The 80,764-nt window shown below is 69.3% G+C and carries 79 protein-coding genes (1 of these 79 only partly in view); 24 read left to right on the top strand and 55 right to left on the bottom strand.

Annotated elements, in window-relative coordinates; genetic code table 11:
• Positions 1–215: 215 nt before the first annotated feature.
• The 3 genes from J0I43_RS10745 to groES all read right to left on the bottom strand — a co-directional run bounded on the left by J0I43_RS10745 (position 216) and on the right by groES (position 2,968).
• The gene (locus J0I43_RS10745; protein ID WP_292863211.1) at positions 216–1,478 is read right to left on the bottom strand and encodes an ABC transporter substrate-binding protein; all 1,263 of its coding nucleotides are present in this window, start codon (positions 1,476–1,478) and stop codon (positions 216–218) included.
• A gap of 141 nt (positions 1,479–1,619) precedes the next feature.
• Entirely contained in the window at positions 1,620–2,552 is a 933-nt protein-coding gene (rarD, locus tag J0I43_RS10740) for an EamA family transporter RarD (protein WP_292863208.1), read from the bottom strand.
• A gap of 119 nt (positions 2,553–2,671) precedes the next feature.
• A complete protein-coding gene (groES, locus tag J0I43_RS10735) occupies positions 2,672–2,968 on the bottom strand; it encodes a co-chaperone GroES (protein WP_292863205.1) in 297 nt (98 codons plus the stop codon).
• Positions 2,969–3,223: 255 nt separating this feature from the next.
• Here groES and J0I43_RS10730 point away from each other — a divergent pair, with 255 nt between their 5' ends.
• Together J0I43_RS10730 and J0I43_RS10725 are read left to right on the top strand one after the other, a co-directional pair.
• Complete coding sequence (locus J0I43_RS10730; protein WP_292863202.1) at positions 3,224–4,501, top strand: PHB depolymerase family esterase; 1,278 nt, start codon at positions 3,224–3,226, stop codon at positions 4,499–4,501.
• 111 nt (positions 4,502–4,612) lie between these two features.
• A complete protein-coding gene (locus tag J0I43_RS10725; RefSeq protein WP_292863199.1) occupies positions 4,613–5,812 on the top strand; it encodes a class I SAM-dependent methyltransferase in 1,200 nt (399 codons plus the stop codon).
• Between the two features lie 66 nt (positions 5,813–5,878).
• Here the strand turns inward: J0I43_RS10725 and J0I43_RS10720 are convergent, their stop codons facing one another.
• From J0I43_RS10720 to coaA, 10 genes are all read right to left on the bottom strand, one after another.
• Positions 5,879–6,319, bottom strand: a complete 441-nt coding sequence (locus J0I43_RS10720) for a hypothetical protein (RefSeq protein ID WP_292863196.1) — start codon at positions 6,317–6,319, stop codon at positions 5,879–5,881.
• Positions 6,316–7,380, bottom strand: a complete 1,065-nt coding sequence (gene tsaD / locus J0I43_RS10715) for a tRNA (adenosine(37)-N6)-threonylcarbamoyltransferase complex transferase subunit TsaD (protein WP_292863193.1) — start codon at positions 7,378–7,380, stop codon at positions 6,316–6,318. Before tsaD ends, J0I43_RS10720 begins: the two co-directional genes overlap by 4 nt.
• A complete protein-coding gene (gene rimI / locus J0I43_RS10710) occupies positions 7,377–7,880 on the bottom strand; it encodes a ribosomal protein S18-alanine N-acetyltransferase (protein ID WP_292863189.1) in 504 nt (167 codons plus the stop codon). Before rimI ends, tsaD begins: the two co-directional genes overlap by 4 nt.
• On the bottom strand, positions 7,877–8,557 hold the full coding sequence (gene tsaB, locus J0I43_RS10705; RefSeq protein ID WP_292863186.1) for a tRNA (adenosine(37)-N6)-threonylcarbamoyltransferase complex dimerization subunit type 1 TsaB: 681 nt from the start codon (positions 8,555–8,557) through the stop codon (positions 7,877–7,879). Before tsaB ends, rimI begins: the two co-directional genes overlap by 4 nt.
• Before the next feature lie 150 nt (positions 8,558–8,707).
• Complete coding sequence (locus J0I43_RS10700; protein ID WP_292863183.1) at positions 8,708–9,538, bottom strand: aldo/keto reductase; 831 nt, start codon at positions 9,536–9,538, stop codon at positions 8,708–8,710.
• 23 nt (positions 9,539–9,561) lie between these two features.
• Positions 9,562–10,065 (bottom strand): tRNA (adenosine(37)-N6)-threonylcarbamoyltransferase complex ATPase subunit type 1 TsaE, encoded by a 504-nt coding sequence (gene tsaE, locus J0I43_RS10695; RefSeq protein ID WP_292863180.1) that lies wholly within the window; start codon positions 10,063–10,065, stop codon positions 9,562–9,564.
• Positions 10,066–10,084: 19 nt separating this feature from the next.
• On the bottom strand, positions 10,085–11,206 hold the full coding sequence (alr, locus tag J0I43_RS10690; protein WP_292863177.1) for an alanine racemase: 1,122 nt from the start codon (positions 11,204–11,206) through the stop codon (positions 10,085–10,087).
• On the bottom strand, positions 11,203–11,604 hold the full coding sequence (locus J0I43_RS10685; protein ID WP_292863264.1) for a holo-ACP synthase: 402 nt from the start codon (positions 11,602–11,604) through the stop codon (positions 11,203–11,205). Before J0I43_RS10685 ends, alr begins: the two co-directional genes overlap by 4 nt.
• Positions 11,605–11,631: 27 nt before the next feature.
• Entirely contained in the window at positions 11,632–13,482 is a 1,851-nt protein-coding gene (gene glmS, locus J0I43_RS10680; protein WP_292863174.1) for a glutamine--fructose-6-phosphate transaminase (isomerizing), read from the bottom strand.
• Positions 13,483–13,627: 145 nt separating this feature from the next.
• Entirely contained in the window at positions 13,628–14,623 is a 996-nt protein-coding gene (coaA, locus tag J0I43_RS10675; RefSeq protein WP_292863171.1) for a type I pantothenate kinase, read from the bottom strand.
• A gap of 108 nt (positions 14,624–14,731) precedes the next feature.
• Here coaA and J0I43_RS10670 point away from each other — a divergent pair, with 108 nt between their 5' ends.
• A complete protein-coding gene (locus J0I43_RS10670; RefSeq protein ID WP_292863169.1) occupies positions 14,732–15,673 on the top strand; it encodes a Ppx/GppA phosphatase family protein in 942 nt (313 codons plus the stop codon).
• A 228-nt stretch (positions 15,674–15,901) separates the two neighbouring features.
• Here J0I43_RS10670 and glmM read toward each other — a convergent pair whose 3' ends face one another.
• The 5 genes from glmM to J0I43_RS10645 all read right to left on the bottom strand — a co-directional run bounded on the left by glmM (position 15,902) and on the right by J0I43_RS10645 (position 21,419).
• Complete coding sequence (gene glmM / locus J0I43_RS10665; RefSeq protein ID WP_292863166.1) at positions 15,902–17,245, bottom strand: phosphoglucosamine mutase; 1,344 nt, start codon at positions 17,243–17,245, stop codon at positions 15,902–15,904.
• A 14-nt stretch (positions 17,246–17,259) separates the two neighbouring features.
• A complete protein-coding gene (rpsI, locus tag J0I43_RS10660; RefSeq protein ID WP_292863163.1) occupies positions 17,260–17,745 on the bottom strand; it encodes a 30S ribosomal protein S9 in 486 nt (161 codons plus the stop codon).
• A gap of 36 nt (positions 17,746–17,781) precedes the next feature.
• A complete protein-coding gene (gene rplM, locus J0I43_RS10655) occupies positions 17,782–18,228 on the bottom strand; it encodes a 50S ribosomal protein L13 (RefSeq protein ID WP_292863160.1) in 447 nt (148 codons plus the stop codon).
• A 374-nt stretch (positions 18,229–18,602) separates the two neighbouring features.
• Positions 18,603–19,595, bottom strand: coding sequence for a UTP--glucose-1-phosphate uridylyltransferase (locus J0I43_RS10650; RefSeq protein ID WP_292863157.1), 993 nt, complete (start codon positions 19,593–19,595; stop codon positions 18,603–18,605).
• Positions 19,596–19,694: 99 nt separating this feature from the next.
• Positions 19,695–21,419, bottom strand: coding sequence for an ATPase (locus J0I43_RS10645; RefSeq protein ID WP_292863154.1), 1,725 nt, complete (start codon positions 21,417–21,419; stop codon positions 19,695–19,697).
• Between the two features lie 63 nt (positions 21,420–21,482).
• Between J0I43_RS10645 and J0I43_RS10640 the strand changes: the two genes are divergently transcribed.
• Positions 21,483–22,007 (top strand): VanZ family protein, encoded by a 525-nt coding sequence (locus J0I43_RS10640; protein WP_292863151.1) that lies wholly within the window; start codon positions 21,483–21,485, stop codon positions 22,005–22,007.
• 114 nt (positions 22,008–22,121) lie between these two features.
• Here the strand turns inward: J0I43_RS10640 and J0I43_RS10635 are convergent, their stop codons facing one another.
• The 11 genes from J0I43_RS10635 to J0I43_RS10585 form a co-directional block, all read right to left on the bottom strand.
• Complete coding sequence (locus J0I43_RS10635) at positions 22,122–22,730, bottom strand: peptidase M23 (protein ID WP_292863148.1); 609 nt, start codon at positions 22,728–22,730, stop codon at positions 22,122–22,124.
• A gap of 273 nt (positions 22,731–23,003) precedes the next feature.
• Positions 23,004–24,335 carry an HNH endonuclease signature motif containing protein gene (locus J0I43_RS10630; RefSeq protein ID WP_292863145.1) on the bottom strand — a complete coding sequence of 444 codons (1,332 nt, stop codon included), beginning with the start codon at positions 24,333–24,335 and terminating at the stop codon, positions 23,004–23,006.
• Positions 24,336–24,654: 319 nt separating this feature from the next.
• The gene (locus tag J0I43_RS10625; protein ID WP_292863143.1) at positions 24,655–24,912 is read right to left on the bottom strand and encodes a hypothetical protein; all 258 of its coding nucleotides are present in this window, start codon (positions 24,910–24,912) and stop codon (positions 24,655–24,657) included.
• Between the two features lie 215 nt (positions 24,913–25,127).
• Positions 25,128–25,385, bottom strand: a complete 258-nt coding sequence (locus tag J0I43_RS10620) for a type II toxin-antitoxin system RelE/ParE family toxin (protein WP_292863140.1) — start codon at positions 25,383–25,385, stop codon at positions 25,128–25,130.
• The gene (locus J0I43_RS10615; protein WP_292863137.1) at positions 25,382–25,642 is read right to left on the bottom strand and encodes a type II toxin-antitoxin system prevent-host-death family antitoxin; all 261 of its coding nucleotides are present in this window, start codon (positions 25,640–25,642) and stop codon (positions 25,382–25,384) included. Before J0I43_RS10615 ends, J0I43_RS10620 begins: the two co-directional genes overlap by 4 nt.
• A 91-nt stretch (positions 25,643–25,733) precedes the next feature.
• On the bottom strand, positions 25,734–27,251 hold the full coding sequence (locus J0I43_RS10610; protein ID WP_292863134.1) for an MFS transporter: 1,518 nt from the start codon (positions 27,249–27,251) through the stop codon (positions 25,734–25,736).
• 58 nt (positions 27,252–27,309) lie between these two features.
• A complete protein-coding gene (locus J0I43_RS10605) occupies positions 27,310–29,085 on the bottom strand; it encodes an amidohydrolase (protein ID WP_292863132.1) in 1,776 nt (591 codons plus the stop codon).
• A 26-nt stretch (positions 29,086–29,111) separates the two neighbouring features.
• On the bottom strand, positions 29,112–29,786 hold the full coding sequence (locus J0I43_RS10600; protein WP_292863129.1) for a GAP family protein: 675 nt from the start codon (positions 29,784–29,786) through the stop codon (positions 29,112–29,114).
• A 365-nt stretch (positions 29,787–30,151) separates the two neighbouring features.
• Positions 30,152–32,365, bottom strand: a complete 2,214-nt coding sequence (locus J0I43_RS10595; protein WP_292863126.1) for a right-handed parallel beta-helix repeat-containing protein — start codon at positions 32,363–32,365, stop codon at positions 30,152–30,154.
• The gene (locus J0I43_RS10590) at positions 32,362–33,681 is read right to left on the bottom strand and encodes a glycosyltransferase (protein WP_292863124.1); all 1,320 of its coding nucleotides are present in this window, start codon (positions 33,679–33,681) and stop codon (positions 32,362–32,364) included. Before J0I43_RS10590 ends, J0I43_RS10595 begins: the two co-directional genes overlap by 4 nt.
• Positions 33,682–33,691: 10 nt before the next feature.
• Positions 33,692–34,714, bottom strand: a complete 1,023-nt coding sequence (locus tag J0I43_RS10585; RefSeq protein ID WP_292863121.1) for a nitrous oxide reductase family maturation protein NosD — start codon at positions 34,712–34,714, stop codon at positions 33,692–33,694.
• Positions 34,715–34,940: 226 nt separating this feature from the next.
• Between J0I43_RS10585 and J0I43_RS10580 the strand changes: the two genes are divergently transcribed.
• Positions 34,941–36,143 (top strand): HAMP domain-containing sensor histidine kinase, encoded by a 1,203-nt coding sequence (locus J0I43_RS10580; RefSeq protein WP_292863118.1) that lies wholly within the window; start codon positions 34,941–34,943, stop codon positions 36,141–36,143.
• Positions 36,144–36,145: 2 nt separating this feature from the next.
• On the opposite strand, the gene J0I43_RS10575 is transcribed toward J0I43_RS10580, so the two are convergent.
• From J0I43_RS10575 to J0I43_RS10565, 3 genes are read right to left on the bottom strand one after another with little or no spacing between them, the layout of a single operon-like run.
• Complete coding sequence (locus tag J0I43_RS10575; protein WP_292863116.1) at positions 36,146–36,646, bottom strand: hypothetical protein; 501 nt, start codon at positions 36,644–36,646, stop codon at positions 36,146–36,148.
• Between the two features lie 9 nt (positions 36,647–36,655).
• A complete protein-coding gene (locus J0I43_RS10570; protein ID WP_292863113.1) occupies positions 36,656–36,922 on the bottom strand; it encodes a hypothetical protein in 267 nt (88 codons plus the stop codon).
• Positions 36,923–36,961: 39 nt separating this feature from the next.
• Complete coding sequence (locus tag J0I43_RS10565; protein ID WP_292863110.1) at positions 36,962–38,272, bottom strand: UDP-glucose/GDP-mannose dehydrogenase family protein; 1,311 nt, start codon at positions 38,270–38,272, stop codon at positions 36,962–36,964.
• Between the two features lie 250 nt (positions 38,273–38,522).
• Here J0I43_RS10565 and J0I43_RS10560 point away from each other — a divergent pair, with 250 nt between their 5' ends.
• The 5 genes from J0I43_RS10560 to J0I43_RS10540 all read left to right on the top strand — a co-directional run bounded on the left by J0I43_RS10560 (position 38,523) and on the right by J0I43_RS10540 (position 43,661).
• Complete coding sequence (locus tag J0I43_RS10560; RefSeq protein ID WP_292863107.1) at positions 38,523–39,092, top strand: serine acetyltransferase; 570 nt, start codon at positions 38,523–38,525, stop codon at positions 39,090–39,092.
• Entirely contained in the window at positions 39,092–40,084 is a 993-nt protein-coding gene (locus J0I43_RS10555; RefSeq protein WP_292863104.1) for a glycosyltransferase family 1 protein, read from the top strand. Before J0I43_RS10560 ends, J0I43_RS10555 begins: the two co-directional genes overlap by 1 nt.
• A complete protein-coding gene (locus J0I43_RS10550; RefSeq protein ID WP_292863101.1) occupies positions 40,081–41,253 on the top strand; it encodes a glycosyltransferase family 4 protein in 1,173 nt (390 codons plus the stop codon). Before J0I43_RS10555 ends, J0I43_RS10550 begins: the two co-directional genes overlap by 4 nt.
• A gap of 418 nt (positions 41,254–41,671) precedes the next feature.
• Positions 41,672–42,520 (top strand): hypothetical protein, encoded by an 849-nt coding sequence (locus tag J0I43_RS10545; protein ID WP_292863098.1) that lies wholly within the window; start codon positions 41,672–41,674, stop codon positions 42,518–42,520.
• Position 42,521: 1 nt separating this feature from the next.
• The gene (locus J0I43_RS10540; RefSeq protein ID WP_292863095.1) at positions 42,522–43,661 is read left to right on the top strand and encodes a glycosyltransferase family 4 protein; all 1,140 of its coding nucleotides are present in this window, start codon (positions 42,522–42,524) and stop codon (positions 43,659–43,661) included.
• Positions 43,662–44,964: 1,303 nt separating this feature from the next.
• Here the strand turns inward: J0I43_RS10540 and J0I43_RS10535 are convergent.
• From J0I43_RS10535 to J0I43_RS10490, 10 genes are all read right to left on the bottom strand, one after another.
• Positions 44,965–45,981: an NAD-dependent epimerase/dehydratase family protein gene (locus J0I43_RS10535; RefSeq protein WP_292863092.1), complete on the bottom strand. Its 1,017-nt coding sequence runs from the start codon at positions 45,979–45,981 to the stop codon at positions 44,965–44,967.
• A 277-nt stretch (positions 45,982–46,258) separates the two neighbouring features.
• A complete protein-coding gene (locus J0I43_RS10530) occupies positions 46,259–47,023 on the bottom strand; it encodes a WecB/TagA/CpsF family glycosyltransferase (RefSeq protein ID WP_292863090.1) in 765 nt (254 codons plus the stop codon).
• Between the two features lie 25 nt (positions 47,024–47,048).
• A complete protein-coding gene (locus tag J0I43_RS10525) occupies positions 47,049–47,762 on the bottom strand; it encodes a sugar phosphate nucleotidyltransferase (protein ID WP_292863087.1) in 714 nt (237 codons plus the stop codon).
• Positions 47,759–48,703: a GHMP kinase gene (locus J0I43_RS10520; RefSeq protein ID WP_292863084.1), complete on the bottom strand. Its 945-nt coding sequence runs from the start codon at positions 48,701–48,703 to the stop codon at positions 47,759–47,761. The genes J0I43_RS10525 and J0I43_RS10520 overlap by 4 nt, the downstream gene beginning before the upstream one ends.
• 94 nt (positions 48,704–48,797) lie before the next feature.
• Positions 48,798–49,367, bottom strand: a complete 570-nt coding sequence (locus tag J0I43_RS10515) for an HAD-IIIA family hydrolase (protein WP_292863081.1) — start codon at positions 49,365–49,367, stop codon at positions 48,798–48,800.
• Positions 49,364–49,942: an SIS domain-containing protein gene (locus J0I43_RS10510; RefSeq protein ID WP_292863078.1), complete on the bottom strand. Its 579-nt coding sequence runs from the start codon at positions 49,940–49,942 to the stop codon at positions 49,364–49,366. Before J0I43_RS10510 ends, J0I43_RS10515 begins: the two co-directional genes overlap by 4 nt.
• 68 nt (positions 49,943–50,010) lie before the next feature.
• Positions 50,011–51,483 (bottom strand): sugar transferase, encoded by a 1,473-nt coding sequence (locus J0I43_RS10505; RefSeq protein ID WP_292863262.1) that lies wholly within the window; start codon positions 51,481–51,483, stop codon positions 50,011–50,013.
• Positions 51,484–51,718: 235 nt separating this feature from the next.
• On the bottom strand, positions 51,719–51,976 hold the full coding sequence (locus tag J0I43_RS10500; RefSeq protein ID WP_292863075.1) for a HipA N-terminal domain-containing protein: 258 nt from the start codon (positions 51,974–51,976) through the stop codon (positions 51,719–51,721).
• Positions 51,973–52,248 (bottom strand): helix-turn-helix transcriptional regulator, encoded by a 276-nt coding sequence (locus J0I43_RS10495; RefSeq protein ID WP_292863072.1) that lies wholly within the window; start codon positions 52,246–52,248, stop codon positions 51,973–51,975. The genes J0I43_RS10500 and J0I43_RS10495 overlap by 4 nt, the downstream gene beginning before the upstream one ends.
• A 95-nt stretch (positions 52,249–52,343) precedes the next feature.
• The gene (locus J0I43_RS10490) at positions 52,344–53,189 is read right to left on the bottom strand and encodes a CPBP family intramembrane glutamic endopeptidase (RefSeq protein ID WP_292863069.1); all 846 of its coding nucleotides are present in this window, start codon (positions 53,187–53,189) and stop codon (positions 52,344–52,346) included.
• A 53-nt stretch (positions 53,190–53,242) separates the two neighbouring features.
• Between J0I43_RS10490 and J0I43_RS10485 the strand changes: the two genes are divergently transcribed.
• The 4 genes from J0I43_RS10485 (at position 53,243) to J0I43_RS10470 (ending at position 57,934) form a co-directional block, all read left to right on the top strand.
• Positions 53,243–53,866 (top strand): low molecular weight phosphatase family protein, encoded by a 624-nt coding sequence (locus J0I43_RS10485; protein ID WP_292863065.1) that lies wholly within the window; start codon positions 53,243–53,245, stop codon positions 53,864–53,866.
• Between the two features lie 63 nt (positions 53,867–53,929).
• Positions 53,930–55,273 carry an HNH endonuclease signature motif containing protein gene (locus J0I43_RS10480; RefSeq protein ID WP_292863062.1) on the top strand — a complete coding sequence of 448 codons (1,344 nt, stop codon included), beginning with the start codon at positions 53,930–53,932 and terminating at the stop codon, positions 55,271–55,273.
• 144 nt (positions 55,274–55,417) lie between these two features.
• Positions 55,418–56,956, top strand: a complete 1,539-nt coding sequence (locus J0I43_RS10475; RefSeq protein ID WP_292863060.1) for a polysaccharide biosynthesis tyrosine autokinase — start codon at positions 55,418–55,420, stop codon at positions 56,954–56,956.
• A 3-nt stretch (positions 56,957–56,959) separates the two neighbouring features.
• On the top strand, positions 56,960–57,934 hold the full coding sequence (locus J0I43_RS10470) for a hypothetical protein (protein WP_292863057.1): 975 nt from the start codon (positions 56,960–56,962) through the stop codon (positions 57,932–57,934).
• Positions 57,935–57,984: 50 nt separating this feature from the next.
• On the opposite strand, the gene J0I43_RS10465 is transcribed toward J0I43_RS10470, so the two are convergent.
• Positions 57,985–58,347 carry a response regulator transcription factor gene (locus J0I43_RS10465; protein WP_292863054.1) on the bottom strand — a complete coding sequence of 121 codons (363 nt, stop codon included), beginning with the start codon at positions 58,345–58,347 and terminating at the stop codon, positions 57,985–57,987.
• A gap of 59 nt (positions 58,348–58,406) precedes the next feature.
• Here J0I43_RS10465 and J0I43_RS10460 point away from each other — a divergent pair, with 59 nt between their 5' ends.
• The 7 genes from J0I43_RS10460 to J0I43_RS10430 all read left to right on the top strand — a co-directional run bounded on the left by J0I43_RS10460 (position 58,407) and on the right by J0I43_RS10430 (position 67,718).
• Positions 58,407–60,212: an ATP-binding protein gene (locus tag J0I43_RS10460; RefSeq protein ID WP_292863051.1), complete on the top strand. Its 1,806-nt coding sequence runs from the start codon at positions 58,407–58,409 to the stop codon at positions 60,210–60,212.
• The gene (locus tag J0I43_RS10455) at positions 60,209–61,894 is read left to right on the top strand and encodes a HAMP domain-containing sensor histidine kinase (protein ID WP_292863048.1); all 1,686 of its coding nucleotides are present in this window, start codon (positions 60,209–60,211) and stop codon (positions 61,892–61,894) included. The genes J0I43_RS10460 and J0I43_RS10455 overlap by 4 nt, the downstream gene beginning before the upstream one ends.
• Complete coding sequence (locus J0I43_RS10450) at positions 61,891–63,075, top strand: hypothetical protein (protein WP_292863045.1); 1,185 nt, start codon at positions 61,891–61,893, stop codon at positions 63,073–63,075. Before J0I43_RS10455 ends, J0I43_RS10450 begins: the two co-directional genes overlap by 4 nt.
• 10 nt (positions 63,076–63,085) lie before the next feature.
• Positions 63,086–64,897, top strand: a complete 1,812-nt coding sequence (locus tag J0I43_RS10445; protein ID WP_292863042.1) for a DUF4012 domain-containing protein — start codon at positions 63,086–63,088, stop codon at positions 64,895–64,897.
• A gap of 65 nt (positions 64,898–64,962) precedes the next feature.
• Positions 64,963–65,511 carry a cell wall protein gene (locus tag J0I43_RS10440; RefSeq protein WP_292863039.1) on the top strand — a complete coding sequence of 183 codons (549 nt, stop codon included), beginning with the start codon at positions 64,963–64,965 and terminating at the stop codon, positions 65,509–65,511.
• 40 nt (positions 65,512–65,551) lie between these two features.
• Positions 65,552–66,601, top strand: coding sequence for a glycoside hydrolase family 6 protein (locus J0I43_RS10435; RefSeq protein ID WP_292863036.1), 1,050 nt, complete (start codon positions 65,552–65,554; stop codon positions 66,599–66,601).
• Positions 66,602–66,677: 76 nt separating this feature from the next.
• Complete coding sequence (locus tag J0I43_RS10430; protein ID WP_292863033.1) at positions 66,678–67,718, top strand: response regulator transcription factor; 1,041 nt, start codon at positions 66,678–66,680, stop codon at positions 67,716–67,718.
• A gap of 19 nt (positions 67,719–67,737) precedes the next feature.
• On the opposite strand, the gene J0I43_RS10425 is transcribed toward J0I43_RS10430, so the two are convergent.
• The 3 genes from J0I43_RS10425 to J0I43_RS10415 form a co-directional block, all read right to left on the bottom strand.
• Positions 67,738–69,261: a glycosyltransferase gene (locus J0I43_RS10425; protein ID WP_292863030.1), complete on the bottom strand. Its 1,524-nt coding sequence runs from the start codon at positions 69,259–69,261 to the stop codon at positions 67,738–67,740.
• 33 nt (positions 69,262–69,294) lie between these two features.
• Positions 69,295–70,023 carry a fructose 1,6-bisphosphatase gene (locus J0I43_RS10420; protein ID WP_292863027.1) on the bottom strand — a complete coding sequence of 243 codons (729 nt, stop codon included), beginning with the start codon at positions 70,021–70,023 and terminating at the stop codon, positions 69,295–69,297.
• Between the two features lie 171 nt (positions 70,024–70,194).
• Positions 70,195–70,848, bottom strand: coding sequence for a hypothetical protein (locus J0I43_RS10415; protein WP_292863025.1), 654 nt, complete (start codon positions 70,846–70,848; stop codon positions 70,195–70,197).
• 218 nt (positions 70,849–71,066) lie between these two features.
• Here J0I43_RS10415 and J0I43_RS10410 point away from each other — a divergent pair, with 218 nt between their 5' ends.
• Positions 71,067–71,576, top strand: a complete 510-nt coding sequence (locus J0I43_RS10410) for an LPXTG cell wall anchor domain-containing protein (protein ID WP_292863022.1) — start codon at positions 71,067–71,069, stop codon at positions 71,574–71,576.
• A 155-nt stretch (positions 71,577–71,731) separates the two neighbouring features.
• On the opposite strand, the gene J0I43_RS10405 is transcribed toward J0I43_RS10410, so the two are convergent.
• Together J0I43_RS10405 and truA are read right to left on the bottom strand one after the other, a co-directional pair.
• Positions 71,732–72,415 (bottom strand): endonuclease/exonuclease/phosphatase family protein, encoded by a 684-nt coding sequence (locus J0I43_RS10405; protein WP_292863019.1) that lies wholly within the window; start codon positions 72,413–72,415, stop codon positions 71,732–71,734.
• 79 nt (positions 72,416–72,494) lie between these two features.
• Positions 72,495–73,331 carry a tRNA pseudouridine(38-40) synthase TruA gene (truA, locus tag J0I43_RS10400; RefSeq protein ID WP_292863016.1) on the bottom strand — a complete coding sequence of 279 codons (837 nt, stop codon included), beginning with the start codon at positions 73,329–73,331 and terminating at the stop codon, positions 72,495–72,497.
• 105 nt (positions 73,332–73,436) lie between these two features.
• Between truA and J0I43_RS10395 the strand changes: the two genes are divergently transcribed.
• A complete protein-coding gene (locus J0I43_RS10395; protein ID WP_292863013.1) occupies positions 73,437–75,530 on the top strand; it encodes an acyltransferase family protein in 2,094 nt (697 codons plus the stop codon).
• Between the two features lie 191 nt (positions 75,531–75,721).
• Here the strand turns inward: J0I43_RS10395 and rplQ are convergent, their stop codons facing one another.
• From rplQ to J0I43_RS10360, 7 genes are all read right to left on the bottom strand, one after another.
• Entirely contained in the window at positions 75,722–76,282 is a 561-nt protein-coding gene (rplQ, locus tag J0I43_RS10390; RefSeq protein WP_292863010.1) for a 50S ribosomal protein L17, read from the bottom strand.
• Positions 76,283–76,332: 50 nt separating this feature from the next.
• Entirely contained in the window at positions 76,333–77,322 is a 990-nt protein-coding gene (locus J0I43_RS10385; protein WP_196323697.1) for a DNA-directed RNA polymerase subunit alpha, read from the bottom strand.
• A gap of 152 nt (positions 77,323–77,474) precedes the next feature.
• Positions 77,475–77,873 (bottom strand): 30S ribosomal protein S11, encoded by a 399-nt coding sequence (gene rpsK, locus J0I43_RS10380; protein WP_292863005.1) that lies wholly within the window; start codon positions 77,871–77,873, stop codon positions 77,475–77,477.
• Positions 77,874–77,901: 28 nt separating this feature from the next.
• Complete coding sequence (gene rpsM, locus J0I43_RS10375; RefSeq protein WP_292863002.1) at positions 77,902–78,276, bottom strand: 30S ribosomal protein S13; 375 nt, start codon at positions 78,274–78,276, stop codon at positions 77,902–77,904.
• A 156-nt stretch (positions 78,277–78,432) separates the two neighbouring features.
• Complete coding sequence (gene rpmJ, locus J0I43_RS10370; RefSeq protein WP_005050492.1) at positions 78,433–78,549, bottom strand: 50S ribosomal protein L36; 117 nt, start codon at positions 78,547–78,549, stop codon at positions 78,433–78,435.
• 69 nt (positions 78,550–78,618) lie between these two features.
• Positions 78,619–78,840, bottom strand: coding sequence for a translation initiation factor IF-1 (infA, locus tag J0I43_RS10365; RefSeq protein WP_028496510.1), 222 nt, complete (start codon positions 78,838–78,840; stop codon positions 78,619–78,621).
• Positions 78,841–78,972: 132 nt separating this feature from the next.
• On the bottom strand, positions 78,973–79,659 hold the full coding sequence (locus J0I43_RS10360; protein ID WP_292862996.1) for a thioredoxin domain-containing protein: 687 nt from the start codon (positions 79,657–79,659) through the stop codon (positions 78,973–78,975).
• A gap of 299 nt (positions 79,660–79,958) precedes the next feature.
• On the opposite strand from J0I43_RS10360, the gene J0I43_RS10355 reads away from it, so the two are divergent.
• Positions 79,959–80,764, top strand: partial view of a hypothetical protein gene (locus J0I43_RS10355; RefSeq protein ID WP_292862993.1) — the 5' portion only. 154 nt of this gene lie beyond the right edge of the window; the window shows 806 of its 960 coding nt (coding positions 1–806); the start codon lies at positions 79,959–79,961; its stop codon lies off the right edge, out of view.

The raw sequence follows: 80,764 nt of genomic DNA, 5'->3' as shown, positions 1-80,764 counted from the left end.
TGCTAGGTGCATGCCAACTACCCGCGGAATCTGTCATTTCGGATAGGAACCGACACGGCACTTACACGCATCGTTCTCACCAATCTTTCGGATCCGCCACTTGTCCGCCACTTCATCTAAGAATCCGCCATCTTCGCCGAGAACCTACAGGGTGGCGGCGGGGGGACGGGAAAGGGCCCCGGATCGCTCCGGGGCCCTTTCGCTCGTGCGGCGCGTCAGCGCGTGTCGATGCGCGTGTGCATGTTGTCGGCACCGTACTGGAAGATACCGATGGATGCCTGCGTCGGGTCGCCGTTCTCGTCGAACGTGACCGGTCCGGAGTAGCCGTCGTAGTCGGCGACGCCGCCCCCGATGATGATGTCGGCGCACTCCGCGAACGAGGTGCACTTCTTGCCATCACCCGAGCCGCCGGAGACCTCCTGCAGCTTGCCGGCGATGTCCTTGCCGGTCGTCGAGCCCGACGCCAGCGAGGCCAGTGCGAGCAGGACCACGGCGTCGTACGACTCGGCCGCGTAGGAGTAGTCCTCCAGCGCGGCGTTGCCGGCGGCGGTCCAGGCGGTGTTGAGGCGCTCCTTGAAGTCGTCCTCGAGCACCGGTCCGGGCGTCGTGCCCTTCGCGCCCTCGAGCGAGACGGAGACCTGCGATCCCCACTGCTTGAGGTTGCCGTCGACGAGGTAGAAGTTCTTCGCCTCCTGGCCCGCGTTGACCAGCAGCGGCGCGATCGTCGCGAACTGGTCGAACGTGATGAGCACGACCGCGTCGGGCTTGGCAGCGGCGATCGTCGCGACCTGCGCGTCGAACGAGCTGTCGCCGTCGTTGTAGGACGCCTCGGCCACGACCGAACCGCCGGTCGATTCGAAGACCTTCTTGACGACGCCGTAGAGGCCCGTGCCGTAGGCGTCGTTCTGGTAGATGATGCCGATGTTCTTGTGGCCGTCCTCGGCGATCAGGTTCGCCAGGACCTCGCCCTGGAGCAGGTCGCTCGGAGCGGTGCGCCAGTAGAGGCCGTCGTCATCCCACGTCGTGAAGTCCGGCGAGGTGTTGGCGGGCGAGAAGGTGATGATGCCGGCCGCGACGTTCGAGTCGAGGAACAGCTTCGTCACGCCCGAGGCCGCCGCACCGATCATCGCGGACACGCCCGCGTTCTGGAGCTTGGGCACCGTCGTCTCGAAGGCCTTGTTATCGGCATCGCCCGAGTCGCCCGGGGTGAAGTCGATCGTGATGCCCTTGGCCGCCTCGTTGACCTCGTTGACCGCGAGCAGCACGCCGGCCTCCTCGGGCGGGCCGAGGAAGGCGAGGCTGCCGGTCTGGGGCAGCACGCTGCCGATCTTGAGAGTGAGGTCCTCCGCGGGACCCGTGCTCTCACTGGGCGTGGTCGACCCTCCACCGGCACAACCGGCGAGAAGGAGGGCACTGACGGTGCCGACGGCGATGGCGCCGACGAGCTTTCCCGCACCCGAACGTGTGAAGACGCTCATGTTGCTCCTTGCTGTGAATGAAACACGGTGCGGACTCGGGGTGCCGCGCCAGTGGGTCAAACCTAATGGGAGGGAGGTCTCCGCAATGTTGCAATGCGTTAACGGTGTGTCACATGAGGGTCACGGTGCGATAACGGTCGATCAGACGAGTTCGCCGACGTCGCCCGCCGCCCGCGTCCGCCGCGCGTGGCGCAGCGAATCGACGCTCAGGAGGACGAGCGCCACCCAGACGAGAGCGAAGCCGATCCAGCGTTCCAGCGGCATCGGCTCGCCGAGGATCCACCATCCCGTCAGGAACTGCATGATCGGGGCGACGAACTGCAGCAGCCCGATCACGGTGAGCGGGGCGCGCCGCGCACCCGCGGCGAACAGCAGCAGCGGGACGGCGGTCACCACGCCGGCGAGGGTGACGAGCGTCGTGTGACCGGCCCCCTGCGTCCCGAAGACGAGGCCCGTCGTGGAGGCGACCACGATCAGCTGCACGATCGCGATCGGCGTGAGCCACAGCGATTCGAGCGTGAGTCCGCTGATGGCATCCACCCGCGGCCCGATCTGCTTCTTGACGAGGCCGTAGGTGCCGAAGGATGCCGCGAGCGTCAGCGCGATCCACGGGAACGTGCCGTACGCCACGATGATGACGACGACGGCGAGGGCCGCGAAGGCGATCGCGACCCACTGCGCGGTGCGCAGCTTCTCGCCGAGAACGAGGACGCCGAGCAGCACCGTCACGATCGGGTTGATGAAGTAGCCGAGGCTCCCCTCGATGACGTGCCCCGTCAGGATGCCGAGGAGGAACACCTGCCAGTTCACGTAGATCAGCAGGCCCGCGACGATCGTCCAGAAGACGAGCCGCCGGTCACGCAGGATCGCGAGGAGCTTCGGCCACGTGCGCGTCACCGTCAGCAGGATCGCGCAGAAGACGAGGGAGAAGAGGATCCGCCAGACGACGATCTCCCACGGACCGATCGGCGCCAGCAGGATGAAGTAGAGGGGCATGAAGCCCCAGAGGAAGTACGCCGCGAACGCGTACACGCCGCCGAGGGACTCCTGGCGCTTCGTCTCCTCGGGTGTCATGAGTCTCACTCTAGGACGGTCCTGACAGGGTGCGGCCGCCGCGTCTCTGCCAACCTGCGGCGGCGGAAGGACGAAGGGTCCGGATGCCGAGGCATCCGGACCCTTCGGAAACGCTGAGATCAGCGGACGACGACCGCCAGGACGTCGCGGGCGGAGAGCACGAGGTACTCGTCGGCGCCGAACTTCACCTCGGTGCCGCCGTACTTCGAGTACAGGACGCGGTCGCCGACGGCGACGTCGAGCGGCACACGGTTGCCGTTGTCGTCGACGCGGCCGGGGCCCACGGCCACGACCTCGCCCTCCTGGGGCTTCTCCTTGGCGGTGTCGGGGATGACGAGACCGCTGGACGTGACCTGCTCGGCCTCGACCTGCTTGATGACGATGCGGTCCTCGAGCGGCTTGATGGAAACCGACACGGTTTACCTCTTTCTGGTGTGGCGTACTGCCGTTGTCACTGAAAAGACTGATTAGCACCCGATGGGTCGGAGTGCTAACCGCAAGTCTAGAGCGCGGTTGGCACTCGTGCAACGCGAGTGCCAATCATGTGAATCCCTTCATTAACCTGGTGCCTGAATCGCGTCTCATCTACGATCGTCGCTGAGCTCCCCCGCAGCCGGGACCACCGAGCAACGGCGCTCGGACGAAGGCGGGAGCCGGACCGGAGGTCGACGATGACATCCCTGACCACGAAATTCCCGCGCACCCGCACCGCTCCCTCGCGCTCGGGCCGGAGGCGGCGCGTCCTGGCCGGCCTCGCGGCCTCCGCCGCCCTCGTCGGCGGGCTGCTGACGGCGGGGCTCGCCGCCCCCGCGGCCGCCGCCACGGGATCGTGGAGCACGGAGACGATCGCGGGGATGAGCGTGCGCCTCTACACACCCGCGAGTGCTCCCGCGCTCGCATCGGGGCGCGCTCTCATGGTCAGCCTGCACGGGTGCGTGCAGACCGCGTCCGTCCTGCAGACGGGCGGCAACTGGGTCGCGACCGCCGAGAAGTACGGGATGGTCGTCGCCCTGCCGAGCGCCCCGAACGGAGGCGTCGTTCTCGGGTGCTGGGACTACTACGACGCGAACCACTCGCGCACGGCGCCCGCCCGGCACGACGACAACCTGCTCGACCTCGTGACGGCTCTCGAAGCGCGCCCGGGTCTCGGCATCGACGCGAATCAGGTCTACCTCTCCGGATTGAGCTCGGGCGGAGGCGAGACGATGGTCATGGGATGCCTCGCCCCCGACGTCTTCGCGGGCATCGGGATCAACGCCGGTCCGACCGTCGGCACGACGTCGGGGCAGATCTCGAGCGTCGCCGTGACGCAGGCGCAGGGGAAGAACACGTGCACGACCTTCGCCGGCTCGGCATCCGGCTCGTTCGCCACACAGCTCACTTCGGTCGTCTACGGATCGAACGACACGACCGTGGCGCCGGGCTACAACACGCTGAACGCGCAGATCATGGCGTCGATCTACGGAGCGGGCACGACATCGACGTTCAGCCTCGCGGGGCTCGCGGGCACGAACACGGCCGGGTCGGGCACGCTGTATGCGGATGCCACGGGGCCGCGCGTCTCTCTCATCCAGAACACGAACCTCGGCCACAACTGGCCGGCCGGCGGCGGCCCGGGAGGGTCGTACGTGTCGACGAACAGCATCGACTACCCGGCATATGTGACGCAGTTCTTCTTCGACAACAACCGCCGTGCCGACCGGACCACGACGCCGACGCCGACCGTGACACCGACCGCGACTCCGACGCCGACGCCGACGCCGACGACGTGCGTCACCGCGACGCTCGCGCAGCACAAGGCGGCGGGCCGCGCGATCAGCTACGGCGTGAACCCGTACAACCCGTATTACGCGGTCGGGAGCCAGGACTACCTCGGCCAGGGCGACGCCACCGTCGCCAGCCTGTCACCGTCCTCCCCGACGATCTGGCGGAAGGTGCCGAGCTGCTGAGCGCGCCCGGCTGACACGGGAGATCGCCGGTGAGACGGGGCGCGTCGCGTTCCGTCTCACCGGCGATGTCGCGCCTCACGGGCGGGCGGCGCGCGCGCTTAGGCTGGGCGGATGGATCTCGCCGAGCTGACCGCGCTGCTGACCCCGGAGGGCCTGCGCCTGGTCGACGAGCTCGGGGCGCTGGACGCGGCCGGCGACGTCGCCGCGACCGTCTCACGCCTGCGCTCGGCGGGCCGCGCACCCGAGCTCGTCGCGGCGGCGGTCGGCCAGGCGCGTCTGCGTTCGCGCGCGCGCGCGAAGTTCGGTGCGTTCGCCGACCGCATGCTCTTCACGCGGGCCGGGCTCGAGCAGGCGACTCGGCTCGAGATCGCGGCATCCCATGCGGGCCGCTTCCGTGACGCCGGCATCCGCGCGGTCGCCGACCTCGGCTGCGGGATCGGCGGCGACGCGCTCGCGCTCGCGGGGATCGGGCTCGACGTGCTCGCCGTCGATGCCGACGAGGTGACCGCCGCCCTCGCCGCCTACAACCTGGCGCCCTTCGGCGACGCGGCGACCGTCCGTCATGCCCGCGCACAGGACGTCGACCTCGCCGGCATCGACGCGGTCTGGCTCGACCCCGCTCGCCGCACGGCCGGCCACGGGGAGACGACGCGACTGGGCGCCGAGGAGTGGTCGCCGCCGCTCGACTGGGTGTGGCAGCTCGCGGCACGGATGCCGGCGGGCGTCAAGCTCGGGCCGGCGTTCGACCGGACGCTCATCCCGGACGACGCCGAGGCGCAGTGGATCTCGGTCGACGGCTCGACGATCGAGCTCGTCGTGTGGACGGGCGCCCTCGCTCGCCCCGGCATCCGTCGCGCGGCACTCGTCGTACGCGGCGGCGCCGCGGCGGAGCTCACGGCCGGCGCCGACGCCCCGGATGCCGAGGTGCGCCCTCTCGGGGCCTACCTGCACGAGCCCGAGGGCGCCGTCATCCGCGCGCGGCTCATCGGAGAGGTCGCCCGGTCGCTGGGCGCCGGCATGATCGACGAGAAGATCGCGTACCTGACCTCGGATGCCACGGTGGATGGCCCGGCGGAGAGCCCGTTCGTACAGAGCTTCCGCATTCGCGAGCAGCTGCCGAACGACGTCAAGGCGCTCGCGCGGGCGCTGCGCGAGCGCGGGATCGGCACCCTCGAGATCAAGAAGCGCGGAGTCGACGTGGACCCGGCGGCACTGCGCACGAAGCTGAAGCTCCACGGCTCCGCATCGGCGACGCTCATCGTCACCCGCGTCGGCGACCGCCGGCTGACGCTCCTCGCCGACCGGCTCTGACCGGGCGACGTTCGGCGCAGGCGCGAGCCGCGAGGGAGCCGGCGGCGGGGCGAGCCGGCGGCGGCGTCAGCCGAACAGGGGGCCCTGCGTGGACGCCCACCAGAGCCAGCCTGCGCTGTAGACGAGGGAGACGACGCTCAGGCACAGCGCCCAGACGGCGATCGGGCGCGACTCCCAGGGGCGGCGCAGCGCGGCGATCGCGAGCCCGGCGCCGAGCAGCCCGATGAGAAAGCCCCATCCGACGAGCAGCGACACCACGATCCCGGCGACGCCGAAGAAGAGCGCCCACCCGGCGCTGCGCAGCAGGGGGCCGGATGCCGGTGCCCAGCGCATGTCGAGCGCAGTGGGCACGTCGGACGCATCCGGCGCGGCATTCAGCTCTGGTTCCGTGCGCACGGTCTCGGCGATGGGCACCGGCTCGGTGAACTCGCGCTGGAAGCCGCCGCGATGCGCGCCGGGGAGCGGCGCGGAATCGGCGGGGGCGATGTCATCGGCGTCGCCGCTCATGCGTCCCCCCGCGCGACCTGGATCTCGGTGACCGGAAGTGTCGAGTCGGCGCCGAATGCGAGCGTCGACGGCGCGTGCCCCGACGCGACGAGCTGGGCCGCGAGCGCCGCGATCATCGCGCCGTTGTCGGTGCAGAGGCTGAGCGGCGGGATCCGGACGGCGACGCCCGCGGCGTCCGCCCGTTCGAGCGCGACCTCGCGCAGTCGGCGGTTCGCGATGACGCCGCCGCCGAGGAGAAGCCGGGGCACGCCGTGGCGGTCACAGGCATCCAGCGCCTTGCTCACCAGCACGTCGACGACGGCCTCGCGGAAGGATGCCGCGACATCGGCCGTCGCCACCGGGCTGCCGGCTGCGGCGGCCTGCTCGACCCAGCGCGCGACGGCGGTCTTCAGCCCCGAGAAGGAGAAGTCGTACCGGTGCTCGGCCATGTCGGAGGCCCGGGTGAGCCCGCGGGGGAACCGGATCGCGTTCGGGTCGCCACCCGCCGCGGCGCGGTCGATCTCGGGGCCGCCCGGGTAGGGCAGACCGAGGATGCGCGCGATCTTGTCGAACGCCTCACCCGCGGCGTCGTCGAGCGTCTCGCCGAGGAGCTCCACGTCGGAGACGAGGTCGCGCACGAGCAGCAGCGACGTGTGCCCGCCGCTCACGAGCAGGGCGACGGTGGGGTACTCGACCTCGTCGCCGGTGAGGATGTCGGCGGCGATGTGACCGACGAGGTGGTTGACGGCGTAGAGGGGCTTTCCGAGGCTCACGGCGAGCGCCTTCGCCGCGCCGACTCCGACCATCAGAGCGCCGGCGAGGCCCGGGCCACTCGTCACCGCGACGGCGTCGAGCTTCTCCAGGGTGATGCCGGCCTCCGCGACGGCCGCCTCGATCGCCGGCTGCAGCGCCTCGAGGTGCGCGCGGGCGGCGACCTCGGGCACGACACCGCCGTAGCGGGCGTGCTCGTCCATCGAGCTCGCGATCGTGTTCGACAGGAGCGTCCGGCCGCGCACGATGCCGATGCCGGTCTCGTCGCAGCTCGTCTCGATGCCGAGGACGAGGGGTTCGGCGCGCGTCATGTGCACGCCCCCGCATCGGCGGCGGTGGATGCCGCGGCCCGCGACGCCGCCCAGGCCCGCAGGTCGAGCGTCATCACGACGGCGTCGACGTCGTCGGGCTGGTAGTACCGCGGGCGGCGGCCGATCTCGGCGAAACCCTCCGAGCGGTACAGTGCCGCGGCGACCGGGTTGTCGGCGCGCACCTCCAGGAACAGCTCGCGCGCACCGCGCGCACGGGCCGTCTCGGCGAGGGCGCGCAGGAGCGTCCGCCCGCGTCCGCGGCCCCGCGCGGAGGCCGCGATCGCGATCGTCTGCACGTCGGCATCCGCCGCGCCCTGCACCGCCCGCACGCCGCCGTAGCCGACGACACGGCCCGCCTCGACGTCGACGAGATAGCGGCCGTGCGGCGAGACGAGCTCGCCCTGCATCATGGCGTCGCTCCACGCGTCGGTCGGGAACGAGGCACGCTCGATCGCCATGATGGCGGCGAGGTCGTCGGCGGTCGCGTCGCGCAGCGTCATGCGCCCACCCGCTTCGGCGCAGCGGGCAGGGTCACGTCGGGCGCGCGCAGGTAGAGGGGCTCGGGGCCGGTCAGCTCACGGCCGGCGGTGAGCGCGCGACCGGCGAGGGCGGCGATCATCGCCGCAGGGATCGTCGTGACGTCGCGTCGCGCGGCGCCCGCCTCGGCCAGGACGTCGTCGATGTCGGCGCGCGGCGTGAGGGCGGGGCCGGCGACGCGGACGGGGATGCCGTCGTCGTCGAGACCGTCGTAGACCGAGTAGGCGAACTCGCGACGGCGCGCGTCGGTGACGACGGCGAAGCGGCCCGGCTCCGCGAAGGGATCGGCGAGGGCCTCGCCGAGGAGGAACCCGAGCGCGGCCGCGTCGTGGCTCGGGACGGCGATCACCGGGAGCGCGCGGCCGAGGGCGAAGGCGCGGGCGGCGGCGATCCCGACGCGCAGGCCCGTGAACGGCCCGGGGCCCATGCCCGCCGCGACATGCGTCAGGGTGACCGGCTCGGGGGCCCCGGTCTGCCCGATCGCGCCGTGCGCGGCATCCGCGAGCGCCGCCTCGAGGAGCGTGCCGATCGCCTCCGCGTGCCCCAGCGGGTTGTCGCTGGATGCCTCGGCCCGCACGACCCCGTCGGCCTCGACGACGGCGACCGCCGTGCCGAGGGAGGTGTCGATGCCGAGGATCACACCCTCCAGGGTACCGGCGCCGCGCCTCGTCGAGGATGCCGGTTCGCGTCGAGAACGCCGGCTATTCCCCGTCAAGGACCGGCGCATTCGTCAACAAGCGGCGGTCTCGGCGCGGCGGACGCTCGGCGCCCCGCCCGCCCCCGGCCGGCGTCAGAACGTCGCGGTGTCGGGATCCGATCCGACACGCTGCCCGCGGTCGATCGCGTCGATCGCGGCGAGCTCGTCGGGAGTGAGGTCGAAGCCGAAGACGTCGAAGTTGGCCGCGATCCGCTCCGGGGTCGACGACTTCGGGAAGACGATGATCCCGTGGTCGAGGTGCCACCGCAGCACGACCTGTGCGGGAGTGACGCCGTGCGCCGCGGCCGCGTCGGCGACCGCCTTCTCGCCGAAGAGGTCGTACTTGCCCTGGCCCAGCGGCCCCCACGCCTCGATGTGGATGCCGTGGTCCGCGCCGAACGCCCGCAGCTCGCGCTGCGCGAACGCGGGGTGCAGCTCGAGCTGGTCGACCGCGGGCACGGTCTCCGTCTCGGCGAGCAGGCGTTCGAGGTGCGGGCGATGGAAGTTCGAGACGCCGATGGAGCGGGTGAGGCCCTCGTCGCGGAAGGTCTCCAGCTGCCGCCACGTGTCGACGTAGAGATCCTGGTCGGGGCGCGGCCAGTGGATGAGGTACAGATCGACGTGGTCGAGTCCGAGTTTGTCGAGACTCGCCTGGATCGCGGCGCGCGGCTTGTCGGTGCCCTGCTCGCTGTTCCAGAGCTTCGTCGTGATGAAGAGCTCGTCGCGCGGGATGCCGCTCGCGGCAATCGCGCGGCCGACACCCTCCTCATTGCCGTAGATCGCCGCGGTGTCGATGTGGCGGTAGCCGACCTCGAGAGCCGTGGAGACGAGACGCTCCGTCTCGGCGGGATCGACCTTGAAGACGCCGTAGCCGAGCTGCGGGATCGTGTGGCCGTCGTTGAGCGTGATCTGGGGAACAGTCATACGTTCAGCCTGCCACGGTCCGGTCAGGGGCGGCGCGAGACGCGGACGCGCCGCGGCGCGGCATCCTCCATGTCCGCCACGTGCGGCCCCGCGGTGCCGCACGCGGTGTCGAGGCCCGTGCCCGACCAGCCGCGATCGATCTCGACCTCCCACCAGGTGTCGGCGACGGCGGCGGCGAACGGCGCCGCCCACTCCGCGACGACGACCGACCGCGCGAAGTCGATGTCGAGATCGTCCAGCTCGCCGTCGGTGCCGAGCCGGTAGGCGTCGACGTGCACGAGCGCGGGCCCGTCGCCGAGCGCGGGATGCGTGCGCGCGATGACGAAGGTCGGGCTCTGCACACGACCGCGAACGTCGAGGGATGCCGCGACGCCGCGCGTGAGCGTCGTCTTGCCGGCTCCGAGGGGCCCGGTCAGGACGACGAGATCGCCCGGCCGCAGCGCGGCGCCGAACCGGCGCCCGAGCTCCTCCATCGCCGCAGGGTCTGGGATCTCGTGGTCGCCGAGGAAGGCGTCGAGCCCGGTCATGCGGCATCCCCGGGCCGGGTCACGGGGCTACCTCGCGACGCGGCACGCGCGGGCCGATGCGGGTGACGATCTCGTAGTTGATGGTGCCCGCGGCATCCGCCCAGGCTTCGACGGGCGGCATCCCGAGCGTCGGGTCGCCGAAGAGGACGGCCTCGTCGCCCACGGCGACGGGGCGGTCGCCGACGTCGACGACGAACTGGTCCATCGCGATGCGCCCCGCGACCGGGAACGTCTCCCCGCCGATGCGGACGGCGGCGCCCCCGGATGCCGCGCGCGGCGCCCCGTCGGCGTACCCGAGCGGCACGAGCGCGAGGGTCGTCTCGCCGCTCGTGCGATGCGTGTAGCCGTACGACACGCCCTGACCGGCGGGCACGCGCCGCACGGCGGCGACAGCTGCGCGGAGGGTCATCGCGGGGCGGAGCCCGAGGTCTGCCGACGTGCGGTCCGGGAAGGGCGACAGTCCGTACATCGCGATGCCGATCCGCACGCAGCCGAGGCGCGCCTCGGGGAGGGCCAGCGCGGCGTGCGAGGCGGCGATGTGCGTGAGCGGCGGCGTGAGACCGAGGCGCGCGGCGAGCGCGAGCGTCTCGTGGAAGCGCGCGAGCGCGGCACGGTCGTCGGCCTCGCTCGTGTTGGAGAGGTGGCTGAAGATGCCGACGACGCGCAGCCTGCCGATGCGCTCGAGCCGCGCGGCCTCGGCGAACACGGTCGGCAGGTCGGCGGCGGCGAGTCCGTTGCGGCCGAGGCCCGTCTCGACCTTGAGCTGCACGAGGGCGGGGCGGGCGGCGGAGGCCGCCGCGGCCGCGACGAGCTGGTCCATGCTCGAGATGCCGAGCTCGATCCCGTGCGCGACGGCGTCGGTGAAGGATGCCCCGGGCGCGTGCAGCCACGCGAGGATCGGCGCATCGATGCCGGCTCGGCGGAGTGCGAGCGCCTCGCCGATGTCGGCGACGCCGATGCGGCTCGCGCCGCCCGCGAGCGCCGCGACGGCGGAGCGGACCGCCCCGTGGCCATAGCCGTCGGCCTTCACCACGGCGATGACGTTGGATGATGTGAGCCGGCGGACGTGCCGCACGTTGTCGGCGATCGCGTCGGTGTCGATGAGCGCTTCGCGCAGGGTCCCGGCGGGCAGGCGCGTCATGCGCGGGCCCCCGACGACGACGCACCCGACGACGCGCCCGGGGCCGGAAGGGCCTCCGCGACGACGTATGCGGTCGCGAGCCCCGCGTCGTGGCTGAGCGACAGGTGGAGCGCCGTGATGCCGCGGGATGCCACGGTGGCATCCGTCTCGCCGGCGAGGGCGAACACGGGGCGCCCGCTCGGCTCGCTCGCCACCTCGATGTCGGTCCAGTGCACGCCGTCGGAGCCGCCGAGTGCCTTGATCAGCGCCTCCTTGGCGGCGTAGCGGGCGGCGAGCGAGTGCGGCCGGAGCCCCCGCTCGCCGGCGGTGAAGAGGCGGTCGAGGAGGCGCGGCGTGCGCGCGAGCGAGCGCTCGAAGCGGGGGATGTCGACGATGTCGACGCCGATGCCGACGATCACGGCATCCAGCCTACTCACCGCCTGCGACTACTCGACCGTGACGGACTTCGCGAGGTTGCGCGGCTGGTCGACGTCCAGGCCCTTCGCCGTGGCGAGGCCCATCGCGAAGATGTGCAGCGGCACGACGGCGAGCAGGGGCTCGAAGAACGGGCCCGCGAGCGGGATGCGCAGCACCTCATCGGCGAAGGGCAGCACGGCGGCATCCCCCTCCTCCGCGACGACGATGACGCGGGCGCCGCGCGCGCGGATCTCCTGGATGTTCGAGACGACCTTCTTGTGCAGCTCGGCCGATTCGCGCGGCGACGGCACGATCACGAACACGGGCTGTCCGGGCTCGATGAGCGCGATCGGCCCGTGCTTGAGCTCACCGGCGGCGAAGCCCTCGGCGTGGATGTAGCTGATCTCCTTGAGCTTGAGCGCGCCCTCGAGGGCGATCGGGTACCCGACGTGCCGCCCGAGGAACAGCACCGACTGCGTGTCGGCCATCCAGCGCGAGAACTGCTCGATGTGCGCCTGCTCCTTCTCGAGAACCCAGGCGATCTTGCCGGGCACGGCCTCGATCTCGCGCACGTGATCGGCGGCCTCGGCGGCCGGGATCGAGCCGCGCACGCGCGCGACGTGCAGCGCGAGCAGGTACAGCGCGGTGATCTGCGCGACGAACGCCTTCGTGGATGCCACGGCGACCTCGGGCCCCGCGTGCGTGTAGATCACGGCATCCGACTCACGCGGGATCGTCGCGCCCTGCGTATTGCAGATCGAGAGCGTCTTCGCGCCCTGCTCGCGGGCGTACTTGACCGCCATGAGGGTGTCCATCGTCTCGCCCGACTGGCTGATCGAGACGACGAGCGTGTCGTCGCCGATGACCGGGTCGCGGTAGCGGAACTCGTGCGCGAGCTCGACCGACACCGGGATCCGCGTCCACTGCTCGATCGCGTACGCGCCCGTCTGTCCCGCGTACGCGGCGGTCCCGCAGGCGATGACGATGACGCGGCGGATGCCGGTGAACAGGTCGTCGAGGCCGTCGAGCTCGGGGATGACGACCTGCCCGTCCTGCACGCGACCGCGGATCGTGTTGGCGACGGCGTCGGGCTCCTCCGAGACCTCCTTCGCCATGAAGGACGACCAGCCGCCCTTCTCGGCGGCCGAGGCGTCCCACACGACCTCGAAGGGCGAGGCCTCCACGGCGTTCCCGTCGAAGTCGGTGATCGTCACGCCCGCAGGCGTGATCGCGACGATCTCGTCCTGGCCGATCGCGAGGGCGTTGCGGGTGTGCTCGACGAAGGCGGCGACGTCGGAGCCGAGGAAGTTCTCCCCTTCGCCGAGGCCGATCACGAGCGGCGAGTTGCGGCGGGCGCCGACCACGAGGCCGGGCTCGTCCCGGTGCATCGCGAGGAGCGTGAACGCCCCCTCGAGGCGGCGGACGACGGCGCGGAACGCGGTGACGAGGTCGCCGGATGCCCCGTACTCGTGCCCGAGCAGGACGGCGGCGACCTCGGTGTCGGTCTCGGAGCGGAACGCGTAGCCGAGCGAGACGAGCTCGGCCTTGAGCTCGGCGAAGTTCTCGATGATGCCGTTGTGGATCACCGCGAGCTTGTCGTCGTCGGCGAGGTGCGGGTGCGCGTTGGCATCCGTCGGGCCGCCGTGCGTCGCCCAGCGCGTGTGGCCGATGCCCGTCGTGCCGTCGGGCATCGGGTGGGATGCCAGGTCGTCGCGCAGCACCTGGAGCTTGCCCGCACGCTTGCGCATGTCGAGGTCGCCGCTCTCGTCGATGACGGCGATGCCGGCGGAGTCGTAGCCGCGGTACTCCAGGCGTGCGAGCCCGGCGAGGAGGATGGCCTGACTGTCACGCGGGCCCACGTATCCGACGATTCCACACATGGGGTCCAGGGTAATCGCGCGGATTTGCGCGGAGCCCTGACAAACCCCGAGGGTGCATTCATTCCCCGCGAGGGTGCACTCATTCCCCGCGAGGGTGCACTCGCCCCCCGGTGCATGTGCACCCTCGGCGCAAACGAAGGCACCCTCAGAGCTTGCGGAGGAGGACCGTCTCGACCGCGTGGTCGGCGGCCTTCTTCAGCACGAGGGTCGCGCGGTGCTTCGTCGGCTCGACGTTCTCACGCAGGTTGGGCAGGTTGATCGCGTCCCAGAAGCCCATCGCGCGCTCCACCGCCTCGGCATCCGACAGCCCGGCGAACACGTTGAAGAACGAGCTCGGATTGCTGAAGGCCCCCTGACGCAGCGCCAGGAAGCGGTCGACGTACCACTGCGCGATGTCAGCGGGATCGGCATCCACATAGATGGAGAAGTCGAAGAGGTCGCTGACGGCGACCTCGTGCGGGCTCGGCGGCGGGGAGAGGACGTTCAGGCCCTCGACGATGACGACGTCGGGGCGGCGGACCGTCACGTGCGCATCGGGGACGATGTCGTAGCGCACGTGCGAATAGAACGGGGCGCGCGCCTCGGCGGCACCCGACTTCACGTCGGTGAGGAAGCGGACGAGCGCGCGACGGTCGTACGACTCCGGAAAGCCCTTGCGCTCCATGAGGCCGCGCCGCTCGAGCTCGGCGTTGGGGTAGAGGAATCCGTCCGTCGTGACGAGCTCGACGCGGGGCGTGCCGGGCCAGCGGCTCATGAGCTCGCGCAGCAGGCGCGCGATCGTCGATTTTCCGACGGCGACCGACCCCGCGACCGCGACGACGAACGGGGTCGTCGTGTCCTGCTCGCCGAGGAACGCGGAGGTCTCCACCCCGAGGCGCTTCGTGTTCTCCGCGTACGTCGACAGCAGCCGACTGAGCGGCAGGTACACCTCGTTCACCTCGGTGAGGTCGAGCCGGTCGCCGATGCCGCGCAGCTGCACGACCTCGGTCTCGGTGAGGGGCGACGGGATGCCGGGGGCCAGCGCCGCCCACTCCGCCCGGTCGATCTCGCGATACAGCAGCGGGTCGAGCGCCGTCGCGGGGGCGTCGACCTCGTCGGCCACGGCGTCGTCGCCGGGTGCGGTCAGCTCGTCGGTGGACATCACGCACACTCTATCGCCGCACGACTCAGGCGGAGTCGGGGTCGTGCGGCCGAATCGGCGCGAAGCGCGGCGATCTGCCCGAGTGATGCGCCGCGCTACGCTCGACACGTGCGCCTGGGAGTCCTCGACATCGGATCCAACACCGTCCATCTTCTCGTCGCCGACGTGCACCCCGGCGGTCGCCCGCTCGGCACGACGAGCCAGCGCACGGTGCTGCGCCTCATGCGCTACCTCGAACCCGACGGCTCGATCAACGAGCAGGGCGTCGCCGCCCTCGTGGATGCCGTCGCGCAGGCCCGCGCGACGGCGGAGGCCGAGAACGTCGTCGAGCTCCTCGCGACCGCGACGAGCGCCGTGCGCGAAGCGACGAACGGCGCGGAGGTCATCGCGCGCATCGAAGCCGCGCTCGGCCAGGACCTGCAGGTGCTCGGCGGTGAGAGCGAGGCGCGGTTCACGTTCCTCGCCGTCCGCCGCTGGTTCGGCTGGTCGGCGGGACAGATCCTCCTCTTCGACATCGGGGGCGGCTCTCTCGAGCTCGCGGCCGGGAGCGACGAACTGCCCGATGTGGCGGCCTCCGTGCCGCTCGGCGCGGGTCGCGCGACGGTCGACTTCCTGCCGCTGGACCCTCCGGGCGAGGATGCCGCGGAGCGCCTGCGCGCGCACGCCCGCGCCACCCTCGAACCGGTCGCCGCGATGATGGCCGGCCAGCCGAAGCCGAACCACGTCGTGGGCTCCTCGAAGGCGATCCGCTCGCTCGCGAAGCTCGCCGGCTACCCCGTGCCGGGATGGTCGGGCACGGAACGGATGCTGCTTCCGCGCCACGCGCTCGGGTCCTGGATCCCGCGCCTCGCGCGCCTTCCGGCATCCGCCCGCCAGGAGCTGCCCGGCATCACCGCCGACCGCACGTTCCAGATCGTGGCGGCCGCCGTCGTGCTCCACACCGCGATGACGGCACTCGAGGTGGACGATCTCGAGGTGAGCCCGTGGGCGCTGCGCGAAGGAGTGCTGCTGCGCTACATCGAGAGCCTCAGCTGGTCAGAGCCGGAGTGAGCGGGCGCGGACCCCTCCGTCGCGGGCGGTCCGGGGGGAGGAGCCGCGCCGCAGTTCGGACGGAGGGGCCGCGGTACCCGTGTGCTTCATCATCCGATTCGGGGGATCGGCCGTCGGGGGATCGGCCTCGGATGACGCGAGCGCAGGGCCTACGTTAGGGCGAACGCCGGGCGCGCCGCCAGCGCGGATGACGACGTTTTACACGCGCGTAACGCAGCGTCAGCCTTCTCAGCCGCGGACGATGTCCGCGAGTTCGTCGGCGATGCGCTGCGCGTCCGCCTGGGAGGCCGCCTCCACCATGACACGCACCATCGGCTCCGTGCCCGAGGGGCGCAGGAGCACGCGTCCGCTGTCACCGAGCGCCGTCTCGGCGACCCGCACGGCCGCGACCACGTCGGCATCCGTCGCGCGAGAGCGCTCGACGCCGCGGACGTTGACGAGCGACTGCGGGAACACGGTCATGACGGATGCCAGGTCGGCGAGGGTCCGCCCGGTGCGCGCCATCTCGGCCGCGAGGTGCAGGCCGGTGAGCACACCGTCGCCGGTGGTCGCGAAACGGCTCATGATGACGTGCCCGGACTGCTCGCCGCCGAGGGAGAAGCTGCCCTCGTTCATGCGCTCGAGCACATAGCGGTCGCCGACGGCGGTCGTCTCCACGCGGATGCCGCGTTCGGCCATCGCCCGGTGCAGGCCGAGGTTGCTCATCACGGTCGCGACGAGGGTGTCGTCGCGCAGGACGCCGCGCTCCTTCATCGAGACGGCGAGGATCGCCATGATCTGGTCGCCGTCGATGATGCGGCCGTCCGCGTCGACCGCGAGGCAGCGGTCGGCGTCGCCGTCGTGCGCGATGCCGAGGTCGGCACCGGTGCGCACGACCTCCGCCGCGAGCTTGTCGAGGTGCGTCGATCCGACGCCATCGTTGATGTTGAGGCCGTCGGGGTCGGCGCCGATCACGGTCACCTTGGCGCCGGCGTTGCGGAAGGTCTCGGGTGAGACGCCGGATGCCGCGCCGTGCGCGCAGTCGACCACGACGTGCAGACCGTCCAGCCGGTGCGGCAGCGACGCGAGGAGGTGGATGACGTACCGGTCCTCGGCATCCGAGAAGCGCGTCACGCGGCCGACGGCGCCGCCCGTGGGCTGGAGCTTGGGGCCCGTCATCGCCTCTTCGATGCGCTGCTCGACGACGTCGGGGAGCTTGACGCCCCCGCGCGCGAAGATCTTGATCCCGTTGTCGGGGGCGGGATTGTGGGACGCCGAGATCATGACGCCGAAGTCGGCGTCGATGTCGTCGATGAGGAACGCGGTCGCGGGGGTCGGCAGCGTCCCGGCATCCAGCACGTCGACGCCGGAAGAGGCGAGCCCCGCCTCGACGGCCGCGCTGAGGAACTGCCCCGAGATACGCGGGTCGCGCGCGACGACGGCCGTGAGTCGCTTGCCCGCGGCCTTGCGCGCCTCGGCGATACGGCCCTGGCCCAGGACGACCGCGGTCGCCTGGGCCAGGGTGAGCGCCAGTTCGGCGGTGAGGGAGCCGTTCGCGAGGCCCCGCACACCATCCGTTCCGAACAGTGCCATTCGGTCGGTGCCGATCAGCGCTTCGAGTACTGCGGAGCCTTGCGGGCCTTCTTGAGACCGGCCTTCTTGCGCTCGATGACGCGGGCGTCACGCGAGAGGAAGCCGGCCTTCTTCAGCGCCGGACGGTTGTTCTCGGCGTCGATCTCGTTGAGCGCACGGGCGATGCCGAGGCGCAGGGCGCCGGCCTGACCCGAGGGGCCGCCGCCGGAGATGCGGACGATGACGTCGTACGCGCCCGTGAGGTCGAGCAGCGTGAACGGGTCGGTGATGAGCTGCTGGTGCAGCTTGTTCGGGAAGTAGTCCTCGAACTCACGACCGTTGACGGTGATGGTGCCGGAGCCGGGGATCAGGCGCACGCGGGCGATGGCCTGCTTGCGGCGGCCCACGGCCGAGCCGGGGACGGACAGCACCGGGCGGGGCGCCGCGGCGGCCTCGACGGGCGCGCTCTCGGTGGTGTAGGACTCGGGGGTCTCTTCGATGGAGTCAGCGATCTTCGCCATGTTCGTTTCCTTGGTTCCTGGTTGTCGCAGGGGCGCTTACTGGGCGACCTGGTCGAAGGTGTAGGGGGTGGGCTGCTGGGCAGCGTGCGGGTGCTCGGCACCGACGTAGACCTTCAGCTTCGACAGCTGCTGGCGACCCAGGCTGTTCTTGGGGAGCATGCCGCGGATCGCCTTCTCGACGGCGCGGACCGGGTTCTTCTCGAGGAGCTCGGCGTACGAGGTGGCCGTGAGGCCGCCCGGGTAGCCCGAGTGGCGGTAGGCCATCTTCTTCTGGAGCTTCTGGCCCGTCAGCGCCACCTTCTCGGCGTTGATGACGATCACGAAGTCACCGGTGTCGATGTGGTTCGCGAAGGTGGGCTTGTTCTTGCCACGGAGGATCGTGGCGGCGTGCGAGGCGAGGCGTCCGAGAACGACGTCAGTCGCGTCGATGACGACCCACTCACGGGTCACTTCACCGGCCTTGGGGGTGTAGGTGCGCGTCACAGTAGTGCTGCTTTCTTGATTCGAACGGAGAGGTTCGTGAATCCCACTCCGGGGTGGTTCGCGCTTTCGGTGATCGAGTGCCGCCGCAGGCGGTGTATCGAGATCACGCGAACACGCCAGTGGAGGGCTCACGTTCGCGGTGCCGGCCGCAGGCAGCAGACACCAAAGGGAGAGTCTACGGCATCGGGATGCCAGGGCCAAAACGCCGGCTCAGGACTCCCGGGAGACTCGGGGGGCCGACGCGGAGCGTCGACCCCCCGAGCTGCGGCCGCACGCGGGGGGTCGTCGGCCGCTCCGGTCGTGTGGGGACACTACCGGGGGTTGGGGGAGATCGCGGCGCATGAAGATGAGGCGGCGCCGGGACCAAGCAGATTCTAGCGTGCGAGCACTCCTGCTCGCGTGTCCAAACCGTGATCGGAATCTCGCGCGTCGAGGTCGTCCAGGGCAGCGAGATCGGGCGTCCGATCCGACGTGAGCCCGGTGGCGAAGCTCTTCAGCCAGGGGCGGAGGGCCGGTCCGAGGTCCTCGCGCTCGACCGCGAGCTGCAGGATCGCCTTGATGTAGTCGACGCGGTCGCCCGTGTCGTAGCGACGCCCCTCGAAGACGACGCCGTAGACGCCCGGGCCGTCGGGGTCCGCCGCGAGGACGCGCAGCGCATCGGTGAGCTGGATCTCGCCTCCCTTGCCGGGTGCCGTGCGGGCGAGCACGTCGAAGACGGCGGCCGGCAGCACGTAGCGCCCGATGACGGCGAGGTGCGAGGGCGCCTCTTCGCGGGACGGCTTCTCGACGAGGTCGACGACGCGCACGGGGCCGTCGCCGTCGGCATCCACGTCGTCTGCGGCGATCGTGGCGACGCCGTAGAGGTGGACCTGTTCGGCCGCGACGGGCATGAGCGCGACGACCGCTCCCCCGGTGCGCTCGTGCACCTCGAGCATGCGCGGCAGCAGGTCGTCGCGCGCGTCGATGAGGTCGTCGCCGAGCATGACGACGAAGGGCGAGTCGCCGACGTACGACGCGGCGCGCCCGACGGCGTGGCCGAGCCCGCGCGGCTCGCCCTGACGCGTCAGGTGGATGTCGGCGAGCTGTGACGCGCGCGAGACGGCGTCGAGCTTGACGACGTCGCCCTTGGTCTGCAGCGCCCGCTCGAGCTCGGGCACCGAGTCGAAGTGATTGTCGATCGCGCTCTTGTTGCGCCCGACGATGATGAGGACATCGCGGATCCCGGCGGCCACCGCCTCCTCGACGACGTACTGGATCGCCGGTTTGTCGACGACCGGCAGCATCTCCTTGGGCATCGCCTTGGTGGCGGGGAGGAAGCGGGTGCCGAGACCGGCGGCCGGGATGACGGCCTTGTATCGAGAGCGCATGTGTTCTCCTGCGGGAGCGGGGGGACTCCCTGCGCCGACCGGGGGGGGGTGGAGGGCGCGGGTATCGCTGAGCATAGCGAAGCGACGCGCGGGAGCCGGTCAGGCGGTGACCGACGCTCCGGCAGCCGACTCCGCCGGCACCGCCGCCTCCAGGACGACGTCGTCGCCGTCCTGGAAGAGAAGCGTGCGCCCCGAGAACGAGCGGGTCTTCATGACGGCGCGGGGCAGTCGCCCGGGAGCGGCGACCCGCACGAACATCTCGTCGCCGTCGGCCATCGTGATCTCGATGCGCGCGGCGCGTGCGCCCGAATGCTTGACGGCGTTCACGAGCGCCTCGTTGACGACTTCGGTGAGGAGGGAGCCGTCGCCCGCGTCGGCGATCGTGGATGCCGCGGCATCCGCGATGCGCGTGTCGAGGTCCATGAGGGGCTCCCACCCGGCGAGCATGCGTTCGAAGCCGCCGGCGGAGGCGGTGTCGTCGGCCGTGTCGTCGGTGCGGAGGAGGTCGTCGAGGGCGCCGTCGGTCTCGTCGCGGAATCGGAGGATGTCGTCCGCCGTCGGAGGGTGCTCGTCGGCGAGCGCGGCGAAGATGACGCAGCGCCCCTGCACACGGCCATGGAGGATCGAGGCGGCGCCCCGGAGCGGCTCGACCGCTCGCGCGGAGTGCACGGCGAAGGAGGCGGCGGCGCGCGCCAGCTCGCGGGTCGAGCGCTCCTCTTCCTCCCGGACCGAACGGCGCGCATCGAGAGCCAGGGAGAGGACGATCGCGACGGCGGGGAGGGCGACCGCGGGGACGAGCATGAGCGGGCCCTGTTCGGGGAGCAGGTGGTGTGCGATCCAGGAGGCGACGGCGCCGCCGAGCACCCAGACGACCACGAAGCCGCCCGACCGCAGACGCACGGGGAGCGCCCGCAGGATCGCGCCGGCAACGAGGTCGATGACGATCAGCGAGAGCGTGGCGACGGTTGCGCCGATGAGGTTTCCGGAGGCCGAGATCACGAAGGGCACGCACAGGAGGACGTACAGGCCGCCCGCGGAGAGGTACGGCGTCGGCTCGAGGCGCAGCCCGCGTCGGCGCGCGGGCGGCCGGGCGGAGGCGAAGCGAACGTCACCGGCATGCCCGGGGCCGGCGGCCGCCCCTGCATCCGCGGCACGCTCCTCGAGCAGATGGCTGGCGGTGCGCACCCGCTCCGAGAAGTCGCGGACGGCCTCGAAATCGACGGTCCCGGCGAGCATGGCATCGCGATCATCGCGGATGTCGCGTGCGACCCGGGCGACCTGCGTGGCGGCGTCCGCCGCGCGGCCGGCCGCGACGGCGGTCGCGGCATCCATGCGGTCGAGCGCCGCGGCGAGACGTTCGGCGATCGCCCGGGCTCGGCGGCGACCCTCCGTGATGATCGCGACGACCGTGAACAGGGCGAACGCGGCGAAGAGGTTCGTGAGGGTACGCGTGACGACGGAGCCTGCGGACGTATCGCCGAACAGCGCCCAGAGCACGGCGCTGTTGACGCCCGAACGGACGAGAGCGACGGCGAGGAGCGTCACCGTGACGAGCACGGCGCGGGCGGTCGGGCTGTGGAGCCGCCGTTCGAGGAGCGCGACCCCGGTGACCGGCACGGCGAGGATCACCCAGGCGATCGCGGCGGCGACCACGGAGTGCCCGTAGGCGGCTGTACCTCCGCCGTCTTGTGCGGGCACGAGGATGAGCGCGGCGGCGGCGAACGAGACGGCCGCGCTCCACGCCGTGAAGAAGCGTCCGCTGCTCGCGGCGCTCCAATAGATCGCGACGATCCCCGTCGCTCGTCGTAACGTGCGCTCTGCCATACTCTTCCCCAAGTAGTTGTCAGTGTAGACACCCGTCGCAGCGACCTGGGTGAGGAGCGGCACATGACTTCTACGGCGCGATCCGGTCCGGATGCCACGGGCCGCCTCCCGCGGTTCCTGCGTCTGCGCGATCGCGCGCGCGTCTGGGCTCGCGATGCGCGCGCCTGGCTCGTGGCGTACGGCGTCGTGGTGGCGCTGATCGGGTTCTGGCCGGTGCCGGTGGACTCGGGCGCGGGGCCGCTGCTGCGGGCCGTGACCGCGGTGTTCCCCGTGGCGACGTACGAGCGGATCGAGTTCGGCGCGAACGTCCTGATGTTCGTCCCGCTGGGGCTGCTGCTGACAATCCTGCTGCCGCAGTCGCGGTGGCTCGTGATGCCGATCGCGTTCGTCGCGACGGTGGTGCTCGAGAGCGGTCAGGCGATCGCGCTCAGCGCGCGCACGCCGAGCGTGCTGGACATCATCGCGAACACGGCGGGGGCGTGCCTCGGCATCCTCGTCGCAGTGTTCGTCGAGGTGCTCGCGCGATCGCGGACGGCGCCGCCGGAGGTACGCGAAGAAGACGTGGAAGAGAGAAGGTCGCTTCGCTGAGCCCCCCGGCATCAGCGAAGCGACCGTGACCGCGGTGCTGGGGACGTCCGCGGTGCGTGAAGCGATCCCATGATTGCGCATCGTGGAGCGCCGTGGCGCTGAATGAGAGAGTTCTCATCCGCCGGCGGCGGCGTCGGCGGCGCCGGTCGCGAGACCCGAGCTCTCCCCCGAGATCTCCTCGATGAGGTCGACGGCGAGCGGCCAGTAGCGAGCGTAGTGGTCGGGATCCTGGTTGATCTGCGTCCGGTGGGCGACGAGCGTCGGCGCGAGCGCGTCGCGGTCGGGCACGCGGGCCGCCATCGCGCGGTAGAAGAGGGTCGCCGACGTGTAGGCGTCGAGCCGCTCTTCGCGGGATCCCCAGCCGTCCTGCTGCTGGAAGAGCCCGATCGAGGTCGTCGGGGTGCCGTCGGGGTTCGTGACGCCGCTCGTCTCCCAGTCGCCGTAGTCGAGGGCGCGCAGCGACGATTCGCCGAGCGCCGTCATGACGCCGATCGCCTGGTCGCGCGTGGACAGCCCGAGGTCACGGCCGGCGCGCATGATGGTCGCGGCGTTGTCGCGCTGCTCGTCGGAGTAGCCCGCGACGGCGGGAGGCGAGGCGAGCGGCGAGAGGGCACGCGGAGCGGTCAGGATGCCGAGGGCTCCCGCTATGACGAGGGCGACCGCGAGCGCGGGCACGGCTGCCACGGCCACGATGAGCGCGATGCGCCGACGGCGCTCACGCACGCGGCGATTCGAGACCCGGCGCTTCGAAGAACGCGACTTCGAGGAGCGTGGTTTCGAGGGCCTGGGCTTCGAGGGTCGGCGGTTCGAGACCCGGGACTTCGAGGAGCGCGGCTTCGAGGTTCGCGGCTTCGAGGTTCGCCTCGAGGATGCTGCGCCCGCCATGCCCCGCATTCTGTCACGCGCCCCTGAACATGAACTCAGCGAGGCGCAGCGCACGCACGCACGCGCGCGCACGCATTCCACGGACGCACGCATCGCCGTACGCCGCTACCCTCACGCGGCGAGAGTGCGCAGTCGGCTGGCCGACGGTCGTGGCGTCCGATCGGCATCTATCCACGGCGGCGGGATGAACCACACGGTGGCCGCGACGCCGATGCCCTCGATGCGCACGCCCCACCCGTCGTCGTGCAGACGATGGTGACAGGCGCTGCACAACAGCAGCCCGTTCGAGAGGTCGGTCGTCCCGCCGTGACACCACCACTCGATGTGGTGCACATGGGTCCAGGCGACGGAAGCCCCGCAGCACGCGCATCCACGGTCGCGCTCGGCGATCGCCCGCTTCTGCGCGGCGGTGAAGCTGCGCTTGACGCGGCCCCAGTCGAGCACCTCGGAGTCGCCGCCCATGACCCACGGGATCACGCCCACCTCGCACGCGAGGCGGCGGAGCGCCGATACCGGCAGCGGGGCTTCGATGCCGTCGATGGATGCCGTGCCCACACCGCTCTGAAGCTCCTCGAGCGTCACGCGCACGACGATGGCCGCGCCGACGCCGCTGGGGATCCCGTCACACGCGATCCCGTGGGCGCACAGGTCGGACAGGGCGTCGGCGCGCAGCTGACGCACCGACCGTTCGTCTCGGGTCGCATCGTCGCGGTTCTCGTTGGAGAGAAGAGTCGAGGACACCCGCCCGTCGATGAAGGCTTTGATCGGCGCGCCGGACGCGATGTCGTAGACGGCGTTGAGGTGGATCGCACCGTCGCGCTCGAAGACCTCGAGGAAGCGCTTCGCGCGCTGTTCCTCGTGCCGCGGCTCGACGCCGTCGGGGTCGAGGATCGCTTCGGCGTGGGTGAGGAGCCGGCTCAGTTCGTCGGCCCGCAGTCCCGGAGCGCGCTGGACGAGTTGACGCTCCGCCTCATCGAGGACGGCGGCATCCACCCGCGCGGCGAGGCGATCGAGCAGACTGACGATCGCGTGCGAAGACGTGATGCTCAGGTCGGACGAGGCGACTCCGGCCGCGACATGCGGATGCCTGGCTGGAAGCGCCTCGCCGGTGAGAGTCGTGCGCGGCGCCGTCGCCTCCCCTACCTGGACCAGCTTGATCGCCTCGCCGACGCTCGACCCGGTCGTCGCCTGAATGAGGGCGACGGGAGTACGGAACCCCTGCTTCTTCGCGAGCGAGTCCTTGCCGAGCTCGACGCGCGACTGCCGTGCGATCTCGGCGGCGACGGGCATGAAGGCGGCATCCACCTGGCGCTTCAGCGCCCCGAAGGCGGCGTTGACTTGCAGCAGCTCACCGGGCGAGAGCGCTTCGGGAGCACGCCCGCCACCCGCGGCTTCCAGCACGGCGAGTGCCTGCGCGATGCCGGTGAGCCCTTCGATGTCCATACCTCAGTGTAGAACAGAACTTCGAAGACAGGAAGGGTAATGTTCGAACATAAAGATGATGACGCAGGCGACTGCGACGTAACCGCGGATGCCTCGAGCCCCCCGCCCGAGGCATCCGCGTGCCTGACATCCCCCCAGCGGATGTCAGACCCTGATGCCGGACATTCGGGTTGCCGACATCAGATCACTGGCGGCCGCAGTATGCGACCCGTACCTGCCACTCTGCCCGGCAGACCTCAAGAAAACCGCGAGCAGAGCGCAAGATTGACGCAAGATGCCGGCTCCCGAGCGCGGAATCCGGGCATTCGCGCTCCGCCGCTCAGCCGTGCTCGCCGCGCTCGCCCGCCGACGTGAGGTAGCGCGAGATCGAGATGTCGCGGCCGGTGGTCGCGCTCTGCCGACCGGTGAGGTACCGCCACAGCGCCGCCCCGGCGGGCGGGGCGACCCGCACCATCGTGATGCCCTCTGCGCGCAGGACCAGCGCCGTCTCGCGGTCGAGGCGGCGGTCCGCCGGCGCCGGCCGCCAGTGCGCGTCGACGTAGATCTCTGCAATGCGAGGCGGTCGCGACCTGCTCATCTGCTCTCCTTGCGCGTGCGTCCACGTCACCGGCCGAACCACGACGACGCGCCCCGCGAGCGGAGCGCAGCGCTGCGGGGGCTCCGTTCCCAGAACGGAGCGATGCGTGACCGCCGGCCCCAGCCGGCGTCTGTGACCATTGTGGCGGATGAGGTGGGGCGACGCTCGCGACGAAACGAAGAGTTAACCGGCATCAACTGTTTCGCCCCGGGGCCTTACCTGTCGTACACCTCGCGCCTGTGCCCAGCCCGCACCACGACGACGGTGAGCACGGCATCCTCGATGCGGTACAAGACTCGGTAGTCTCCGGTGCGCACGCGCCATTCGGCACGGCCCGTGAGCTTCTTCGACGTCGGCGGCCTCGGGTCGTCGGCGAGAAGTTCGATCACCGCTTGGACACGTCGCTTCGCTTCCGGAGGCAGCTTCCTGAGCTCGCGGACCGCAGCCGGCAGCACCTGGATCTCGTATGTCACGACAGACCGAGCTCGCGCTTGACCTCATCCCACGGGATCGGGGTTTCAGCAAGTCGCTCGGTCTCCTCCCACGCCTGGTCGACGGCGCGAATGTCGGCGAGCTCCTCAGCATCCTCCAGGAGCTGCGCGAGCAGTACGACGTCGACGACCGCGGCCACCGGGCGGTCGCGGCGCGTCAGGTAGACGGGTTCGTTTCTCGCGTCGTCGATGATCGACGCGAGCCGGCTCCGGGCGTCCGTGATGGCGATCTGGCTCATGTTCCTATGGTATGACGCAAACGTACGTCTCGGTGCGAAAGGTACGGAATCGATGATAACACGCAGCGTGCTCGCTGCCGGCCCCCTCCCCTCAGGCGCGGGCCGCCCGCCCGGCCCGCCGGATGAGCGCCGCGCCCACGATGCTCGCGACGAGCGCCACGACCGCGATTCCGATCATGAGCGCGCCGAACCCGTCGCGGTATGCCGCGACGGCGGCGTCGAACACCTGGGCGTCAGGGCGGACGCCGTCCTTCGCATAGGTGCCGACACTCGCGAGGGCGGAGGAGACATCGGCATCCGTCATGCCCGCCGCGCTCAGCCGCGACGTGATCCCCGCGATCGTGAGCTGCGTGACCACGACCGTCGACAGCGCCGTTCCGAGCGAATAGAACAGCTGCCCGAACGTCGTGCGAGAACTCGTGACGGGTCCGTAGAACTCCGCGGGCGCTTCGCTCAGCACGAGGGTGCCGTAGGGCAGCGACGCCGCCGTGATGCCGAGTGCGACGAGGATGCCGGCGGGCACGAACGCGAGCGGAGACGCGGCGTCCCGCACGAGGAACGCGACGGTGAAACCGGCGGCCGACAGGATGCCGCCGACGAGCAGCGACGTCTGCGGGCTCATCCCACGGGTCATGAGCCGGCCGAGCACGACCGCACCGACGATCGAGGTCAGCGAGACCGGCAGCTGCCACACCGCGACGGCGCTCGGAGCCAGCCCCAGGACGTACTGCCACAGGTTCGACAGCTGCAGGAACGCGACCGCTCCTCCGACATTGAAGACGAACCCGGCGCACAGCGCGGCGAGGAACAGGGGCCGGCGGAAGAGCGCCACGGGGAAGAAGGGGTGCGCGACGCGCGTCTGTGACCACACGAAAAGGCCGAAGAGCACGAGGCCGAGCACCATCGCGCCCCACGTGAACGGGCTCGTGAGCGACGAGGCGAGCTGCGAGACGCCGTAGAGGAAGATCACCATGCCGGCGGCGAGCGCGATCTGACCCCACACGTCGCGCTTCTCGGTGACGCTCGGCGGCACCGCGGGCAGGAGCGCCAGCACGGCCGGAATCGACAGCGCCGAGAGCACCGGCACGAGCACGAATGCGAGTCGCCAGTCGACGCCCGCGAGCATGCCGCCCGAGAATGTGAAGACGACCCCCGCAGCGCCGGAGCAGGCCGCGAAGGTGGCGACCGCGGCGGGGAGGCGCCCGGGCGCGGCGAGCACCTGGATGTAGGCGAACGCGGCCGCGTACACGGCCCCGAGCCCGACGCCCGAGACCGCCTGCCCGAGGATGTAGACGAGCGGCACGGTCGCGGATGCGACGATCAGCTGCCCGACGAGGCCCGTGACGAGCGCCGCGATGAGCATGCGTCGGCGCCCGATGCGGTCGGCGAGGAGGCCCGTTGTGATGACGGATGCCGCGATGGCGAGCGTCTGCATCGATGCGGCGAGGGCCTGGTCGCCCCCGACCATGTCGAGGCCGCGGCTCGCGCGGACGAGGGCGGTGGCGGCGATGTTGGGGGCGGACCCCTGGACGGCGGCGAGGACACCGAGAAGAGGGATGGCGAGCACGGACGCGCGGCGCACGACCGGGGCGGAGGCGGTGGAGGTCATGATCGGGCCTTTCGGGGGGAAGCCGGGGGGGGAAGGAAGGCGAACGTGGATGCCGGTATCAGGCGGTATACGCCGGCACCCCGTCGATGTACGTGGCCTGCACGGAGATGTCGTGCCAGCCCGCGGGGTCGCTCGTCCATGGGTCGGCGTCGGCGACGGCGAAGTCCGCGCGCGCACCGACGCGGAGGGCACCGCGGTCGTCGGCGTGGATCTGCCAGGCGGCATCCGTCGTGACGGCGGCGAGCGCCTGCGCGGGCGTCACGCGCTCGTCGGGGCCGAGCACCGTTCCGTCGGCCTCGAGGCGGCGGAGCACGGCGGTCTGTGCCGCGTGCAGCGGCTGCACCTTCGTGACGTTGTAGTCGGAGTGCAGGCTCGCGCGCAATCCCGCGCGGGAGGCGGATGCCAGACGGTCCAGCCGCGCCGCACGCGCGGGCCCGAGGATCGTGTCACGGAACGCGGCGCCCCAGTAGTAGACGTGATCCATGAGGAAGCTCGGCGAGACGCCGGCCGATGCCATGCGCACGAGCTGGTCGTCGGTCGTGACGGACGCGTGCTCGAAGCGATGGCGGAGGTCGCCGCGTCGCCCGTCGCCGGTGGAGCCGCCGGCGTACTGCGGCAGCAGCTCCTCCGCGGCTTCCAGGGCGAATTCGACCGCGGCATCCCCGTTGGTGTGGATCATGAGCTGCCAGCCGTCGTCGAGACCGGCGCGCATGACCTCGCGGAGTCCCTCGGGAGTCCAGTTGGCGTGGCCGCCCGTGTTCTCGCCGAGGTAGGGCTGCAGGAAGTAGCCCGAGCGCCCCTGGTTCGACCCGTCGGCGACGATCTTCCAGGCATCCGCCCGCACCATCTCGTCGCCGCTGAAGGGGGTGACGCCGGCGGCCTTCCACGCGGCGGCGACGTCGGCGGGGGTCGTGCATCCGGCGAGCGTGGAGAACTGCGCCGTCGACACGCGCACGGGCAGCCGTGCGGCGCCGTTGAGCTGGTGCAGCATCGCGATCTCGCTGACGCCGGCGAGCGTGCCGGTCATCGCCTCGCGCATCGATGTGACACCCTGCGCGGCGAACTCGGTGAGCACCTGACGGATGCCACGGGCGATGTCGGCCTCTGTGGGCCGGGGCAGGCGCGCGAGCAGCATCGTCACGGCGGGCGACTCCCCCACGACGCCGGTGAGGCGCCCGTCGACCTTCTCCAGCGTTCCGCCGGCGGGCTGCGGCGTCGCGTCGGTGATGCCCGCGGCATCCAGGGCCGCCGTGTTCGCGTAGGCGAAGTGCATCGACGCGTTCAGCACGATGACGGGCCGGTCGGTGGCGACGCGGTCGAGGATGTCGCGGGTGAGCGCGGGCTCACCGGGGTACAGGCTCGGGTCGAACAGCTTCGCGAGCAGGGGCTGGCCGGCAGGGACGTGCGCGGCGGCGGCCTTCAAGGTAGTGACGACGTCGTCGAAGCGGGGGCACGCGACGTGGGAGACGTCCACCCAGTCGAGGGTGAGGAGCGAGATCCAGATGTGCGCGTGCGGCTCGATGAGCCCCGGGATGACGACGCCGTCGGGCGCGACGGTCTGCGTCGCGGGGCCGGTGAGAGCGTCGAGGTCCGCGGCCGAGCCGAGGCCGATGATGCGCCCGTCCGAGATCGCCATGGCCTCCGCGGTGGGGGCGGCGGGGTCGCCGGTGGCGATGCGCCCCACGACGAGGAGATCGGCGCGACCGCCTGCGGCGGGGCTGGCCGGTCGGCCGCCCCTGTGGTGGGCGGGCTCGACCGCGACGCCGGCGGAGGCGATGGCGGGGGCGATGCGGTCGCGGCTGAGGGATGTCGTGGCGCTGTGGGTGTCGCACATGGGGGGCTCCAGGGGATAGCGGGGGGTCAGCCGATGAGGTGGTGGATGAGCTGGGCGGCCTCGTTGGCCGCGAGGATCGCGAACAGGGCGGTCATGATGGCCGCGTTGTGCTCGACGAGCTGCGACTTCAGGCCGACGAGCGCGGTGTGCACGCGGGCCGAGCCGGTGAGCTCGACGAGCGCCGGGATGATGAGCAGCAGCGAACCGGCGACGGCGACCGCGAGGCACAGGGCTGCCGCCAGGAGCGGCGCGAGGTGGGCCTCGCCGATCACCGAGCCGGCCTTGAGCGCGAGCGGGATGTTCTTGCTGTTCGCGGCCGCCATGACGAAGCCGAGGCCCGCAGCGGACGCGGGGGTGACGCCGTCGATCGCGGCGAGCCACTTGGGTGCGACGGCGGGCTCGCCGTTGCGGGGCCGGCCGTGCCAGCTGATGATCGCGAAGACGGCGAACCCGATCGTCAGAAGCGCACCGATCACGAGCGAGACGATCCGGCTGTCGGGGCCGGACGCGCTCTGCGCACCCGCCGCGCCCAGCGCGCCGATCCCGATCACGACGAGCGAGACGAGGGTGAACGTGGCGGTGTAGACCGGGGCCGACGACCGCCCGCGCGGCGCGAGCAGGATCGCCACGACCGCCACGATCGGGAGCGGCGAGAGCACCATCCCCATCGCGATGGGGACGAGGGTGTGCAGGTCGTTCACGTCGGCATCCTTTCTCCGCGCTCCACGGCAGGATGCCGGGGGTGCGATGACGACGTTAGGACCGCCTCCCGTGCGCGCTTCCCGGATGTTCGGCTGACGCGACAGCCCGCGGGAGATGTCGTCGCAGATGGTCGCCATATCCCGCTGAAGCGACGATCTGCGCCGACATCTTCCGCGCTGCGGCACCCCGTGGAGTCCGATCCCTCCCCCACGGACCGGCGCCCGAGCACTTTCTCAGGACCGATGCGACGTCCGTGGCCCATCACCACGCGATCCCGCCGCACGGACAGCCGGGCAGCAGCATGGCTCCTGACAAAGTGCGCACGAAGCCCGGGCTCCGCGGAGGGCGGCGCCCCGAGCGCGGGCTACCGCCGCGGCGACGCCGTGACCGGGCCGCCCTCGCGCGCGTCGTCGTCGGCGGCCACGACGGCGCCTTCGACCCAGGATGCGAGGCGCCAGGACGGCACCCGGAACAGTCGCGCGATCACGCTCACGGGGTAGCCCGCTTCGAGCACGGCGGCGACGGCGAACTGCTGCATCGACGCGAAGTCGCGCCCCGCGAGCGCACCCGCGCGCAGGTCGTTGAACGAGCGCGGCTCGTCCACCGGGCGCGCGGTCGGGGCGGGCGGGGCCGCGGCCGGTGGCACCGCTGCGGACGGCGCCGTCGTCGAGACCGGGGTCGTGGGCGAGCGGCGCGAGCGCTCGCCCGCAGCGACGGGCGGATCCTCTTCCGCCGTGGCCTCCGCCCGCACATCCGGGGCGGCATACCCCGCAACACTCGCCCCCGCAACACTCGCCCCCGCAACACTCGCCGCCGCAACACTCGCGCCGGCCCCGCCCGCCTGGTACGCGGCGAGCTGGTTGTGCCCGTAGGTGATGATCGCGTTCTCGATCAGTTCGCGCAGCTCGAGGTGCGTCCGCCGCCGTCTCCGGATGAGCGGCAGTCCGACGAGCGGGATGACGAGGACGAGCAGCCAGAGCCACATCATGGGGTGGTTGTTCAAGAAGGTGACGAACTCCGACTCGAAGGTCCACGCGCTGAGGTCGAGGTCGCTCGTCTTCGCCGTGCTGCCCGCGTCGACGAACACCGGGTCCTGCCCGCTGCCGGTGAGGCGCGCGCCGGTCACGGTGAGGCGCGAGTCGTCGACGACTTCGATCGGGTGCCCGACGTCGACGCCGACGTCGCCGCCCGTGATGGTGCCGCGCGAATCGCTGACGGTCACCGCGCGACCGTGGCCGTCGACGGAGCTGTCGCTGACCGAGAGGTCGCGCACGCGCTGCGACACGGCGAGGCCCGCACCCGACGTCGACGACAGCGATGACCCCGTGACCGTCACGCCGGTCGTCGGGCCGACGAGACGGGCACCGATCGATTCCCCGGTGACCGTGAGCCCCGCGATCGTGGCGTCATCGGTCTCGACGAGCAGCGCACCGCCCTCGCCGGCGTCGCTGATCGTGACGTCGGTGAGGGTGTACTCGCGGGGTCGCACCGTGGGATAGCCGCCCGCCGACGGCCCGGTGGCGAGGGGCGAGCCGTCGATGCGGATGCCGTGGCCGGACGCGCGGGCGATGCTCGACCCCGTGATGGCGATCTTCTGCGCGCCGCGGTCGACGGTGATGCCGTTCCCGGCGACGTCGCTGACCGTGGTCTGGTCGATCGTCACGCCGCTGGAGCCGGACACGACGATCCCGTCGTCGTCGGCGCCGGTCACCGTCACCTGGGAAAGTGTCGATGCGAGGACGCCCGACAGGTAGACGCCGTAGTGGGTGCTGTCGATGCGCGTGCGGGTCAGCTGCGCCACGGCGAGGCCCGTGGCCGACGAGGTGACCGCGACGCCGCCGGTGCGGCCGCTCCAGAAGCCGAGCGAGTTGAACTGCACGTCGGTCGTCACGAGCGCGCCGTCGTGGACCCGCACGTAGGCCCGCCCGTCGCTGGCATCGGCGTCGGCCGTGCCGGCGGCATCCGTCACGCCCATGACGGTGAGCGGGGCATCCTGCGCGCCGCTGAAGACCAGCCCGCCGCCCCACGCCACGATGCTGACGAACTGGCCGCCCCCGCCGCTGTACAGGCGCACGGTGGCGCCGGGGGCGGTGATCTGCAGCACGGCGCCGGAGCGGACGACGACGGACCGGACGATCGTGAAGAAGCCGCCGCCGTCGGAGGTCGCGGCGCCCGCCGCGATGAGGTCGTCGAGCGTGTAGGGGATGTCGCGCGCCGCGAGCACGACCGTGCCGAGGGTGGCCGGGATGGCGGGGTCGGTAGCATCCATCTTCAGGATCGTCGCGAGCCGCAGGTCGTCGAGCGCGACGAGCGTGGCGGGGTCGCCGAGGTCGATCGCATCCGCCGCCGCGTCGGTCGCGGTCGGGGACGGTGTCGGGGAGGCGGAGACGGATGCCGAGACGGCGGGCGTCGGCGCGGCGAACCAGGCCTCCCACGGGGCCTTGCCGGTGCGGGCGAGGTCGGTGAGCATCACGACCGCTCCCCCGAGCAGGACGACCGCGACGACGACGAGGGCCCGGCCGATCCAGCGGCGGCGCGGGCTCGAGGTGCCACGCTCTTCGTCGGTGAACGAGGTCATGCGCGCGGGGCCGCTTCCGGCTCGCCGAGTGCCCCGTCGGGGACCGGGTCGACGGGCTCGTCGAGAGCCCCGTCGAGCGTCTCGTTGGCGACGCTCGGCACGACCAGCGAGGCCTCGGTCTGCCCTTCGCCGCCCTGTCGGTCGGCGGAGCGGGTGAGCCAGCCCTGCTTGTTCATCGTGAACAGGGCGTAGATCTTGATCGGGAGGGCGATGAACGCGATGACGGCCGCGACGAGCGGCAGCAGCACGAGGTCTTCGGGCCTGCGCCACAGGTGGGAGATGCTGCGGATGCCGCGACCGACGACCGCCCACAGCACGGCGAGGCCGAGGGCCAGCCACGGGCTCGCCGACCGCACCGACAGCAGGACGTAGGCGATCGCGACGAGCATCGTGAACGGCGTCATGAGGATCTGCATCATCGTGAGCTGCGAGATGAAGGGCACCTTGAAGACCCAGCCCTTGCCGATGGCCGTGAGGTAGCAGCGGTAGGAGTTGCGGCTCCAGCGGATGCGCTGCTTGACGAAGGCGCGGAAGGTGCCGGGGAACATCGACAGCGCGCGGGCCGTGTCCTGGTGGGCGACGCGGAAGCCCTGGGAGAGGACGAGCCAGGTCATCCGCCCGTCGTCGCCCGCGATGCACTCACGGCCGAAGAACATCTCGTGCTCGAGGTCTTCGACCTGAGGCAGCAGCACGGAGGTGCGGTAGGCCGACGTCCGGCCGGAGGCGCAGATGATGCCGCCGTAGCGGCCCATGGCGGGCGCATAGTCGTAGTAGCGCAGGTCGATGATCCAGTCCGCGATGCGGCGCCAGACGCTCGACCGCGGCAGGTAGACGTTCTGCCGCGTGCTGACGGCGCCGACGGCGGGGTCGATGAACGGCATCTGGATCGCGTCGAGCATGCCGTCCTCCCACGCCGTGTCGGAGTCGGCGAAGAGGATCAGCTCGGTGTCGACCATCCGCATGCCGTGGCCGAGGGCGGAGCGCTTGCCCCGGTGGGCGAACATCTCGACGTGGACGCCGGGCAGGGCGAGCGCCTCGATGCGCTGCTGGGCCTCCGTGTCGGCGAGGTCGAGGACGAGGATGATGCGGCCCGGGCCCTGGCGATGCCACGTGTGGAGGCAGCGGATGAGGACGTCGGGGTCTTCGTGGAACGAGGGGACGACGAGAGTGGTCGTCGTGCGGAAGTCGTTGCGCGTGGGGCGGGCGGTCGCGGAGAGGAGCTTGCGGGTGAGCCAGAAGCCCCACGAGACGATGCCGAGGAGCCCGAACGGCAGCAGCCAGAGCGCACCGTCGGCGAAGGCCTGCAGCGTGGCCATCCCTCCCCCTTCAGCTCGCGGCGCAGGTCGCGCCGGTGATCGTGACCGGACCGTCCGGGCCGGTGTTGTCGCAGTCGACGCGGTTGCCGAGGCCGCGGGCATCCCCGACGACGGCGATCGCGACGGCGTCTTTCGCGAGGTGGAACGTGTTGGCGCTGAGGGTGTTTCGGGCACCCCAGCCCGGTGCGACCGAGTGGATCTGGATGCCGGTGTCGCCGGCCGCATCGATCGTATTGCCTTCGACGGTCCACTCGTTGCCTTTGAGGTCGACGACCGAGTCGACGGCGGGGTTCTCACCGAGGGTGAGGTCGTTGCCGCGGAGCTCTCCGCCGGTCGTCCCCTCTTTGACGTCGACGGCTTCGGCGGTGACGGCGAAGACCTTGTTGTCGATGATCCGGTTGCGGTCGCTGCGGTCCGGCTCGCAGTCGGTGACGTCGCACCAGTTGGATGTCGCGGTGCCGATGTAGATGCCTTCGCCGTACTCGGGCGTCGCCCTGCCGGTGTCGTGCACGACGAGCCCCTCGACGAGGTTGTCGGAGCTGGCCGCGCGCAGGTGGACGCCCTCCTGGCCGGTGCCCGAGACGGTGAGGTCGTGCAGCTCGTTGTGGGAGGAGCCGTCGAGCATGATGCCCTTCGCGGCTCCCGTCACCGTGAACCCGCGCACCACCCAATGCGAGGCGCCGTCGAGGTGCAGCGCGTAGCCGCTGGCGACGTCGCCGCCGTCGATCCCCGCCGAGCTCGGCCCGCAGAGGGTGATCGGCGCATCGTCGGTTCCGGAGACCGTGATCGTGAACCGCCCGGCGTAGGTCGCGTCGGCGAGGCGGATGACGGAGCCCGGCTGCGCGGCATCCAGCGCCTTCTGCAGGTCGGATGCCGAGGCGCCGATCACCACGGCGCCGCTCGGGCACTCGTCGATCGCCGGCTCCGCCTCCCCCGCGTCGGGCGCGCACGCGGCGAGCGCGCCCGCGAGGGCGGCGGCCGCGAGGGCGACGGAGGCAGCGCGGCGCGCGCGCGTCACGGTGATTCGCGGCACGGCGCCTCCGTCGGGGGGATCAGGGGTCCGGTGATGTGAGTCACATTAGCGGGGTCGCGGGGCAGCGGCCGCGCCGGTGGGGCCGGCGGGCCGCTGCGGTGACGCGTGCACCGCGCGAACGCCGCCGCAGCTGAGCACTTTCTCAGGAGCAACGCGGCACGCACCGCCGGCAACCCGCATGATTCCGGCGGGACGCCGACCCCATCTACATCTCACTCCGGAGAAAGTGCCCACGAAGCTTCGGCAATGGTCCCTCGCGGCGGATGCCTACATCGCCTTCGGACCGATCGACCTGACGGGTTTTGATCTGCCGCGCTGCGATCAGCTGACTTTCCGTGAAGTCCGCGGAAGCACGGTGATCGGCGCCGAGCCCAGGTGGTGGCGCGACTGGAGGCGTGGACGCGACCGGAGGGCGCTGCGCGCCCACGGTTCGGACGACTTCTTCGCCCTCGCCGACGCGATGTCGTTGGGTGTGATCGTCCTGGACGCGCGGCGCGCGCCGGTCCGGATGAACGCGATCGCCCGTGGCCTCCTCACCCACATGGGCTTTCCCGACGATCTGCGCGAGCGGGTCGATCTGGCTGCGCTCCGCCTCTCGGAGGCGGACCGCGCGACACCGCCGGACGAGTACGCGGAGCGGGTCGACAAGCTCATCGCCATGGGCGGCGCGGTGCCGATGACGATGTGGGTCGGAGATGAGCACGACAGACGGACCGTCTGGGTGGTCGCGCGCGAGATCTCCGGTCGTCGAGGGCCGCGGGGAAGCGTCATCTTCGCCCGCGACGTGACGACGAAGTACGACGCGACGCGCGTGCGCGACGAGTTCCTCCGCGACGCCGCACACCGGCTGCGGGGGCAGCTGACGGCCGTCAGCGGGTACGCGGAGCTGCTGTCGGAGGACGTCGCCACGCAGGACGCCGCGCAGCGCATTCTGCGTTCGACGAACCTGCTCGTCGACACGGTCGACGACCTCCTCCACACCGCGCGCGAGGAGATCATCCGCTCGATCGACGCGACCGATCTGTCGGCGGCGCTGACCGACGTCTGCTCCGTCTTCCTCCCGATCGCCGCCGCGCGCGGCATGTCCCTGCACCTGCGCGACGAGGGCTGCGGGCTCGTGCGCTTCGATCAGGCCGAGCTGCGACAGGTGCTCGCCGCCTTGGTCTCGAACGCGATCGACCACTGCGCACCGGGCGGCAGGATCACGATCGAGGCGCACCGCACGTACAACCACACCTCGATCGTGGTGATCGACGACGGGGTGACGACGGATGAGGTCCGCCATCGCGAGCTCGAGGCCCTCGCGTCGTCGAGCACGACGGAGGCGTCACCGCGGTGCAACTCGGTGCGCGCGAACCAGGCGACGCTGACGGTGCAGGCCGATCACCCGCACGGAACGGTGTCGACGCTCGTCGTGATCGCGGCCTGAGTTCAGAGTCCCTCGTTGACCGTGCGGGTGCGCTCGATGTACTCGTCGGTGACCGACTCATCGACCATCTCGCCGACGCCGATGTGGACGGGGTCGGAGTACGGCCCGCCGAGGATGCACTCGATGTAGCCCGGCCCGTAGCTGTTCTCTGCCGGGATCAGCACGAGCCAGTGCGGCTCGACCGTGCGGTCGTACACCTGCGCCGTACCCGTCGGCTCGAGGCTCTCGGCTGCCGTCCCATACTCGTCGTGCAGCCGCAGGCACACCTCGACCGCCTGATCACGCGACATCTCCCCTTCCGCCGCGTCGGCGGTCGGGGAGGGCACGGCGGGCGTCGGCGAGGGGGATGCCGAGGCTGACACCGTCACGGTCGGCGCGATGGAGCCGGTCGGAGTCAGTGTCGAACTGACGGTCGGCGCGGCAACAGTGCCCGTGCAGGCAACAAGGGCAAACCCCAGCCACACGAGGACACCGACAGCCGTCGCATTCGGTCTGCCACTCATACGCAGATCCTATGAGCGGAGACGGTGAAGTCGGATGATGAACGCCGCGACCGCGATGATCGCCACCGCGAATAAGAGGCCCACCGATATGGCCACCCATCCGAGCGCGCCGAACGTCAAAACCGCCGCCACCAGTGCGACTCCGGCAGTCGACCACTCCAGCAGGGACACGAAGTCCTCTTGCTGATCAGTGAGAATGACGATCGCTCTGATCAAGAGGAGCAGGATCGCGAGGGTGGCCGTCGTTACGCCCGCAGCGAGGGCCCACATCTCCATGTCAGCGTTCCGTGTCAGCGAGGAGGCGACTCCCCGCGCCTACGGCCGCCCCATCCCGTAATACGTCCACCCCGCCGCACGCCAGGCCGCCGCGTCGAGCCCATTGCGCCCATCGACGACCACACGCCCGCGCGCAAGCGCCGACGCGTGCTCCGGGTCCAGCTCGCGCCGGTACTCGTCCCACTCGGTCACGAGCACGACCGCATCAGCGTCACGTAGCGCCTCATCGCGGTCGAGAACGTAGTTCAACTGCGGGTGCACCCGCTGCGCGTTCTCGATCGCCGCCGGATCCGTCACCGTCACGTTCGCGCCCAGCCCGTGCAACCGCACCGCGACGTCAAGCGCCGGAGAGTCACGGATGTCGTCGGAGTGCGGCTTGAACGCCGCGCCCAGCACAGTCACGTTCTTCTCGAATACCGCACCGCCGAGACCCTCCACGACGAGCTGCACAGCGCGGTCTCGCCGACGCAGGTTGATCTCATCGACCTGCCGCAAGAAGGCAACCGATTCTCCGCGCCCCAGCTCCTCCGCCCGCGCCGAGAACGCTCGGATGTCCTTCGGAAGGCACCCCCCACCGAAGCCGATGCCGGCTTTGAGGAACTGACGACCGATCCGCTCGTCGTAGCCAATGGCCTCTGCGAGCTTGCTGACGTCTGCGCCGGTCGCCTCCGCGATCTCAGCCATGGCGTTGATGAAGCTGATCTTGGTTGCGAGGAACGCGTTGGCGGACACCTTCACAAGTTCGGCCGTCGGCAGATCGACTACAAGGAACGGGGTGCCTTTCGCGACCGCCGGCGCATAGATCTCTCGCAGCACGTCCGCCGCACGCTCGCCGTCCGCTCCCGCGGGCACCCCAGCGACGAGACGATCGGGGTCCAGCGTGTCCTTGACCGCCCACCCTTCACGTAGGAATTCGGGATTCCATACGAGCGTCGCCCCGGTAGCCGACACACGCGGAGCGAGCCCCGCCGCCGTCCCGACCGGCACGGTCGACTTGCCCGCGACGATGTCACCCTCGGCGAGGTACGGCAGCAGTCCGTCGATCGCGGCGTTCACATAGGTGAGGTCGGCTGCGTAACCATCCTTCTGCTGGGGTGTACCGACTCCGATGAAGTGGACCTTTGCGCCCTCAGCCTCCGCCATGTCGGTCGTGAATCGCAGGTTGCCCGCCTCGATGCCCGCGGTCAAGATCTCCTGCAGCCCGGGCTCGAAGAACGGCGCCTGCCCCATCGACAGTGCATCGATCTTGAGCTGGTCGACGTCGATGCCGACGACCTCATGACCGACGGACGCCATCGCGGCCGCATGCACCGCGCCAAGATAGCCACAACCGATGACGGAGAGTTTCATGAGGCTCCTTGCTCAACGCGAGAGTGTTTACGTGCCTGAACGTTCATAGCAGATGGATGTTTCGCTCTCAGGTCGTCGAGGTGAGCCGCCCAGGAGCCCACACCGACGGATAGAAGCCGGGCCCGAGGAAGCGCACACTCGTGGTAGCGAGCGAACCCTTACCGCGGTCGTAACCAGAACGAAGCATTTGACACCTAAGGTACTCAATGTGAAGAAAGCACTACGCGCTGAGCTGGCCAACACGAGGCGTATGACGATCGCGGCCGACATGCGATCGTCCAGGGTGTCGGCGCTGACGCTGAGGCTGGCGTTCACCCGACCAGAGGTTCTTTTCATCGTTCTATTGCGCTGGCTCGAGTTCGCCGATCTAGCGTCAGCCGGTGTGCTCGGCCGCGCGCGCCGGGCGACCGTTCGTACAGCATTCCAGATCGCGTCGATCGTGCTGAGCTTCTCTATCCCACCCCATGTGTTCGGGCCGGGGCTGTCGATTGCGCACTACGGCACCATCGTCGTCAACTCAAAGGCTCAGGTTGGTCGCAACTGTCGATTGCACCCTGGCGTGACGCTTGGCTCAACGCGGGACGAGGCACCCGTCATCGGCGACGAGGTGTTTCTGGGCCCGGGGGCAGCAGTGTTTGGGGCCGTAACAATCGGCAACAGAGTTCACATCGGACCAGGCGTGGTCATAACACGAGATGTGGACGACGATATGGTCGTCTATCCCACCAAGCCGCTTTCAAGAGCGAGGACGCGCCCAACCTGGTGGCGCGAGGCTGTCGGATCCACACACCCCGCTAGTCAGTTTGCGCAGGATTCGTGATGACTGCGCGCGTTCTGCTCGATGCACGATCTGCTGGTTCGTGGAGGATGAGCGGCTGGGAGAGGTACACGCGATCGCTGGTCTCGGTCGCCGCGGAGTGGGACGATGTCGCCCTCTATTCCAGCGATCCGTCGAGCGTAGCCGCCCGCGTCCGGTCAGACTGGATCTCGATACCCGCCCGCGCACGCGACGTCGATCTGGTTCACTGCCCGACTTTCCCCCCAGCAATAGCGCCCAGGAAAGGGCGTGCGGTCGCGATGACGATACATGACCTCACATGGTGGAAGTTTCCTGATACCGCAACTTCTATGGGCATGAAGTACTACAAACCTATGGCCGAGAAGGCAGCATCGCGCGGCGTCGACCTTGTAACTGTAACCCACACCGTTGCTGAAGAACTTGCCGAAATCTTCCCCACCAACCCAATACACGTCGTTTCGCCGCATCCGTCTTCACATTCCTTCTCAACGACCGCGGACCTATCGTCCGTCGCGGGGCAGCACAAGCCCTACTTCCTCGCCATCGGCACTGTGGAACCACGCAAGAACCTCACGAGGCTGGCGGAAGCATTCCGGATTTCTGGCCTGAGCGGTGACTTCGACCTCAAGATAATCGGCCGGGCCGGCTGGGCTTCAGCACCGCCTGGCGTCGAAATCCTCGGAGCTATCTCGGATCAACTGATGTCGGACTATCTCAGAGGAGCGACCGCACTCGTGGTCCCCTCTCTCTACGAAGGATTCGGGATGCCAGGTGTTGACGCGCTAGACCAGGGAGTTCCGGTTTTGTGCTCAGACATCCCTGTCTTCCGCGAAACAGCAAGCGAAGCGGCGGGGTGGTTTACGCCCACCGACGTAGAGTCAATTTCCCACTGCTTGAGAGATTTCGTATCCGGCACGCCGCAGAAGAAAACTCGGAGCGAAGAACCCACCAAGTACTCGAAACAGCGCACCGCCTCTGAACTTCGAGCTATGTACGATCGGATTTTGCATTGAAGGTCCTTGTTCTGACACCGACATTCTTTCCGATCGTCGGCGGAGCGGAAGTTGGAATCCACGAAATATACCGCCGCGTCGCGGAGACCGAAACTGTCACGATCGCCACCACCATACCCGCTGATTCAACGGACGATGGCTTTGAGGCGCTCGATCACACGCGCGAGGCAATGTACTCGATCTCGAGAGTTCCTCCGAGAACTCAAAAGACGCGAATACTAAAGAAGGCATCAGCATTCTTCGCCGTGCGAGAGATCAGCTACATTCGCCAGTTGAAACGCGCGGGACAGGTTGATGTTATTAATCTGCAGTTTGTGTATCCCCACGGACTGGTGGCAGTAGCAGCACGACTGATGAATATACCCGTGGTGCTGTCCCTGGTTGGTAGGTCAGATGTCCTTGCCGGACTCAGTTGGTGGCGTAGGCTTCATGCGGAACTCGTACTGAGAGCAGCAAACGCAATCACCGCAAATTCCAAGTATTACTTGAGTGGATCGCGGTGGACGTCATCGGCGACCGTTGTGCCGTACGGAGCAGACACGCCATATTTTGCAGAGAAGGATCTTGTTTCTGTAGAGCGTCAACGAGACAAGTGGCGGCGAGCGAGTGGCGACGATACCTTTTTCCTCTTGGCCGTGCAGAGGTTGGCAGACGTCAAGCGCGTGGACGTTCTGCTTGAGGTGATGGGCATCTTGGAGACCGCTCAGCCCGGACGATTCAAGCTTATTGTGGTTGGCACCGGGCCCGAGCGAGAAAGCCTCGAGAAGCAGGCCGATAAGCTGCCAGCAGATGCTGTCGAGTTTGCCGGATATGTCGATGAGTCGGACCTACCAGAAATTTACGCCTCCGCCGATCTCTTCTTAAGCCACTCGATGGTCGAGACATTCGGAGTAATGTTTGCTCAAGCAATGGCAAGTGGAACTCCGCCGGTCGCCGCGGATACATCTTGCATTTCCATGGTTATAGACTCTGGCCGAACAGGGGTCGTCGTCGAACCATTCAACCCACACGCATTCGCCGACACCATCATTCAGTTGGCTGATTCCCCTGAATTCCTATCTCGCATGTCACAAACCGCGAGAGCAGCGGCTCGATCCGAGTATCATTGGGACGATATCGCCGAGGCCCACCTCGGAGTATTGCGAGGCGCACGTCACCGGAGACCGTGAGGCAGCCTTGCACGATCGAATGCGCAACCTAGGCGCGATGCTCCTAGGAAGTCTCCCTGGCTTTATTGTTCCAATTGTCGTTATCTCACGCCTTCCGCCAAACTCCTCCGACTCTCTCCTCCTCGCGATTTCAATCGCTTTAGTAGTAACGACAATCGCGGGCTCGACTCTGGAGGCCTCCTATACTGCACGCGCGATTAACCTAATCGGCGCGGGACTAACTCCCGCTCGCAGCGCCATGGTTGCCGCGATCCTACGAAGTGCCTCATTTGGTGCGATTGGCACGGCCGCCCTCTATCCGGCACTCAGCCTCGTCTATGGACTATCCTCGGGGCGGACCGACCTAACAGTCACGCTCCTCACGTCCCTCTTACCGATTGCCCTTGCCGCCCCGATCTCTTGCGCCTCGGCGCCCATTGTGGGCACGCTCGTCGCGAATGGCCGCATACCACGAGTCTTGATAAGCCAGGCTTTTAAGGGTCTGCCCGCAATATTGGCAGTCCTTCTAACAACGGAGATAACGGTTATTGCGCTGGTTATCGTCGCGGGCGAGGCCTTGAGGACCTGGTACTTGTTCAAGGGCGTTGAGCACGCTGCCCCCGCGACAGGCCGCATGGAGTTTCCGAAGATCGTCACACTACTGAATCAAATCGGCTCAGTGTCGATTTCGCAGTTGCTTCCAATCTATGTAAGAGCCGCACTTGCGAGCGCCGGGCTGGGAGCTATTTCTTCTGGCGACATGGCCATCAGACTCTACTCAGGCGCAAACCAAGTCATGTCAAGCGCCGTTGTCCTCCCAGCCGTGGCAGCAGTTCCCAAGCACATTCGCGAATCGGCTGATGCTCGCCAATATTCGAAGACCGTAGTGCTGCTCATGCTTAGGACCGCGCGCAGCGGGGCGATAGTAGCAGCGGTTCTGGCAACCGCGACTGTTGCGGCCTACTTCGGTGCCGACAAGTTGGGGTTGGACGATGACTTGATTACCGGTCTCTCTTGGGCACCAATTCTCCTGACTGCACTTCCTTCGCTGGGCTTGAACATACTCGGATCTCGCATCCTACTAATGCACGGCATCTCATGGCCCTTCCCCCTGATTGCGCTGACATCACTGACTGTTGCGGTCGGCGTTGGCCAGATATCGGGATCGGCAGTTGGCGCGATTCTGGGATTCGCGCTCGCGCAAACAGTGGCTGGAGTCCTCTCTCTTGCAATGGTCATGAGGGCGACAAGAGCTGGTCCACCAGAACAAGATGTCGAATCATCCTGAGATGGACGATCCCCGAAAGGTTGAAGGTGGCTCTATGCCAACTAGCAAGAAGATGGTCTTTCTATCCTCGGCGCGAGCAGTGTGGGGAGGTGAGAACAGCCTCCTGGCTCTCGCGAGTGAGATTCAACGGCAGAACCTAGCTGACATTTCTCTTGTATCAGCGTCCGAAGGCCTCGCAGAGCTGTGGCGGAGCGAGGTGAACGAGAATGTGCGTGTCGTGCGCGGAGGCGGACGCCTTAGGTCGATGGCGACATTCTTTTGGGCAGCGCTGAGATTGCCTTCCAACTCACATGCTGTGGCGTTCGATCTGATTGTCGTCCCCCCACTTGCGCTCCTGCGAGGCGTCTTGCGGCGCAGGGGAGTTCGTCTAGTCATCGACGTGCACGACTGTCCTCGTCCAGAACAACGGATGTTCGTCTCGATACGACTCGCAGCAGCCAGGTTTGACGCTGCGATAGCCGTCAGCAGGTTCGCCGCGTCACAACTCGAGCGCGCGTTGCCGACAGAGGTTGTGTATAGGCCAGTCGCGGTGAGTGAGCGGCTCCCCGGGTTTCGATTCGACCAGTTCCGGACTATTGGGGTCGTTGGACGAATCGACCCTGAGAAGCGCGTTGAGTTTGCTATCGAGGTCATGCGAAGCGCTCCGGCGGACCTGCAGCTGGTGATACGTGGTTCATCAAGCTATGCAGCGGACGGATACGCGGAGAAGATCGTGGCGTCGGCGGCCGACCTAGGTAGCCGCGTCTCGTTTGAAGGAAAAGTCCCCAAGGAACTCGTGTTCGACGGGCTGGATGCCTTGCTGTTTGTGAGTGATCGGGAGCCGAGTGGTCGCACCTTGGCGGAAGCGCAAGCAAGCGGTCTTCCGGTAGTGGTTGTTGATGCCGGCGGAGCAGCGGAGTTTGTTCAGCACGGGATCAGCGGACTCAAGTTTGAGCAGAATTCGTCGTCCTCGGCACTGACGTCGCTGCTTGCTCTACGAGAGAGCAGCGAGCTTCGTGAAACGCTATCGCGTGGAGGTTTCGCGCGAGCGCGCGATGAGTACGACCCTGCGACGCAGGCTAGGCGCTACGTCGACGCTCTAGAGCGAAACGAGGTGGGCACGAACGCGGCCGCCGGACCCCGCGGTGTTGCTGGCGCATGAAGTCCAGAACCCCGGTCGACCTCCGAGTTCTGTGAGAAGTCGGGAACTGATTGCCCGCGATCCTCCCCGTTAACCTGGGATACCTGGGGCACCTCTCGACATCCCAGGATTAGCAAGCCAAGTAGGACCATGAGAGCCGGGTTTGTGTCTAGTGCGTTCCAAGTCGACATCGCCACCAAGTACGCCACTAGCCCTGCTGATGCCTCGACATGACCGCGGCGTAGTCCTGTAACCACAAGCCAGACCGCGCAGCAACAGACGACCACGAATAGCGGGAGGCCAAGGCCGAGGGCCAATTGCAGCGCTGAACTCTCGATGTTGGGTGTTGAAGTCAACATCATCGAGGATTGCCCGGCGCCGGGCCCAACACCTAATAGCCAGTGATCCGCAATTGCCTGGAGTATCGGACCGTAGGTCTCTAGTCGATAGTCGAGCGATGATGTTCCGTCAATGCTGGTGGAGCGAGTTTCAAATAGAGCCGAGTTCGCAACCAGATACACCGCGATAGTTCCGACCGTGATCGCGCCAACTGCGAGCTTCCTACTCTTTGATCGCAGGGAGAACGCGGCCGGTAGAAGGCCAACCGCAACGCCGACGGCAAGAGCCCCCAGCCCACTTCGCGTAACGGAAAGCCACAGCAGGATCACGCATGCGGCGGCGGGCAATATCCAGATCGGACGTCGAAGTCGAACCCAACGCGCCACCGACATGGATCCGACCGTCACCGCGAACACCATGACAACAAGAGGGTGCCCAAATCCAACGATGACTCGTGTGACCGACCACTCTCGCGCGAGCACCGAGCTCGAATACACTGCTCGCCAGGGATTGAACCCGACCGTTGATTCCAGCACGGCGAAAATCGCTGCGGCCACTGCAACTACAGCAAGAACTACCGCCGTAGTAGCCCATGTCGGCTTACGACGCGAGAGCTCGGACGCGAACGGCACTACGACACAGAAGATGGCTATGACGACCCACTGCCACGACGCTTCCGAGTCGGCGCTAACCGTTGACCACAGGAGGAGGAGCAGCGCAATAAAGATGATGCCCGGCGCCCGAGGGAATGCGGCAGGTGCAACAGTTGGCGCCCGCCAAGAATCGCGCCCGCGATGTGGAAACATGCCGACAATAGCCCACATGGCGAAGAATAGAACGGCGGGTGTGATCCTATAGTTTACGGGCACGAAAGCGAGGCACAATATCGAACACACCAACGCGAGTCTTCCATCGCCCGCTATCGATACCACGAGCATTAGCGCGAAAGCAACCACCACTGCGTCTGACATTGCCGAATCTCAGATCACGTTGTCGAATCGATATGAAAGTAGGACTTATACCAGTCAACGAAGGAGACTACGCCAGTTGTCACCGGGGTGCGTGGTATCTCGCCGATCAACTCCCGGAGCAAAGTCGTCTCAGAGTACGTCTCGAGCACGTCCCCCATCTGCATAGGCAGCATATTCTTCTTGAGCGTCCTGCCCGTGGCTTGTTCTACCGACTCGATAAAGCTCATCAGCTCGACTGGAACGCCCCCACCTAGATTCACTGATCGATATGGAGCCACGGGGCTCAGTGAGTCAGCAGTACCTACAGGGCTATTCTTTACCGGCGGGGTGTTGATCAGAGCTACTATGGCGCGGACCAGATCGTCAATGTATGTGAAATCGCGACGCATTTTTCCGTGGCCATATACATCAATCGCGTCGCCGTCAAATGCTGCCTTCACGAACTTATAAAGTGCCATGTCTGGACGACCCATCGGCCCGTAGACAGTGAAAAAACGGAACGCGGTCGTTGGAATACCCCACAGACTTGAGTACGAGTGCGCGAGATCCTCTGTGCCCTTCTTGGTCGCAGCGTAGAGTGACATCGGCGAGTCGGTCCTGTCCGTTTCCGACCAAGGCAACGACTGATTGCCGCCGTAAATGGAAGAGGATGATGCTAGCAATAGATGCTTCGGTTTAGAAATCCGCGCAGCCTCGAGAAGATTGAATGTACCCACAAGATTAGCTTGAATGTACGCGAACGGAGCCTCGAGGCTATACCGGACGCCGGCTTGCGCCGCCAAATGAATAATAACATCTGGCTCAAAGTTTGTGATACTGCGCAGCAACCGGTCAGCGTCCTCCAATTCGAACTCTTCCCCGACGAGCTTATCGAAGTGGCGGAGCGACTGAAGACGCGATCGTTTTAGCGATGGATCGTAATAGTCGGTGATCGCGTCCACGCCCAATACCTCATGGCCGTGTTCCAACAACTGCCTAGCCACATGAAATCCGATGAAGCCCGCGTGACCGGTTACCACAAAACGAGACATAGTACTCCAGTGAGAAAAGGGGAGACCAAGTGAGGTGGGAACGGTGTATATGTCGATTGTCGGACTATACGGCATGAAGCTCTCGCATAACAGGTGGACTCCGTACCCGACCGGGTCGAAGTCAGTCCGGTGTGCATGCGCGGGTCGCAGTCGGGCAAAGATGGTCCCTCGTACTGTTCGGAGCGATCATTCCGCTACTCAAGACTGACACGGTTGCGATCCGCGAAACAAACTCGCGTGGCTCAGAACTTGTCTCCGGGGAGTAGACACTGAGAACTCAGGCTCCGCCGTCGAGCACTCGTGCCCGACGGGACACTCGAACAAGTTCCGGAACAGCTGAAATGTACCTGCCAGCGAGTCGGCGGGGATTAGAAGCAATCCTCCATAACCACTCCAACTTGAGGCCCCGAACCCATCCCGGGGCGCGTGACTGAAATCCTGCAACAAAGTCGATTGCCGCACCGCAGCACACGTAGACGCCCTTTTGCGCCACTTCAAGACACTGAAGCGCGAGCACTTCTTGCTTCGGAATCCCAAGCCCCAAGAATATTATGTCGGCCCCAGACTGCGTTATGCGTGCAACCAATTGCTTCCGTCGCTCAGGGTCGGAGTACTCCTCCGGCGGAACAGTTTCAGACGGCAATAGTTCGGCGCGAGCGCCGCGTTTCTTCAGTTCAGCAGCCGCCAGCAGCGCCGCATCGCGCGCGCCTCCCACCAACAACACTCGGTAATCACGTTCCATCACGATCTTCGGTAGAAGATCGGCGCCGGTGACGCGCTCAATTCCACGGTCTCTCGCGACGCGCCGGGCGATCGCCACGATAGGCCATCCATCGCAGGGAGCGAGCGACGCGCGCCTCACTGCCTCCACCAGCACTGGTTGGTCATGAGCCACGTGCAGCATGGTTGCGTTGACAGGGGTAATAAGCTCTGCGCCTTGCCCGCGTTCAACAATCGCATCGATTCCAGCGATGATTTCGCTGAAGGAGAGCGGCGACGCACTTAGCAAGCCCAACTCAATGCGTGGCGCCATGCCATCCATTCGTTGGTCGTTCGAGATATCATCCCTAGTCACGCGTACCTCCGATTAATAACGACTTGGGCTTATTGAAATATTCGCATGCGAGCGCATAGTCGTCCGGTACCCCAATGTCAAAGAAGGGCGGCGCGCTTACAACAAATCGAGGAGCCACTTCGTCGAGCAACTTCTCCAGAATGTCCTTCTCAAACGACCAGGGCCCTGCCGATCGACCTTCAAGAAGCCGACGCCGTACAGCGTAAGCTCCCGCGTTGATGAGCCCTGCACCCCCGTTGCCCTTCTCGCGGAGCTTTACCACAATGTCTTCCTCTACCTCGACGCTCCCAAATCGCGCCACATTCGGCACCTCGACGAGCGTCATCCCTAAGTCCGACTTATCAAGCGTCGCCATCAGTGCGTCGAGCGAAAAATCTACGAAAGTGTCGCCGTTGACGATGGCAAACTGGTGATCCAACATCGGCAACGCAGCAGAAACCGCGCCGCCCGTTCCGAGAGGCGAGGTTTCGACGCTATACCCAATCGGTACGCCCCTAAAGTCGTCGCCAAAATGTGATGCAATCTGTTTCGCCTCGTAGCCGAGCAGCATAATGAATTCGCTTGCGCCGGCGGTTTGTAGGCGTCGCAATAGGATCTCCAGAAAGGGAACCCCGTTGACGGGAGCCATCGCCTTAGGCGTGCCGGGCGGCAAAGCAGAGCGAATGCGAGTACCCAGGCCGCCAGCGAGCACTGCAACTTGAGTCATCGCTGAGTCCTCCACGCCGCGGCGCCGGTTTGCACGAAATGCGCCTCCGATACGCTTCCACCGCATTCTTCCTGCAGCGCGCGGGCTACTTCGAGCCGACGCTCCGGGTCGACTATGAGCATCATGAATCCGCCGCCTCCGGCCCCAGAGACCTTTCCTGCACGCATCCCGTGTGCTTCAGCCACCTCGTAAGCTCTCGCGATTTCGGGGGTTCCCACTCGCGACGCGATCTTCTTCTTCTGCTCCCAGCCTTCGCGAAGGCTTGTCGCAATTCCCTCGATATCGCCACGTACGAGATGGTCCTTCATAGTTTCAGCCTCGCGCCGAATCGCGTGCGTCGCCTCGATTGCGTTCACATCGCCGGACTCTACTCGAGACCTCTGCTCCGAAATCACCGCTGCGCTACTACGCGAAACGCCACCGAAGTAGAGCAATAGCGACGCTTCCAACTCTGCGAGAACCTCAGGGCGGACACGGAGCGGATTCACGATCATGCGCCCATCCTGTCTGGATTCGATGTAGTTCACGCCACCGAACGTAGCTGCATATTGATCCTGCCAACCGCCCTCAAGCCCAGCTTCTGTGCGTTCGATCTCCCATGCCAACCGCGCTGTCTCATAGGCCCCCAGCGAAACCCCGAAGTACTCAGCGAGCGCCACCGTCATTGCGACAACGAGAGTTGACGAGGATCCGAGCCCCGAGCCGGGCGGTGCATCTACCTGTGTTGAAAGTCGTATCGAAGGTATCTCGCCGCCGCCGAACTGCGTTCCCATCCTCTTCAGCACAGCGACATGAAGCCGATAATCTGAGCTCAAGACATCCAAGTCGCTCGTATCTACCGCGTTAGTCATCTCTCGATCGGGCGAGTGGAACTCGATCGAGCCCTTCTTCAGCGGTGTAACGGTGGCGTACGCGTAACGGCCGATAGTCGCGTTGAGCACCCGCCCGCCGTATAGCTCTGAATAGGGCGAAACATCGGTGCCGCCCCCAGCCAGGCCAAGACGCAATGGCGCCCGCCCACGAACGATATCCAACTCAAACCCTCCCTGATGCCCAGGCTAGATCGCTCGCCATCATTTCCAGCGAGTCATAGGAGAAGTCGGCATCGACGCCGATGTCCTTGCCTATGGCGACCGCTTCGCATCCTCCGACTGCGGATGCCAAGTTTCGTGCCATCACTATGTCGCTATCCGAATCGCCAGCCATGACGGACATGGAGGGATCCACCTCGAGATTCTGGCTAAGCCACTGAATCGCGAGCCCCGGCGACGGTTTCCGGCAATCGCACTTTGACGCAGCGAGATGCGTGCACGACAATATTGCATCCACACGACCACCCGCTTCGGCGATCGCAGACGTCATCAAGCCATGGATGATGTCGAGATCTTCTGCCGTCATGAGTTCTTTGCCGACACCCTGCTGATTTGTGATGACGACAATCTTCGGGGCAATCACAGATAGCTTGGCGATCGCCTCCACAGCGCCTTCGACGAACTCGAAGTCCTCCCACGACCTTACATAGTCACCAACGATGCGACGATTGATTACGCCGTCTCGGTCGAGGAAGAGACACCACGGCACCTGCGGGCCTTCACTGCAAGTCATTTGTTCCCGAACATCTTGTGTTCAACATGCTCTGAGATCGCATGAAGGAAAGCGACATGCGATTCCTGGATGCGACCCGTGTCATCGGAGGGAACGTTTAGAAGGATGTCCGCGAGATCTGCCAACCTACCCCCTGATTCGCCCGTAAAGCCGACCACGGTGATGCCCATATCGCGCGCGACCTCCGTCGCCCGGATAACGTTGGTAGAGTTTCCCGACGTCGTGAACGCCGCCAATACATCGCCACGCCGCCCTCCGCCCTGTAGCGCCCTGGCAAAGACGTCATCGTAGCTGTAGTCGTTTCCGACCGCTGTCATGTGCGATGTATTCGCATGCAACGCTTCGGCGGCAAGAGGCGGTCGTTCGAGAGTGAAATGACCTGTCATCTCTGCTGAGAAGTGCTGAGCATCGGCCGCGCTTCCTCCATTGCCGCATGTGAAAAGTCGGCCTCCGCGCCGATAGCTGTCGACGATCGCATCTCCGGCGGAGCGTACGCGATCAAGCAGTTCCGTATCTGCCAAGATCCTCTGCTTCACCGCGGCGCTCTCGCCGATAATCGCCTCTACGCTTCTCATCGCGCATTTCCTCCGTCAGTTAGGATGTTGAAAGGTTCCGGTCGCGCTCTGAACGTCGGCCGTATTCTCTAGTGCGCGCCCTCGCCGGGCGCTACAGCCGCTTTAGCAGTCTTCGCGAGGATCGCAATATCCCCGACCAGCGACCAGTTTTCGACGTACGACAAGTCGAGCCGCACGGTGTCTTCCCACGACAGGGTGGACCGGCCGCTCACCTGCCAGAGTCCGGTGATGCCGGGCTTCACGAGGAAGCGGCGGTGCACGTGCGTCGCGTACTGCTCGACCTCGCTCGGCAGGGGCGGGCGGGGACCGACGAGCGACATCGATCCGCCGAGCACGTTGAACAGCTGCGGCAGCTCGTCGAGGCTGTACTTGCGCATGATGCGACCGATCGTCGTCACGCGCGGGTCGTTCTTCATCTTGAACATGACCTCGTTGCCCGAGTCGCTGCCCTGCTCGGCGCGCTCCCGCTGCAGGTTCTCGAGCAACTCTTCGGCGTTCGTCACCATCGAGCGGAACTTCAGCATCGTGAACTCGCGACCACCGCGGCCGATGCGCACTTGACGGAAGAGCACGGGCCCCTGCGACGACAGGCGAACGCTCATCGCCAGGAACGCGAACACGGGGCTCAGCAGCACCACGCCGATGACCGTCGCCGTCAGGTCGACCGAGCGCTTCAGGAAGAGCTGGCCCTTGCTGAAGCGAGGCGTCTCCACATGAATAAGGGGGAGCCCCGCGACCGGGCGGGTGTGCAGGCGCGGGCCGGCGATGTCGACGATGCTCGGCGCGAGCACGAGGTGCTGCCGGCCGGCCTGCAGGTTCCACGAGATCTGCTTCACCTTGTCGGGCGGCAGCTCGTCGGTGCTCGTCACCGCGACGGTGTCGGCACCCGTCTGTTCCATCGCGCGCTCGATCGCGTTGACGCTCCCCATGACGGGGATCGCCGTGCCGGGCACGAAATCAGCCACCTTGCCCGACGGCGTGCAGGCCCCGACGACGTGGTACCCGGCACTCGGCATCCGGAGCAGTTCCCGAGCGATCTGCGCGACGGATGCCTCCGAGCCCACCAGCAACACCCGGGCCGAGAACGTGCCGGTCTTGCGCTTCATGACGAGCCACTGCCGCCAGAGCCAACGCGTCCACAGGAGGACGAAGACGCCGATCGGCAGGCTGATGAGGAGGAAGCCGCGGGCGACATCGATCTTCGTCAGGAAGGCGACGATCGCGATCGCGCCGAACAGGCGCAGGCTCGCGTCGACGACGCGCAGGTATTCCGTGGGTCCCGCACCGAGCACCCGCACGCTGCGCGAATCGCTCCACGACAGGGCGCCGAGCCAGAGCAACACGAGGAGGAAGGAGAAGAACCAGTACGAGACGTCGGAGATCCGGGCATCCGCGGCGATAGAGAGCTGCGCGTTGCCGAAGCCGAACCAGGCGATCTGGGTGCCGAAGACCACCCAGACGAGCACGAGGAGGTCGCTAAGGACGAGGCGGCGCTGGAAGCGACGGCGCCAATCGTCGATGGGGGGATGTGGGGGGAGCATGGTGGAGCGGGGGGTGGCCGGAACGGGCCCGCGAGCGTCGGAGGTGAGGTCCGGTGCGCCGGTTGCGGGGGGTTCTTGAGGCGACTCCGTCGTCGCATCGACCTGGAGATCGGTCGACACTTCGGCATCCTCCTTCTGTCACTTCATCAGGGCCCCCCGGCTCGGGGAGCGTATCAGCCGAATGTGTCGGGCGTGTGTCATGTTGCGCGCTCGTGACGCCCAACGAACTCACAGCTTAGGTGAGGATGAGAAACCTCTCATCCAACTTTTGGTGACATCGCTGTGTCCCCTCGGGCAGATACCCGCCGAGAAGGAGCGAGAGCCGCGTGCGATCGGGGGAGAGCCCGGGGACGGCCGCGAAGCTCTCCGAGATGCGGATGCCGCCGGCATCCACACCCTCGTCCCATTCCATCTCGACGACGCGACGGTTGCGCGTCGCGGTGAGACTCCCGACGCGGCGGCCGGCAAGAAAGACCTCGAGCGTCTCGGTCATCGACTGCGGCTGAGCGCGTCGGAGCGGGACGGATCGTCCGACTTCTCAAACGACAGCGTCACGCGGATGCCGAGGCGCCGCATGACTTGGAACAGCCGCGACAGCTGAATGACCGGCCGACCGGATTCGAGCGCGGCGAGGTACGACCGCGCGAACCCGAGGCCTTCGGCCAACTCCTCCTGGCTTGCGCCGCGATCCTCGCGGACGCGTGCGATGACGGGCCCGAGGTCTGAGGCACGACGGATGTCGACGTCGATCGTCTTGCCGCTCATGACCGCTCTCCTCTCGGCGTCTGTCTCGATATTCAGACGTTCTAGCGTGTCTTGATTTTCGGACACAATCGATTGTCGGAATATTCAGACCGCGCTCAGGCGAGCGTCGTGCCGATGACCACCAGCGCCAGATAGCTCACGTTGTAGACGACGTGCGTCAGCACCGCGCCCCAGATGCGCCCGGTCAGCAGCACCAGCAGCGCACACGTGCCGCCGACGGCGAACAGCTGGATGCCGTCCGTCAGCGTCAGCGCGCCGGCGGCGCCGTGCAGGAGCACGAATCCTCCCGCCGAGACGAGCAGCGCCGTCAGCCCGGCCGCGACCGAGCCGACCGGGCGCCGCAGCAGCTGGAACACGACGACGAGCACCACGGTGCGGAAGAAGAACTCCTCCACGATCGGCGCGATGAGACCGGCGGGCAGCGCCTCGGTCAGCCACCAGGAGGGCGGCAGCGCACCGTCGAGCGTCGGCGCGGCCGGGAAGTCCGTGGCATCCGCCCCGCTCAGCCAGCCCTGCAGCAGCCGCAGCGCGAGGCCCAGCCCGACACCCCACAGCAGATCGATCGGCTTCGGGCGGAGCAAGCCGGCGGGGCGCGACCGGACGAACGCGAACACGATCGCGGCGAGCATGCCGGCCCACAGGACGAGCGTCGAGGCGAACGGCGCCCACGGCAGCGGCGCCCGCGCCAGGAGGCCGCCGCCGACGACGCCGAGGCCGACGCCGACGAGCGCGACGGCGAGGACGGTCACGTTCCACGGGCGCACGGTGCGGCCGCCCTGGCGCCAGTCGGTGCGGCGGCGGTGTCGTCGCCTGCGGGGGTTCTCGTGGGCCGGTGCTGCAGGGTCGATCGCGGGGGCGGTCGCGGTCGCGGCTTCGGGCGCGAGGGCGGCCCCGGCGGGGGCGATCTGCGCCGGGGGGCTGTCGCTATGCTGATCGGGCACGTGGCCAAACTACCGGTCACGCCCTCCCGCCACCGACTCCCCCGGACGCCCCCGTGCTCGACATCCTCACCGTGTGCACCGGCAACATCTGCCGGTCGCCCCTCGCCGCCGAACTCCTCGCGACGCGGCTCGCCGATCTCGGCGTCACCGTCTCGAGCGCCGGCACCCGTGCGCGGGACGGCGCCCCCATGACGCCCGAAGCGCAGGAGCTGGCTGCGGCCCGCGGCATCCCCGCGTCTCTCTCGGCGGAGCACGCGGCGCGCTACCTCACCCTCGCGCACATCGCCGGGGCCGATCTCGTGCTCGCCATGACCCGCGACCACCGCCGCGAGGTCGTCGAGCTCGACCCGTCGCGCGTGCGGACGGCGTTCACCGTGCGCGAGCTCGCACGGCTCGCGGCGGATGTGAGCGATGAGGAGCTGCGTGCGGCGGCGGGGTCGGGGTCTTCGGGGTCGGGGTCTTCGGGGCCTGGCGGTGCGGATGCGCGGGAGCGCTTCGCGGCGGCGCTCGCGGTCGTCGCCGGGCGACGCGGGCTCGTGCTGCCCCCGGCATCCCCCGAGGACGACGACGTCATCGACCCCTACGGGCGCTCGATGGCGACGTATGAGCGGTCCGCGGACGAGATGGCGGCGGGGCTCGCGGCGGCCGAGCGGATCGCGCGGATCGCGCTCTCGTGAATCTTCGACTCTGAGCTGTGGATAACTCCGACCGATGTCGGAGGTATGTTCTAGTGTCGAGATATGGAAGGCACCAGGCTCGACGGCATCGCGAAGGCCCTCGCCGCACTCGCGGCGGCGGGCGGCGAGCGCGCGCCCGAGTCACTGACACCGGGTGATCTCGTCGCGGTCGGTCAGGCTTTCGGCGCGCTCATCCGCCAGGTCGACGCGGCCTTCGCTCCCGTCGCCGCCGAGATCGCGCGGCAGTCGCGCGTCGAGCTCGGCAAGGACTCTCTGGCGAAGAAGCAGGGGTTCCGCACACCTGTCGCGCTCATCCAGGCGACGACCGGGTCGAGCGTCGGCGAGGCGATCAAGCTCGTCCAGGTCGGCGAGGCGACCGCCCCGCGCACGTCGCTCGTCGGCGATGACCTGCCGTCGCCGCACCCCCACGTCGCCGCCGCCCTCGCCTCCGGCGCGCTGGGCATGACGGCCGCCTCCGCGATCATCGGACTGATCGACCGTCTGGCGCTCCGGGTGGATGCCGCCCGACTGGATGCCGCGGAGCGCGAGCTCGCGGAGCGCGCCCCGGGCCTGCGTGCCGACGAGTTCGCACGCCTGCTCGCCCGCGCGGAAGCTCTGCTCGACCCGGACGGCGTCGAGCCCCGGCATGAGGAATGCCGCGCGAAGCGGTCGCTGACGATCCACGAACGTGACGGAATGTTGCACCTCGCGGGCGTCTTCGACGTCGAGACGGGCGCTCCGATCAAGAACGCGCTCGAGGCGATGGTCACGCGCACTCTGCAGCGCAACGAGCACGCCGACGACGCGACGCACGACGACCGGTCGGTCGCGCAGATGCGCGCCGACGCCCTCGCCGACCTCTGTGCGCACGGGGCGGCCTGCGACCAGCTGCCGACGGGCGTCGGTGCTACCGTCATCGTGCGCATGACACTCAAGGAGCTCGAGACGGGCATCGGCACCGCGACGATCGACGGGTGCGACACCCCCATTCCGGCGGGAGCGGTGCGCCGGCTCGCGGCCGATCTGAGCGTCATCCCGTGCGTCCTCGGCGGCGGCAGCGAGATCCTCGACTGGGGGCGCGAGAAGCGGCGCTTCACCCGCGCACAGAAGCTCGCCCTCGTCGAGCGCGACGGCGGATGTGCGATGTGCGGGGCTCCCCCGCCCTGGACGCACGTGCACCACACGAGATGGTGGAAACGCGACGGCGGCGCGACCGACCTCGAAGACGGACTGCTCGTGTGCACCGGCTGCCACCATCGGATCCACGACGACGGGTGGGACATCGACATCGACGGCACCGGGATGGATGCCAAGGTCTGGTTCATCCCGCCGGCCTGGCTCGATCCGCAGCGCACGCCGCGGCTCGGCGGTGCCGCGCGGTATCGGCTCGCGGGAGTCGGCGGGTGAGCGCCCGTAGGGGGATGCCGGGGCGCGCGCCGCCGCCATCACCTCGGCATCCGCTCGTCACCGGCCCGAAACGCACGCTGTGGCAGACTGATCCCGTCACCGCCGGCCCTCATGATCCGGCAGCGCATCCCCCCGAGAGGCACCATGGAGCTCAGCGACTACATCCGCATCCTCCGCAAGAACTGGCTCGTGATCGTCGTGTTGACTCTCGTCGGGCTCGGAGCGGCCGCGGGCTACTCGCTCACCCGCACCCCGATCTACGAGTCGTCGAGCACCGTCTTCGTCTCGACGCAGGCCGGCGGCACCGCGGCGGAGCTGCAGCAGGGCTCCAACTTCACGCAGGCGCGCATGAACACCTACGTCGGGCTCGTGACGACCCCGGTCGTGCTCAACCCCGTCATCGCCGACCTCGACCTCGGCATCACGGCCGCCGAGCTGAAGCCCGACGTCTCGGCATCCTCGGCCCTGAACTCCACGCTCATCACGGTCACCGTCTCCGACCCCGACCCGGTGCGCGCCGCCGACATCGCCAACGCGATCGCCGCGAGCCTCTCCGCCGCGGTCCCGCAGCTCGAACCGGAGGCCGCCGACGGGACGAGCCCCATCCGCCTCAGCCGCGTGAGCGACGCGCAGCCGGCACTCAAGCCGTCGAGCCCGAACGTGCCGCTCAACCTCGCACTCGGCACGCTCGTCGGGCTCGCGCTCGGCATCGGCATCGCCGTCCTGCGGACGACCCTCGACAACCGCGTCCGCACGCCGCGCGACGCCGAGCAGATCACGAACGCCCCGGCCATCGGCGCGATCGCGTACGACACGAAGGCGAAAGAGCGCCCGCTCATCGTCCACGCCGACCCGCTCAGCCCGCGCGCCGAGTCGTTCCGCGCCCTCCGCACCAACCTGCAGTTCCTCGACATGGGCGGGCGGGCGAGCTTCGTCATCACGAGCTCGATCCCCAGCGAGGGCAAGTCGACCACGACCATCAACCTCGCGATCGCCCTCGCCGACGCCGGCAAGCGCGTCGCGCTGCTCGACACCGACCTGCGCAAGCCGAAGGTCGCCGAGTACCTCGGCATCGAGGGCGGCGTCGGCCTCACCGACGTCCTGATCGGCCGCGCGCGCGTCGGAGACGTCATGCTGCCCTGGGGCGGCCGGTCGCTCTACGTCCTGCCCGCCGGCAAGGTGCCGCCGAACCCGAGCGAGCTGCTCGGGTCGCGTCAGATGAGCACCCTCCTCGAGGCGCTCGAGCGCGACTTCGACGTCGTGCTCTGCGACGCTCCCCCGCTGCTCCCGGTGACGGATGCCGCGATCCTCGCGCGCGCGACGAGCGGAGCCCTGCTCGTCGTCGCCGCCGGGCGCACGACGAAGCACCAACTCACCGGCGCCGCCGAGGCACTCGTCACGGTCGGAGCGAAGCTCGCCGGGTTCGTCATGTCGATGGTTCCCACGCGCGGGCCCGACTCGTACTACGCCGCCTACGGGTACGGCTATGGCTACGGGTACGGCTACCGCGAGGCACCCGCCAAGCCCTCCCGCAAGGAGGCCAAGCGCCGCCGCACCGCCCCCGTCGCGACCGTGCCCGACGTTCCGAACGTCGTCGACGGCCCGGCATCCGACGTTCCGACGCTCGACGAGCTCGGCTTCGACACCCGACGCGAGGCGCGACAGGCCGACAGGGAGAGCTGACCCATGCCCCGCACACGCCCGATCGCGGCGACGCGGGGCGGCACCATCGCCACAGCGGTCGGCGTCACCATCCTCGCCGTCGCCGTCATCGCCTTGAGCATCGCCGCCCTGCGCGAGGTCCGCGCGGTCGCCCCCGGCGGGGCGACCGCGCAGCCCGCCCCGACCTACTCCTTCGCGCGCACGCCCGCCGCCAGCGCGACGCCGACCCCGACCCCAACGCCCACCGGCTCCGGGGTCGCGCCCGCGCTCGGCGGCGCGGGCGCCGCCGAGCGCCTCCTCACGGTCGGGGCCGACGCCATGTGGCGCGCCACCGCGGGCACGTGCACCCCGACCGGCCAGGCGGGCGGCGCGGCCGGCGGGCCGCCCGCGCACGTCGAACGATCGGCCGACGGCGGCCAGACGTGGCAGAACGTCACCCCCGCGAACGGCAGCATCGCCCACGTACGGAGCCTCACCTCCTTCGGCGGTCGCAACGCGACCGCCGTCGTCGACACCGGCGCCGCGTGCACCACGACCACGATGCGCACCTACACCGACGGGCAGTTCTGGGAGCCCTACCCCGACATCTTCGCCACCGACACCTACCTCTCGGCGACGGGCTCGGTCGTCATCGAGGGCCAGACGGTGACCGCGCCGTGCAGCGCGCCCTCCGGACTCCGGCAGGGCGGGGGCGGGGTCGCCCTCCTCTGCGACGGCTCCGCCTACCTCCGCACCGACGGCACGTGGACGCCTCTCGTCGGCGACGCCCGCGCGCTCGCCGTGAGCGACGCGGGTGTCGTCGTCGCGCACGCGGATGCCGCGTGCCCCGGCATCCGGGTCACCGACTTCGCCTCGGCATCCGACCCCGTCGACCTCGGCTGTGCGGATGCCGACGCCGCGAGCCCGCTCGCGATCGACGTGATCCCCACGGACGGCACCGGCGGCGACATCCCGACGATCGCGCTCTGGACCGGCGATCGCATCATCACGCTCGGCTGAACGACCCGCTCACGACAGGCCCGCGCACGACAGGCCCGCGCACGATCCGCTCAGGCGATGAGGCTCGACACGCGGCGGCGCAGCTCGCGCGGCGCGAACGGCTTCACGACGTAGTCGTCGGCCCCCGCGGCGCGCGCCGTCTCGATGTCGCTCGGCGCCGACCGCGCCGTCAGCATCAGGATCCGAGTCGCGTCGTAGGCGTCGTCGGCACGCAGCGCCCGGCACACGTCGAGGCCCGTCATACCGGGCATCATCCAATCGAGCACGACCACGTCGGGGCGGAGCGTCGCCGCTTCGGCGAGCGCTCGCGCGCCGTCACCCGCGACGGCGACCGTGTGCCCCTCGCTCGTCAGCACGGCCTGCACGAGGGCAGCCACATCGGCATCGTCGTCGACGACCAGCACATTCGCCATCATGGAGCCTCCAGAACATGATCCCGGCGTCCCCAGTGCCTTACCGATAGCGTAGGCGTATGAGGGCCCCCACGGCAGACCCTGCCGCGTCGCGTTCGCGCATCACGTCGCCGGCGCCCTCACGTGGCCGGACGGTCGCGCTGTGGTGCGCGGCGGGCGTCGGCATCTTCGCGCTCGCGCTGGCGGCGACGCGGTTCACCGTCCCGGGCCTGCCGCTCGCGGTCTGGTGGCCGGCGGCGGGGCTCAGCGCCGTCCTCGCACTCCGGGCGCCGGCACGGCATCGCCCGCTCGCGATCCTCGTCATCTTCGCCGCCAACGCCCTGGGCATGCTCGCGGGCGGGCGGGCAGTCGCGAGCACGTTGGTCCTCGCGGCCGCCGACTCCATCGAGATCGTGGTGCTGTGCGTCCTCGTCCTTCACAGACGCCGCAGTGCCGTACTGCGCACGACCGCCGACTCCGTGCGCTTCGCGGTGAGCGCAGCGGTCGCGGCCGTCGCCTACGGCCTGATGGCGGGTGTCATCGGCATCGTCTCCGCCGGCGCCTCTCCCGTGCCGATCGTCCTCATCACCGCGGCATCCCACTTCTCCGCGATCATGCTCATCGCGCCGCTCGCCCTGCTCGCCGTGCGCGACCGGCCGGTCTCACGGGGTGCCGATCCCCCGCGACGCACCGGCACCCCGCCGCGCGGCGCGTTCCCGCGGCGCACAGAGCTCACCGTGCAGATCGTCGCCGCCCTCCTCGCGGTCGTCGCCGGGTTCGGTCCGCTCCTGCCGCTCCCGCTCGCGTTCCTCATCTTCCTGCCGCTCATCTGGGCGGCCCTGCGATTCCCGCCGCTCGTCGCGCACATCGAGGCGCTCGCGATCGCCGTCCTCCTCGTCGCGTTCAGCACGCGAGGGTTCGGCGCGTTCACGACCGCGGGGCTCGAAGGGACCGACCTCGGCATCACGCTGACCCTCTTCCTCTCCGCCATCGCGATCTTCACGGTCACGACCGTCACCGAGCACAACGAGGCCCTCGCGCTCGGCCGCGTCGCGCTCGAGGCCGCGGAGCAACGCGCCGAAGCGGCGCGCGCGACGACGTCCACGCTGCAGGTGCGATACGACCTCGAACGTCAGCGTGAGGCGTTCCTCTCCACGACGAGCCATGAGCTGCGCACCCCTGTCACGATCATCAGCGGCTACGCCGACCTGCTCGGCGAGCGCGACCTCCCCGACGACGCCGCCGGCTGGGTCGACGCGATCCGCCGCAACACCGACCGCCTCGCCGCGATGCTCGACGACCTGCTGGCCGCGCGGAGCACCCACGAGCCGCAGCCCGTCAGCGTCGCCGCCGCCGCTCTGGCCGCCTCCGTCGTCACCGCGTACGCTGCGGCATCCGCGGTCCGGGGCGTCACGGTGACCGTCGACGTGGCGCACGTGGCGCTGCACGCCGATCGCGCCGACGCCGAGCGCGCACTCCGCCATCTCGTCTCCAACGCGGTGAAGTTCGTCGCGACGGGCGGCCGCGTCGAGGTCACCGCCGAGCAGAGCGGCGACGACGTCCTCATCACGATCGCCGACGACGGGCCAGGCCTGCCCGAGAGCGAACTCGATCAGGCGTTCGACCCGTTCTTCCGCGGCGCCCGGGCCGAGGCCGACGCCCTGCCCGGAACGGGCATCGGCCTCACGATCGCGCGCATGCTCGCCCGCCGCAACGGCGGCGACGTCCGCATCGAGTCCACGGCGGGTCGCGGCACGCGCGCCATTCTGCGCCTGCCGTCCGCACACACCGCCGCGGAGCTCGCGCCCGAGCAGCCGGTCGACACCACCGCCGACGCCGCCGCCGTCACCGCGAGCATCACCGAACCGGGCGGTGAGGCCCGATGACCCCTCGTTCCCGCAGCCGCTGGTCGGATGCCGCGCTGCTCGGCGGCGTCGCACGCTCCGTCTGGCAGTGGCAGCTCTCCGTCGCGTTGAGCAGCGTCGCCGTCGCCGTCGCCGTCGCCCTGCTCGACCCGCAGCTGTTCACCCACGTCGCGTTCCTCAGCGGACTGACGCTGCTCTCCGCGACGACCATCGGCGCCCTCGTCACCCCGTGGCTCCGCGCACGCCGCTTCGCGATCCTCGTTCCCTTCATCGACACGATCGCGATCGGCCTCCTCTCCAGCGCCGAATCGGCGCTCGGCTACCTCTGGATCCTGCCCGTCGTGTGGATCGCGACGTACTACACCGCTCTCACGATCGTCGCCGAGATCAGCCTGATCCTCGTCTTCCACCTGACGCAGTGGCGGTCACCGGATGCCTCGCCGCTGCAGGTCGTCATCGTGCTCCTGACCCTCAGTTCCCTCGCCGTCGCCGTCCACCAGGGTGCGCGGCGCACGCGTGCGTATCGCCACCTCATCCGGCGGCAGTCACGCCAGCTCGACCGCGCGCTCGCCCGGCGCACGGGGGATGCGGCGCGTTCCCTCGCCCTGTTCGAGTCGATCGGCACGGCGCTCGCCCGCGTCGACGCGCATGGCCGGATCGACCTCAGCAATGCCGCCTACCGGCGGCTGTACGCGTACGACGACACCGACTACCGGCATCCCTCGCGCGCCGTCGAGTACGACGCCTTCCGCGGCACGGCCCTGCCGCGCGACCAGACCTCGATCGCGCGCGCCGCACGGGGCGAGCGCATCACCGGAGAGGTCCTCTGGCTGTACGGGCCCGATGAGCAGTGGCGCGCCCTGTCGATGTCGATCCGGGGGCGGTCGGCCGCCGCGCTCCGTGCGCAGCAACACGACGACACCCCGGGCGACAGGGCGGGCGGCGACGACATCTCCATCATCGAGCTGGTCGACATCACCGACGGCGAGAGGGAGCGCCGCGACCGACGCGCCGCCACGAGCGCCGTCTCGCACGAGCTGCGCAACCCCCTCACGGTGATCCTCGGTCACGCCGACCTCCTCGTCGAGAGCCCCGATCTCAGCCCCGCCGCGCGCGAGCACGCCGAGCTCATCGAAGTCGGCGCCGAGCGCATGCTCACCCTCACGTCGTCGCTCCTCGACACGAATCGCGCGACCGAGCCCGCACAGGGCTTCGATCTGCGCGCCGTCGCGACGTCCGCCATCGACGCGTTCGCGCCGGCCGCGGCATCCACCGACATCACGATCACGCTCGACGCGCCCGATCCCCTGCCGATCGCCGGCGAGGGATTCCGCATGCGCCAGGTCGTCGACAACCTCGTCAGCAACGCGATCAAGTACACCCCTCGCGGCGGCACGGTCGCCCTCCGCGCCGCACGCGAGGGCGGCACCGCCGTGCTCACCGTGCGCGACACCGGCATCGGCATCGCGCCCGGCGACCTCGATCGCGTCTTCGCGCCGTACTTCCGCGCGCAGAGCGCGACCGCGAGCGGCATCGCCGGCACCGGGCTCGGCATGTCGATCGCGCGGACGATCGTCGAGGAGACCGGCGGCACGATCGCACTCGACAGCGCCCTCGGCGCGGGCACGACGGCGACCGTGCGCCTGCCCCTCGCCACGCAGCACCCTCAGGAGTCACTCGCAACGGACGGAGAGAACCCGTGATCGATCAGCTCCCGGTGATACTCATCACGCTCACGACCCTGTGCTGCGCCCTCATGATCGGCCTCGGGTTCGTGCCGCGCCCGACGCGCGAATCGGCGATCTGGTCGGCCGCGTTCGTCTCGGCGATGGTCGCCAGCTACTTCTTCGCCGCCGTGGCGATCGACGGCGAAGGCGGCGCGGACGGCGCCGGCGCGCACGGCGACGGCCCGTGGTGGCCGGCGGCCATCGGAGGCCTCATCGTGCTCGCCCTCGGCCTCGTATGGGTGGGGGTGCGCGTCCGCCGCGGGCGCCGCGTCGTCATGATCGTCCCGACCCTCGTCGTCGCCGCCGTCCTCATCGCGGTACTCGCCGTCACCGACGGCACGGATGCCGCGGGCGTCACCCGCGCGATCGCGGCGGGCATCGCCGGCCTCGCGGCAGCCGGCATCGCGATCGAGCTCGCCGGCATCCGCGCCGCGCACCGCTCCACCACCATCCCGCTCACCGTCGGAGCGGCCATCGTGGCGATGTACGCGGTCGTGTGGATCGCGGCCGGCACTCCGTGGAACGGCGCCGGCGACCTCGCCGACGGCCTGCCCGCCGCCGCCGAATACGCCCCCACCCTCATGACGATCGCGCTCGTCACGGCACTCGTCACTCTGCTCCTGCTCACGCGGGGCGAGACGGCGCCCGCTGAAGAGCGGGAGACCGGTGGTTTCCGCGCCGTCGCGCGCGACCGCCTCGCCCGCGCCGAGCGCCTCGACGACTCGTGGTGGTCGGTCCTCGACGTGCGCCTCGACGACCCGACCGCGCTGCGCGAGGCATCCTCGGCACTCGGCTACACCCGCGTGCTCGACCGGTTCGCCGACGACGTCACCGCCGTCTTCCCCGCAGAGGCCGACCTCGAGCAGGTCGAGCCGACCCGGTTCCTGGTCCTCCTCCCCCGCCACGAGCCGAGCGTCCGGCCCCTCCTGCGCACACTGCTCGATCGGGTGTCGACGGTGTCGGCCGAACAGCCCGTCGACGTGCGGCTCTCGGTGAGCATCGGATGGGCGAGCGCGGGTGAGATCGGCTACGACCTCGACGACCTCGTCGCCGCGGCATCCGCCGCCGCCGACGCCGCCCAGCTCGCCGGCGGAGACGGGTGGGAGCGGGCGCTCTCCGTCGCCGGAGCGGCAGGCGCAACCCCGGCCGCACCGTAGGATCGATCCGATGAGCACGCCGACTCTCCCCCGCCCGGCGCGCACGGCAGGCCGCATCTTCGCATGGGTGCTCGCCGGCGCCCTCGCCGTGCTGCTCCTCGGCGCGATCTGGGTCGGCGTGCGCGGGGCCGCGGCCTACGGGCACCTGCAGCGCGTGCAGTCCGGCGCCGCGGGCGTGACGGCGGACCTCGCCGAGAACCCGGATGCCGCCGCGCAGGCGCTCACGTCGCTCGCCGCCGAGGCGCACGAGGCCCACGCGCTCACCTCCGACCCGATCTGGAGCGCCGCCGCGCACGTCCCCTGGATCGGTCCGCAGCTCGCCGCCTTCGGGACGGTCGCCGGCTCCGCCGACGACCTCCTCTCCGGCGCCCTCATGCCGCTCGCGGCGTCCGCGAGCGGCATCTCCGTGGACACGCTGCGCCCCGTCGGCGGCCGCATCGACACGAGCGCGCTCGCCCCGCTCGCCGAGCCCGCCGCCGCGGCGGCCTCGGTCGCTTCCGGGGCCGCGGCATCCATCGACGACATCGACCGCGCGCCGCTCATCGGCGCGGTCTCGACCGCCGTCGACGACGCCGACCGGCTCTTCGACCGCGTCGCCTCCTCGGTCGACGCCCTCGCCCGCACGTCGCAGTTGCTGCCGGGGCTCCTCGGCGCCGACGGACCGCGCACCTACCTCGTCCTCGTGCAGAACAACGCCGAGTGGCGCTCGCTCGGCGGCATCGCCGGGGCCGCCGTCGTCCTCCGCGCCGACGGCGGCGCGCTCTCGCTCGTCGGCACGCTCTCCAGCCGCGACTTCCCGGGCGGATTCGCCGAGCCCGTCGCGCCGCTGCCCGACGAGGTCGCCGCGATCTACGACACGAAGCCCGCGCGCTACATCCAGAACGTCACGCAGGTGCCCGACTTCGCCGTCGGAGCCCCGCTCGCGCGGGAGATGTACCGGCTGCACTCGGGCGTCACCGTCGACGGCGTCCTCGCCGTCGACCCGGTCGTGCTGTCGTACCTGCTCGCCGCGACGGGCCCCGTCGCCCTCCCCACCGGCGACACCCTCACGAGCGACAACGCCGTGCCGCTCCTCCTCAACGAGGTGTACTTCCGCTACGCGGACCCCGCCGACCAGGACGCCTTCTTCGCAGGAGCGGCCGGTGCGGTCTTCGGCGCACTCGCGGAAGGCCAGGGCTCGGCATCCGGCCTCGTCGGGGCGCTCGGGCGCGCGATCGACGAGCACCGCGTGCTGCTGTGGAGCGCCGACGAGGCGCAGGAGGCCGCGATCGCGGGGACGCCCGTCGCCGGCGGCCTGCCCGTCACGGACGCGCGCACGGCCCGCTTCGGGGTTTACCTCAACGACGGCACGGGCTCCAAGATGAGCTACTACACCCACCCGACGGTGACGCTCCGGTGGGACGCGTGCCGCGCGGCGGGCGCCGAGGCGGAGCGGCAGCTCACGCTCGACGTCACGCTCGCGAGCTCCGCACCCGCCGACGCGGCGACCGCGCTGCCGGAGTACATCACGGGCGGCGGCGCGTTCGGGACCGCACCGGGGACGACCGAGGTCATCGGCAACATCTATCTGCCGGAAGGGTTCGAGCTCGTCTCGGCCGTGTCCGAGAGCGCGGGCGGGTTCGCCGGCGGCATGCACGACGGCCGCCGCGTGCTGAGCTTCGGCACGAACCTCGAGCCCGGGGCCTCCACTCACCTCACCGTCGTCGTGCGGGCGCGGACGGCGGCGGCCGCCGCCGAGGCGATCACGACGCCCACCGCCGACGCGGCGCTCGCGCCGGTCGTCGCGGCCACCTGCGGAACGGACACGGCGGTCCTTCGGTAGACGTCAGGTAGACTCACCGGACCTCGCAACGCGCGCCGCGCAGCACCACCCCTGTGAAGGTCACCATGCACCGCTCTCTCCGCTCGATCGTGACGGCCCTCGCCATCGGCCTCGTCGCCGCGATCGGTGTGCCCGCCGCCGCGCAGGCCTCGACGATCTACCCGCCCGTGGATGCCTGCTCCACCTCCTCCGCGACGATCGAGGCCGGCGCGACGATCGAGTTCTCCTGCGCGGCCGGCACGTTCGGCGCGAATGAGCCCGTCACGATCACCGTGACGGGCGAGAACGGCGCCGGCGTCACCTTCGCCTTCGTCCGGTTCGCGATCTCGACGGGCTCGGCGGCGCGCACCTCGGATGCCACGGGCGCGCTCCGCGCCGTCGGCATCACGCTGCCGCAGAACGCGTCGGGCGTCTACAACATCGCCGCGATCTCGCCGACCTCCGCCGGCGGGGCGGCGAGCACGTCGATCGTCGGCGCGGACGGCCTGCCGCGCACGGGCGGCGACAGCGGGCAGCTCCTCGGCATCTGGATCGGCGGCGGCGCTCTCGTGGCCGCCGGCGCGATCGTCTTGATCGCTCTCGCGCTGCGCCGCCGCGGCAACCGCGACGACTGACGCGCACCGGCGGAGCCGCCGGGTCGAGTAGCGTGTCAACGTGACCATTCCGCCGCCCGCGGCGACCGTCGGCCCCCCACGACGGCGATGGACGCCACGGCGCCCGTCGACCCGCGCGATCATCATCCTCGCCGTGATCGCGGCGATCGTCGTGATCGCCCTCATCGCCACGCTCGGCATCGTCATCACGCAGGGAGTGTTCCGCATGACGGCGCAGCCCCCCGCAGTCGGCACCGTCGTCATCGCGCCCGAGCAGTCGAAGGCCGTCCAGGCGCTCGACCACATCGACATGGATGCCGACGCCACCGCGGCCACGCAGTACCTCGGCGCACAGCCGACGGCGTACTGGCTCACCCCCGAGCAGGACCCGATCGGCACCGTCGGCGGCACCGTCGTGAGCCTCGTCTCGCAGGCCCGCGACCAGCGCAAGGCTGCCGCGATGGTCGTCTACGGCCTTCCCGACCGCGACTGCGGCAACCACTCCGCGGGCGGGCTCTCCTCCGAGGACTACCCGACGTGGGTCGCCGAGATCGGCGCGGCCCTGCGCACCGCCCCGGACGTGCAGAAGATCGTCGTCCTCGAGCCCGACAGCATCGCCCTCGCGAGCGAGTGCGGCGACATCTCGGCGCGCGCGGGCTACCTCTCCGCCGCCGTCGACGCCCTGAGCGGCACCGGCACGTGGATCTACATCGACGGGGGCCACAGTTCGTGGCACAGCCCGGACGACATGGCATCCCTCATCCGGCAGATGGGCATCATCGACCGCGTCCGCGGCGTCGCCACCAACGTCTCCAACTACCAGTCGACGTACGACGAGTTCGCCTACGCGCACGCGCTCTCGGACCGGCTCGGCGGCACGCACGCGATCATCGACACGTCGCGCAACGGCGTCGCGAGCGCCGGTTCGACGTGGTGCAATCCGCCCGGACAACGGGTCGGCGACGCGGGCGGGACCTTCGGCGACGACGTCGTCGACACCAACGTCTGGATCAAACCTCCGGGCGAGAGCGACGGCACCTGCAACGGTGGCCCGGCCGCGGGGCACTGGTGGCCGGAGGGCGCGGAGGAGCTCACGCGCGACGTGCGGTGACACCCGCCCGTCGCGGCGTGGCTAGACTGTGGCTCACCATCCGGCTCCACACCCCCCAATGGAGATCGTCAGGACCATGAGCGACCCCTCCGCGCCCCTCAAGACCGCCGTCATCATCGAGGACGATCCGGAGATCCGTCATCTCATCGTCGAAGTCCTCGAGGCGGCGGGCTTCTCGACCGTCTCGGTCGGCAACGGCATCGACGGCGTACGCGCCGTCGCGTCCTATCAGCCGTCGATCACGACGCTGGATGTCAACATGCCCGGCATCGACGGATTCGAGGCCGCCCGGCGCATCCGCGCGCAGAGCGACACGTACATCATCATGATCACGGGCCTCGAGGAGGAGGCCGATCTCGTCGTCGGCCTCGGCGCGGGTGCCGACGACTACATCGTGAAGCCCTTCCGCCCGCGCGAGCTGCGCGCGCGCGTCGACTCGCTCATGCGCCGTCCGCGCACGACGGTGCAGAACCAGCCGCCCGCGCCCCGCCAGGAGGTCGCGGGACCGTCGTTCCCGGGCGCCCGCCCCGGCGCCCGCACGCCCGACTACGGGGCGCCCGCGGCGTACGAGCAGTGGCCGCCGGCGCCCGCCCCCGCCGACCCGCCCTACAGCTTCGACGAGGTGCGGTCGCAGCCGGTTCCGCCGCCCGCGTACGCGCAGCCCGCGCCGCCCGCTCCCGCCGCGCAGCCCATCATCGTCCCGTCGACCGCCGGGCCGCAGTACACCGAACCTGGCTCCGACCTCGCCCCGATCGGCCACACCGCCGCCGAGGTCGTCGGCCCCGGCTGGGTCACGCACCGCGACCTGTCGGTCAACCCCGAGCAGCGCACCGCCGTCATCGGCGGTTCCGAGCTCGAGCTCACCCGCACCGAGTTCGATCTGCTCGCGACCCTCATGGAGTCCAAGCGGCGCGTCCGCAGCAAGGCCGACCTGACGCTCGTGCTCCGCGGCGAGTCCTACGTGACGAGCTACTTCGTGGGAGAGGCCGACAAGCGCGCGATCGAGGCGCACATGACGAACCTCCGCCGCAAGCTCGGCGACAACCCCACCAACCCGCGCTACATCGAGACGGTGCGCGGGGTGGGCTACCGGCTGACCTCCGAACGCGCCGCCTGAGCGGCATCCACCGCCGTCGTCAGACGGTGAAGCCCTGGTGGCGGCGCAGGAGCTTGAACGCCATCAGGACGGTCTGGATGACCGTGACGACGCCGACGATGGGCCAGCCGACCCACAGGATCGCCGACTGCGTCACGGGCGAGAGCATGTGCCAGATGACGGCCGCGGCGACGGCCACGACGACGAGCATGATGAACGGCACCCAGTGCCCGATGCTGCCGCCGCCGCGCTCCGCCTTCGCCTGCATCGCCCAGTTGTCGACCTTCTTGCGGGACAGGAAGCGCGTCCACGACCGCAGGAAGTGGCTGATGCGGATCCACATGAAGATCTCGGCGGGGAAGATGAAGCCCGCGAACATCAGATCTCGGGAGTCGCAGTTCTGCATCGTCCGCGCGACGCGCAGGTTCAGGAGCACGGCGACGACGGGCGGGATGAGCCACCAGGCCGAGAAGACGAACGCGTTGATCGACAGCGACGCGATGAGCAGCGTGAGGAACGCGACGCGCACGAACAGGTTCGTCAGCATCGAGAACTGCTCGAACCAGCGCAGTCGCAGGTTCGGGTGGAAGGGCTGGCCCTTCGTGTCGCCGCGCTGGCCCGGCCACATGAGCTCGATCGCCCCGTAGGTCCACTTGACCTGCTGCGCGTCGTATCCCTTCAGGGTCGTCATCCCGCCGACGTCGGCGCGCGCGAACGGGCTGATCTTGGTGAGGTAGCCGGCGCTCTTGATCTGCAGCGACAGCAGCGAGTCCTCCACCTCGCTGTCCTTCACCCACGGCGAGTTCTGGTGGTTCGCCTTCATGACGTCGCGCAGCGCCGTCGTGGAGAAGATCGAGAACTGCCCGCCGAGAACGGCCATGTTGCGCCCGCGCAAGAGGTTCTGCAAGTTGAACGCGGCGAACTGCGTGCGCTGCCCGGCGATGAGGAACTTCGCGACGAGACCCTGGATCGGCTTGTCGTCGATCGAGTAGATCGCCGAGATGCCGCCGATGCGCGAGTCGGAGACCGCCTCGGTCTCGAGGTACTCGACGGCGCGGCGATCGGCCATCGTGTCGCCGTCGACGCCGAGCAGGTAGTCGTACCCCTCGACGAGGGCGTAGCCGTAGTTGAGGGCGCCTACCTTCTTGTCGGGGTTCTTGCCGATGTCGTGGACGAACACCTCGGTGAACTGCTCGCCGAGCTCCGTCGTGATCTCGTGCGGGCCGGAGAACTCCGAGGCGATCTTGACCGTGGCATCCGACGTGTTGTTGACGACGACGTGGATGACGTCGGGCACACGGCTCTGGCCGAGGAGCGAGCGGAGGACGTCGGCGATCGACTCCTCCTCGTTGTACGCCGGCACGACGCACCCGATCGTGGAGCGGTGCACCGTCGAGTGCTCGAGCACCGACGAGAAGTCGTCGAAGTCCGCGATCTGCAGATCCTCCGGGTGCAGTGCCGCCTCGTGCGCGTCGAACGCGTACGACTTTGCGGGCGCCGGCACCGGCGCCGCGGGGATGCGCGGATCGGCGGACGGTCGTCCGGATTCGAAGGGCGTGCTCACGATGGGTACCTCGCGTCTGCTGTGCAGACCAGACTATTCAGTCGTCGTGTTCGGAGAGAAGATGGCGATCGGCAGAACTTGGTAGACGGTCTGCTGCGTGAAGCTCGTGTCGGTGTTGGCGGAGCCCTCCACCCAGATCTGCAGCGCGAACTGCAGCGTGATGCCGTAGGTGTCGGCCGGCAGCTGATGGATCGTCGTCTCGGGCACGAGGAGCCCGCCCTGGTAGCTGTTCAGGAGCAGCCCGCGGTCGGAGCGGAGCGTGTCGGTCGGCACGAGGGTGCGCGGGTCGGCCGAGAACTGGAATGGCGAGGTGATCTGCTGGGAGCCCACGGTCGACTGCGACACCTGCGAAGTGATGTTGACCATCGAGAGGTACACGCGCCGCTTCTGCGTCAGCACCGCCTTCTCGTCGACGCGGTGGTCGTAGACGTTGACCGCGAAGCCGAACGTCTTGTCACCGTCCGGTCGCCACTCCTGCGTGCGCTTCGGGTCGGCCGCCCACACGTCCAGGCGCACCTCGAGGCCGTCGGCGACGTCGGTCGTGAGCGACACCGACCCGTCGTAGGTGAACTGCGAGTCGAACGGCATGGTGGTCACGGTCGACGACGGGACGGGCGACGGCGTCGCGACGGCATCCTGCTGCAGACCGTTGAAGGCGCTCGCGAGCTGCGCGCACCCCGTGAGCGACGTCAGCAGCAGTGCAGCGGACGCCGTGACGGCGGTCGCGCGGACACGGGCGGAGGCGGAGGAAGCGGAAGTCACGTCGCAATGCTAGGGAGCGGACGCGCGCGCAGACGCCCGATTGCGGGAACCTCAACGGGTTCTTGACGTGATCTTGAGGTTCGGGGCGCTCTCAGCCGGTCTCGGGCGCTCTCCGGCCCGCTCTGCCGCTCGCAGGCCCGCTCTGCCGCTCTCAGGCCCGCTCTGCGTCTCTCAGCCGGCGGGAGCGGCGATCGCGACCGTGAGGGTGTCGCTCGCGGTCTGCTTGGCGTACTCGGTCGAGGTCGGCGTCGTCTGCACGAGGAAGTCGTAGTCGAACTGGATCGTCACGAAGGTCGCGTCGGCGGGCACGGCGCCCACGTTGAACGTGTTCGAGTAGCTGTACGGGGAGAGCACGAGGTATCCGGGAGCGACCGTCGATTGGTCGACCTGGGGGTCCAGCGGGGCGAAGCTCTGCGTCGCGTTGCCGGGGACCGCCGTCATCGTGGCGCGCTGCAGGTACACCTTCTGGCCGTCGTTGGGCGTGATCGTCGTGACCATCGAGAGACTGATGGGCTTGACGGCGGTGGCCGTCCACCGGTCCATCCGCAGCGTCGACCAGTAGTTGACCGTCGCGCTCACGGCGCCCGCGGTGAGCGTCCGCTCGGTGGCGCCGCCGGAGAGGTCGTTCGAGACGGGAGGGGCCACCGGCGACGAGCTCACGGTCGGCGTCGGCGAGCTCTGATCCTGCGTCCACGGCGCCGGTCCGCACCCCGCGAAGGATGCCGCTGCCAGCGTCAGGGCGATCGCCGCGGCCGCTCGGCGTGCCGGCCGCGAAACGGCGCGGGCCTCGGCCGACACACGTGCGTGCGTGCTGTCTCGCGTCATCCGCATGCACTCCTCAGGGCCGTCGTTACGTCGCGAAACATTTACATACTGGAAACCGCACGCGTTTGCAATTCGTCTGCCACCTAAGCAATACTCAGGTAAGCATCAGCTACACCATACCGCTTCACATCCTCCCCCCATCTGCGCTCCCGACCGGATTTACGGAACCAGTGGTAGTCGGTAACTACGCAGACCGGATTCGAAAGCAGGCACCCCCCATGAAGAACAAGCTCTCCCAGGCTGTCGCCGCGAGCATCATCGCGGTGGGCCTCCTGTTCGCCGCCCCCGCCGTCGCCCAGGCGTACACGCCGACGGGCCCGAACACCGTCACGGTCACCGTGACCTCCAACGGCCCCGTGCCGTTCACGGGCTTCGAGCCCGGCGCAAGTGTCACGTTCACTCTCGTCGGCGAAGGCGTCACCGGCGCCAACCTGGCGGCCGTGAAGTTCGCCGTCACCTCGGCGACGACCACCAAGACCGCCGACTCGTCGGGTGTCGCCACGGCGACCGTCAGCGGCATCCCCGCGGGTGCCAGCTGGACGCTCTCGGCCACCGGGGCCCGCGCGGGTTCCGAGGCCGGCGGCGGCTCGTCGACGCTCCCCTCCACGGGTGGCGACAGCGACTCGCTGCTCGGCATCTGGATCGGCGGTGGCGCGCTCGTGCTCGCCGGCGCCACGATCGCGGTGGGCGCATCTGTCCGCCGTGGTCGCCAGCAGGCCGGCGCCTGACGTACGACCTTCCACGAAGCCCCGCTCGGCTCTGCCGGGCGGGGCTTCGTCATGCCCGGCAGGGTGCGGCGCGCTCGGCGCGGCGCACACGGCGCGGCGGCATGCAGCGCGAGCGGTGGGCGGCATCCGTCCGGAACGCATCCGTCGAGCGCGACTCAGGCCGGTGACAGCGCCTTCGGCGTGGCGGTGACGAGGATCGGCAGGTGGTCGCTGCGCCCCTGCGGCAGCGTCGTGATCGTCTCGATCTCGAAGCCGACGCTCGTCGCGAAGTCGTAGTGGCCGCGGAAGAACTTGTACCGCGTGTAGGTGCGGGCATCGCTGAGGCTCAGCTCATATCCCGCCTCGCGGACCTTCTGACCGAGGTTCTCCTTGAAGACGGGGTAGTTGTAGTCGCCCACCATGAGGATCGGCAGGCGGTCGCCGAGCCCCGCCAGCTCTTCGAGCGCCGCCGTGATCTGCTTGCGCCGCAGCGAGTTGAGCGCCGTCAGGGGCGCCGCATGGAAGCTCGCGACGATGAGCTCGCGCCCGTGGTCGATGTCGCGCACGCGCACCGCGAGCATCCGCTCCTCGGCGGGCTTGAGCACGCGGTCGTGCAGGGACTTCTTCAGCGCGAGCGTCCGCACCTCGAGCGCCGTGAACGTGTTCGCGCGGAGGTACACCGCGAGCCCCAGCCGGTTGCGCGCGGTCGCATCGACGAGCTGCAGGCCGGCGACCTCGGCGGGGAGCGCGTCGGTCTCCGCCTCCTGCAGGCACAGGATGTCGGCGCCCGTCGATTCCACGAGATCGTCGAGCTCACGGATCGCCTTGTGCTTGTTGAGGTTGTACGAGATCACCTTCATCGTGCCGCCAGCCTAGGCCCGGAAGCCGGGGATCCGCCCAGTCTTGACACAGCGTTGCGTGGGTGTCGGACCGGCTGCCTCAGTCCGTGTCGAGCGAGCGATGCGCGCGGGTCTGCTCGGCGCGCGCGGCGAGCAGCTCGTCGGCGGGGTACCCCACCTCGGTGAGGGTGAGGCCGCGTGCCGCGAGCACCTTGATCTCTGCCGTGCGCACGCCCTCGTCGCGGATGCGCTCGACGTCGGCGGCATCCAGCCGCCCCTCGCCCACCGCGACGCAGGCGCCGACGAGCGCGCGCACCATGCTGTGGCAGAAGGCGTCCGCTCTGACGTTCGCGACGAGGATGCCGAGGTCGTCGCGCCGCCAGTCGAACTCCAGCAGCGTGCGGATCGTCGTCGCGCCCTCGCGCCACTTGCAGTACGCGGCGAAGTCATGGAGTCCGCGCAGGGAGCGCGCCGCGGCATCCATCGCGGAGACGTCGAGGCGGGCCTTCACGGTCGTCGTGCGGCCGCGCTCGAGCGGGTCGTAGGCAGTCGCGAAATCGGCCACGCGGTACTCGTAGCGGCGCCAGACGGCCGAGAAGCGGGCGTCGAAGCCGGGGGCGGCTTCCGCGATGCGGTGCACAGCGACGTCCGGGTACGGCCCGAGCACGCCGTTCAGGCGTGCGGCGAGCGCCTCGGGGGTCGGGTTCCGGCCTTTGCGCAGGCGCCCCAGCTGGGCCTCGGTGAGGTCGAGATGGGCGACCTGCGCCGCGGCGTGCACACCGGCATCCGTCCGCCCCGCGACGACGAGCTGCGGCTCGCCGCCGAGGACGCGGGCGATCGCCTGCTCGAGCACGCCCTGCACCGTCCGCAGCCCCGGCTGCCGCGCCCAGCCGCGGAAGTCCGTGCCGTCGTAAGCGAGATCGAGGCGCAGACGCACCCCGTCAGCCTAGCCCGGAGCGCGCAGGCCCCTTCCACGTCCAGGGTCGCGACGTACACTTGTCGTGCCGCCTCCTCCCCCCCCCGTTTCGACCCTCCTTCCGCCATGTCTTCATCCCCCGCGCCCCGCTACGCGGGACTCGACGGTCTGCGCGCCGTCGCGGTCCTGCTGGTCGTCGTGTACCACCTGTTCCCGGGCGCGTTCCTGCACTCCGGGTTCGTCGGCGTGGATGCCTTCTTCGTGATCTCCGGGTTCCTCATCACGTCGCTGCTGCTGCGCGAGCGGACGGAGACGGGGCGCATCGCGCTGCGCGCCTTCTGGGTGCGGCGCGCCCGCCGCCTGCTGCCGGCGCTCGCCCTCGTCGTCACCGTCAGCGCGAGCGCGGCGTGGCTCGTCGGCGGTGACGTGCTCGTCGGTCTCGGGAGGCAGGTACTGGGAGCGGCGACCTTCTCCTACAACTGGCTGTCGATCGCCGCCGGCACCTCGTACTTCTCGGCCGGGGTGTCCGGTGGGCAGCCCGAGCTCCTGCGGAACCTGTGGTCGCTCGCCGTCGAGGAGCAGTTCTACGTCCTCTGGCCGCTGCTGCTGCCGCTCCTCCTGCTGCTGCGCGGGCGCACCGCGCGCATCGCGCTCGCGCTCGCGTTGGCGGCGGGTTCGGCCGCGTGGGCGGTCGCCGTGCAGGCGGGCGGCGCGAGCATCACCCACGCCTACTTCGGGACGGACACCCACGCGTTCGGCCTGCTGCTGGGCGTCGCGCTCGCGTTCGCACTGGCGGGCAGTGCGCCCGGTCGTGTGGGCGCGCCCGTTGGTGTCGGCGCGCCGGGTGGTCTCGGCCGCGCCTGGGTCCCCCGCGCACTCGTGGTCGCCGGCGTCGCCGCACTCGTCGCCCTCATCGCCGTCGCCGCCTGGCCCGGCGGACTGGGCGGACTGGACGGCCTCGGCGGCGGGTGGAGCGCCTACCCTGCGGTCTCGCTCGCGGCATCCCTCGCCACGGCCATCCTGATCGCGGCGGCGGTCCACCCCCGCTCACCGCTCGGCGCGGCGCTCGACATCGCGCCGCTCCGCTGGATCGGCGAGCGGTCCTACGGGATCTACCTGTGGCACTGGCCCGTCGTCGTCCTCCTCGGGCAGGCGGCGATCGGTCGATTCACGGATGCCGCGGTGCCCGTGCCCATCGGAATCGCCGCTGCCGTCGTGACCGCCGTCGCGGCATCCCTGTCCTACCGGCTCCTCGAGCAGCCGGTGCGCCGTCTCGGCTTCGGCGGCGCGCTGCGCGCGCTCCGCACCCGTCTCGGCGGAGCACCCGCGCGGCGGTTCGGCGCACTGACGACGCTCGCCGCCGCCGCGCTCGTGGTGGGGGGAACGACCGCCGCCGTCGGCGCCGCCCCAGCCGTATCGTCGAGCGAAGCCGTCGTCGCGGCCGGCGCGCGGGCTCTCGCGGAGGCATCCGCCGCGCCGTCCGCCGCCGCGGGGCCTGCAACCGCGAGGCCTGAGGCATCGGGTTCGCCCGAGGATCCTGGTGGGCCGGGGCCGGGGCCAGCACCTGGGCCCAGGAGCGACGGGGCGTCGCCGACACCGGATCCCACGCCGCGCACCGGTCGGCACGGCAAGCCCCTGCCGCCACCGCCCGCCGAGGTGAGCGGCGACCGTATCACCGCCGTCGGCGACTCGGTCATGCTGGCGTCCGCCGAGGGACTGCTGGGGCGCTTCCCCGGCATCCAGGTCGACGCCGCCGTCTCGAGGTCGATGTGGGCGGGCGACGAGATCATCGGCGGCCTGTCCGCGCAGGGCGCGCTGCGCGACTACCTCGTCGTCGGGCTGGGGACGAACGGTCCCGTCGACGGCGCCGACCTGCAGGATATCTACGATGCGCTCGGCCCCCACCGCTCCCTCGTGCTCGTGACGGCCTACGCGCCGCGCGACTGGATCCCCGGGGTCAACGCCGAGCTCGCCGCGTTCGCCGCGACGCACCCGCGGGTCGTGCTCGCCGACTGGTCGCAGGCGATCGCGCCGCACCTCGACTACCTCGCCGGCGACGAGATCCACCCCGGCCCCACCGGCGGGCAGCTCTACGCCTCGACCGTCGCCGATGCCGTGGATGCCGCCGAGAACCAGCGCGCCGAAGTCGCCTACCAGGTCGCCCTCGTGCGCTGGGCCACGGCCCGCGCGCTGGCATCCGCCCCCGCACCCGCCCCCTGACCGCGCCGCGCCGTCGAACGCACCCCCTGTTGCCGAGACAGCCGGTTATTGCGCGTGCAGAACCGGCGCTCTCGGCGGGAAGCGGCGCGCTCGGCACCACCACCACCGCGGCACCCAGCCTGACCCGCGCCCCACGCGACGAAGCCCGCACCCGGAGATCCGGGGGCGGGCTTCGTCGCGTGGGCGAAGGCTTACTCGGCCTTCTCCTCCGCGGGGGTCTCGACGGCGTCGGCCGCGGCGGCCTCGGCCGCCTCGCCCTCGGCCTGCGACTCGGCACCGGCGTCAGCGGCGGTCTCCTCGACGGGAGCCTCCTCGACCGGGGCCTCCTCGACGACCGGCGCAGCCTCGGCGGCGGGCGCGGCAGCCTTCTTGGTGGCCTTCTTCTTCGGCGTCACGGGCTCGAGGACGAGCTCGATGCGCGCCATGGGGGCGTTGTCGCCCTTGCGGTTGCCGATCTTGGTGATGCGCGTGTAACCGCCCTCACGCTCCGCGACCTGCGGGGCGATCTCGGCGAAGAGGACGTGCACGACCTCCTTGTCGCCGATGACCGACAGCACCCGACGACGGGCGTGCAGGTCGCCGCGCTTGGCGAACGTGATGAGGCGCTCGGCGAGGGGACGCAGGCGCTTGGCCTTGGTCTCCGTCGTCGTGATCGCACCGTGCGTGTACAGCGCGGCGGCGAGGTTGGCGAGCAGCAGGCGCTCGTGGGCGGGGCCGCCTCCGAGGCGGGGACCCTTGGTGGGCTTGGGCATATCAGTTACTCCAGGTGGGAAGTGTCTCTAGAACCGAGCGTGACGCCGGATCAGATGGTCTCGTCGTCGTAGCCGCCGTAGAAGTGCGCGCCGTCGAACCCGGGCACCGAGTCCTTCAGCGACAGGCCGAGCGAGATGAGCTTGTCGCGCACCTCGTCGACCGACTTCTGGCCGAAGTTGCGGATGTTCATCAGCTGCGTCTCGGAGAGGGCGACCAGCTCCGACACCGTGTTGATGCCCTCGCGCTTCAGGCAGTTGTACGAACGGACCGAGAGGTCCAGGTCCTCGATCGGCATCGACAGCTCGCCGGAGACGACCTCGGCGACCGGCGCGGGGCCGATCTCGATGCCCTCGGCCTCGACGTTGAGCTCGCGGGCGAGGCCGAAGAGCTCCGTCAGAGTGCGACCGGCCGACGCGACCGCGTCGCGCGGGGTGATCGAGGGCTTCGCCTCGACATCCAGCACGAGCTTGTCGAAGTCGGTGCGCTCACCGGCACGCGTCGCGTCGACGCGGTACGACACCTTGAGCACGGGCGAGTAGATCGAGTCGATCGGGATCTGCCCGGCCTCGGCGTACTCGTTGCGGTTCTGCGTCGCCGAGACGTAGCCGCGGCCGCGCTCGATCGTGAGCTCGAGCTCGAAGCGGGCCGAGTCGTTGAGCGTCGCGATGACGAGCTCGGGGTTGTGCACCTCGACACCGGCGGGGGCCGAGATGTCGGCGGCGGTGACTTCGCCCGCACCGGTCTTGCGCAGGTACGCCGTGATGGGCTCGTCGCGCTCCGACGAGACCACGAGCTGCTTGATGTTGAGGATGATCTCGGTGACATCCTCCTTCACGCCCGGGATGGTGCTGAACTCGTGCAGCACGCCGTCGATGCGGATGCTGGTGACCGCAGCCCCGGGGATCGAGGAGAGCAGGCTGCGACGCAGCGCGTTGCCGATGGTGTAACCGAAACCGGGCTCGAGCGGCTCGATGACGAACCGGCTGCGGAACTCGCCGATCTTCTCCTCGGTCAGAGTGGGACGCTGTGCGATGAGCACTATGTGTTCCTTTCCATCACGTGCCCGCTATATGACACGTGCGATTGCATGAGGTGTTGAGTTGTGTAAGACGACGGCGGATGCCTCGGCATCCGCACACGCGTGTCGACAGGCTCAGGGGCATCCGAGACGTCCCTGAGCCTGTCGAAGAGTCAGACGCGGCGGCGCTTCGGGGGGCGGCAGCCGTTGTGGGCCTGGGGCGTCACGTCGTTGATCGAGCCGACCTCCAGGCCGGCGGCGGTCAGCGAGCGGATCGCGGTCTCGCGACCCGAACCCGGGCCCTTCACGAAGACGTCGACCTTCTTGACGCCGTGCTCGGCGGCCTGGCGGGCGGCCGACTCGGCAGCCATGCCGGCGGCGTACGGGGTCGACTTGCGCGAGCCCTTGAAGCCCACGCCACCCGACGAGGCCCACGCGATGACGGCGCCGGTCGGGTCGGTGATCGAGACGATCGTGTTGTTGAACGTCGACTTGATGTGGGCGTGGCCCAGCGCGATGTTCTTCTTCTCCTTGCGGCGCGGCTTGCGCGCAGCGGTCTTGGCCTGTGCCATGAGTTTCTCCTAAACCTGGGACCGCGCCTTAGCGCGCCTTCTTCTTGCCGGCGACGGTGCGCTTGGGACCCTTGCGCGTACGCGCGTTGGTCTTCGTGCGCTGACCACGGACGGGCAGGCCACGACGGTGGCGCAGGCCCTCGTAGGAGCCGATCTCGACCTTGCGGCGGATGTCTGCGGCGACCTCGCGGCGCAGGTCACCCTCCACCTTGTAAGTGCCTTCGATGTGGTCGCGCAGGGCGACCAGCTGGTCGTCGGAGAGGTCCTTGACGCGGATCGACTCGTCGATCTCGGTGGCCTTGAGGATCTCGGCCGAGCGGGTACGGCCGATGCCGTAGATGTACGTGAGGGCGATCACCACGCGCTTGTCACGCGGGATGTCGACGCCGGCAAGACGTGCCATGCGATGTCTCCTAGGAGTTGTGGAGGTGTGGAGCAGGATCGGTGCCCAGGCCTCCGCCCCGGGGTGTCCCCCGCTCGGCGTGCGAGCGGGATCTGAACCTGCCTGTTGTTCGTATTGAGTTATGTGTCGAGGGATGCCGCGGTCTGCGGCATCCACTCAGCCCTGGCGCTGCTTGTGACGCGGGTTCGACTTGCAGATGACCATGACGCGACCGTGACGACGGATGACCTTGCAGTGGTCGCAGATGGGCTTGACGGAGGGGTTGACCTTCATGATTTCTCTTCTCGCTGTCTTCACCGGGCCTTCGCGCGAACACGAAGGGGGTGTTACTTCTCGACCGGTCTAGCGGTAGCGGTAGACGATGCGACCACGGGTGAGGTCGTAGGGCGAAAGCTCCACGACGACGCGGTCCTCGGGGATGATGCGGATGTAGTTCTGCCGCATCTTTCCGGAGATCGTCGCGAGGACCTTGTGTCCGTTGGTCAGCTCGACGCGGAACATCGCGTTGGGCAGCGCCTCGGAGATCACACCCTCGATCTCGATGACTCCGTCTTTCTTCGCCATACGCTCGCTTACGCTCGGCAGACCGGCCGGTCTGCGGTGGATGGGATGGTGGTGCCGGAGACACGCCAATGAAGGCGCAAGGCACCAAAGATCCAGTGTACGTGATATGCCGGATGCCGGCAAACCGTGCGCTTACTGGAACAGCGAGGCGAACTGTCCCTTGGCGGGGATCGTGTTGTTGGCGATCACCGTGCCGTTGACGGCGATGGTCGGCGTGCCGATGCCGCTCGACCCGGGCGCGATCGGTGTCTTCTCCGTCATCGAGGCGACGAACTTCTTGTAGGTGCCATCGGTCACGCACGTGTCGATGCCGCTCACACCGACGCCCTTCGCGATCGTCAGGATCTCGTCGTCGGTGAGGCCGGTCGAGTTCTCCTCCGGCTGACCCTTGAACATCGCCTGCATGAAGAGCACCGCGGCATCCGGGTCGGCCTCCGCAACGCAGTACATCGCGTTCGCGGCGCGTGTCGAGTACGCCGTCCCCTGCGAATAGCGGTCGAGGATCGCGATCGGGTGGATGTTGAGGGTGATCGTGCCGTTGTTCACGAGATCGAGGATCTCGTCACCGTACGTCTCCTCGAACTGGTTGCAGATCGGGCACATGAAGTCGATGTAGGTGTCGAGCGTCTGCTCGCCCGACCCCACGACGACGGCACCGGTCTCCTGGTTGACGCCCGACCCGCTCGGCGGCGTCCCGGGGTCGGTCGCGGCGTTGTTCATCCACACCACGAGCGCGATCACGAGCGCCACGACGGCGACGACCGCCACGCTCACCCAGATCGCGAACCAGTTGGTCTTGCCCGCTGCTGCCTGTGCCATCGCTGCCTCTCCTCGTGGCGGCCTCCCGCCGCCCCGGCATCCATTCTCCCTCACGCCCGCCTATGCATCCCCCGTGAACCGCCTCGGGGCTGCCGCCGCGCGGGCCTGGCCGCACGCGGCTGGCCCGGCAGATATGTCCCCTTCTGCCGCCTCCCGCCCTCTCGCGCTGCAGAAGTGGCCACTTCTGTGGCACGAGAGGGTGGGGCATCGACTCCTCCCCAGGGGCGGAGGTGGCGGATCTGTCCACAGATGCCGGGAGGGGCACGTGCCGGGGCGGCGGCATGCGGGAAGGTCGGTCCATGTCACCCGCACCCTCGCCGCTGCCTCCGGGCCTGGGGCGCTCGTTCTCCGTCGCGGAGGCACGGGAGGCCGGGGTGCCGGAGGGGCGGCTTCGGCGGCGCGACCTCGAGGCGCCGTTCTGGGGTGTGCGCACGCGGCGGGCCGTTCGGGGCGCGGCCGTCGACGGCGCCGGCACCGCGCTGGTCGACGGCGCGGCGGCGCGGCATCGCGAACTGATGGATGCCTACGGACGGCGGATGCCGGCGCACGCCTTCTTCACGGGACTGTCTGCCCTGGTCGGGTGGCTCGCCCTTCTGCCCGAGCCCTCTCCCCTCCTCGAGGTCGGGACGCTGCTGCCCCACCGCGCTGCGCGCGGCGTCGGTGTCCACGGACGACAGTTCGCGCCTCACCTCGTCTCCGTGCGGACGCAGGAGGGCATGAGGCTCACCTCACCGGCATCCACGTGGATCCTGCTCGCGCCGACGCTCGCACTGCGCGATCTCGTCGCCGTGGGGTCGCTGCTGATCACGCCGCCGCGTGGCACGGGCGGACGGATCGTCGCCCCGCCCCTCACGAACCTCGACGAGCTGCGCGCAGCCACTGCCGCATCGCCGCGGACCGGCGTGGCGGCGGCACGACGCGCGCTCGAACTCATCCGCCCCGGCGCCCGCAGCCGCACGGAGGTGCACCTGTGGCTCGCGCTCGTCGAGGCGAGCCTGCCCGAGCCGGAGTTCGACGTTCCGGTCTACGACTCAGCGGGCTCGCTCATCGGGATCTTCGACCTCGGCTTTCCGGGTCGCGCGGTGCTCGTCGAGTACCAGGGCGA

The sequence above is a fragment of the Microbacterium sp. genome (genome assembly GCF_017305435.1).
Taxonomy (GTDB): Bacteria; Actinomycetota; Actinomycetes; order Actinomycetales; family Microbacteriaceae; genus Microbacterium.
The sequence above is the reverse complement of the archived record's forward strand: the minus strand, read 5'-3'. Positions and strand labels throughout refer to the sequence as shown.

Bases quoted from the DNA above. Each gene is read 5' to 3' on its own strand.
- J0I43_RS10480 (WP_292863062.1), top strand. From the start codon at position 53,930: ATGGAAGGCACCAGGCTCGACGGCATCGCGAAGGCCCTCGCCGCACTC.
- rpsI (WP_292863163.1), bottom strand. From the start codon at position 17,745: ATGGCGAAGATCGCTGACTCCATCGAAGAGACCCCCGAGTCCTACACC.
- J0I43_RS10605 (WP_292863132.1), bottom strand. From the start codon at position 29,085: ATGTGCGACACCCACAGCGCCACGACATCCCTCAGCCGCGACCGCATC.
- rpsM (WP_292863002.1), bottom strand. From the start codon at position 78,276: ATGGCACGTCTTGCCGGCGTCGACATCCCGCGTGACAAGCGCGTGGTG.
- J0I43_RS10500 (WP_292863075.1), bottom strand. From the start codon at position 51,976: ATGACCGAGACGCTCGAGGTCTTTCTTGCCGGCCGCCGCGTCGGGAGT.
- glmM (WP_292863166.1), bottom strand. From the start codon at position 17,245: ATGGCACTGTTCGGAACGGATGGTGTGCGGGGCCTCGCGAACGGCTCC.
- J0I43_RS10495 (WP_292863072.1), bottom strand. From the start codon at position 52,248: ATGAGCGGCAAGACGATCGACGTCGACATCCGTCGTGCCTCAGACCTC.
- J0I43_RS10410 (WP_292863022.1), top strand. From the start codon at position 71,067: ATGAAGAACAAGCTCTCCCAGGCTGTCGCCGCGAGCATCATCGCGGTG.
- glmS (WP_292863174.1), bottom strand. From the start codon at position 13,482: ATGTGTGGAATCGTCGGATACGTGGGCCCGCGTGACAGTCAGGCCATC.
- J0I43_RS10590 (WP_292863124.1), bottom strand. From the start codon at position 33,681: ATGGCCACGCTGCAGGCCTTCGCCGACGGTGCGCTCTGGCTGCTGCCG.
- tsaE (WP_292863180.1), bottom strand. From the start codon at position 10,065: ATGACCGGGCTCGACGCCTTCCTCGGCGACCACGAGATCCCAGACCCT.
- rimI (WP_292863189.1), bottom strand. From the start codon at position 7,880: ATGACGCTGCGCGACGCGACCGCCGACGACCTCGCCGCCATCATGGCG.
- coaA (WP_292863171.1), bottom strand. From the start codon at position 14,623: ATGTCCACCGACGAGCTGACCGCACCCGGCGACGACGCCGTGGCCGAC.
- J0I43_RS10575 (WP_292863116.1), bottom strand. From the start codon at position 36,646: ATGAGTGGCAGACCGAATGCGACGGCTGTCGGTGTCCTCGTGTGGCTG.
- J0I43_RS10470 (WP_292863057.1), top strand. From the start codon at position 56,960: ATGCCCCGCACACGCCCGATCGCGGCGACGCGGGGCGGCACCATCGCC.
- J0I43_RS10640 (WP_292863151.1), top strand. From the start codon at position 21,483: ATGACTTCTACGGCGCGATCCGGTCCGGATGCCACGGGCCGCCTCCCG.
- J0I43_RS10700 (WP_292863183.1), bottom strand. From the start codon at position 9,538: ATGACTGTTCCCCAGATCACGCTCAACGACGGCCACACGATCCCGCAG.
- J0I43_RS10720 (WP_292863196.1), bottom strand. From the start codon at position 6,319: ATGAGCGGCGACGCCGATGACATCGCCCCCGCCGATTCCGCGCCGCTC.
- J0I43_RS10415 (WP_292863025.1), bottom strand. From the start codon at position 70,848: ATGACGCGAGACAGCACGCACGCACGTGTGTCGGCCGAGGCCCGCGCC.
- J0I43_RS10535 (WP_292863092.1), bottom strand. From the start codon at position 45,981: ATGTCTCGTTTTGTGGTAACCGGTCACGCGGGCTTCATCGGATTTCAT.
- rpmJ (WP_005050492.1), bottom strand. From the start codon at position 78,549: ATGAAGGTCAACCCCTCCGTCAAGCCCATCTGCGACCACTGCAAGGTC.
- J0I43_RS10460 (WP_292863051.1), top strand. From the start codon at position 58,407: ATGAGGGCCCCCACGGCAGACCCTGCCGCGTCGCGTTCGCGCATCACG.
- J0I43_RS10625 (WP_292863143.1), bottom strand. From the start codon at position 24,912: ATGAGCAGGTCGCGACCGCCTCGCATTGCAGAGATCTACGTCGACGCG.
- J0I43_RS10540 (WP_292863095.1), top strand. From the start codon at position 42,522: ATGGACGATCCCCGAAAGGTTGAAGGTGGCTCTATGCCAACTAGCAAG.
- J0I43_RS10455 (WP_292863048.1), top strand. From the start codon at position 60,209: ATGACCCCTCGTTCCCGCAGCCGCTGGTCGGATGCCGCGCTGCTCGGC.
- J0I43_RS10395 (WP_292863013.1), top strand. From the start codon at position 73,437: ATGTCTTCATCCCCCGCGCCCCGCTACGCGGGACTCGACGGTCTGCGC.
- J0I43_RS10530 (WP_292863090.1), bottom strand. From the start codon at position 47,023: ATGGATGGCATGGCGCCACGCATTGAGTTGGGCTTGCTAAGTGCGTCG.
- J0I43_RS10405 (WP_292863019.1), bottom strand. From the start codon at position 72,415: ATGAAGGTGATCTCGTACAACCTCAACAAGCACAAGGCGATCCGTGAG.
- alr (WP_292863177.1), bottom strand. From the start codon at position 11,206: ATGACGCGCCTGCCCGCCGGGACCCTGCGCGAAGCGCTCATCGACACC.
- rpsK (WP_292863005.1), bottom strand. From the start codon at position 77,873: ATGGCACAGGCCAAGACCGCTGCGCGCAAGCCGCGCCGCAAGGAGAAG.
- J0I43_RS10725 (WP_292863199.1), top strand. From the start codon at position 4,613: ATGGATCTCGCCGAGCTGACCGCGCTGCTGACCCCGGAGGGCCTGCGC.
- infA (WP_028496510.1), bottom strand. From the start codon at position 78,840: ATGGCGAAGAAAGACGGAGTCATCGAGATCGAGGGTGTGATCTCCGAG.
- J0I43_RS10745 (WP_292863211.1), bottom strand. From the start codon at position 1,478: ATGAGCGTCTTCACACGTTCGGGTGCGGGAAAGCTCGTCGGCGCCATC.
- J0I43_RS10595 (WP_292863126.1), bottom strand. From the start codon at position 32,365: ATGACCTCGTTCACCGACGAAGAGCGTGGCACCTCGAGCCCGCGCCGC.
- J0I43_RS10465 (WP_292863054.1), bottom strand. From the start codon at position 58,347: ATGGCGAATGTGCTGGTCGTCGACGACGATGCCGATGTGGCTGCCCTC.
- J0I43_RS10515 (WP_292863081.1), bottom strand. From the start codon at position 49,367: ATGACTTGCAGTGAAGGCCCGCAGGTGCCGTGGTGTCTCTTCCTCGAC.
- J0I43_RS10645 (WP_292863154.1), bottom strand. From the start codon at position 21,419: ATGGCAGAGCGCACGTTACGACGAGCGACGGGGATCGTCGCGATCTAT.
- J0I43_RS10565 (WP_292863110.1), bottom strand. From the start codon at position 38,272: ATGAAACTCTCCGTCATCGGTTGTGGCTATCTTGGCGCGGTGCATGCG.
- J0I43_RS10360 (WP_292862996.1), bottom strand. From the start codon at position 79,659: ATGGCACAGGCAGCAGCGGGCAAGACCAACTGGTTCGCGATCTGGGTG.
- J0I43_RS10615 (WP_292863137.1), bottom strand. From the start codon at position 25,642: ATGAGCCAGATCGCCATCACGGACGCCCGGAGCCGGCTCGCGTCGATC.
- J0I43_RS10510 (WP_292863078.1), bottom strand. From the start codon at position 49,942: ATGAGAAGCGTAGAGGCGATTATCGGCGAGAGCGCCGCGGTGAAGCAG.
- J0I43_RS10440 (WP_292863039.1), top strand. From the start codon at position 64,963: ATGCACCGCTCTCTCCGCTCGATCGTGACGGCCCTCGCCATCGGCCTC.
- J0I43_RS10560 (WP_292863107.1), top strand. From the start codon at position 38,523: ATGACGATCGCGGCCGACATGCGATCGTCCAGGGTGTCGGCGCTGACG.
- J0I43_RS10430 (WP_292863033.1), top strand. From the start codon at position 66,678: ATGAGCGACCCCTCCGCGCCCCTCAAGACCGCCGTCATCATCGAGGAC.
- J0I43_RS10555 (WP_292863104.1), top strand. From the start codon at position 39,092: ATGACTGCGCGCGTTCTGCTCGATGCACGATCTGCTGGTTCGTGGAGG.
- J0I43_RS10475 (WP_292863060.1), top strand. From the start codon at position 55,418: ATGGAGCTCAGCGACTACATCCGCATCCTCCGCAAGAACTGGCTCGTG.
- J0I43_RS10730 (WP_292863202.1), top strand. From the start codon at position 3,224: ATGACATCCCTGACCACGAAATTCCCGCGCACCCGCACCGCTCCCTCG.
- J0I43_RS10505 (WP_292863262.1), bottom strand. From the start codon at position 51,483: ATGCTCCCCCCACATCCCCCCATCGACGATTGGCGCCGTCGCTTCCAG.
- J0I43_RS10630 (WP_292863145.1), bottom strand. From the start codon at position 24,335: ATGGACATCGAAGGGCTCACCGGCATCGCGCAGGCACTCGCCGTGCTG.
- J0I43_RS10445 (WP_292863042.1), top strand. From the start codon at position 63,086: ATGAGCACGCCGACTCTCCCCCGCCCGGCGCGCACGGCAGGCCGCATC.
- J0I43_RS10570 (WP_292863113.1), bottom strand. From the start codon at position 36,922: ATGGAGATGTGGGCCCTCGCTGCGGGCGTAACGACGGCCACCCTCGCG.
- rplQ (WP_292863010.1), bottom strand. From the start codon at position 76,282: ATGCCCAAGCCCACCAAGGGTCCCCGCCTCGGAGGCGGCCCCGCCCAC.
- J0I43_RS10650 (WP_292863157.1), bottom strand. From the start codon at position 19,595: ATGCGCTCTCGATACAAGGCCGTCATCCCGGCCGCCGGTCTCGGCACC.
- J0I43_RS10525 (WP_292863087.1), bottom strand. From the start codon at position 47,762: ATGACTCAAGTTGCAGTGCTCGCTGGCGGCCTGGGTACTCGCATTCGC.
- J0I43_RS10610 (WP_292863134.1), bottom strand. From the start codon at position 27,251: ATGACCTCCACCGCCTCCGCCCCGGTCGTGCGCCGCGCGTCCGTGCTC.
- tsaD (WP_292863193.1), bottom strand. From the start codon at position 7,380: ATGACGCGCGCCGAACCCCTCGTCCTCGGCATCGAGACGAGCTGCGAC.
- rarD (WP_292863208.1), bottom strand. From the start codon at position 2,552: ATGACACCCGAGGAGACGAAGCGCCAGGAGTCCCTCGGCGGCGTGTAC.